The organism is Pedobacter africanus (assembly GCF_040548825.1).
Lineage (GTDB): Bacteria > Bacteroidota > Bacteroidia > Sphingobacteriales > Sphingobacteriaceae > Pedobacter > Pedobacter africanus_A.
In genome coordinates this window covers 922,745-1,038,087 of the sequence record NZ_JBEPSL010000002.1, presented here as the reverse complement: position 1 = coordinate 1,038,087, position 115,343 = coordinate 922,745, and the positions used below count along the sequence as shown (strand labels likewise).

The 115,343-nt window shown below is 43.6% G+C and carries 98 protein-coding genes and 3 tRNA genes (2 of these 101 running past the window's edge); 56 read left to right on the top strand and 45 right to left on the bottom strand.

The genetic code is table 11. The features are described from left to right. From ABIE26_RS14445 to ABIE26_RS14430, 4 genes are all read left to right on the top strand, one after another. Positions 1 to 727, top strand: the 3' portion of a protein-coding gene (locus ABIE26_RS14445) for a UvrD-helicase domain-containing protein (protein WP_310141846.1). 2,492 nt of this gene lie to the left of the window's left edge; the window shows 727 of its 3,219 coding nt (coding positions 2,493–3,219); its start codon lies beyond the left edge, outside the window; it ends in the stop codon at positions 725 to 727. Positions 728 to 729: 2 nt separating this feature from the next. Then, positions 730 to 3,585: a PD-(D/E)XK nuclease family protein gene (locus tag ABIE26_RS14440; protein ID WP_310141850.1), complete on the top strand. Its 2,856-nt coding sequence runs from the start codon at positions 730 to 732 to the stop codon at positions 3,583 to 3,585. 157 nt (positions 3,586 to 3,742) lie between these two features. Further along, the gene (locus ABIE26_RS14435) at positions 3,743 to 4,729 is read left to right on the top strand and encodes a pyruvate dehydrogenase complex E1 component subunit beta (protein ID WP_084238166.1); all 987 of its coding nucleotides are present in this window, start codon (positions 3,743 to 3,745) and stop codon (positions 4,727 to 4,729) included. A 139-nt stretch (positions 4,730 to 4,868) separates the two neighbouring features. Beyond that, positions 4,869 to 7,184 carry a Tex family protein gene (locus tag ABIE26_RS14430; protein ID WP_310141858.1) on the top strand — a complete coding sequence of 772 codons (2,316 nt, stop codon included), beginning with the start codon at positions 4,869 to 4,871 and terminating at the stop codon, positions 7,182 to 7,184. Between the two features lie 32 nt (positions 7,185 to 7,216). Here ABIE26_RS14430 and ABIE26_RS14425 read toward each other — a convergent pair whose 3' ends face one another. The 3 genes from ABIE26_RS14425 to ABIE26_RS14415 form a co-directional block, all read right to left on the bottom strand. Continuing rightward, positions 7,217 to 8,434: an RtcB family protein gene (locus tag ABIE26_RS14425; protein WP_310141861.1), complete on the bottom strand. Its 1,218-nt coding sequence runs from the start codon at positions 8,432 to 8,434 to the stop codon at positions 7,217 to 7,219. A gap of 53 nt (positions 8,435 to 8,487) precedes the next feature. Further along, on the bottom strand, positions 8,488 to 9,582 hold the full coding sequence (locus ABIE26_RS14420; RefSeq protein WP_310141864.1) for a slipin family protein: 1,095 nt from the start codon (positions 9,580 to 9,582) through the stop codon (positions 8,488 to 8,490). A gap of 434 nt (positions 9,583 to 10,016) precedes the next feature. Further along, positions 10,017 to 10,081, bottom strand: a tRNA-Ser gene (locus tag ABIE26_RS14415). A 437-nt stretch (positions 10,082 to 10,518) separates the two neighbouring features. On the opposite strand from ABIE26_RS14415, the gene ABIE26_RS14410 reads away from it, so the two are divergent. Beyond that, the gene (locus ABIE26_RS14410) at positions 10,519 to 11,544 is read left to right on the top strand and encodes a helix-turn-helix transcriptional regulator (protein WP_310141866.1); all 1,026 of its coding nucleotides are present in this window, start codon (positions 10,519 to 10,521) and stop codon (positions 11,542 to 11,544) included. A 3-nt stretch (positions 11,545 to 11,547) separates the two neighbouring features. Here ABIE26_RS14410 and ABIE26_RS14405 read toward each other — a convergent pair whose 3' ends face one another. Beyond that, the gene (locus ABIE26_RS14405; RefSeq protein WP_310141868.1) at positions 11,548 to 12,021 is read right to left on the bottom strand and encodes an Lrp/AsnC ligand binding domain-containing protein; all 474 of its coding nucleotides are present in this window, start codon (positions 12,019 to 12,021) and stop codon (positions 11,548 to 11,550) included. A gap of 155 nt (positions 12,022 to 12,176) precedes the next feature. Between ABIE26_RS14405 and ABIE26_RS14400 the strand changes: the two genes are divergently transcribed. Together ABIE26_RS14400 and ABIE26_RS14395 are read left to right on the top strand one after the other, a co-directional pair. Continuing rightward, positions 12,177 to 12,284 (top strand) — tRNA-Asp (locus ABIE26_RS14400). 76 nt (positions 12,285 to 12,360) lie between these two features. Next, positions 12,361 to 12,505: transfer RNA gene (locus ABIE26_RS14395), tRNA-Asp, on the top strand. A gap of 69 nt (positions 12,506 to 12,574) precedes the next feature. Here the strand turns inward: ABIE26_RS14395 and ABIE26_RS14390 are convergent. The 3 genes from ABIE26_RS14390 to ABIE26_RS14380 all read right to left on the bottom strand — a co-directional run bounded on the left by ABIE26_RS14390 (position 12,575) and on the right by ABIE26_RS14380 (position 17,128). Further along, positions 12,575 to 13,885: an amidohydrolase family protein gene (locus tag ABIE26_RS14390; RefSeq protein WP_310141869.1), complete on the bottom strand. Its 1,311-nt coding sequence runs from the start codon at positions 13,883 to 13,885 to the stop codon at positions 12,575 to 12,577. Continuing rightward, complete coding sequence (locus ABIE26_RS14385) at positions 13,878 to 16,601, bottom strand: amidohydrolase family protein (RefSeq protein ID WP_310141870.1); 2,724 nt, start codon at positions 16,599 to 16,601, stop codon at positions 13,878 to 13,880. The genes ABIE26_RS14390 and ABIE26_RS14385 overlap by 8 nt, the downstream gene beginning before the upstream one ends. A gap of 89 nt (positions 16,602 to 16,690) precedes the next feature. Continuing rightward, a complete protein-coding gene (locus tag ABIE26_RS14380) occupies positions 16,691 to 17,128 on the bottom strand; it encodes an SRPBCC family protein (RefSeq protein WP_310141871.1) in 438 nt (145 codons plus the stop codon). A gap of 220 nt (positions 17,129 to 17,348) precedes the next feature. Here ABIE26_RS14380 and ABIE26_RS14375 point away from each other — a divergent pair, with 220 nt between their 5' ends. The 10 genes from ABIE26_RS14375 (at position 17,349) to ABIE26_RS14330 (ending at position 34,527) form a co-directional block, all read left to right on the top strand. Next, a complete protein-coding gene (locus ABIE26_RS14375; RefSeq protein ID WP_310141873.1) occupies positions 17,349 to 17,945 on the top strand; it encodes an RNA polymerase sigma-70 factor in 597 nt (198 codons plus the stop codon). Between the two features lie 67 nt (positions 17,946 to 18,012). After that, entirely contained in the window at positions 18,013 to 19,017 is a 1,005-nt protein-coding gene (locus ABIE26_RS14370) for a FecR family protein (RefSeq protein ID WP_310141875.1), read from the top strand. 243 nt (positions 19,018 to 19,260) lie between these two features. Beyond that, on the top strand, positions 19,261 to 22,689 hold the full coding sequence (locus ABIE26_RS14365) for a carboxypeptidase-like regulatory domain-containing protein (RefSeq protein ID WP_310141877.1): 3,429 nt from the start codon (positions 19,261 to 19,263) through the stop codon (positions 22,687 to 22,689). A gap of 2 nt (positions 22,690 to 22,691) precedes the next feature. Continuing rightward, positions 22,692 to 24,416 carry a DUF4397 domain-containing protein gene (locus ABIE26_RS14360; protein ID WP_310141879.1) on the top strand — a complete coding sequence of 575 codons (1,725 nt, stop codon included), beginning with the start codon at positions 22,692 to 22,694 and terminating at the stop codon, positions 24,414 to 24,416. Positions 24,417 to 24,427: 11 nt separating this feature from the next. Next, positions 24,428 to 25,624 (top strand): hypothetical protein, encoded by a 1,197-nt coding sequence (locus ABIE26_RS14355; protein ID WP_310141881.1) that lies wholly within the window; start codon positions 24,428 to 24,430, stop codon positions 25,622 to 25,624. 24 nt (positions 25,625 to 25,648) lie between these two features. Beyond that, a complete protein-coding gene (locus ABIE26_RS14350; RefSeq protein ID WP_310141883.1) occupies positions 25,649 to 26,728 on the top strand; it encodes a fasciclin domain-containing protein in 1,080 nt (359 codons plus the stop codon). A 21-nt stretch (positions 26,729 to 26,749) separates the two neighbouring features. Next, positions 26,750 to 27,976, top strand: a complete 1,227-nt coding sequence (locus ABIE26_RS14345) for a fasciclin domain-containing protein (RefSeq protein ID WP_310141886.1) — start codon at positions 26,750 to 26,752, stop codon at positions 27,974 to 27,976. Between the two features lie 34 nt (positions 27,977 to 28,010). Further along, positions 28,011 to 29,021, top strand: a complete 1,011-nt coding sequence (locus ABIE26_RS14340) for a fasciclin domain-containing protein (protein WP_310141889.1) — start codon at positions 28,011 to 28,013, stop codon at positions 29,019 to 29,021. A gap of 14 nt (positions 29,022 to 29,035) precedes the next feature. Continuing rightward, complete coding sequence (locus tag ABIE26_RS14335) at positions 29,036 to 32,278, top strand: TonB-dependent receptor (protein ID WP_310141892.1); 3,243 nt, start codon at positions 29,036 to 29,038, stop codon at positions 32,276 to 32,278. Between the two features lie 32 nt (positions 32,279 to 32,310). Continuing rightward, complete coding sequence (locus ABIE26_RS14330) at positions 32,311 to 34,527, top strand: IPT/TIG domain-containing protein (RefSeq protein WP_310141895.1); 2,217 nt, start codon at positions 32,311 to 32,313, stop codon at positions 34,525 to 34,527. 70 nt (positions 34,528 to 34,597) lie between these two features. On the opposite strand, the gene ABIE26_RS14325 is transcribed toward ABIE26_RS14330, so the two are convergent. Then, on the bottom strand, positions 34,598 to 34,990 hold the full coding sequence (locus tag ABIE26_RS14325) for an iron chaperone (protein ID WP_310141896.1): 393 nt from the start codon (positions 34,988 to 34,990) through the stop codon (positions 34,598 to 34,600). A gap of 323 nt (positions 34,991 to 35,313) precedes the next feature. Between ABIE26_RS14325 and ABIE26_RS14320 the strand changes: the two genes are divergently transcribed. The 10 genes from ABIE26_RS14320 (at position 35,314) to ABIE26_RS14275 (ending at position 42,500) form a co-directional block, all read left to right on the top strand. Beyond that, a complete protein-coding gene (locus ABIE26_RS14320; protein ID WP_310141899.1) occupies positions 35,314 to 35,415 on the top strand; it encodes a hypothetical protein in 102 nt (33 codons plus the stop codon). Positions 35,416 to 35,479: 64 nt separating this feature from the next. Then, on the top strand, positions 35,480 to 35,938 hold the full coding sequence (locus ABIE26_RS14315; RefSeq protein WP_310141902.1) for a GNAT family N-acetyltransferase: 459 nt from the start codon (positions 35,480 to 35,482) through the stop codon (positions 35,936 to 35,938). A 119-nt stretch (positions 35,939 to 36,057) separates the two neighbouring features. Beyond that, positions 36,058 to 36,648: a GIN domain-containing protein gene (locus ABIE26_RS14310; protein ID WP_310141905.1), complete on the top strand. Its 591-nt coding sequence runs from the start codon at positions 36,058 to 36,060 to the stop codon at positions 36,646 to 36,648. A 110-nt stretch (positions 36,649 to 36,758) separates the two neighbouring features. Continuing rightward, entirely contained in the window at positions 36,759 to 37,187 is a 429-nt protein-coding gene (locus tag ABIE26_RS14305) for a cytochrome B (RefSeq protein WP_310141908.1), read from the top strand. A gap of 246 nt (positions 37,188 to 37,433) precedes the next feature. Then, entirely contained in the window at positions 37,434 to 38,837 is a 1,404-nt protein-coding gene (locus tag ABIE26_RS14300) for an anthranilate synthase component I family protein (protein WP_409035669.1), read from the top strand. A gap of 4 nt (positions 38,838 to 38,841) precedes the next feature. Further along, the gene (locus tag ABIE26_RS14295) at positions 38,842 to 39,426 is read left to right on the top strand and encodes an anthranilate synthase component II (protein ID WP_310141912.1); all 585 of its coding nucleotides are present in this window, start codon (positions 38,842 to 38,844) and stop codon (positions 39,424 to 39,426) included. 2 nt (positions 39,427 to 39,428) lie between these two features. Continuing rightward, positions 39,429 to 40,220 carry an indole-3-glycerol phosphate synthase TrpC gene (gene trpC / locus ABIE26_RS14290; protein WP_310141914.1) on the top strand — a complete coding sequence of 264 codons (792 nt, stop codon included), beginning with the start codon at positions 39,429 to 39,431 and terminating at the stop codon, positions 40,218 to 40,220. A gap of 22 nt (positions 40,221 to 40,242) precedes the next feature. Next, positions 40,243 to 41,433 (top strand): GTPase HflX, encoded by a 1,191-nt coding sequence (hflX, locus tag ABIE26_RS14285; protein ID WP_310141916.1) that lies wholly within the window; start codon positions 40,243 to 40,245, stop codon positions 41,431 to 41,433. A 30-nt stretch (positions 41,434 to 41,463) separates the two neighbouring features. Next, positions 41,464 to 41,838, top strand: coding sequence for a 30S ribosome-binding factor RbfA (gene rbfA / locus ABIE26_RS14280; protein ID WP_310141918.1), 375 nt, complete (start codon positions 41,464 to 41,466; stop codon positions 41,836 to 41,838). An 8-nt stretch (positions 41,839 to 41,846) separates the two neighbouring features. Next, on the top strand, positions 41,847 to 42,500 hold the full coding sequence (locus ABIE26_RS14275; RefSeq protein ID WP_310141920.1) for a TonB family protein: 654 nt from the start codon (positions 41,847 to 41,849) through the stop codon (positions 42,498 to 42,500). Positions 42,501 to 42,508: 8 nt separating this feature from the next. Here ABIE26_RS14275 and ABIE26_RS14270 read toward each other — a convergent pair whose 3' ends face one another. Then, entirely contained in the window at positions 42,509 to 43,390 is an 882-nt protein-coding gene (locus ABIE26_RS14270) for a diacylglycerol/lipid kinase family protein (protein ID WP_310141924.1), read from the bottom strand. A 54-nt stretch (positions 43,391 to 43,444) separates the two neighbouring features. On the opposite strand from ABIE26_RS14270, the gene ABIE26_RS14265 reads away from it, so the two are divergent. Next, entirely contained in the window at positions 43,445 to 44,425 is a 981-nt protein-coding gene (locus tag ABIE26_RS14265; protein ID WP_310141926.1) for an App1 family protein, read from the top strand. A 3-nt stretch (positions 44,426 to 44,428) separates the two neighbouring features. Here the strand turns inward: ABIE26_RS14265 and ABIE26_RS14260 are convergent, their stop codons facing one another. Together ABIE26_RS14260 and ABIE26_RS14255 are read right to left on the bottom strand one after the other, a co-directional pair. After that, entirely contained in the window at positions 44,429 to 45,628 is a 1,200-nt protein-coding gene (locus ABIE26_RS14260) for a DUF1501 domain-containing protein (RefSeq protein WP_354375850.1), read from the bottom strand. Between the two features lie 19 nt (positions 45,629 to 45,647). Then, a complete protein-coding gene (locus ABIE26_RS14255; protein ID WP_310141929.1) occupies positions 45,648 to 47,075 on the bottom strand; it encodes a DUF1800 domain-containing protein in 1,428 nt (475 codons plus the stop codon). 50 nt (positions 47,076 to 47,125) lie between these two features. Here ABIE26_RS14255 and aat point away from each other — a divergent pair, with 50 nt between their 5' ends. Next, on the top strand, positions 47,126 to 47,761 hold the full coding sequence (gene aat / locus ABIE26_RS14250) for a leucyl/phenylalanyl-tRNA--protein transferase (RefSeq protein WP_310141930.1): 636 nt from the start codon (positions 47,126 to 47,128) through the stop codon (positions 47,759 to 47,761). Here the strand turns inward: aat and ABIE26_RS14245 are convergent. After that, positions 47,754 to 50,648, bottom strand: coding sequence for a DEAD/DEAH box helicase (locus tag ABIE26_RS14245; RefSeq protein ID WP_310141931.1), 2,895 nt, complete (start codon positions 50,646 to 50,648; stop codon positions 47,754 to 47,756). The two genes, aat and ABIE26_RS14245, sit on opposite strands and share 8 nt — an antisense overlap. Before the next feature lie 211 nt (positions 50,649 to 50,859). On the opposite strand from ABIE26_RS14245, the gene ABIE26_RS14240 reads away from it, so the two are divergent. Beyond that, complete coding sequence (locus ABIE26_RS14240; RefSeq protein WP_310141933.1) at positions 50,860 to 51,483, top strand: GIN domain-containing protein; 624 nt, start codon at positions 50,860 to 50,862, stop codon at positions 51,481 to 51,483. Between the two features lies 1 nt (position 51,484). Here the strand turns inward: ABIE26_RS14240 and amaB are convergent, their stop codons facing one another. Continuing rightward, complete coding sequence (gene amaB / locus ABIE26_RS14235) at positions 51,485 to 53,026, bottom strand: L-piperidine-6-carboxylate dehydrogenase (RefSeq protein ID WP_310141934.1); 1,542 nt, start codon at positions 53,024 to 53,026, stop codon at positions 51,485 to 51,487. Positions 53,027 to 53,271: 245 nt separating this feature from the next. Between amaB and ABIE26_RS14230 the strand changes: the two genes are divergently transcribed. The 7 genes from ABIE26_RS14230 to ABIE26_RS14200 all read left to right on the top strand — a co-directional run bounded on the left by ABIE26_RS14230 (position 53,272) and on the right by ABIE26_RS14200 (position 59,152). Further along, complete coding sequence (locus tag ABIE26_RS14230; RefSeq protein ID WP_310141935.1) at positions 53,272 to 54,675, top strand: tetratricopeptide repeat protein; 1,404 nt, start codon at positions 53,272 to 53,274, stop codon at positions 54,673 to 54,675. 65 nt (positions 54,676 to 54,740) lie between these two features. Beyond that, positions 54,741 to 55,508: a phosphosulfolactate synthase gene (locus tag ABIE26_RS14225; protein ID WP_310141936.1), complete on the top strand. Its 768-nt coding sequence runs from the start codon at positions 54,741 to 54,743 to the stop codon at positions 55,506 to 55,508. Positions 55,509 to 55,535: 27 nt separating this feature from the next. After that, entirely contained in the window at positions 55,536 to 56,279 is a 744-nt protein-coding gene (locus tag ABIE26_RS14220; RefSeq protein ID WP_310141939.1) for a shikimate dehydrogenase family protein, read from the top strand. A gap of 1 nt (position 56,280) precedes the next feature. Continuing rightward, the gene (gldD, locus tag ABIE26_RS14215) at positions 56,281 to 56,865 is read left to right on the top strand and encodes a gliding motility lipoprotein GldD (RefSeq protein ID WP_310141940.1); all 585 of its coding nucleotides are present in this window, start codon (positions 56,281 to 56,283) and stop codon (positions 56,863 to 56,865) included. Positions 56,866 to 56,880: 15 nt separating this feature from the next. Next, positions 56,881 to 57,519, top strand: a complete 639-nt coding sequence (locus tag ABIE26_RS14210) for an MBL fold metallo-hydrolase (RefSeq protein ID WP_310141941.1) — start codon at positions 56,881 to 56,883, stop codon at positions 57,517 to 57,519. Positions 57,520 to 57,535: 16 nt separating this feature from the next. Next, entirely contained in the window at positions 57,536 to 58,771 is a 1,236-nt protein-coding gene (locus ABIE26_RS14205) for an FtsX-like permease family protein (RefSeq protein ID WP_310141943.1), read from the top strand. A gap of 3 nt (positions 58,772 to 58,774) precedes the next feature. Next, the gene (locus ABIE26_RS14200) at positions 58,775 to 59,152 is read left to right on the top strand and encodes a hypothetical protein (protein ID WP_084238135.1); all 378 of its coding nucleotides are present in this window, start codon (positions 58,775 to 58,777) and stop codon (positions 59,150 to 59,152) included. Here ABIE26_RS14200 and ABIE26_RS14195 read toward each other — a convergent pair. Both ABIE26_RS14195 and mqnB read right to left on the bottom strand, forming a co-directional pair. Next, positions 59,149 to 60,003 carry a menaquinone biosynthesis family protein gene (locus ABIE26_RS14195; RefSeq protein WP_310141946.1) on the bottom strand — a complete coding sequence of 285 codons (855 nt, stop codon included), beginning with the start codon at positions 60,001 to 60,003 and terminating at the stop codon, positions 59,149 to 59,151. The two genes, ABIE26_RS14200 and ABIE26_RS14195, sit on opposite strands and share 4 nt — an antisense overlap. A gap of 34 nt (positions 60,004 to 60,037) precedes the next feature. Beyond that, the gene (gene mqnB / locus ABIE26_RS14190; RefSeq protein WP_310141947.1) at positions 60,038 to 60,670 is read right to left on the bottom strand and encodes a futalosine hydrolase; all 633 of its coding nucleotides are present in this window, start codon (positions 60,668 to 60,670) and stop codon (positions 60,038 to 60,040) included. 72 nt (positions 60,671 to 60,742) lie between these two features. Between mqnB and ABIE26_RS14185 the strand changes: the two genes are divergently transcribed. The 4 genes from ABIE26_RS14185 to ABIE26_RS14170 are packed head-to-tail and all read left to right on the top strand — an operon-like array spanning position 60,743 to position 66,492. Beyond that, on the top strand, positions 60,743 to 61,156 hold the full coding sequence (locus ABIE26_RS14185) for a 6-pyruvoyl trahydropterin synthase family protein (RefSeq protein ID WP_084238132.1): 414 nt from the start codon (positions 60,743 to 60,745) through the stop codon (positions 61,154 to 61,156). A gap of 8 nt (positions 61,157 to 61,164) precedes the next feature. Beyond that, complete coding sequence (folE, locus tag ABIE26_RS14180; protein ID WP_084238131.1) at positions 61,165 to 61,797, top strand: GTP cyclohydrolase I FolE; 633 nt, start codon at positions 61,165 to 61,167, stop codon at positions 61,795 to 61,797. 55 nt (positions 61,798 to 61,852) lie between these two features. Next, the gene (fabD, locus tag ABIE26_RS14175; protein ID WP_310141949.1) at positions 61,853 to 62,731 is read left to right on the top strand and encodes an ACP S-malonyltransferase; all 879 of its coding nucleotides are present in this window, start codon (positions 61,853 to 61,855) and stop codon (positions 62,729 to 62,731) included. A 32-nt stretch (positions 62,732 to 62,763) separates the two neighbouring features. Then, positions 62,764 to 66,492: a sensor histidine kinase gene (locus ABIE26_RS14170; protein ID WP_310141951.1), complete on the top strand. Its 3,729-nt coding sequence runs from the start codon at positions 62,764 to 62,766 to the stop codon at positions 66,490 to 66,492. Here the strand turns inward: ABIE26_RS14170 and ABIE26_RS14165 are convergent. Continuing rightward, positions 66,484 to 67,392 carry a hypothetical protein gene (locus ABIE26_RS14165; RefSeq protein ID WP_310141952.1) on the bottom strand — a complete coding sequence of 303 codons (909 nt, stop codon included), beginning with the start codon at positions 67,390 to 67,392 and terminating at the stop codon, positions 66,484 to 66,486. The two genes, ABIE26_RS14170 and ABIE26_RS14165, sit on opposite strands and share 9 nt — an antisense overlap. Positions 67,393 to 67,576: 184 nt before the next feature. On the opposite strand from ABIE26_RS14165, the gene ABIE26_RS14160 reads away from it, so the two are divergent. Next, the gene (locus tag ABIE26_RS14160; protein ID WP_310141954.1) at positions 67,577 to 69,136 is read left to right on the top strand and encodes a glycoside hydrolase family 10 protein; all 1,560 of its coding nucleotides are present in this window, start codon (positions 67,577 to 67,579) and stop codon (positions 69,134 to 69,136) included. A 10-nt stretch (positions 69,137 to 69,146) separates the two neighbouring features. On the opposite strand, the gene ABIE26_RS14155 is transcribed toward ABIE26_RS14160, so the two are convergent. The 3 genes from ABIE26_RS14155 to nagB all read right to left on the bottom strand — a co-directional run bounded on the left by ABIE26_RS14155 (position 69,147) and on the right by nagB (position 75,254). Further along, entirely contained in the window at positions 69,147 to 72,011 is a 2,865-nt protein-coding gene (locus ABIE26_RS14155) for a M16 family metallopeptidase (protein WP_310141955.1), read from the bottom strand. Positions 72,012 to 72,107: 96 nt separating this feature from the next. Beyond that, the gene (locus ABIE26_RS14150) at positions 72,108 to 73,265 is read right to left on the bottom strand and encodes an acyltransferase family protein (RefSeq protein WP_310141956.1); all 1,158 of its coding nucleotides are present in this window, start codon (positions 73,263 to 73,265) and stop codon (positions 72,108 to 72,110) included. A gap of 69 nt (positions 73,266 to 73,334) precedes the next feature. Then, the gene (nagB, locus tag ABIE26_RS14145; RefSeq protein WP_310141957.1) at positions 73,335 to 75,254 is read right to left on the bottom strand and encodes a glucosamine-6-phosphate deaminase; all 1,920 of its coding nucleotides are present in this window, start codon (positions 75,252 to 75,254) and stop codon (positions 73,335 to 73,337) included. 219 nt (positions 75,255 to 75,473) lie between these two features. Here nagB and eat point away from each other — a divergent pair, with 219 nt between their 5' ends. The 8 genes from eat to ABIE26_RS14105 all read left to right on the top strand — a co-directional run bounded on the left by eat (position 75,474) and on the right by ABIE26_RS14105 (position 87,250). Then, on the top strand, positions 75,474 to 76,790 hold the full coding sequence (eat, locus tag ABIE26_RS14140; protein WP_310141958.1) for an ethanolamine permease: 1,317 nt from the start codon (positions 75,474 to 75,476) through the stop codon (positions 76,788 to 76,790). Next, entirely contained in the window at positions 76,787 to 78,145 is a 1,359-nt protein-coding gene (locus tag ABIE26_RS14135; RefSeq protein ID WP_310141959.1) for a glutamine synthetase family protein, read from the top strand. The genes eat and ABIE26_RS14135 overlap by 4 nt, the downstream gene beginning before the upstream one ends. A gap of 9 nt (positions 78,146 to 78,154) precedes the next feature. Then, complete coding sequence (locus tag ABIE26_RS14130; RefSeq protein ID WP_310141960.1) at positions 78,155 to 79,303, top strand: iron-containing alcohol dehydrogenase; 1,149 nt, start codon at positions 78,155 to 78,157, stop codon at positions 79,301 to 79,303. Positions 79,304 to 79,371: 68 nt separating this feature from the next. Further along, positions 79,372 to 80,088, top strand: a complete 717-nt coding sequence (locus ABIE26_RS14125) for a gamma-glutamyl-gamma-aminobutyrate hydrolase family protein (RefSeq protein WP_310141963.1) — start codon at positions 79,372 to 79,374, stop codon at positions 80,086 to 80,088. Continuing rightward, a complete protein-coding gene (locus ABIE26_RS14120; protein ID WP_310141965.1) occupies positions 80,085 to 81,449 on the top strand; it encodes an aldehyde dehydrogenase family protein in 1,365 nt (454 codons plus the stop codon). The genes ABIE26_RS14125 and ABIE26_RS14120 overlap by 4 nt, the downstream gene beginning before the upstream one ends. 10 nt (positions 81,450 to 81,459) lie before the next feature. Then, positions 81,460 to 82,659 (top strand): anhydro-N-acetylmuramic acid kinase, encoded by a 1,200-nt coding sequence (locus tag ABIE26_RS14115; RefSeq protein WP_310141967.1) that lies wholly within the window; start codon positions 81,460 to 81,462, stop codon positions 82,657 to 82,659. Positions 82,660 to 82,742: 83 nt separating this feature from the next. Then, positions 82,743 to 85,922, top strand: coding sequence for a SusC/RagA family TonB-linked outer membrane protein (locus ABIE26_RS14110; RefSeq protein WP_310141968.1), 3,180 nt, complete (start codon positions 82,743 to 82,745; stop codon positions 85,920 to 85,922). A gap of 17 nt (positions 85,923 to 85,939) precedes the next feature. Then, on the top strand, positions 85,940 to 87,250 hold the full coding sequence (locus ABIE26_RS14105) for a RagB/SusD family nutrient uptake outer membrane protein (RefSeq protein ID WP_310141970.1): 1,311 nt from the start codon (positions 85,940 to 85,942) through the stop codon (positions 87,248 to 87,250). Between the two features lie 58 nt (positions 87,251 to 87,308). On the opposite strand, the gene ABIE26_RS14100 is transcribed toward ABIE26_RS14105, so the two are convergent. The 5 genes from ABIE26_RS14100 to ABIE26_RS14080 all read right to left on the bottom strand — a co-directional run bounded on the left by ABIE26_RS14100 (position 87,309) and on the right by ABIE26_RS14080 (position 90,135). Further along, positions 87,309 to 87,950 (bottom strand): DUF6266 family protein, encoded by a 642-nt coding sequence (locus tag ABIE26_RS14100; protein ID WP_310141972.1) that lies wholly within the window; start codon positions 87,948 to 87,950, stop codon positions 87,309 to 87,311. A 4-nt stretch (positions 87,951 to 87,954) separates the two neighbouring features. Beyond that, on the bottom strand, positions 87,955 to 88,569 hold the full coding sequence (locus tag ABIE26_RS14095) for a DUF6266 family protein (RefSeq protein WP_310141975.1): 615 nt from the start codon (positions 88,567 to 88,569) through the stop codon (positions 87,955 to 87,957). A 4-nt stretch (positions 88,570 to 88,573) separates the two neighbouring features. Then, positions 88,574 to 88,756, bottom strand: a complete 183-nt coding sequence (locus ABIE26_RS14090) for a hypothetical protein (protein WP_310141977.1) — start codon at positions 88,754 to 88,756, stop codon at positions 88,574 to 88,576. Between the two features lie 293 nt (positions 88,757 to 89,049). Continuing rightward, positions 89,050 to 89,427, bottom strand: a complete 378-nt coding sequence (locus ABIE26_RS14085) for a hypothetical protein (protein WP_310141980.1) — start codon at positions 89,425 to 89,427, stop codon at positions 89,050 to 89,052. A 63-nt stretch (positions 89,428 to 89,490) separates the two neighbouring features. Further along, positions 89,491 to 90,135, bottom strand: coding sequence for a DUF6266 family protein (locus ABIE26_RS14080; RefSeq protein WP_310141983.1), 645 nt, complete (start codon positions 90,133 to 90,135; stop codon positions 89,491 to 89,493). 284 nt (positions 90,136 to 90,419) lie between these two features. Here ABIE26_RS14080 and ABIE26_RS14075 point away from each other — a divergent pair, with 284 nt between their 5' ends. Further along, positions 90,420 to 90,740, top strand: a complete 321-nt coding sequence (locus ABIE26_RS14075) for a hypothetical protein (protein WP_310141985.1) — start codon at positions 90,420 to 90,422, stop codon at positions 90,738 to 90,740. Positions 90,741 to 90,854: 114 nt separating this feature from the next. Here the strand turns inward: ABIE26_RS14075 and ABIE26_RS14070 are convergent, their stop codons facing one another. Both ABIE26_RS14070 and ABIE26_RS14065 read right to left on the bottom strand, forming a co-directional pair. Continuing rightward, the gene (locus tag ABIE26_RS14070) at positions 90,855 to 91,196 is read right to left on the bottom strand and encodes a HepT-like ribonuclease domain-containing protein (protein ID WP_310141986.1); all 342 of its coding nucleotides are present in this window, start codon (positions 91,194 to 91,196) and stop codon (positions 90,855 to 90,857) included. After that, a complete protein-coding gene (locus ABIE26_RS14065; protein WP_310141988.1) occupies positions 91,183 to 91,494 on the bottom strand; it encodes a nucleotidyltransferase family protein in 312 nt (103 codons plus the stop codon). The genes ABIE26_RS14070 and ABIE26_RS14065 overlap by 14 nt, the downstream gene beginning before the upstream one ends. Positions 91,495 to 91,778: 284 nt before the next feature. Between ABIE26_RS14065 and ABIE26_RS14060 the strand changes: the two genes are divergently transcribed. Further along, a complete protein-coding gene (locus ABIE26_RS14060) occupies positions 91,779 to 92,354 on the top strand; it encodes a GNAT family N-acetyltransferase (protein ID WP_310141989.1) in 576 nt (191 codons plus the stop codon). A gap of 73 nt (positions 92,355 to 92,427) precedes the next feature. Here the strand turns inward: ABIE26_RS14060 and ABIE26_RS14055 are convergent, their stop codons facing one another. From ABIE26_RS14055 to ABIE26_RS13975, 17 genes are all read right to left on the bottom strand, one after another. Next, on the bottom strand, positions 92,428 to 92,625 hold the full coding sequence (locus tag ABIE26_RS14055; protein WP_310141990.1) for a hypothetical protein: 198 nt from the start codon (positions 92,623 to 92,625) through the stop codon (positions 92,428 to 92,430). A gap of 17 nt (positions 92,626 to 92,642) precedes the next feature. Continuing rightward, a complete protein-coding gene (locus tag ABIE26_RS14050; protein WP_310141991.1) occupies positions 92,643 to 93,086 on the bottom strand; it encodes a DUF6934 family protein in 444 nt (147 codons plus the stop codon). Between the two features lie 133 nt (positions 93,087 to 93,219). After that, the gene (locus ABIE26_RS14045; RefSeq protein WP_354375834.1) at positions 93,220 to 93,495 is read right to left on the bottom strand and encodes a hypothetical protein; all 276 of its coding nucleotides are present in this window, start codon (positions 93,493 to 93,495) and stop codon (positions 93,220 to 93,222) included. Beyond that, entirely contained in the window at positions 93,488 to 94,315 is an 828-nt protein-coding gene (locus ABIE26_RS14040; RefSeq protein ID WP_310141995.1) for a hypothetical protein, read from the bottom strand. Before ABIE26_RS14040 ends, ABIE26_RS14045 begins: the two co-directional genes overlap by 8 nt. Positions 94,316 to 94,361: 46 nt before the next feature. Next, positions 94,362 to 94,628: a hypothetical protein gene (locus tag ABIE26_RS14035; RefSeq protein WP_310141997.1), complete on the bottom strand. Its 267-nt coding sequence runs from the start codon at positions 94,626 to 94,628 to the stop codon at positions 94,362 to 94,364. Between the two features lie 46 nt (positions 94,629 to 94,674). Continuing rightward, positions 94,675 to 95,118: a MauE/DoxX family redox-associated membrane protein gene (locus tag ABIE26_RS14030; protein ID WP_310141999.1), complete on the bottom strand. Its 444-nt coding sequence runs from the start codon at positions 95,116 to 95,118 to the stop codon at positions 94,675 to 94,677. Next, on the bottom strand, positions 95,115 to 95,771 hold the full coding sequence (locus ABIE26_RS14025; protein WP_310142001.1) for a hypothetical protein: 657 nt from the start codon (positions 95,769 to 95,771) through the stop codon (positions 95,115 to 95,117). The genes ABIE26_RS14030 and ABIE26_RS14025 overlap by 4 nt, the downstream gene beginning before the upstream one ends. Positions 95,772 to 95,777: 6 nt before the next feature. Then, positions 95,778 to 97,046 (bottom strand): aminotransferase class I/II-fold pyridoxal phosphate-dependent enzyme, encoded by a 1,269-nt coding sequence (locus tag ABIE26_RS14020; RefSeq protein ID WP_310142003.1) that lies wholly within the window; start codon positions 97,044 to 97,046, stop codon positions 95,778 to 95,780. 469 nt (positions 97,047 to 97,515) lie between these two features. Then, positions 97,516 to 97,743: a helix-turn-helix transcriptional regulator gene (locus ABIE26_RS14015; RefSeq protein ID WP_310142005.1), complete on the bottom strand. Its 228-nt coding sequence runs from the start codon at positions 97,741 to 97,743 to the stop codon at positions 97,516 to 97,518. 111 nt (positions 97,744 to 97,854) lie between these two features. Beyond that, a complete protein-coding gene (locus ABIE26_RS14010) occupies positions 97,855 to 98,061 on the bottom strand; it encodes a hypothetical protein (protein ID WP_310142006.1) in 207 nt (68 codons plus the stop codon). Further along, positions 98,062 to 98,262 carry a hypothetical protein gene (locus ABIE26_RS14005; RefSeq protein ID WP_310142007.1) on the bottom strand — a complete coding sequence of 67 codons (201 nt, stop codon included), beginning with the start codon at positions 98,260 to 98,262 and terminating at the stop codon, positions 98,062 to 98,064. Positions 98,263 to 98,618: 356 nt separating this feature from the next. Then, positions 98,619 to 100,031, bottom strand: coding sequence for a trypsin-like peptidase domain-containing protein (locus tag ABIE26_RS14000; protein ID WP_310142009.1), 1,413 nt, complete (start codon positions 100,029 to 100,031; stop codon positions 98,619 to 98,621). 2 nt (positions 100,032 to 100,033) lie between these two features. Continuing rightward, positions 100,034 to 101,080 carry a TlpA disulfide reductase family protein gene (locus tag ABIE26_RS13995; protein WP_310142010.1) on the bottom strand — a complete coding sequence of 349 codons (1,047 nt, stop codon included), beginning with the start codon at positions 101,078 to 101,080 and terminating at the stop codon, positions 100,034 to 100,036. 2 nt (positions 101,081 to 101,082) lie between these two features. Continuing rightward, the gene (locus tag ABIE26_RS13990) at positions 101,083 to 102,369 is read right to left on the bottom strand and encodes a TlpA family protein disulfide reductase (RefSeq protein WP_310142011.1); all 1,287 of its coding nucleotides are present in this window, start codon (positions 102,367 to 102,369) and stop codon (positions 101,083 to 101,085) included. A 25-nt stretch (positions 102,370 to 102,394) separates the two neighbouring features. Beyond that, on the bottom strand, positions 102,395 to 103,795 hold the full coding sequence (locus ABIE26_RS13985; protein ID WP_310142013.1) for a RagB/SusD family nutrient uptake outer membrane protein: 1,401 nt from the start codon (positions 103,793 to 103,795) through the stop codon (positions 102,395 to 102,397). A gap of 4 nt (positions 103,796 to 103,799) precedes the next feature. Beyond that, positions 103,800 to 107,366, bottom strand: coding sequence for a SusC/RagA family TonB-linked outer membrane protein (locus ABIE26_RS13980; RefSeq protein WP_310142015.1), 3,567 nt, complete (start codon positions 107,364 to 107,366; stop codon positions 103,800 to 103,802). A gap of 236 nt (positions 107,367 to 107,602) precedes the next feature. Next, positions 107,603 to 108,766 (bottom strand): FecR family protein, encoded by a 1,164-nt coding sequence (locus tag ABIE26_RS13975; RefSeq protein WP_310142017.1) that lies wholly within the window; start codon positions 108,764 to 108,766, stop codon positions 107,603 to 107,605. A gap of 160 nt (positions 108,767 to 108,926) precedes the next feature. On the opposite strand from ABIE26_RS13975, the gene ABIE26_RS13970 reads away from it, so the two are divergent. Next, a complete protein-coding gene (locus tag ABIE26_RS13970) occupies positions 108,927 to 110,117 on the top strand; it encodes an MFS transporter (protein ID WP_310142018.1) in 1,191 nt (396 codons plus the stop codon). A gap of 208 nt (positions 110,118 to 110,325) precedes the next feature. On the opposite strand, the gene ABIE26_RS13965 is transcribed toward ABIE26_RS13970, so the two are convergent. Both ABIE26_RS13965 and ABIE26_RS13960 read right to left on the bottom strand, forming a co-directional pair. Then, a complete protein-coding gene (locus ABIE26_RS13965) occupies positions 110,326 to 111,351 on the bottom strand; it encodes a PDDEXK nuclease domain-containing protein (RefSeq protein WP_310142020.1) in 1,026 nt (341 codons plus the stop codon). 245 nt (positions 111,352 to 111,596) lie between these two features. Beyond that, complete coding sequence (locus tag ABIE26_RS13960; protein WP_310142022.1) at positions 111,597 to 112,178, bottom strand: RNA polymerase sigma factor; 582 nt, start codon at positions 112,176 to 112,178, stop codon at positions 111,597 to 111,599. A gap of 145 nt (positions 112,179 to 112,323) precedes the next feature. On the opposite strand from ABIE26_RS13960, the gene ABIE26_RS13955 reads away from it, so the two are divergent. From ABIE26_RS13955 to ABIE26_RS13945, 3 genes are all read left to right on the top strand, one after another. After that, the gene (locus ABIE26_RS13955; RefSeq protein ID WP_354375826.1) at positions 112,324 to 113,637 is read left to right on the top strand and encodes an ATP-binding protein; all 1,314 of its coding nucleotides are present in this window, start codon (positions 112,324 to 112,326) and stop codon (positions 113,635 to 113,637) included. An 11-nt stretch (positions 113,638 to 113,648) separates the two neighbouring features. Then, entirely contained in the window at positions 113,649 to 114,806 is a 1,158-nt protein-coding gene (locus tag ABIE26_RS13950; protein WP_310142023.1) for a serine hydrolase domain-containing protein, read from the top strand. A gap of 228 nt (positions 114,807 to 115,034) precedes the next feature. After that, positions 115,035 to 115,343, top strand: the beginning of a protein-coding gene (locus tag ABIE26_RS13945; protein WP_310142024.1) for an Rpn family recombination-promoting nuclease/putative transposase. 639 nt of this gene lie beyond the right edge of the window; 309 of the gene's 948 nt are visible here — the first part of the coding sequence; the start codon lies at positions 115,035 to 115,037; the stop codon falls past the right edge of the window.

The following is a 115,343-nucleotide window of genomic DNA, read 5'->3' as shown; positions in this document are numbered from 1 at the left end:
GGATGCCTTAAATATGCTGTATGTGGCCACTACCAGGTCGCGCGATTATCTGTACATTGCTACTATGGCAAAAAAGGACAGCACAAAACTCAGCACTATTGGTGATGTGCTGAATATGACCTTTGAACATGATTTTGATGAAAACAATATATATGAGATCGTAGATGAAGTTCCGGCACGCGCGGGGCAGGTTAGCCCTTCGGTGCAGATTGAGCTGGATCATTATCCGACCACCAGCCGTTTGGCAGAGCTCTATGTGCCCGATCAGGAACAGCATTTAAAGCATGTATTGAACATTCAGAAATCGGGCCGCAGGGGTTCTTTACTTCACGATGTACTGGCCAATGCCGGAACAGGACAGGAAATAGATAACTATCTGTCAACTCTGCTGCTGGAGGGTACCATTTTAGAAAAGGAAATAGCCGAACTTAAAACATCGGTGCAGGAGGTTTTAAATCATCCCGAATTGCAGGCCATATTAAACCAGGCCCCTGAAAGCATTACGGAGAAAAACATCATTGATGCTGAGGGGAAAATGCACCGGCCGGACAGGGTACTTCTGGCTGGCGATGAGGTCATCATCCTTGATTATAAATTTACCCTGGAGCAGACAAAAGAACATGTAGAACAGGTGTTGGGCTATAAGGCCTTGTTTACCGAAATGGGTTACAGCAAAGTAAGGGGATATTTGTTTTACGCAGTTACCAAACAACTGAAATCTATTTAAACATGAAGCCATTTTTACAGGAGTTAGCAGAAGATCTGGTTGCAAAGTTTGGTAACAACCTGCAGCATTGTGCCATCATTTTTAACAACAAAAGGCCGGCGGCCTATTTACAGAAGCACCTGGCCGACCTCATCAAAAAGCCTTTTTTTAGTCCTTCCTTTTTTACTGTACAGGAGTTTTTTGCAAAATCGACCGATTATCGTCTGGCCGACTTTTATATACAGTTTTTTACGCTGCACAGAATTTATAACCAGCTGCTCCGCGAAGAGGGGCTGGACCCCATTTCGGGTAATAAATTTTTTCCGCTGGCGAAGATCATGCTGGCCGATTTCTCGCAGATAGATATTGATCTGGTGGATGCAGACAAGATTTACCGCGACCTGGAAGATATTTCGGTGATCAATAAAGACTTTGATTACCTGAGCCCGGAACAGTACCAGTACCTTTCGCAGTTCTGGACTTCCTATTCCGAAGGGAAGCATAAGCGGCAGCAGGAACTCTTTATAAAGATGTGGCGCCGGATGCCTAAACTTTACCATAAGTTTCATGAAGCATTAAAAACGCAGGGCTATATCACCAATGGGATGATTTACAGGGAGCTGGCCCAGGGCAATGCAGCCAGTCAGGCTTTTATTGCAGACTTTGAAAAAGGAAAGGTGGTTTTTGCTGGTTTTAATGCATTAAGCAATGCTGAGGCCAGGATTTTTGTAAACCTGCAGGAAGCAGATAAAGCTTTGTTTTATTTTGATGCCGATAACTATTACCTGGACGATCCCCTGCAGGAGGCCGGTTTGTTTTTAAGAAAGAACATCCATCAACTGGGGATAAAAAATGTCTTTGAAAACAGCCCCAGTTTAATGCGTAATGAAAGGCATCAGGTAGATGTTTACAGTGTGCAGGGGCAGGCTGCTCAGGCTAAAATACTGAACAGCATTTTAAAAGAGAACTATACCGGTACCGGGAAGGAAACCTCCGTTGCTGTAGTCCTGGCAGATGAAAGCCTGCTGATTCCGGCATTACAAACCATTCCAACGAATTATGACGGGCAGGAGGTTGAGCTGAACGTTACAATGGGTTTTGCCCTGGCGGCTTCCAGTGTATATGGGTTGATAGATCTTTGGAGCAGCTGTCAGCTGGAGATTCAGCAAACCAGGCGCTTGTCTTACAAAAATGTAGAAGCCTTTTTAACACATCCGCTAACCGGGCTGAGCCAGGCCATGCGTGATAAAATCAAAAGGGCTTTGCTGACAGAGAAAGAGGTTGAAATTCCTCAACCCCGTTTGATTAACCAGAAAGGCCTGTTCGAAGTGTTTTTCAAAAGGCTCAGCCATGCGGGCGAGGTGATGGAGCAGCTGCTGGAACTGTGCAATTTTGTACTGGCAAGGCTCTCTGCCGCAGGTACATTAAAAAAAATTGATGCAGAACTCTTTGTTAAAACCATACAGGAGCTGAACAGGCTGTACGATACTTTCGGGCGGGATGTAGCGTATGAAGAGATCCCTTTCATCATATCACTGGTGCAAAAGGCAATCATGGGGCTTGCAGTGCCGCTTTCAGGCGATCCTTTAAAGGGCATTCAGCTGATGGGCTTGCTGGAAACCAGGAACCTTAATTTTGATAAGGTGGTGATGCTGGGCTTTAACGAGGGTATTGTGCCTAAATCATCTGCGGGAAACAGCTTTATCCCCGACAGCATCAGGAGGGTATACGGCTTGCCGGTGCTGGAAAACCAGGATGCCATATCAGCCTATATGGTGTACCGGTTGATCCAACGGGCAGAAAACATCAATTTTGTTTACAACAGCCTTACAGATGAATCTACTTCGGGCGAACCCAGCCGGATTTTAAAACAGCTGGCCTACGAAAGTGGCTTTGATTTCAATTATTACAGTCTGGACCTGAATGTAAGAACAGAGCCGGTTAAAGAGGTGCAAATCAAAAAAGAAGGAAATGCCGCTATACAGGCGGGGCTGCAGCGTTACCTGGATAAAAACAAAACACTTTCACCTTCTGCATTAACGCAATACATCCTGAACCCGATAGATTTCTTTTTCAATTACATTGCCGGCATTAAAGAACCTAAGGAGGTAACAGCAGTGGTAGAGGCCAACGAGGTAGGCTCTATCCTGCACAAGGTAATGGAGTATTTTTATGAAGATTGCGTTGGCCAGGAAATTACCACTCCGCTGCTCAAGGCAAAAAGGAAAGACATTCCTTCATTGACCGAAAAAGCCTTTGCTGCGGTAATCTTCAACAACCCGGATAAGGCGGTGGCTTTTAAAGGAATGCAAAAGGTGATACTCGCTATTGTAGAGGCCTACGTGAACATCATAGTTAACCAGGATGAAACCCAGGCCCCTTTCCGCATTGCAAGCCTGGAGCAATGGGTAGAGGCCGATATCAGTTTCCCGCTCAATGGAAAAGAGGCCAGCATCAGGATAGGAGGAATTATTGACCGGGTAGATTTAAAAGACGGCATTACCCGGATCGTTGACTATAAAACGGGCAGCGATAAACTGACGTATAAGGATATTCCCGAACTGTTCAATACAGACGGGAAGTACATTAACAAAGCCCTGATCCAGACTTTACTCTATACTTACGTTTATGAGCAATTCTCAGGTAAAACTGCAGTTGAGCCGAATCTGTATGTGGTTAAAACCATGAGCCAGGAGGGGGTATGGTTTAAATCGGGCAGGCAAAGTTTATCCGGCGATTATCTGGAAGAAGCCAAACCAGAGTTCATATCTGCACTGAAAGAAAAGCTTACAGAGCTTTTTGAGGCACCTTATTTTAAATCGAGCCTGGTTGAAGACAATTATAAATACTCTATTTATAAAACTTTATTTGGCAAGTAGGGGCGATAGTGTAATTAAAACACGATAAAATTATAGACTTGCAAAACATATATTTATGCTGTTAACACTTTGTTTTTAAAGGTTTCAGGGCAATGGATAAACTTGCATTTGAATGCAATTTTGTATAAGTTTGCGCCAGTTAATATTTGAATATACAATGAGAGAGATTCAATTTAGAGAAGCTTTGCGTGAGGCCCTTAGCGAGGAAATGCGTAAAAATGAAAACGTTTTCCTTATGGGCGAGGAAGTTGCGCAATACAATGGTGCCTATAAGGTTAGTCAGGGTATGCTTGATGAATTTGGCGATAAGCGTGTAATTGATACACCGATTGCTGAATTGGGCTTTGCCGGGATAGCAATAGGGGCAGCAATGAACGGATTGGTTCCGGTTGTAGAATTTATGACCTTTAACTTCTCTCTGGTTGCTATAGATCAGATCATTAACGGTGCAGCTAAAATGTTGTCTATGAGTGGCGGGCAGTTCCCTGTGCCTATCGTATTCCGCGGGCCTACCGGTAATGCAGGCCAGTTAGGAGCACAGCACTCTCAGAACTTTGAAAACTGGTATGCCAACTGTCCGGGTTTAAAGGTTGTGGTTCCTTCTACGCCTTACGAAGCCAAAGGTTTGCTTAAACAGGCTATTTTAGATCCAGATCCGGTTATTTTCATGGAATCAGAGGTAATGTACGGCGATAAAGGCGAGGTTCCTGAAGAAGAGTACTACCTGCCAATTGGTAAAGCCAATGTGGTTAAGGAAGGTTCTGATGTAACTATCGTTACTTTTGGTAAAATGCTTACCCGCGTAGTTAACCCTGCTGTAGAAGAGCTAACCAAAGAAGGGATCAATGTTGAAGTTATCGATTTGCGTACTGTACGCCCTATTGACTATGCTACCATTATTGAGTCTGTTAAAAAGACAAACCGTCTGGTGGTTGTAGAAGAGGCATGGCCATTGGCTTCAATTTCTTCTGAAATTGCATTTAACGTTCAAAAGAATGCTTTTGATTATTTAGATGCTCCTGTACTGCGCATTACCTGTGCAGATGTTCCGCTTCCTTATGCGCCTACTTTAATTGCTGCAAGCTTACCTAATGCAGAAAGAGTAGTAAAAGCAGTTAAAGAAGTATTGTACGTAAATAAATAAGCGTTGCCCTGAAGCAACAAAAAAATATAAATCCCCTGGGTAAGCCTAGGGGATTTTTTTGTTAACAATATATTTATTTGAGGATGTCAATTGTTAGGGTTAATTTTGGCGGCAATTTAGGATATCAAACAGAAATTAAATGAGCAATCATTCTAAAATCATTGCTGCCGAGCTGGCAGTAAAGGAAGAGCAGGTTATCGCTACTATTGAATTACTGGATGAAGGGGCTACGGTTCCCTTTATTTCACGTTACCGGAAAGAAGTGACAGGAAGTTTGGACGAAGTGCAGGTAGCGGGTATCCGCGACAGGTTTCAGCAATTAAGAGAACTGGATAAACGCAGGGAAGCTATTTTGAAAGCGTTGACAGCGCTGGACAAGCTAAGCCCGGAACTGGAGGGCCAGATTAATGCCGCAACAGACATTGCTACTATAGAAGATATTTACCTGCCTTACAAACCTAAACGTAAGACCAGGGCCTCTGAAGCGCGCAAGAAAGGACTGGAGCCTCTGGCCCTGTTTATTTTAGCGCAGGCCAAAGCAGATCCTGAAACCGAAGCCGGCAAGTTTTTGAATGATGAGCTGGGTGTGGTTTCTACTGCCGAAGCACTGGCAGGCGCCAGGGACATCATTGCCGAAATGGTGAATGAAAATGCCGAGGCAAGGACAGCTATGCGGAGCTATTTCCAGCAAAAAGCCATCTTTAAATCTACTGTTATTAAGGGTAAAGAAGAAGAAGGAATTAAATACAAAGATTATTTCGACTGGGAAGAACCATTGAAAAATGCGCCTTCACACCGGGTGCTGGCGATAAGAAGAGGCGAGAACGAGGCCATTTTAAAGCTTGATGCGATGCCTGATGAAGATGGGGCGATTGTAATCCTGGAAAATCAATTTGTTAAAGGAAACAATGCCTGTGCTGATCAGGTTAAGCTGGCTGTACAAGACAGCTATAAAAGGTTGTTAGGCCCGGCAATGGAAACAGAGATCCGTAACCTCTCTAAAGAAAAAGCGGATGAAGAGGCCATCAGGGTATTTGCAGAAAATGCACGACAGCTTTTGCTTGCTGCACCAATGGGCCAGAAGAATGTGCTTGCCATTGACCCTGGCTTTCGTACGGGCTGTAAAGTGGTTTGCCTGGATAAACAGGGTAAATTATTGGAAAATACCACCATTTATCCACATACCGGGCAGGGCAATGTTAAGAAAGCTGGCGATAAGCTAACCGAGCTTTGTGCTAAATATGAAATTGAAGCCGTAGCCATAGGCAATGGAACGGCTGGCCGCGAAACAGAGGTATTTGTACGCGGACTGAACATTCCGGGCGTAGTGGTAGTGATGGTGAATGAGAACGGGGCATCAATCTATTCCGCCTCTGAGGTGGCTCGTGAGGAATTCCCAAATCAGGACATTACCGTAAGAGGGGCAGTTTCTATTGGCCGCAGGCTAATGGACCCGCTGGCTGAGCTGGTGAAAATAGATCCTAAATCGATAGGAGTAGGCCAGTACCAGCATGATGTAGACCAGAATAAATTACAGGCATCGCTAGACGATACGGTAATGAGTTGTGTAAATGCTGTAGGGGTTGAGCTCAATACCGCTTCAAAGCAGGTGCTTGCTTATGTATCTGGCCTGGGGCCGCAGCTGGCACAAAATATTGTGGCTTACCGGAATGAGCATGGAGCCTTTAAAAACAGGGAAAGCCTGAGAAAAGTACCACGTTTAGGTGATAAAGCCTTTGAGCAGGCGGCAGGTTTCCTGAGGATCAGAAATGCTGAGGCCGTGCTGGATTCAAGTGGAGTACATCCAGAGCGTTATGCATTGGTGCATAGAATGGCCAGGGATTTAAATTGCAGCATCAACCAGCTGGTAAAAGATACAGAATTACAAAAGCAGATCAAACTGCAGCAATATGCGAGTGATGACATTGGTTTACCTACCCTGAACGACATCATGGCCGAGCTGGCCAAACCAGGTCGCGACCCGCGTGAGCAGTTTGAGGTATTTAGCTTTACAGAGGGGGTAAATGAAGTTGCAGACCTTAAAGTAGGTATGAAACTGCCAGGTATTGTTACCAATATTACCAATTTCGGTGCTTTTGTAGATATCGGTGTACATCAGGACGGTTTGGTCCATACCAGCCAGATGGCCGATAAGTTTGTGGCCAACGCTGCAGATGTGGTAAAAGTGCATCAGAAAGTGGAGGTTACTGTTGTTGAAGTGGATGTGGCCAGGAAAAGAATTTCCCTGTCGATGAAAAAGGAATTGGACGCAAAGCCTAAAAAAGACCAGCATAAACAGGCAGACAAGTCTAAAAAGTTTGCAAAGCCTGTAGGGGCACAGCAGCATAAAAAGCCGCTTAAACCACAGCATAGTCCAAAAGGTGGTCAAAAAGAAAAACTGCCCGATGGAGATTTACAGTTAAAGCTGCAGGCTTTAAAAGATATGTTCAAATAGCAAAAGAGGAGCCTTACAGCTCCTCTTTTTTGTTAATCCTCTCGACTGCCATCAGCGGCCATCCTTACAATTTTAGGCATAAACCTGGCAACAATATGGACCAGGTCTTTTTGTGCCTCCATTACCCTATTGATGTCCTTATAAGCCATAGGTGCTTCATCCAGGCCCGCTCCAATCAGGGTAACGTTATGGTCTGCCAGTACTTTTCGCATTTCATCTTTAGAAATGCTTTTGGTAGCTTTTGAACGGCTCATCTGGCGTCCTGCACCGTGTGCAGCAGAGTTGATGGCCTTTTCTTCTCCATTGCCTCTTACCAGGAAGCCTGGGGCGGTCATAGAGCCCGGGATAATTCCCATCACATCTTTCCCCGCCGGGGTAGCGCCTTTTCGGTGTACGATCACCTCCTCGCCATTATATAGCTCTTTCCAGGCAAAGTTATGGTGGTTTTCTACTTTGGCCAGTACGTTGGCGCCAATGGCTTTACTTAGCTTATCGTGTATCACCTGGTGGCAGGCAGAAGCGTAGTCTCCGGCAAGGTTCATGGCCAGCCAGTATTCCTGTCCCGCTTCGGTGTTCATATCCAGATAGGCCAGATTGGCGGCTTCCTGAGGAAGTTTGCAAACTTCTTTGGCCAATTTGGTGTAATATCCGGCCAGTGTTGCGCCAAGCCCACGAGAACCTGAGTGGCTCAGCAGAGCCAGGTATTTTCCTTTTTCAATACCCAGAACCTCATCTTTTTTCTCAAATTCTATAATCCCCCATTCCACAAAATGGTTTCCGCCGCCAGAGCTTCCCAGCTGTGAATAGGCCTTGTCTTTTAGCTGTTTTAACATCGCTGTGGCATTAAAATCAGCATTGTCCATAATGGCATGATCTGATTTTTCCCGGCCATGGAAGCCATGCCCGGCACCGAACTTGGTATGTGCAATCAGCTCACGCTTGTATTTTGCTTCATTGCCATAAAAATGGCTTTCCGGAATATCGAAGATGGAAAGGGCCATTCTGCAGCCGATATCGACACCCACTCCGTAGGGGATAATGGCGTTGCGGGTGGCCAATACCCCGCCAATAGGCAGGCCATAGCCCTGGTGGGCGTCTGGCATTAATGCCCCGGCAACGGTCACAGGTAATTTCATGGCAATGTCCATTTGTTTTCTGGCGCCCTCTTCAATATGAGTTTCGCCGTATCGGGCATACTCGGCTGTATGCGTTTTTAAAGGAATTTCAGTTCCGTTGATTTCTTTTTCCATTTTTTCTTCTTTTAACCCTGCATAGCATTTCTATGCAGGGGCGTCGGTTGTGTCTATTTTACAAAAATTTGTTTCAACTGATCTACAATTTGTCCGCTGCCAGACAAGCTGATGTTGTTGATCTTTTCTGCAATTTTCTCTACATACTCCATTTCTTTTAATTTGTAGAGCATTGCGTTTTCTTCCATCAGCTTTGCTGTATTTAACAAGCTTCTGGTGGATGCAGTCTCCTCCCTTCTGGTGATCAGGTTGGCCTGCGCCCTTTTTTCGGCTACCAGCACCTGGTTCATAATGTCCCTGATGTCGCCTGGTAATACGATGTCCTTCACACCGCAGTTCAGCAGCTCAACGCCCAGTAACCTCACTTTTGCGGCTGCAATTGTCATGATACTTTCAGAGATTTTTTCTTTGTTCTCCATCAGTTCATCGAAGGTCATTTTTCCAATAAACTCTCTCAGGCTCAATTGGATGGTTACATACATTTGTTTGTCAAACTCTTTGTTCTCCAATAAAGCCTTTTTTGCATCCGTTACTTTGTATTGTACACTGAAATTAATTCTCAGTTGAGCTTTGTCTTTCGTCAGGATTTCCTGTCCAACAATTTCCATGGTTAGCTGCCTCAAATCAGTTTTCAATACCTGGATTGCGGTGCTGTTTTTCCAGAAGATATAACTTCCCGGCTCCAGCACCCTTTCGAATACGCCATCTACAATCATTAGTCCGGTTTCATAAGTTTCAACTTTAAACGCCCTGATGTGTGCCTGCAATTGAGATTTCTCCAAAGTGTTTTTGTCGATGTGCGCTGTGATCTCATATTTATTCAGGTCGGCAGTTAAAAAGGAATACTTATTTAAGCCTTTCCAGAACGCGTATTTTCCTGCAGTTAATACCTGTTTAAAATTACTGTTTTGATAAACCAATACGATCTCAGTATCTTTTACTTCTATTACTGTTACCAGGTTTTCGAAATCTTTATTTAATAGTAAAACGTCCAATTCCACCGAAGCAATAAAGGTTTTCGACATGTCGTATACTTCTATTGTTTCATTAAAACCCAGCCAATGGTTTCCTGCAGTTAATACGTTTTTTAATTCTCCTCTTTTGTAAACCAATCCAACAGAATTGGTGTTAATTGTTGCTCTTTTCATCTCTGTTTGATTTTTTTGTTTATAATTATGCCACGCTCGTCGTGGACTTTGTTTGTTCGCTTATTAAGGCAATCAGAAAAACTCCCATTTGCATTATGCGGAAGAAATTTCTTTCCCTGAGTCAACTGCAGCAACTTCATCCTGAACATTCGGGCCTTGAGCACTATTGTGTTTGAGAACGTTCGAGAGCATTTGAGCGTTAACACACAATATGTATTCAGTGGCTTTCGCCTGTTTCATGGGAAAAGTATTCGCAGTCTCAATCAGGCTGTCCATTTCCTGCATAGCATATTGCAAATTGTCGATACGGCTTTTAGAGGCGATATCGACGGGAAGTTTTTCCTGGTACCTTTTGGAATGGGAAATTTGAAGTATCCCTTCTTTTTGCTTTGGATTTTAAGTCCATTGCTGCGCTACCAATTGCGTTTCCTATTTGGGTCGGAAAGCAGGATTCGAACCTGCACTTGGTTTGTTACTCTAACCACCTGAGTTACCCCGGTTTTATCCGGGAGCGGGAGTCGAACCCGCGACACACAAACGTGGGACAATCTTTCCAATCTAAACATCAGAATATTGCTGCTGATCAGCTCAATACTATGGGGCCATACAGAAACCCTCAACTGTGGATGTTTATCCTTTCAAACTGCCATCCCCTTGCGGGAATATCTTAAAAGTACTTTTGTACTGTTTATTTCTTCAAAGAACACTTGTCGTTGCCGACATTACAAAGATGCAGGGGGTGTTGCGCAGCAGATTTGCGTAATGAAAAAAAGCTTTCGTATAATATTTAAATTATTGTATTTCAGTTGAATATTTTTTAATTTTTCTATTTTAAAATAGTTTTTTCAATTTGTTGCGCAATTCTATTGCGTAGTTGTTGTGATTTTATAGTTTTACATATTGCTTTTTAGACTGATTTTTTAACCTTACTGCTTTATGTCTGTAAATAAACTTGCCCTTATCCGTTATAAAACGATTGATGAATGCTTAAAAAACAGGTTCAGAAAATGGACCCTGGAGGATATTATTGAGCGGGTAGCCCAGATGCTTTACGAATATGAAGGAATTACTTCGGGGGTAAGTAAACGTACAATACAGGCAGATATTCAATTGATGCGCAGCGACAAGCTGGGGTATAATGCACCAATAGTGGTAACAGACCGGAAATTCTACAGCTATAGTGATCAGGCTTATAGCATTACCAAAGTGCCGATCAATGCCAATGACGTGGAGAAGATGAAGGAGATTGTGGATGTATTGAAACAATTCAATGGTTTTAATTACTTTGACGAGATGAGCGACATGATAGCCAGACTGGAAAACAATCTGTATAAATCTGAAAATCCCCGAAAAAACTATATTCAGTTTGAAAATAACCGGCAGCTCCGGGGCCTGGAATATATCAACCCGCTGTATCAGGCCATATTGAACCAGGTGCCTTTGATGATAGAATATAAATCCTTTAAAGCTTTAAAATCGCAGCACAATATTTATTATCCATATCTGCTCAAAGAATACAGGAACAGGTGGTTCTTAATTGCCAGGTCAAAAACCGGAACTACATTGCTTACACTTGCACTGGATAGGATTATGGCATTGCACGAACTTGCTAAAGAACCTTTTTTGGAATACACCGGTGTAGACTTCGACCGTTATTTCGATGATTTATTGGGCGTAACCAAATCAGAAAGAGACAGGGCGCAGAAAGTGGTTTTAAAGGTGAACAAATTTAATGCACCTTATGTATTGACAAAGCCCCTTCACCATAGTCAGCAGCTTTTAAGTGAGGATGGGGAAGGGGTGGTTATTAGAATTGATGTCGTACTAAATTTTGAACTTGAACGTGAAATCCTTGGCTTCGGTGAATGTATGAAAGTGCTTTCTCCAAGACTTCTTGCTTCAAGGATCAAAAAAAGGCTCGTGCAGTCTGCCGAGCAATACGAAGAAGTAGAAAAGCTATAATTTTTACAACTCTATTTGCCTCCGGATGCTTTCTTCCAGAGAAATCAAAGTCTCTGTACGCTGTATGCCCGGAACGGCCTGTATTTCTTCGTTCAGTACATGGCGCAGATGGCTGGTATCCCTGCAGATAATTTTGGCAAACATGCTGTATGCTCCGGTAGTATAATGAAGTTCTACCACTTCCTTAATCTTGCTGAGCTGTTCTACTGCATCTTTATATTGAATCCCCTTTTCCAGATAAATTCCCAGGAAGGCAGTTACATCGTAGCCTGCCTTTTGCGGATCTATAATTAAATGTGAGCCCCTGATGATGCCCATTTCCTGAAGTTTTTTCATGCGAACATGTATCGTACCGCCCGAAACGATCAGATCTTTCGCAATTTCTGTATAGGGTTTGGTTGCGTCGTGCATCAGCTGCTTTAAAATGTCGATATCCAGGTTATCAATTTCTAAATTTTGGCTTTCTTTTTTAAGCATGATTTTGATATTTGTTAACGATAATCAAATATAATTATAAATATGCTAAAAATAAAATTAAATGATTAAAATATTTGTAACGTATTGGGGTTGTTGTTACATTTGTATCAAGCAAGTAACAAAAAAATATAGTTCTTTAACATTTGCTTATACTCTGTAGGGTGGTGAAACTGGCAGACGCACCTCCTTGTCTCGGTGGTGGAGAATATGGAAAACCCGTAAGGGCTAACTACTCCTTGAAGGTTCGACTCCTTCCCCTACAGCTATTAAGAAAAAAGATTTTTAATCAACCTAAACCAAAAATCTTTTTTCTTAATAAAATTTAGTACTTTAACAGAATGTTGGGTGGTGAAATTGGCAGACACGCCTTCTTGTCTCGGTGGCGGGGATAAATGGATAAACGCAGTTTATGGGTTGACCACAAATTAATTTTTGAACTGTAGCTAACTACCCCTTGAAGGTTCGACTCCTTCCCCAACAGCCAGTTTTTTTATGAATAATAAGTTAGTTAAAAACGAGTGACCTTGGATGAGGTCACTGTTTTTTTTTATGCCTATTGTTTCCCAGCATTGTACTTGTCGCTGAATTTCTTATCCAGTTGCTTATGAAGGTTATCCAGGTTGATGTCCCGACCTTGTATAAAAGCCTTTTCTACTTTGTTTGTCTTCATGTCCAATGCATCGCCATCCGAAATAAAGAAGGTTGCATCTTTACCAATTTCCAGGCTCCCAGCAGTTTTATCAATGCCTAAAACCTTAGCTGTATTTAAAGTGATGGTTTGCAATGCCTTTTCTTTATCCAGGCCCCAGGCCGCTACGGTTCCGGCCATAAAAGGCAGGTTCCTGAGCTGCCAGTAACTGTGCAGGCTCATGGCTACATTGATACCCGCATTGGCCAGTATCCCGGCATTCTTATAGGGCATATTTACGTCGTCGTCATTCATAATGGGTAAATTGTGCGGTTCTTTGACCACTACACTGATGTTGTTTTCCTTTAAGAATGGGATAATGAGATAGGCTTCATCACCTTCAACCAAAACCGGTGTAATGTTGTATTTTTTGGCAAATTTCACCGCGCTAATGATGTCTTTCTGTGCATTTGCTGTGATGAACAATTTTTGTGTGCCATCAAACAGGTGTCTCATTGCTGCCAGGCGTGCATTTACAACGGCTGGCTTTTCTGTTTCAGCATAAGCTTTTGCTTCTGCAAAAAGCTGGTCCAGCTGATTGATGGTATTTTGCGTACGGCTGCTCAGCTCGGTTGCAGAAGGGGCACCCATCCGGCCACCTGGCCCCCTGAATTTGGGGGTAACGGGCCAGTTCAGGTGCAGGGCATCATCTGTTCTGATGGCTGCATCTTCCCAGTTCCAGGCATCCAGTTGTACCACTGAAGAACTGCCGGAGATTGTCCCTCCCTGCGGCGTGATCTGCGCCATCAGTACACCATTGCTCCTGATGGTGGCAGGTACCTTCGAATCGGTATTGTAAGCTACCAGCGCCCTAATGTGCGGGTTAAGTTCTCCAATCTCACTATAGTCCATTGTTGCTTTAACAGAGCTGATCTCTACCAGGCCCAGGTTGGTTACCGGCGCTATAAAACCCGGATAAATGTGCTTGTTGCTGGCATTGATCAGTGTTGAGCCGCTGGGGTCTATGCGTACAACGGTAGCATCACCCACACCGGTAATTTTGCCTTTTTCAAAAATCAGATAGCTGTTCTCTATCACGTTTCCATTACCGGTATGAAGTTTAGCGCCCATTACAATTACTTTTTTATCCTGCGCAGGTGCCGGAGAGATGTTGGCCTGTGCCAGGCAGTTTAGCCCCAGGGCAGTACCCAGCAAACTTAAAATGTATTTATTCATGGTTGTGGCTCCTTTCCAGATCGTTCAGTTCAAGGGAGTAATCTTCTACGGTTTCGCAATGGAATTCCCGTCGTGTTTCTGGTTTTGGCTTCTGGGTTTTGGCCCCGCGGCCTTTGCTGTCTTTCATTTTCTGAATCAAACGGGCTCTTTCCAGTTTTTGTGCAGCCCTGAGCTGTGTATCTCTTTCCATATCCCAGTAGGCAATGCCGTCTACAAAAGTTTTTTCTGCTTTGGCATAGATGGAGAGGGGATGGGCCGACCAGACGACCACATCGGCATCTTTGCCCGCTTTAAGGCTGCCCACCCTGTTGTCTATATGTAACATTTTAGCCGGATTTAAGGTTACAAATTTAAGCGCATCTTCTTCCGGAACGCCGCCATACAATATGGCTTTCCCGGCTTCCTGGTTTAAGCGTCGGGCCATTTCGGCATCATCAGAGTTAAATGCTGTGGTGATGCCAATGTTGTGCATGATCTTGCCATTGTAGGGGATGGCTTCTGCCACCTCCATTTTATAGGCCCACCAATCAGAAAAGGTAGAGGCGTTGATGCCGCGGGCCTTCATCTTGTCGGCCACCTTATAACCCTCCAGTATATGGGTAAAGGTATTTATTTTGAAGCCCAGGCTATCTGCTACTTTCATCAGCATATTGATTTCCGACTGCACATAAGAGTGGCAGGTGATGAAACGTTTGTTGTCCAGAATTTCAGCTATGGCATCCAGTTCCAGGTCGCGCCTAAGGGTACTTCCCTTTTTCGCCATTTCGGCTTTGTAGGCTTTGGCACGGGTAAACTGGTCTACAAATGTTTGTTCTACACCCATTCTGGTTACCGGAAAACGTGCGCCTGTGCCAAAATTGCTCTGTTTTACATTCTCGCCCAGCGCAAATTTGATGAACCCATCGGCACCTTCAAACTTAAGTTCTTCGGGTAGTTTTCCCCAGCGTAGCTTAATGAGCTGCGATTGGCCCCCAACCGGGTTGGCCGAACCATGCAGGATCTGTGAGGTAGTTACCCCGCCTGCAAGCTGCCGGTAAATGTTCACGTCTTCAGAGTTGATGATGTCGCCCACGCGCACTTCTGCTGAAGAAGACTGGGCGCCTTCATTAATGCCGCCGGTCATTACAATGTGCGAATGCTCATCTATCATGCCCGGGGTGATGTGTTTGCCTGTGGCATCAATTACTTTTGCATTTCCCGGGTTCAGGTTTTTCCCTACCGATCTGATCTTCCCGTTTTCTATAAGCACATCTGCATTTTGCAGGATACCCTCCTTTTCATTGGTCCATACAGTTGCATTTTTCAATAAAACGCTTTCCTGTTTTAAGGGAACAGTGTTGCCAAAAGCGGTGAAGGGGTAGATCAGCGGCCCGGCAGGCTCATTTTTTAGTGGTTCGCTCTTTTTAAGCGCAAGTTTGGAGGTGTCTTTTTCTGCATCTTTATTAATGAGCATAAAACGTTTGCCTTGCACCCAGTTTTCCTCAATCACATTTTCCTTTTTAAAAAGGCTGTCTGATGTGATGATAAAATTGGCCAGTTTTCCTGTTTCCAGGGTGCCGGTTTTATCGGCTATGCCCAGCATGGCTGCCGGAATTTCGGTAAGTGCCATTAAGGCTTGTTTTTTTGTTAAGCCCTTATTGATGGCTTGTTCCATCGCCGGCCAGAAATCGCTGGTGTTTTCCAGGCCATGGGTGGTAAGCGAAAACCTGATCCCTGCCTTTTCCAGTACACCGGCATTGCCAGGTGCCAATTCCCAGGCTTTCATCTGGGCCAGGCTGATGTCCCTGGTTTCAACCGTATCTTCCACATCATAGGCTTTGATAAAATTTACTGGAATGATGAGGCTGGCACCTGTTGCTTTAACTGCAGCTACACGCTGGTATTCATCGCCATTGGATTTGATGATGAACTGCCGGCCAAACTCTTTGCCGATCTTATCTACACGAAGGATATTTTGCCATCCATCAGCTTCAAAAATTTGCGGAATATTTTGTTGTTTGTTAAACTCTTCCAGGGAAATGTTGTATTCTTCTTTTTGTTTGCCATACCATTGCGCATCGTAATAGGTCTGGCGCAGCAAGGCAATAGCGCCCATCAGGGATGTAGGATAGTCATTTTGGGAGGTCCCTTTGTTAAAAGAGTAGTTGGCGGCTGATCGGGTATTGAGTATGCTGCTGTTTTCTTTTTCATCGCTCAGCGTAACCGCAACAGAGGTGCCGCGTGCTATGCCGTCGCGGTTAATCACGTTTACACTGCCAAAGCCCAGCTTACGCAGCTCTGCCGCTTTTCTGCTGTCGGCCGAAAACAAGGTGCTGGCCTGGGTTTCGGACCTTATCGCTTCGTTCCAGCCATATGGGCCTTTTTTTGTAGAAGTGAAGATAGACTGGCGGCCGCCCGTTCCGGCGCGCGTAGGTTCAGGGAGTCCATAAGCGGTAAAGGCATCGATCAGGGAGGGGTATATGAATTTCCCCTTCAGGTCAATAACCACGTAACCTTTCGGAACAGCAACGCTATTGCCGGCTGCCTGTATAGTCTGACCTTTAATCAATAAGGTTCCTTTGCTGATAGTTTTGTTGGCGCTAACTACAATATTGGCATTGGTAAATGCATAAAGGCCTTGCCTGATATCATAGGTGCCATTAACCGGATAGGTCTGCTGGGCAAACAGGCTTGTTCCAGCAAATACCCCGGCAAAGAGAAGCAGGATTTTCTTCATAAAAGAATTTAGATGATAATACCTAAATCTATTATAAAAAATTGATTAAATCCGCTTATCACTTATTTTTTACGTTAAAGCGTAGCCCACTAATTTTCGGACAACGCTTTGAGCTTGTCTAAAGCTTTAGGCCACATCTGGGCAAACATTTCTTTATATTCTTCGGTAATATCTGTTGAAACAGACAGTTCAGTACTCCCGTTTTTTTCTTCAAGAGTATAGTTTTCCATTGCTCCAGCCCATGATTTTACCTCATCACTGTCGAAATCTTCGGCGCCATCTTTAAGCATGCCGAGGTGCTCTATTGACATGAATTTATTGGGAATGTTATCGGCCACCTTTGATATCATGCCATTACCACTTGAATCCCCAAATATAATCCGGCTGCCTTTTTTCCAATCTGTTTCGGCACTTGATCCTTCGCTAAAGGGGGTTGTCCATTGGCGATAGGTTTTATCGTCCCAAAGCGTTTTCCATACTTTTTCTGCCGGTGCGTTGATAGAGATTTTGTATTCCAGCTTTTCCATAGCATTATAATTTATTGGTTAATGATATAACAAATATCTGGAGCTATTGTTGAATTAAGGCGTTGTGTTTGCGACAATATAAGGGGTTGTTTACGGCATAACTCCAGTAGCCTTATCCCTTTACCGGTTCCTGAAATGTTCTTTATAATTTAATACAGGCTTAATATAACCAGGAATTTAGCACGGTACTTTTGTCCCGAAGGTTTTTTTGATCGCAGCAATGTCAAAAGCAATTAGGGATTTATCGGATAAGCTATTAATTGAAAAGTACCGTAATGGCAATGCTTCTGCATTTAATGTCCTTTTTAAAAGATACTACGATTCTCTTTATGGCTATACCTTAAAAAATGTAAAGGATGTCTGTGTTGCCGAAGAACTGGTTATGGATGTGATGCTTGGCCTCTGGAAGAGGAAAGGTGAAATCCTTATAGAGGAAGACCTGAAGGCCTATCTTTATCGCTCGGTAAAAAATGCGATCTATAACCATTACCGGAAAAAGGCATTGCAAACCATCAGTATGGATCAGGTAAATGAATCTGCCCAGCACCTTGCAAAGGCGGCAGACCATGAGCTGGAAGTCCGTGAACTGGATAGTATTTACCGCCTGCACTTACAGCAGCTGAGCCCCCAGCGTCGCAGGGTTTATGAACTGAGCCGAGAACAGCACATGACCTATGCCGAGATTGCAAAGGACATGGACATTTCTGTGAACACGGTAGAAAACTATATGGTTGCCTCGCTGAACTTTTTCCGAAAACAGCTAAAAGAGCATGTTGATTTTACCCTCATTGCCTTTATCCTTTTCTTCCTGTCTTAATTTTTTTTTCGATTGCATAGGTGGTAAGCCCTAACAATTGTGTTTTCCTTATTGAAAGACAATTAAAATGCAGTCAGAAAACAGGAACAAATCTCTCATCAGAAAATACATTTCCGGAAGCTGTACAGTAGAAGAGCAACTGGAAATCCGGCGAATCATGCAGCAACCGGATGTAAGGTTACTTTTTGACGAGGTGCTGGCAGAGAGCTGGATGGGGCTGGAAGAGGAAAAGGATACCGAACAATTACGCCTAAACGATAAACTGCAACTTTTTTATAACAGGCTGGAATCTGAAGAGCAGGCGGCTATAGAAGTTCCGATAAACAGGAGAAGGTATTTTCAGTACGCAGCAATCTGGGCCATACTCATTCTGGGTTTGGGCACTTATGGGCTGATGCAGTATAAAAAAACACCTTTAACCAACCAGGTTGCCATGCAGGAAATGGTAAACCCTTACGGGCAACGCTCAAAGGTGGTACTGCCGGATGGTTCCGAAGTTTACCTTGGTGCCGGAAGCAGGCTCTCTTTTCCAGGGAAATTTAGTGGCCTTACCAGGGAAATAGCTTTGGAGGGCGAAGCTTTTTTTCAGGTGACCAAAAATCCGGCTAAGCCCTTTATTGTGCGTACAGGAAGTGTGCAGACAAGGGTACTGGGTACTTCATTTAAAATAGATGCCTTTAAAAACAGGCCATTGGTGGTGGCCGTAGCTACAGGCAAGGTACGGGTAGATGATTACCTGAACGGCAGGCTTAAGCCCTTAGCCATGCTCAGGCCCGGACAAATGGTAACCTATAAGGAAAACCACGCCATTACATCAGCAACGGTTATTGAAGAAGTCAAATCCTGGAAAAATGCACAGCTGTATTTTCACAACCGTTCGCTTGGAGAGATTGCCGCAGAACTGGAACGCTGGTATAACGTAAAGATCAGTTTCAGGGGGCAGGATAAACCGAAAGAAAAAATATCAGTAAACCTGCAGGCAGATATGCCGCTGAACAAGATCATGAAAGTACTGGCAGCAACAGGCCATTTTAGCTATCAGATCAGCGCAAAGCAGGTTCAGATCAATTAATAAAACAATAAAGAAAGGGAAAAGTATGTAAGGACTATCTACAAATAAAAACGTTCCCCACCGAAGGCAGGGAACGCCTATGTCATAAACCGCGTGAATTTCGACGTCCTCTCGGTTTAATCAATCCGTATCCGGTAAAGGGTACGGCACATTTTAACAGATCATCGCTTCGCAGCGAATTAACCCGTAATGTTCAAAAATATGCAAAAAGGATTAAAACAATATCCTTCAATCCGATTTATTATGAAATGCTCATTTGTTCTCATTGCGGCCCAGCTTACTTTCATTAGTGTGCTGTTGGCTGGTAATGTGAAGAGTCAGGATCTTGATCATCATATCAGTCTGCGGCTGGAAAATGTTTCCGTTGCAGAGGGCCTCTCTGTGATCAGCAAACAAAGCAACATCAGGTTCTCTTTAAGAGAGCAGTCGATGCAAACCGTTAAAAAAACCGTAACGCTCATCAGGCCCAGCATTACTGTCAGAGCAGCTATCCAGTACCTCTTGGCAAACACCAGTTTACAATTTAAGCTGGTTGAGGGCTATGTGGTGGTTGACAGTAAGCCGGTGCCCATCATCATTAACGGAACGGTGAAAGATGCCGGCAATGGGGAAACCCTGATTGGTGTTGGCATTAGGGTAAAAGCTACCGGAACAGCAGTATCAACAGATATGAATGGCCGTTTCCGCATCAGCGTTCCTGAAGGCGGCGGAATTCTGGTGGTATCGTATATCGGATATCAGACCAGGGAAATTAAAGTAGATGCCAATACCAAAGAACTGAATATTGCCTTAAAGCCCAGTTCTACGCAACTGGGAGAGGTGATGGTCCAGGCACGAAGAAGGACAAATACAGAGGTAGCCGTGCTCGACGAGCGAAAAAAAGCCGCCATAGTACAGGATGCGATTTCTGCAGTTCAGATAGAACGTACGGCCAGCATCACTACCACGCAGGCCTTGCAGAGGGTGCCTGGGGTAACCATTACCGATGATAAATATGTAGCTATCCGGGGCCTGGGCGATAGAAGTGTAGTCGGACAACTCAACGGGGTGCGCCTGGCCTCGTCCGATCCGGATAGGAGTGCAATCCCTTTTGACCTGGTGCCGGCCTCGCTCCTGGATAATGTAACCATTTACAAAACCGTTACGCCCGATAAACCTGCAGATGCCGCGGCGGGTATTGTGGAACTGAAAACAAAGTCTGTACCCGACAGTACTGTAATTAACGTAATTGTTCAATCAGGTTTTAATTCCAATATCGGGATTGGGGGGCAATACAATAGCTTCTTCAATAGTGATATGGGCTTCCTGGGTGATAAGATCAATAATAAAAACCTGTCTCCCGATTTTTTAAACCTGGCCACCCAATATAAAGGAGGCTTAAACCAGATCCAGAACATGATTGCGAACAGCGGATATAGCCCGGCAGTAAAACAAGAGGTTGGCCGCATTAACGGGATTATGCAGGCTTTTGACCCGGTGCTGACCACCAGGTATAAGCAGGCTCCCTTAAACCAGTTGTATTCGGCAACTTTTGGCAACAGCTATACTTTGTTTAAAAAACATAAATTGGGCATAATTGCTGGTGGAAACTACTATCGCCGCACTACAGATATTGCCGGGGGCGATATCCAGCAATATAGCATTTATCAGGGCGTGGTAACGGGGAACCCGCAGGTTAGCAGCCCAAGAAACATACCCAATTACATTACCCCGAACAATTTGTACATGGGCAGGTACCAGACCTATAAGGAAAATACAGGTACTGAAACTTTGAATTATGGCGTGTTGGGTGGCATTACCTATCGTTTTGATGCACGCAACGAAATCAGCATGCAGTACCTGGGCAGCTGGGGCGGTGAAACGCAGGCTACCAATATGTACGGAGCCTATGAATATACCGGCTTGCCGGGAGAGGTAAAAAGTACCATTTATTCTTTAAAACAGTCCTATCGTCGCCTAAACACCTTCAATCTTCAGGGCGAGCACAAATTCCTGGAGTCGGAGTATTCACCTAAGCTGAGTTATAACATTTCCTCTTCCAAAGCAGGTCAGAATGATCCGGATTACCGTTTTGTAACTTTGGCCGATTATACGCCACGGGGTGGAGGTTATTACGACAAACCCACAACTGGCACCGGCAGCACCAATCCAGATCAGGTGTTCAGTTCACACCTATACGCCCTTTCTTCTGGCTATGTAAATGGCTTTGGGGCCTATGGAATTATTCAGGCCGAGCCTAACGGCCGTCGTTACAGGAACCTCGACGAGACCAATTACAACTATAAGGCAGACCTGTCTGTACCTTTTAAGTTATTCGGCCAAAAGCAGGAACTGAAGACAGGGGTAAACTACCTGAACCGCGACCGTGTATTTACAGAAAATGTGTTGTTTCTGCCGGGATCTAATTTTTCTTCCAACAAATCTTTGCCTTTGTACACGGTTTCCGGAAACCTGGATCGTCTGGTAAGCAATGAGATCATAGGGATTCACGCCCCAACGCCGGGCATGGGCGAGGGCGCAAGCCCGGTAGGAGGGTTTCTGTACAACAGTCAGAAATCACCAAATAATTACACCGGATTCTTTGAGACCAAGGCGGCCTATGCTATGCTGGATTTAAAAGTGACTAAAGATCTAAGGTTAACCGGCGGGGTCCGTTTCGAATCTACCAATATCCAGTCGGCCGTAGATACTGCCGGTGTATTCCTGGATCCGGCCCTGACTGCCCCGGGCACCAATATTCCGCTTACTTTAATGAGCCCTAATTCGGTTTATAAGCCGGGCTATAAACCCTACTATTCCTTAAACGCTACTTACAATCTGAAGGGAGACATGAATTTCAGGGCTGGGTTTAACACTACGCTGGCACGGCCAGAACTAAGGGAGATCACCAATGTATTTGAGTTTGATGCTTTCCAGATGGGACTGGTGGTTGGTAACCCCAACCTCATCAACCAGTACACCCAAAACCTTGATTTCAGGTGGGAGTGGTTTCCAAATAACGGAGAGGTGATAGCAGTGTCCCTGTTTGGTAAAAGAATTGAAAATCAGTTGTACAAGGTGTTTAGTTTAAAGACCAGCGGTTTGGCAGCTACTTATCCCGAATATCCGACCATAAGGTTTGAAAATGACCCGAATATCGGTAAAGTCTGGGGGGTGGAATTTGAAATTGTAAAAGACCTGGGCAGGGTTTGGGGGCCGCTCCGTAATTTCTTTGCCGGAACAAATTTGTTGCTGGCACAGAGCGATATCAAAAAATCACCGGAAAGACTGGAAGCCAACAGATCGCTTGACAGGCATACGCCTGATAACAGTCCTTTGTTTGAACAGGCCCCCTTCTCTATTAACGGCTGGATAAATTATGACAATAAAAGATCGGGTACCAGCCTTACAGGAACATTTAATATGGTTGGTGAACGGCTGATCCAGATTAATTTAACCGGTGAGCCCGACCTGTATACCCGTCCGGTACCCATGCTGGATTTTGTTTTCAGCCAGCGCATCACAAAGCGTGTAATTTTTAAGGGCTACGCCAAAAACATATTGAACCCGGCTATTGAAACCGTATATGCCAATCCGGGTACAGGAGGTAAATGGTATGGCAATAAATACCTGAACCGCAGTTATCAGCGCGGGGGGGAATTTATGATGGGGTTCACCTATAATTTGTATTAAAGATGAAGAAACTAAAGAAACACCTGCTGCAATGGCCATTGCTCATTGGCTTTTTGACCTTGCTTGGCTTGAGTGCCTGTAAAAAGGCAAAACAGGATTTTGAATACGATAACCGTATGATTACCGATGCCCGTAAAAATTCATCGCTGCGGATTGTAAACCTTGGTGGCTATGGGCAGGTGATAATGGATGGGGATACCCTGACCAGCACCAAATACCTTTTGCCCACTGATCCCATCAGCACAGTATTGCCGGGCACTAAATACTTTCCGGAAACCGGAGGTAAACTAGGCTCAACCTGGACTATACCCCAATCCCTTTTAAAGAACGGCAAAGCCCATCTTGTTACGGAGATAGGCGGCTTTGATGCCCCGGCCGATAAACTGACCATTGATTTGGAAGAAGAGGCAACCCAGGCAGCGGACTATTATCTGCTAACTACACCACGCATTGCTGGTGGGGTACCTGAATATCTGAAAGTTCCACGTTCCGTGTCTGCTCCTACAGATCCGACTAAATTTAAGGTCCGGCTGCTCAACCTTTCCTCCACTATTGAGGTAAGTGATATGGAAAACCTGGTAGGGCCCATGAGCCTTGCCTGGGCCGATGGTACAGCGGTAAATGACAGAACCAATAACATTTTACCTGGCAACTATTCAGAATACATAGAGTTGCCATACACTACCGCACAGTTAAAGGTGCTGACGCCTGGAGGCATACAGGTACCGGGAACAACCCGGATGCTGATTTTTCCGGCCACATCTACCCTTACTTCTGCACGTGGATGGCCACCTGAAGATACGCGCCTTACTTTTTCGGCATTTAAAAGTTTCGCCCCCGGAGGCGTTTACACCATCGTCATCGCGCCTTATAATTTTAAGGTCCCTTATATGATCGGTAACCCGGGCGAAGCAGTTTCAGGTTATCAGAATGCCATTACCATCATGAACGACATCAGCGAGCCGCTGAATGTGACTTATGCCAGGGTACAGGCCGTAAATGCCCTGCCCGGTATAAACGGGGTTAAGATCAGCATGAACGGAAATGCACTGGGCAATGCACTGGATTACACCGCGCATACAGATTATCAGAATTACATCACCGGTAATTATAGGATCGAAGCTAAAGATGCGAACGGAACGCTGCTGGCCAGTAACCAGCTGAAACTTGATGCCAATACCAATTTTACATTGTGGCTGCATCCTGATGCCAGTGGTAAGGTCAGTATCTCTGCGGTTGCGAACGACTTAAGCAGGGTGATTCCCGGGACCGACGCCACCGATGATGCCACTTATGTGCGTAATAAACTGGATTATCCTTTCAGCATCCGTTTTCTTAACCTATGTCCGGATATACCGTATGTTACCTTCACAAAAGATAACGGGCAGTCCTTTCTTTTTAGCTTTAACAGAAACCCTGCTGCCGTAAACAACCTCAGGCCAGGCATTTTCCCTACAGAAGCACCTTATGTACAAATTGATCCGGATAATGTACCCTATAAAATTATGGCTTTCCGTTCTGCGCCGGGGATCGTACCGGGAAGCTGGGCAAGTGATGTACCTGTGCTTACAGGCCGAAACCTGATAGCCAGGCCAGATTTATATGTAAGGGGCGGGTTGCCCAATCATGAGCCTGGTATTTATACCATCGCTTTGGTGGGCAGTACAAATGCGTTGGCACCTGCAGCCCAGAAGGCAAAGATGATTATCCTGAAACACACCAAATAAAGAAAAGCATTATGTTATCATCAAGAACAAAGAACATTCTATTTTGTGGCGCTATTGTGCTGCTGTGCTTTGCGGCAGGATGTGCCAAGGTAGAGTATAAAAAAATCGATGATCCGGCTTATCTGAGGGTTTTTAATAACCTGAACTATAAGATAGGGATTGACAATAAGGATGAGCAGCTTCCGTTTTTAACGATGCTCATCGATCCGGAAACGGACCAGAATGGCATGCCGGTAAGTGCTAAAATCAAAGGCGATTTTTTGGATAAGCGCGATCCTTATGCACCACCTTATCCTTCGCACGTTGGAAGCGGCACCACGGTAAACAATCCCGAATATCCCGGCAGGGAAAATGTGCTGGTAGGGCCCGTTTTAAATGGGTTCGATTTGAGCAGCTGGGCGCAAATCCCCTCTGGCAAGCACCGCATTGTTTTTATGTTCCGCCCAAAAAACACCATTCCGTTTTTCGATCTGGACCCAAAGTTGAAAAAGAACTTCCTGATTGATACCACGATGGTATTGGACAGTAAGGAAGTATATACGCTGCATGTATTGCAGAAAGACTTCCTTACCAAAAGAAATGGGATTTATTTAAGGAAAGAGAACTTCCATAAACTGCCTTTATCCGATTCTTCCATTTATGTTAATTTCTATAACATGAGTGCCAAAGGCTACTGGCAGGCAGACAACGATGCCAAAGGAGGCAATGAATATGGAATGGGGGCCATAGGAAACGGAATTAAAGACCAGATGAATATTTTTGTAACCCTGTACAAGAATAGAAGTGTTTCTTCACCTAAAATAACAGGTTACAATGGAAAATACCTGGGTAATCTGACCAGGAATTCTGATGTGCTGGAAGTGAGTCCCTATTACAGCTTTCCCTTATTTGCCGATGCAGCTGCAGGAGGGATTTTCACAGATATGTGGCAGCGTTTTGATTTCCTGGCACCGGGGATGGACATCCGAAATATTCCTTATGGCCCAACTGTAATGCAAACAGACGGAAACTGGGCATCCATGAATTGTTTAACACCCTACCCCAATTACAGGCAATGGAACGAAGTGGTACTGCCCAATATGGTGGTCAACATCCATTCCGGCAAATACAACCCGAGATCCTTTGCCACAGTAAATACCATTGAAATTGTGAACGGGCAAGTGTACCTCAGCACCATACAGCGTAAATATGCGCCCCCAATTTATTAATGGTTTAATCCAACAATCAGAACAATGAAATACGAATCATTAAAAAAATACCTGTACCTGCTATCGGTGTTGTGGTTACTGGTGTTAAGCTCCTGTAAGCACGATGACCTGCAGATTGATAAACCGAACGATAATTTCAGGCCGGGCTTCGACTTTGTAAAGAACAATTACGACCTCAGCTTATTTGCTGCGGCGATAGAGAAAACAGGAATAGGGCCGCAGTTAAACGGCTCAGGTCAGTTTACCATTTTAGCGCCCAGCAATGCTGCATTTAACGTTCTCGGAATCAATCGCCCGTCTGATTTTGATAAAATGAACCCCGATACCTTAAAATTCCTGGTGCAGCGCCATATTTTAGGTGAACGGATCATGCTAAAGGATATTCCTTTTAATGGGATAGACGTGCGCTACCGTACACTTGCCGGCACAGAACTGTATGCTTCCACCGTTACCAGGGATGGCAGCAATACCCTGTACTTTAACGGTTCACTGGCCAGCCGTAAAGATGTAACCTTGGCCAATGGTACATTGCATGTGCTGGACAGGGTAATGAAGTCGACCGCAAATACTACGGTACAGGGCTGGCTGGCTGCCAGGCCAGAGTATAGTATCCTTATAAGCGGGCTCAAGAAGTTTGGATTCTGGGAAGAACTGTCATCAGATGGGCCTTATACCATACTGGCCCCTAAAAACGCAGAATTTGAAGCCAAGGGGATGACTGCCGAAGTAATTGCCGGCTTAAATGTAAATAATTATCTCGGCGACCGCCTGTTTGGCTGCTATGTGATGAGAAAGAAGCACTTTTTCGTATCAGATTTTGTGGTGTTCAGCATCATGAACAACAATTCCTTTTACCATCACCCTGTGGCCAACGATACTTATATCATGACGATCACTGCCGGAAGGATCAACTTCGACAGCCTTTATGATCAGTCTATCGGTTATAATGTTGAAGTAAGGACCAATAAAAATTATCCTTATGACATTATTTCCGGGACAAGCGGCCGGAACCAGAAGGCGATAGATAACCTTACCGATAACGGCCTGGTACAGGACCTGCAGGGTGTACTGATCCTGCCTGAACAAGCCAGAAAGAACAATTAGATGACCTATAACATGAATAAGATGAATTTAAAATTAATTGCCATCTGCCTGTTATTTATAACGCTGGCATCTTGCAGAAAAGCTGAGTTTCAGCCTGAAGTAGAGGGCGAGCAGGTTCCTTCAGCAGATTTGACCATCACATTAAACGAAGTGCTGGAAAACTCGCCATATACCTTATTTAAAGCAGCCTGGAAACGCAGCAATATGAGCAGCATCCTGGAGAAAAGAGGGGACAATAGCCCTGTAACCCTGCTGGTGCCCAGCGATGCTGCGTTTATAGCCGATGGAATGACCTTAGAGGCCATCAACAATACAAGCCCGGCATTGCTGGACAGTTTATTGCTTTACCATACTTTATCGACAGCGGTTAACCCCAAGGATTTAAGTGAAAGAGGAGAAAATACGATTGGCATCAGCCTGCTCGAAAACAAGTATTTAAAAGTAAAGGGCTATGATAATGAATACCAGACCGATCCTTATTTCTACAGGCAATGCATTAATGTTGCAGGGAACGACCTGCTGATTAATGGCAAAAAAGCTGGAAACGCTGTGGTTACACTTGCAAAGAACGGGACTTTGTGGCCAATAGACCGGGTATTGAAGAAACCAGTAAAAACCATAATGCAGGCTTTGCAGGAAGATGGCCGCTTTGGGATGTATGTTGAAATCATGACCAAAACCGACCTGCTGTGGGAGGAATCGATGATGGGCTTTGCCCAGCGTACCCCCTTTACCGATGGGCTGGTGATTGGTAACAACTATCTTATTTTTAAATCCATACTTGCGCCTACGGATGAAGCCTTTCATCAGGCCGGCTTTAAAAACGTAGAAGATCTGATGACATTGAACAGGCGCAATGTGTTGCCTTACTTTGATTGGGATACTTTTGAGCCGGTAGGCAAAGGCTATGCTACGGATACCTTGCTAACCATGCACCGCTGGGGCAGGTTGCTTAAAGAACGGGATGGCTGGGGCCCCGGTGCAGACAACCCAGATAGCTTTTACTCCAACGATCTGAACAATAAGCTGCTCTCAGGCTATGCGCTCAGCACCTCGGGGTATTCCGGAACCATTCCGGTCATGTATATGCCATTTGATTTTGGTAAAAATGAAGCCGGACAGGTAACCCTTAAAGTCAAAGGATCTGCCCACCCAATAGCTACGGTTGTAGAAGGCGACATCAATACCTTAATGGGGCCTATACACGCGGTGAACCGTTTACTTCCGCCAAAGAATTTTAAATTCTGAAGGCCATCATCAGTTCATAAAGATCAATAAGAACATGAATCAATTACGAAGAATATCAATAAGTCCACTTGGCATTTTCCTTACACTTGTTAGCTACGGCATGGTTTTTAACGGCTGTAAAAAAGATGATGCCCTTAAGCTTGCCGGAAACAATAACATCAGCGCTATTATAGCAGATAATTTTAACCTTTCGGTTTACAATACGGCACTGATAAGAACCGGTCTGGCTAAAACTACAGATCAAGAAGGGCAGTTTACGGCCATTGCACCATCGGATGATGCTTTTAGAGATGCTGGCCTGGGAAATTCAACAACCATCCTGAGTATAGATCCTGCACGGATTTCGGCCATCATGAACTACCATATCCTGAACGGGGTTTACGAATTTAACAAATTGCCCTTCCTGTTTAACCAGGAAATCAGATCTGCCAACGGCGGTAAGCTGTTTGTAACGCACTGGGTAAAACGTGGCGATACCATTTTAACCATTAACGGTGCTAAGATCGTTTCAAAAAATATAAAGGCGGCCAATGGTTTAATTCAGGTAATAGACCGTGTGCTCGAACCCTACAGTCATGATCGGGTTACAGCGGCTATTGCATCCGACAGGGACCTGAGCCTGTTTCATCAGGCTTTGCAGCGGTCCGGTTTAACAGAAATATTAAATGGCAAGGGCCCTTACACCGTGTTTGCCCCAAATAATGCGGCCATGATAGCTGCCGGACTGCGTACTATAGAAGAAATCGATGGCATGGACCCTGCGGTATTGCAGGGCTTAATGCGCTATCATATTTTATCCGACCGCAGGTTTGTATACGATTATGTGCTCAGTTCGGGGGCGGCCAACCGTAGCGATCAGACCATGATAGACGGCAAATCTATCCAGGTGATCCTTAAGCCTAACCCACAGGTGGCTGGGGCATTTACGGGTATTGAATTGAAAGGAACCGGAAACACCTCGGTTATCCAGCTAACAAAACAGGATGTACTTACAGGTAATGGTGTAGTGCATACCATTGAAAGCCTGTTGAAAATTACACAGTAATTAAGATTTTAGAGATGACACTAAAAAATACAATTTACAAAATATGCTTACTCCTGTGTATGCTGCTGCCCATTGCTGCAGCAGGCCAGGAAACCAGCGGTACCTTAAATGGGAAAGTACTGGACGCCGCGGGTAGCCCTTTGCCAGGTGTATCCGTTACGGCAGTACACCAACCTTCGGGAACAAAATATGCCACAGCCACAGATAAGAACGGACATTATTATCTGCCCAATCTCCGTATCGGCGGACCTTATGCTGTGGAAGCCGCGATGATGAGTATGAAGAATGACAGGCGCGAAGGGATTTCTATCCGTTTGGGGGCTGCGGTGGTGTTAAACTTTGTTTTGAGCGATGAGGCCCGGGAATTGGCTGAAGTAGCCATTAAAGCCACAAAAAGGGGCGCACAAGCCAGTGCCTATGGCTCAGGGAAAAACATCAGTGCCGATCAGGTCCGCAATATGGCCACCGTATCGCGCAGCATTACCGATATTACCCGCTTGGTGCCGCAGGCCAGCAAAGACAACAGCTTTGGCGGGGCCAATTTCAGGTACAACAATGTTACCATTGATGGGGCCATTAATAATGATGCCATCGGCTTTAGTCCTTCCCTGGGCGGGCAATCTGGTACATCCGGAATGGCAGGGAGTTCAACCAGGACCAACCCTATATCCATTGATGCAATTGAAGATATGCAGGTTTACCTGGCCCCCTACGACGTGAAGATCGGCAACTTCACCGGAGGTTCAGTAAATGCGGTAACCCGGAGCGGAACCAATGCTTTAAGTGGCTCTGTTTATGGTTTTGGCCGCAATGCCGCGGTAACCGGTAAGGACAGGGTAGGCACATTGGGTAAGATGAACAGTGATTTTTATGATTACCAGACCGGTTTCCGGATAGGGTTCCCGATTATAAAAGACAAATTGTTCTTCTTTAGCAACGAGGAGATCACCCGCAGACAAGACCCCTCGCAATTGGTGGCAGGTATTGCCGAAACCAGCCATATTTTAAGCGTTAAAGATGCAGCAGACATTACTGCCGCTAATTTCTTTAATGCCGGAAACGCAGGTTTGTTTAATACTTATGCAAAGTCGGCCAAGTTTTTTAACCGGTTAGACTGGAACATTAACGACAGGCATCAGCTTGCGGTTAGAAACAATACAATCATCTCTGAAGCCTCACATATGGACCGGGACCAGCAGGATTTTAGGTTCAGCAGCATGGCTTTTCTGCAAAAGAACAACCAGAGTTCTACCGTAGCCGAGTTGAAAAGCCGGTTCAATAACCGTTTATCTGGTAATTTGCTGTTTGGTTTTACGGCTGTAAATGATTCCAGAAATCCTTTTGGTGACCCGAGCCTGCCACAGGTGCAGATTGCAGGCAGAACACCTGGTACCAGCATTTACCTGGGTACAGACCGCGAGGCCAGTATTTTTGATATGAAACAGCGTACGCTGGAACTCACAGCCAACCTGAACTGGAATATCGGCAAGCACACCCTTACCATAGGCACACATAATGAGTTTTATAACATTAGCTACGGCTTTGTAAATGCATGGAACGGAAGGGTAGATTATTTAAGTATTGAAGATTACCTGGGCAACAATCCTTACCGTGTACGTGGTGCATATCATTATGAGAACAATACACGCCCTTACCTGCAGCAGCATCCGGGCGCCAGGTTTAACATCACTTTGTACAGTGTGTACCTCCAGGATGAGATCCGCGTATCCGAAAAACTAAAAGTAATTCCCGGGCTGAGGGCAGATATGGCCTATCTGGGAGATACACCTGAACTGAGCGATAAGACCCGCACAGCAATGGCAGATCCTTTTTTTGGGAACACCTATACCTATACACCTTTAAGCCGCCTGGGCAACAAGTACCTGAATAAGGTACAGCTTTCACCAAGGCTGGGTTTCAGGTACGATTGGAATGGCGACCAGAGCCTGATCCTGCGCGGTGGTGCAGGGCTTTTTACAGGAAGGGTGCCTATGGCCTGGCTTGCGTATGCATTTTACAATAACGGAGATGCTTTTGGGGGTTTTGATCAGAAGGCTGATCAGAAACCTTTTGCACCCGGCAGTAACCCGCTTGCCGGAGGAGCAAACGGTATTGCTGATTTTATACGCGATAACGGTGCTGCAACCAATAACCGCAATAGCGGCAAAACACAGGTTGATTTAATAGACAATGGTTTTGTAATGCCCCAGGTGCTGCGTACAAGTTTAGGTTTAGACTATACCACCCTTAGCCAATGGAAATTTGGTTTGGAGGCCATTTATACCAAAAATATTAAAGACGTACTGTTTCAACAACTAAATGTACAGGATAACCCTACCTACTATGGCTATGATAAGGCACACCGGCAGCCTGTATACAGCGGTACGGTAGATCAGCGCTTTTCGAATACTTATCTGCTTAGCAATACCAGCAAGGGGTACCGTTACAGTTTAACGGCAAGCATCAGTAAAAATATTGCCAGTCAGCTGCAGGCTTCAATGTCTTATACCTATGGACAGTCAAAAGACCTTTCAAACGGAGTGCGTAACTCTATGGAATCGAACTGGCAGTTAAACCAGTCGCTGGTGCCCAATAACCCCACGCTGGCCAATAGTAATTTTGACATCAGGAACCGTATTGTAAGTTCTGTTAGTTACAATAAATTATGGAACAAGGCTGGAAAAACCAATGTCTCGTTGTTTGTAAGCGCGCAATCGGGCAGCCCTTTTACCTACGGGGTGGTTAACAACAGCATCCAGGGGCTGCCACAACAGGTAAGTCTGGCCTATATCCCTTACCAGGAGGAAGCCATCCGTTTTTTTCAGGATAATGCAGCGGCAACTGCCGCAGCGCAGGCCCTGGCCTTTAACGATTTTATTGATGCCGATAAATATTTAAGCCGCAAACGGGGCAGCTTTACAGAAAGAAACGAAGGACGCACGCCATGGAATGTACAGGCCGATTTGCATGTTTCGCATGATCTTTTTATTGGTTCAGGCAAAAAACATTACATCACCTTAACTGCCGATGTAATGAACCTGACCAATCTGATCAATAAAGACTGGGGCATTCAGTATTTCTCTCCAAATACTTTCAATTCTACCTCTAGTGTTGGTTTAACCCCGGTATTGTTTCCCCCATCTCAAAATCCGGGAGAATACCCACTGTACCAGTTTAAATCGCCGGGCAAGCCTTACAGCATCGATTATTATGGTTCAAGGACCCAGATGCAGCTGGGTGCCAGGTATACTTTTTAACGCTGCAGATCAAACGAAATATGACATACGATATGAGTTATTTAAGAAAATTCAACGCCGGGACGCAGCGCTGCCTCGGTATATTAGGCCTTTTTATCCTGCTGTTCGGTGCCTGTAAAAAGGATGAGATAGAAAGCGTTAAAGCGCCGCTTACAATTACAGATTATTACCCGAATAGCGGTGCCCAGGGTACACTGGTTACAGTAGAAGGTACTGGCTTCAGCAATAATACTGATGAAATATCGGCTACGTTTTCTGGAGTAAGTGCAGACATTGTAAGTGCAACCCCCACCGCCGTGGTAATGCGGGCGCCGGCTTCGGCAGCAAGCGGGGCTATAGCAATGAAGATAAAAGGGGAAAGCATTGGTGTTGGCAATTATACCTACCAGGAGCTGAGTGTACAAACCATCAGCCCGGCAAACGGGGCCGCAGGAACACATATCCGCATTACGGGAGCAGGCTTTAGCAGTACTACAGGCCCGGCAGAGGTATATGTAAACGGCAAAATCGCTGTGGTGGTGAGTGCAGCCGATAACCTGTTGGTTGCCGAAGTGCCGGAGGGCGCAGGTACGGGCCCCGTTACTGTTAAGGTAAATGGAAAGGAAGCTTCGGGGCAAACCTTTAAATTTCAGGTTATATCTGGAATTAAACCGGCAAGCGGAGGCAAAGGGACGCATGTAAAAATTTCTGGTGGTGGTTTTGACGAGGTTATCGCCGGCAATTATGTAGATTTTAATGGGAAGCCGGCATTGGTAACAGAAGTTACTGCCGATTACCTGATGGTGGTTGCCCCTGCCGATGTACAAACCGGTCCGGTGTCGGTTACCATAAACAATCAAAAGGCTACGGGCCCGGTATTTACGGTTGTCCCAATGCCGGTAATCCAATCCGTAACACCATTGAGCGGCCCTTCAGGCACCGAAATGACCATCTTAGGGTTAAACTTTAGCATACATCCGGATGAAAATAAGGTAACTATAAATGGGAAATACGCGGCTGTGGTTACAGCAACGCCTTTTAAGCTTACCTTAAATATTCCGGGCGGAACTGGCGACGGAAAGATCGTCCTGAATGTGAACGACCAGGTTGTACAGGGGCCAGACTTTAAAGACCAGAACCTGGGGATTGCAAAAATGAGCCCTGATAACGGGCTTGCAGGTACCGAGGTTACCATTACAGGTACTGGCTTTGGTACCACTCCTGCTGCCAACGTTGTAACATTTAACGGGGTAACGGCGCAGGTAGTTAGTGCAACAGCTACAAGCCTGGTGGTAATTGCGCCGCCAGCACTAACTTCTGGACCGGTTAAGGTCGCAAATGCAGGTCAAACGGCAATATCACCGGTCAGCTTTAACCGTGCCGGCGTGATGACCCTGGCTGGCGGACCAAATCAGGGAGGTCTGGATATTCGTGAGCGTGGTGCAAGTATTGCGGTAGATAGCCATGGGAACGTATTTGTGATGGAACTCAATAATAATGTGATCAAAAAGATTACCCCACAGGGCGTTGTTTCTGTATTTGCAGGCAGCCCGTCGCGGGAAACAGGCAATCAGAATGGAACCGGTACTGCGGCCCGGTTTAACTTTAGCTTTAACTCTGGTATGGTGATCGACCAGCAGGATATATTGTATGTTGCTGACGGCATGAACAACAGCATCCGGAAAATTAGCCCGGCCGGTGTGGTAAATACTTATGCAGTAAACCTTAATGCTCCGGGCAAGCTGGCTATTGACGACAACGGGATACTGTATGTGCAAACACAATACAGTCTTACCAGGGTAGATAAAACAGGGGTAAGATCTGTTGTGCCAGGTTTTTACGGAGCCAATGAGCAGGCCAGGCCAATTGTGATAGGCGATTACTTCTATTATACCGATAACGACAACCTTTACATCGGCCGTTTTAACCTTGCCACCGGAATAAATCAACGGACCTGGGCCGGTAATGGCGAATTTGGAAATTCTGATGGGCCTATCAGCCGCTCGATGCTGGGTACTCCAAGAGGCTTTATTTACGATGGAAAAGGTAATCTCTATTTTTCTGATGGTCTTAAACCAACCACAAGAAAGGTAGACATGATTTTAAATGAATTAACCACGATTTCCACACAACCTGCCAGAGGGTTTAAAGATGCGGGCTTAAACGAAGCACAGTTTTCTAGCAGAGACGATATGGCAATGGATAAAGAAGGAAATATCTATATCGTTGATCAGGGGAATAATGCAATCCGGAAAATGTTTTTAAAATAACAGTTTCAAGAGAAACCTTTCATCTTTGATGATGCTCAATTCCGGGCCGGCAGTAGCTGGCCCGGTTTTTTTATTTCTTTTTCCGGCCCTTTTCGGCAGCAATTTCTGCATCTTCCTTTACCCTGAATTTTGTCATTTCCGCTATCAAATCAAGCGGTAAAGGGCTATCATTTGGTATTTGAATAGCCGATTTGCTTGTTTTGTAAACGGAGAGTTCTTTTTTAAAAGCTTCGTATACCGGGGATGGGGGAATAGAAATGGAGATATGGTTGGTATAGGCCGAATAGAAAATGAGCATGCCATGTTTTTTGAAAGCTGGGATGCTGTAGCTGATCAATTCTTCAGCGTCGGGAGCTGCAGCTTTGATGGCCTGCCTGATCTGGGTTAGCCTGGATTGTATATTTTCCGGGAAATTGGCAATGTACTGGTCTACGGTAGTTGCCTTTGTTTTTTCTGCTGCCATGAGGTTATGCTTTTACGGTTTTATCAAATATCAGCTACATTATCCATATGTAAAAGGGGGAATAACGACAATCTGGAAGGGCGGTTACGGCAAATTACGGCTTCGGCCCTATCAGGGCTGGTGTGAACAGTTGTTGGAAGTAGTTGGAATGGAGCGTTTTATTTATAAAGTGTTCCTGATTTCGGTGACTATACGCAAACAGCACAACTGAACGTAAGGTTTAAGCTATCAATGGTTACTACATTTTTAAAGTAGCTTAAAGGGCTGATCAATGTAGGTTACAAGCAATTCAACAAGGGCATAACGCTGCAACTTCTTATCATTTGAAGAATGCTGTTACCGGAACAAGTTCGATCGATTATGCCATTGACTTTGAAAAGGCAAGGTTTAGTGACGGTGATTTGTTGGAGGTAATTGCGGTATAAGGGGTTTTCTATTGCCATGAGGTTATGTTTATTGTCGTAACTTGCGATGTACAATCATTAGCGTATGGAGATATTAAAATACACACCTTTATTCAGGGAAAAATGTATAGCACTTTTTGAAAGCAATATGCCCAGGTTCTTTGCGCCAGAGGAACTGCCACTTTTCATTGATTTCCTGGATAATGATATTGAAGACAATTACTATGTGGTTGAAAAGAATGCGGAGATTGTTGCTTGCGGAGGGATTTTCCTGGATAGGGAAACTGACGAGGCTGGCTTATCCTGGGGTATGGTACACATTGCAGAGCATAAAAACGGAATAGGTAAACTGCTGACGGTATATAGGATCAACCTGTTAAAGGAAATATATCCCGGCAAAGTTTATAAAGTAGATACCTCTCAGCATACGGAGGGCTTCTATCTGAAAAGAGGCTTCCAAACTATAGCTGTTGTTCCTGATGGCTTTGCCAAAGGCATCGATAAATATGTGATGAAGATGAATCTGGTTGGTCGAAAAATTTAAGGCGTTCGTCGAACGTATATACAAACTCGCATAAAAGGGAAAAAATAGCTGTAACGTTTTCCAGTTTGGGGAGACTTATTAGGGAAACAAATTAAAAAAACCTTAAAAGCCTTACAAATATGAAAACTTCAGTAAAAGCATTATTCGCAACAGCATTAACAGCAATCGTTTTATCAACTTCAGCATTCAGTGCCAATGCGGCAGAGCCAATACGCACCGAATTGAATTTACAACAACGAATCAACTTCAACAAAGTAGTGGTTAAGGGTAATGTGCAGGTAGAAGTTATTCAGTCTAACAAGCAAGGTGTTGTTGTATACGGAAAGTACGACAAAGCAGTAACCCGTATAGAAGCAAAAGGAGATAAACTTTTCATCAGCTCTAATGAAGATGAGCCATTGCACATGGTCGTATATATGAAAGACCTGCAAAGAATTGATGCTTCAAATGCAGCTTCGGTAACTACTAAAGGTAAATTCTCATTAAGCGTATTGCAGGTATTTCTAAAAGATACAGCAAAAGCCGATGTGATTGGTAATATTGGAAGCCTGTATACTTATGTAGAGGGCAATTCAACCCTTAAATTAAAAGGAACAGCTGCTGATCACAATATGTTCAAAGGCAGGATGAGCCAGGTTAAAATGGAAGGTCTGGCCGCTGTTAAAACTAAAATTACTGAGCTGGATACGGCTTTTGCCGCAAGCCGATAACCTGCAAATCGTTTTATCTTTCTAATTTGGAATGATTTTAAATATCAGTTGCCATTTCTGCTTTTTAATGAATCAGAAAGTAATTGGTTAAGTTTGAAAGAAAAACGATTATGTATCAGATTTTAAAAAGCGCACATTCAGGTTGGCGTTACCTGGTTTTAATTTTATTGGTAATTGCACTTATACAGGCCATTTCAGGTTGGTTGGGTAAAAAGCCATATACAGAAGGAAACAGAAAAATTAATCTCTTCACCTTAATATTTGTTCACACCCAGATTTTAATAGGATTGGTCTTGTATTTTATGAGCCCACTTGTAAAAGCAGGAATTGTTTACTGGAAAATGGAACACATAGGTATGATGATTTTTGCTGCAATTCTGGTAACAATAGGCAATGCAAGGTCTAAAAAAGGAAATGATCCGGCAGCCAGGCACCGTGCTGTAGCGCTTTATTTCGGACTTGCCCTGATAGTTATTGTGGCTGCCATTTTGAGGATGACAATGGTTGATCCATCACGTTCATTCCTTGGCATCTCATAAAAATTACAAATTTAATTTTGCTTTGTAAGATTTATTTATATTTTTGTGACATATGATTAACAATATACATACATGGCAATGGCGTAGCACTCTAAAAAAGAGTCTAGTCGTAGCTTTGTGTACCTTATAGTTTATCAACCTAAACCAAACCACATTAAAAACCCGACGTAGACCACACGTCGGGTTTTTTGTTTTTTATTGATTTTTTGAAAATATAGCCTGGAAAAGACCAGGGCAATGATGCATATGAACAATTATATAATTAATACCACTTATAAGAAAAGGCTTGCCGATACCACTACCCCGGTAAGTATTTATTTGCGGTTACGGGATGTGTTTCCGAATACCATCTTACTGGAAAGTTCCGACTATCATAGCCGGTCCAACTCCGTGAGTTATGTTTGTGCAGAGCCTGTAGCAGGAATAGCACTAAAAGATGGGCTGCTTACTACTTATTTTCCGGATGGACGGAAAGAAGAAAAGCAGGATTTTGTACTTACAAATGAAATTGATGCTTTTAAAGCCCAATTTAAACCATCTGTTGTAGCCGATACCAGGTACATATCGAGCGGGCTTTTTGGATATTTTACCTGGAACGCCGTGCAGCATTTTGAAGACATTAAATTTAGCTCGGTTGCGCCGGAAGACCAGCAGATCCCATTGATGCAATATCACATTTACAGGTACATCATTGCCATTGATCACTTTAAAAATGAGATCACCCTGTTCAAAAATACTTTTAACGGGGATGACAATGAAGATCTGGAAAAGCTGGAATACATTATCCAGAATAAAAACTTCCCGGAATACGATTTTAAAATAGATGGCGAAGAAGAGTCTAACCTAAGCAATGAAGGCTTTATGGAAATGGTGGAGCAAATGAAGAAGCACATTTTGCGTGGTGATGTATTCCAGATTGTACCATCAAGGGCATACAGCCAGGGCTTTTTAGGTGACGAGTTTAACGTTTACCGTTGCCTCCGTTCTATTAACCCATCGCCCTACCTGTTTTATTTTGACTATGGCAGCTTTAAGCTTTTTGGTTCCTCGCCGGAAGCGCAGATTACCATTAAAGACAATGTGGCCAATATTTTTCCTATTGCAGGAACATTTAAGCGCACCGGAAACGATGAGGAAGATGCAGAGCTGGCCAGAAAACTGGAGCAGGACCCTAAAGAAAGTGCTGAGCACGTAATGCTGGTAGACCTGGCCAGGAACGACCTGAGCAGGCACTGCAGCGGTGTCGAAGTTAAATCTTTCAAAGAAGTACAATATTATTCGCACCTCATCCACCTGGTGTCAAAAGTAAGCGGCAATCTGCAGCCCAATGTATCGGCTTTTAAAGTGGTTGCCGATACCTACCCGGCTGGCACCTTAAGCGGGGCGCCCAAATACAGGGCCATGCAGCTCATAGATGAGTACGAAGGTCTGGGGCGTAATTTTTATGCCGGTGCCATTGGTTACATGGGCTTTGACGATCAGTTTAACCATGCCATCATGATCAGGACCTTTATGAGCAAGAACAACCAGCTGCATTACAGGGCAGGAGCAGGTATAGTTGCCGACTCCGTAGCAATAAATGAGCTGAACGAAGTAAACAATAAAATTGCAGCCTTGCGTAAGGCAATACAAATGGCTACAGATATTTAAGACAATGGATAAGCAAATACAAAAGAAAGTACTGGTTATTGACAACTACGATTCCTTTACTTATAACCTGGTGCACCTGGTAAATGAGCTTGGGCGCGATGTAGAGGTATGGAGAAATGATAAATTTGATTTGGCTGATGTGGACCAGTATGATAAAATTATTTTATCGCCGGGGCCAGGTATCCCGGAAGAAGCGGGGTTGCTGCTCGATGTGATTAAAACTTATGCGGCAAGCAAGAGTATTTTTGGCGTTTGTTTGGGGCAGCAGGCCATTGCCGAAGCCTTCGGCGGAAAATTGCTAAATTTGGGGCGGCCGATGCATGGCATTGCCACACCAATTACTGTGCTGGACAAAACGGAAACACTATTTGCCGATTGTCCTGAGACGATAAATGTAGGACGTTACCACTCATGGGTTGTAAGCAACGAAGGCTTGCCCGATTGCTTTACCATAACTGCTACTGATGCTGATGCAGAAATTATGGCCCTGCGCCACAACGATTTCGATGTCCGCGGGGTTCAGTTTCACCCGGAGAGTGTACTGACAGAATATGGGAAACAAATGATGCAGAACTGGCTGGAGAATTAATTATGACTATTTTAGATAAAATTGTACTGCGTAAAAAAGAGGAAGTGGCCTTGGCCAAACAAGCGGTTTCTATACAACAACTGGAAGCCGGCCTGCACTTTAAACGCGATCCCTATATATTTAAAGATTTTTTGCTGGATGAGCAGCGTACAGGCATTATTGCGGAGTTCAAAAGACGATCACCGTCAAAAGGGATCATCAACGACCAGGTAAAGGTAGCCGATGTAACTCAGGCTTATGCCGCGGCGGGCGCATCGGCCCTGTCGGTACTTACCGATGTAGATTTTTTTGGCGGCCATACCAATGACCTGCTGGAAGCCAGGGCGGCAAATGAAATCCCGGTGCTGAGAAAGGACTTTATGATCGATGAATATCAGGTGGTAGAGGCCAAAGCTTTGGGTGCTGATATTATTTTGCTGATTGCTGCAATTCTGACACCCGAGGAGATCAGAAATCTGTCTGCTGTAGCCAAAAACCTTGGCCTGAATGTATTGCTTGAAGTACACAACCAGCAGGAGCTGGAACGTAGCATATGTAAAGATTTGGATGCTATTGGCGTAAATAACCGTAACCTGGCCGATTTTACAGTAAACATCCAGACTTCTTTCGACCTGGTAAACCAGATACCGGATAACTTTATGAAGATCTCTGAAAGTGCCATAAGTGCAGTTGAAACGATTAAAGACCTGAAAACCGCAGGCTTCAATGGCTTCCTGATAGGGGAAAACTTCATGAAAACAGCAAACCCCGGCCAGGCCATGCGGGATTTTGCCGGGCAATTGATCTCGGTATAACTTTTGTATCTTTGTACCTTACATGGGAAAAAAGAAATTTTATGATACTGCGCTGAAGCAGGAACGGGCGGTACTTGTAGGGGTAGTCAGGCCAGGAGAGAAACCAGAGGAAACCAGGGAATACCTGGATGAGCTGGCTTTTCTGGTAGATACCGCAGGTGGTTTGGTGGAGCATGAATTTACCCAGAAAATGCTGAAGCCAGACCGTGCCACTTTTGTGGGTACGGGAAAGCTGGAAGAAATACAGGCCTATGTAAAATCGGAAGAGATAGATATGGTTGTTTTTGACGACGAACTATCACCTTCGCAATTAAGAAATATTGAAAGGGAGCTGCAGGTTAAGATATTGGACCGCAGTAACCTGATCCTTGATATTTTTGCCGGCAGGGCACAAACTGCGCAGGCCAAAACCCAGGTGGAACTGGCCCAGCTGCAATACCTGCTGCCCAGGTTAACCCGTTTATGGACCCACCTGGAGCGCCAGAAGGGGGGAATCGGGATGCGTGGTCCGGGTGAAACCCAGATTGAGAGCGATAGAAGGATGATCCTGGAAAAAATATCACTTTTAAAGTCGCGATTGAAACAGATTGACCGTCAAAATGAAACACAGCGTAAAAACCGCGGGCAACTGATCCGTGTAGCGCTTGTGGGTTATACCAACGTTGGTAAATCTACCATCATGAACATGCTGTCTAAATCTGATGTGTTTGCAGAGAATAAGCTTTTTGCCACATTGGATACCACAGTACGCAAAGTTGTGATCGAAAACCTGCCATTTTTGCTGTCAGATACCGTTGGGTTTATCCGCAAACTACCTCACCATTTGGTAGAGTGTTTTAAATCGACCCTGGATGAGGTGCGCGAAGCCGACATCCTGATCCATGTGGTGGATGTTTCGCATCCGAATTTTGAAGATCAGATCCATGTGGTTAATGAAACCCTGAAAGACCTTGGGGCAAGGGATAAGGAAACCATTATGGTGTTCAATAAAATTGATGCCTATGTGAGTCCGGAGCCCTACCATGAAGAAGAAGAAAGGGCAGTACTTACCCTAGAAGATTTTAAAAAGAGCTGGATGGGATCAGAAAATGCGCCTGCCATCTTCATTTCTGCCCTTCACAAAGAGAATTTAGAAGAATTTAAACAGTTGCTGTACGATAAAGTGGTGGCATTGCACACCGCACGTTATCCCTACGATAAACTGTTGTATTAATTAATGCTGTTAAAGTAGAAAGAGAAAATTATGGAAAGTAAACGTCAACAGAAATTTGCCGGAATTATACAGGAAGAGTTAGCCGCTATTTTTCAGCGCGAAGGCGCCGCATATTTGCCGAACACCCTGGTAACCATTACCAAGGTGCGTGTTTCTCCGGATCTTGCGGTTGCAAAGGTTTACCTGAGCTTTTTAAATACAAACAATACCACATTATCGGTTGCGGAGGTAAACTCACATGCCGGCGAGATCAGGTATAAGCTTGGTGCAAGAATCCGCCACCAGGCCCGTGTAATCCCTACGCTTACCTTCTTTGTAGACGATACAAATGAATATGTGGAGCATATGGACAGGCTGTTTGATAAGATTTCGAAAGACCGTAAAGAAAACGACGGAAATTCGTAAATTAGGGTATGACAAAGATCCTGGGTTTCGCATTTTTTATGCTGTGTGCACTTGGTTTAAGTGCCCAGCCTGTTGTAAAAGGCGGACTGGAAGCTTTTGTTACAGCCAATAATGTGTACCCCCAGTATTCCCTTCAAAACTGCATACAAGGCACAGTAACCATCAGCTTTAAGCTTAACAAAGATGGCTTTGTGTACTATTCAAAGATCAGATCAGGTATCGGAACTGATCTGGATGATGAAGCTTTAAGACTGATCAGGCTGAGCAGCGGAAAGTGGATTGTACCCAAAAACCACGATACCACCGTATCTCTGATTGCACCAATAAAGTTTACCCTGTCGGGCTATAACTGCGAAAATAAAAATCCGGAGGAGATCAAAAGGGCCATTGCGCTTTACCGCTCTAACCAGGGGCTTGCCAGTACCATTCAGAATTTTTACAGGAACAAGGAAAAAGGCACCTATAAAAAAGCTGAGGAAGCCAGGATTATAGCCTTGCGCACAGAGTTGGGTTATGACGATGAATATTTTCAGGAGCGCATCAAAGACGGGCTTAAAAAACTGAAACAGAAAGACAAGCAGGGGGCCTGTGAGGACTTTCTGTTTGTAAAATATATGGGCTCCGATCTGGCAGATGAAATGCTGGAGAAATACTGCCGTTAAGTAGCAGCTTATGCATTGGTGATGATGCAGATGGCCGTCGGAAGCAGATTCGCTTTTATGCTGTTTACCTTGCCAATATATTCTCCGTCTACCTGGAAATGGGCCTTATGCCTGGTTTTTATACTCAGGTCTTTTGTTTGAAAAGATTCAATATTTTTAGGGTTAAAGGGCAGGTTGGTAAACCTGAGTTTTAATATCTCCATCACCGAATACTCTTTCACCAATATCACCTCAAAGAGGTCGTCATCCAGTTTTCCCTCCGGGTTGATCTTAACACCGGTGCCATACATGGTGGCATTGGCAACTACCACCATTGCTGCCTTTGCACGGATAGTTTTGTCTTTAATTTGAAACTCAACTTCCATTTTGTAATGCTTCCATAGTGCCTGCCATGCTGCTTTTGCATAGGCCAGCATTCCCCGCTGGGGCAGGGCATCAAATTTTTTAACCAGGTGGGCATTAAATCCAATATCGGCAAGGTGTATGCACAGTTCACCATTTACATTAATGGCATGGATCTTTTTGATATTGCCGTTTATGGCCATGTCCAGGGCCTCGGGGATCGCAGTTGGAATGCCCAGTTCTTTAGCCATCCCATTGGCAGAACCTGCCGGGATGATCCCAATGGGCGTATCTGTTTGCAGCACACATTCCGATACCAGCTTAAGGGTGCCATCGCCACCCACAGCAATCACCCTATCCGCTTTTGCAGTTTCAATTGCCTTTTTGATCTGCGATATGGCGCAGTTCTCTGGCAGCTCATAAATCTCAAAATCTTCCTCGCGGTCAGCAAAATAGTCGCCAATCACCTCGGTGAAATTAATCTGGCCGCTTCCCGATCCGGGATTAACAATAAACAGTAATTTTAAATTTGAAGTACGCTCGCCCATCGGTAAATATCTAATTGTACAAACAACCGATGTGATCGGCTGTTTTAATTAATAATGAATAAATCTGTTAGTGTTAAAGTATATCACGGCTACGGACATGAGCATAACCTGGTGGTGTATGGTCATGTGTTCCGCTTCAAAGCAAAAACCAGGCAGGTGTACAGCAACAACCTTTTTGTGAACATCGTTCACCTGCTAAAACTATTCATTTTAAAACCCTATCCTCACGTTAAGGTTAGGCTGACCTTTCAGGGCCAGCAGGTATATAACAAAACTGAGTATGATGGGTTTTTTAAATTTGAATGGGCAGCTCATAAAACAGTAACAGCCGGGTGGCATGGCGTTAAAGTTGAGGCCCTTGATGAGAATGATGCAGTAATGGCGATAGGGCATGGGCAGATATTTGTGCCCCACCTTACTCAATATGCTTTCATTTCAGATATTGATGATACGGTGATGATCTCCCATTCTGCTACCCTGGGCAGAAGACTGAGAGAACTTTTTATCAAGAATCCGAGGACCAGAAAAACATTTAAAGATACCCATACGCTTTACCACGCCTTTGCCTCATCGCATACCAATGCAAATCAGCCCAATCCTTTTTTTTATGTTTCGAGCAGCGAATGGAACCTTTACGACTACCTGGTAGAAACATTCAGGTTTAATAAAATGCCTGAGGGAGCTTTTCTGCTAAACCAGATCAAGCGCTGGAAAGACCTGATCAGGACGGGCCGGACCGGGCATGAAGGAAAACTGATGCGCGTGATGCGTATCCTGGATGCCTTTCCAAATCAAAAGTTTGTTTTTATTGGCGATAACTCCCAGCAGGACCCGGTTATTTATACCACCATTGCCCGGAAGTATCCTAAAAACATTGCCGGCATATATATCCGGAATATCCGTAAAGAAAAAGCAGCACAGGCACAGGCGCTTTTGGATGAGATATCAGCATTGCATGGCATTAAAACCTGCCTGTTTACAACCAGCCGTGAAGCGATTAACTATTCCATCAAAACACAGCTGATTAAAGGTTAAAGCTTATATGAAATCAAGTGTATTAAACTTTCTGTTCAGGATTTGTGCATTGCTCACATCCAGCCATTTATCCAATATGGTGCCGTATACCTGCCGGAAATCGACCTGGTATTTTAGATCACCGGATTCCAGGTCACTCAGGTTTGGTGCTGCATTGTAAATGCCCTGCTTTTTTAGCCGGCCGCCAAAGATGAACATGTTGTTTGCTGTTCCGTGGTCTGTCCCATTGCTGGCATTCTGTTCTACCCGTCTTCCAAATTCAGAGAAGGTAATGACCAGTGTATCTTCAAGCCTGTTGTTTTGCTTCAGTTCTTTTATAAAGGCATTCATACCTTCGGCATATTGCTGTAGTAAACGGCCTTGTTGCTGCTGCTGGTTTACATGGGTGTCAAAACCACTCATAGATACATAGTAAACTTTTGTTTTTAAACCTGAATTGATGAATTTCGAAACGGTTTTGAGCTGGTTTGCAAAGCCGGTATTGGGATAGCTGAATTTCGACTGGTATATTTTGGACGTATTTTGGATGTAATTGGCAGAAGAAGAAGTTTCGATCATGGTTTTATACAGGTAACCGAGGTTTTCTTCGTCCAGATGTACTTTATCGTTTCTGATCATTTCCTTGAAAAAGGGCTCATTCGTGTTTTTAAACAGTGTGCCTGCATCCTTAAGTGCAATACCTTTTTTTGTGCCGCCTTTCAGTGCCATAGATAAGCTGTCGTCTACTTCTATTGCTGTATAAGGGAATTTACAGGTTTCACAATTCGAATCCAGATAGCGGCCAATCCAGCCCGTTGAAAGGAACTGATTGGAGTCACTTGCGCTTTGCCAGATGTCCATAGAACGGAAATGTGACCTGTCAGGGTTGGGATAACCCACATCGTTAATGATGGTCATCCAGCCCTGGTCATATAATTCTTTCAGGGCATTGAGGCTCGGATTGAGACCCTGCATATCTGTTAGCTTAATCACATCCTCAGGCTTTATACCTATGCTTTTGCGTTTTTGATAATAGATGTCATTGCCATAAGGAACAATTGTATTTAAGCCATCATTCCCTCCTGAAAGCTGGATAACCACCAGGTTTTTGTAGGCACTGAGCTCATCCAGGGCAAGTGCCTCAAACGGCTTCATAAATGCCGGCACCATGATGGCTCCGGCAGCGGCAAATGCAGAATTTTTTAGAAAATCTCGTCTTTTCATGGTCTTCATCCTCCTATGGTCAGCAAAGCTGGTATTCGGGCATGCTGGTAATTTCTATTGCTGTATTTTTTAAACTCAGGTTGTTCTGGATCATGCCTGTAACTTTGGGGCTCAATGCGGGCTGCAGCAGGAAAGCGGCCAGCTCAGCCGGATTGATCTTTTTAGGCAGGCTTTCCAGGAATTTTGGCCAATCGGCTTTGGCATCTATGGCCGATTTAACAGGCTTGATATTGCTTTTTTTGCCTTGCGCTATTACCGCTTCATCTTCGGGGTCGGCCTTACCGCTGAAATCAATCAGGCCATCATTCAGCACCAGCGAAGGTATTTTCATCCTCAGCATCAATGATGAACTGTCGATCCAGTTTTTGCCCCCGGGCCAGCCTGCCACATTGGGCGGGTTAAACAGATATTGCCCAAGGTTACTCTGCAGCTGAATAAGTACCTGCGGCTTATTGTAGGTTACATGAAATTCCCTGCTAAGGCCTACAAGGAATTCTACCGGTGATTTGATTTTGGTGCCGATATTTGTTTTGTCATAAAACCATGCTGAACTAAACATTTTCCGCATCAGATCGCTGATGTTGTATTTCTGGCGGTAAAAATAATTGCTCAGTTCTTTAATATGCGCTTCATTTGGGGTATCGTTTACAAAAAACTGGTAGAGCCTGGTGCAGATGAATACCGATGTTGCTGGCTTGTCCAGAATTTGGTCGATAATGGCCTCACCGTCGAAATTGCCGGTGTTGCCGAAGAAAACCTTGATCTGATCGTCGTGCAAGGCTTTTTTAAATTCAAATGCCCCATCTTTATTGTAGGTCCAGCCGGTAAAGGCCCTTGCCGATTCTTTAACATCTTTTTCGGTGTAGTTACCTCTGCCAATCGTGAACAATTCCATCAGCTCCCGGGCAAAATTTTCGTTAGGTCTGCCTTTTCTGTTTTGCTGGTTGTTCAGGTACTGCAGCATTGCCGGAGATTTGGAGACTTCAACCAATAAAGTTTTAAAGCTGCCGAGGGCATATTTCCGTTGAATATTATTGAGCTGCTGGGCAAACATGGGGTTGTTAGAGCGGCAGGCAAAATGCCCGTGCCAAAAGAGGGTCATTTTTTCCAGTAAAGGCTGCTCTGTACCAATCAGGCGCTGCATCCAATCGAGGTTGAGCTTGCGGCTCTGCTCATTTTGTGTGCGTGTAATCTCCTGCCGTTCGTTTTTTTCGTCTTCCGTCAGCTCTTTTTTTGCCCCAAGTTCTGATTGCCGCTGCATTTGTCGCCTCACTTCATCCGGATCAACTGTAGTCAGGTCAGCACTTTCTTTGGGGATTTCAAGAAGTTCGTTTACCACTTTCTCTACACTTTTTCTGCTCAGTTTGTGCAGATCGGGATAGGCAATGCCAAAGCCGGCCCTGTTATAGAGATGTTTAATATTGATGAAGTTATCTTTTCTGTCCACTATTATAAAACGATGCTAGGGAGATAATGTTTTAGTACGTAATATTGTAAATGGTTTTTAAATTGGACGACACTGAGATCGTTTTCCCGGACCCCGCTCTTGCAGATCCGGATGGTTTACTGGCTATAGGAGGTGATCTGAGACCCGAAAGATTAATGCTTGCGTACAATAACGGAATTTTCCCCTGGTTTAGTGAGGGCGATCCCATTTGCTGGTATGCGCCCAGGGAACGCTGTGTGATTTTTCCGGATAGAGTTGTGGTTAGCAAAAGCATGACCCGGTTGTTTAAAAGCAATGCTTTCAGGGTTACCTATGATCAGGCTTTTGCTGCAGTGATCAGCAATTGTGCCCAGATTGGCCGTAAAGATCAGGATGGGACCTGGATTACCGGAGAAATGCAAAATGCGTATATAGAATTGCACCGGCAGGGGTATGCCCACAGTGTTGAAGTATGGCAGGAGGAAACGCTGGTAGGTGGGCTGTACGGTGTGCACATCAACCGGGTTTTTTGCGGAGAAAGCATGTTCAGCAAAGCCAGTAATGCCTCTAAATACGCTCTGATATCGCTTTGCCGGCAAGAAAGATTTAAGATGATAGATTGCCAGCTACCCAATGATCACCTGATGAGCCTGGGGGCCGAAATGATTGGCAACGCAAGTTATCTTAACTGGCTCAGGTCTAATTGAGCAATTCCTGAATATCTTCTTTACTGAGCGATTTGAAAAAGCTTTCTTCTGTAGTGATGAGTGAGCTGGCCAGCTTCTTCTTCCGGTTTTGAAGTGCCAGGATCTTTTCTTCAACGGTGTCCTTAGCGATGAATTTATAAATGAACACCTTTTTCTCCTGCCCGATCCGGTGCGTCCGGTCTATAGCCTGCTGTTCAACCGCAGGATTCCACCATGGGTCGAGGATAAATACATAGTCGGCCTGGGTTAAGTTTAAACCTACACCACCGGCTTTAATTGAAATCAGAAATACTTTTAGCTCTGTGTTTTTTTGAAACTCTGCCACAATTTCACCCCGGCTTTTTGTGGCCCCATCCAGGTAGGCAAAGGAAATGTTCTCTTTTTCCAGATAATGCTTAAAGATGTTCAGGTGTTTTACAAACTGCGAAAATATGAGCACCTTATGTCCCCCTTTAAGCACATTGTCGAGCGTGTGGACCACATTCTCAAATTTGCCGGAATCAGAAGTGTAGGTGTCATCAATCATTACCGGATGATTTGCCAGCTGGCGCAATGCCGTGAGTCCCTGTAATAACTGTACCTGTTTTTTGACATGGGTCCCATCTTCCATGCTGTTGAGCAGGTCGTTTCTGTAGGCGGATTTTGTTTTTTCATAATAAGCGGCCTGGTCTTCACTCATATTGCAATAAAATACCTGTTCAGTTTTGGAAGGCAGTTCTGCTGCTACCTGCTCTTTTGTTCTGCGCAGCACAAATGGTTTAATGATGGCCTGCAGTTTCCGGGCTTTTTCTTCATCTTTTTTCTTTTCAATAGCCTGCACATATTCTTCGTTAAAAAAAGTCTGGGTGCCCAGAAGCCCCGGATTTAAGAAGGTAAGCTGGGTCCAGAGATCGCTCACAGAATTTTCCACAGGCGTACCGCTAAGAATTAATTTATGCCTCGATTTAAGCGTTTTTACTGCTTTGAAAGATTTGGATGAAGGGTTTTTGATGTTCTGGCTCTCATCCAGAATGATGTAACTGAAGTAAAAATCTTTAAGAACATCTATATCTACACGGGTAATGCCATATGTAGTAATGATGATGTCAAAATCCGAAAAACGGCCTATATCCTTGTTTCTTGAGGATCCGGTATGTGCATGGATCTTCAGCTTAGGTGTAAATTTCTTGGCTTCATTAAGCCAGTTGTAGATCAGTGAGGTTGGCATCACAATCAAAGAGGTGCTATGCTTAGATTGCGCCTGGTCCTCCTCCTTAAGTTTCTGCAGCATGGCCAGTGTTTGGATGGTTTTACCCAAACCCATATCATCTGCCAGGCAGCCACCGAAATTATATTCTCTTAAAAAGCTGAACCAGTTGTACCCGGCTTTTTGATAACTGCGAAGATCGCCTTTAAAATTCACTGGCATCTGCGTGTCGGCAATGTTTTCAAAGTCATTCAGCTTTTGTAGTTTCCGGCTTAAAGTGATGTTCGCAATGCTGTCTTCCGCCAGTTCATTGATCAGGCCGATGTGGTGTTTTTTTAATTTAAGCTGTTTCCCGCCGTCGGCCAGGCTAAATAAGCTGCTGTATTGAGTGAACCATTTGTCGGGAATAATGGCAATTGAGCCGTCTGGCAAAAGAAACTCTCTTTTTTTATGAAGAATATGTTGCTTTAGCGAAATAAAAGGAACCGGGTGGCTGCCAAAGTAAACAATGGCATTGATGTCAAACCAGTCATTGTCTTCTTTAATGTCAAAGCTGATCTTATTAACAGCAAACAGAAATTTTTTAGTGCCCCGGTGCTGCTCTATCTCGAATCCGTTTTCTGCCAGCATTTCCAGGTGTTCATTAACCCAGTTGATGACTGCGTACGATTGGTCTTCCTCGTTTATTTGAGGGACTTCAAGATGGTGGTAAAGTGCGCTTGTTTTCTTCAAGCCCAGATTTAACAGGAAATCGAATTTTTGTTTTTCCCAGGTTGCGTCGCGTTTTACCCGGGTAAAAATATAATTGTCCTGTTCTTTATGCAGGTGAACGGTTATTTTCTTCTCGTTGCCCATGGCAAAGGCATGTTCACCATACTTAAAGTACAGCTGCAGCTGTGATATACCTGCGTCTACGTAAATTACTTTGATAATAGGCACAGGGCTGTGTTTTTCGGTCCTGATCTCAAAGCCTTCCGCATATACATGGTATTTTTCGATGAGCGGGGCAACAAATTTACCAAAGTAAGCTTCTTCAGTAGATTTGGGAATGGTGATGTACCGCTTGTTCAAAAATGGGAGCAGTTTCTTGCCTTCAATATCCTGCTCAAAAAAATAGAGCATATCATTCAGCAATAACCAGGAGGGCTGGTTGCTGATAACCTGGGCATCTTTGTACATGAAGTCAATCCGCAGGCCCTGGTATTTTATGGTCGGAAAATACCGGGTTTCCATTTCGTTCCTTCTGAAATGGAACAATACTGTTGCCGGCTCGCTGGCGATTTCAATTCTTCTTTCCGCCGGCCATCCGTCTTTGTCCATCAGATACAGTGCGCCTTCGCGTTTCAGTACCTCTAAAACTTCGGATAGTTTTTTCTCAATTTTAGGACGGACATTTTCGTAGAATTTATCATTAAAAAATTTACTGAAGAACTCTACAGGCCTGATCGCTTTTTTATGAAACTTTCTGATGATGTAATCCTGCTCGGTTTCATCCAGGGTCTTGATCAGCTTAAGGTCTGTTTCTGTTAGATGTTTGCTGAATTCTTTGGCTGTATGCGAAAAAATACGCTGATAGGTCAATGAAAAATCACCCTGCGGATTTAGCTGCACAATATGCGGTTCAATTAAATAGCCCAAATACGCATGTTTACATAAAGAGTATACAATTTTGAAGGGTTTTGAGCTATCTACGCGTAACATTGGCAAGAGATTAAAACAATCAGAGGGTAAGCATTTAAAAATCTCTAAACTTACATCAAATTGAAATGCTTTCAAATAAAATCAGCCTGTTTTTTTAATGTAAACAAATAAGATGACATATTTCTTGTTTGTCAATGCAACATTTTCTGTTTTAGGGAGACCCTTTAGGTAACACTTTGACAAACTTAATAACAATCATATGAAAACTTTCATGAAAACATTATTCGCCTCGGCCCTGGCAGTAATTATTTTACCCGGTCTTGCATTTGCCGTTCATAAAGCGCCGGCCGTAATGGATATTTATAAAATAGATTTTACTAAAATTGTCATTCGGGGAAATGCCAGGGTTGAACTGATACAATCCAATACACAAAATGTGGTGACCTATGAGGACGCAAGCAGCAGCCATACCAGCATCACACAGAAGGGGGACAAACTACTGATCAACTCGGACGGAGTTGAACCGGCAAACATCGTTGTATATGTGAGAAACCTGCAAAGAATTGATGCCGCTAATACAGTTGTCGTATCTACCAGGGGAAAGTTCTCTTTAGCTGTCCTTCAGGTTTTTCTTAAAGATAGTGCCATAGCCTATGTAAATGCAGAGACAGAAAGTTTGTATACTGTAATAAAAGACCGTTCTGATTTAAAACTGAAAGGATCTTCTGCCGACCATACCCTGGCAATAAGTAAGATCGCAAAATTAGACATTGATCAGTTTACCGCACTAAAATTAACTGCCGCAACTTTGGATGGAAGGATTCTGGCCGGCAACTATAGATACTCAAATGCATTAGATACAGCATTTGCAGGTTCAAGGATTCGTATTAAATGATTTAGAGATCGAACTTAATGCCCTGAGCCAATGGCAGGGTGGTAGAATAGTTGATGGTATTGGTTTGCCTGCGCATATAGGTTTTCCAGGCATCCGATCCGCTTTCCCTGCCGCCGCCCGTTTCTTTCTCTCCGCCAAAGGCACCGCCTATTTCTGCACCTGAAGTACCAATGTTGACATTGGCTATACCACAATCAGAACCGGCTGCCGAAAGAAATTGCTCTGCTTCGCGGAGGTTTAAGGTCATGATGGCCGAGGATAGTCCCTGCGGAACGCCATTTTGCATAGCAATGGCCTGGTCAAAGGTGCTGTATTTGATGAGATAAAGAATTGGCGCGAATGTTTCATGCTGCACAATTTTATAATCATTTTCAACTTCAGCAATGCAGGGCTTAACATAACAGCCACTTTCATATTCCGTGCCGTTCAGGACCCCACCTTCAACAACAAACCTTCCACCTTCAGCTTTGCATTTTTCTATAGACTCCATGTAGCTGGCAACGGCATCAACATCAATCAGGGGGCCTACGTGGTTGTGCTGGTCGAGGGGGTTGCCAATGCGCAGCTGTCCGTATGCTTTAACCAGTTTTGCTGTAAAGGCATCATAAACGCTTTCATGGATGATTAACCTGCGGGTAGAGGTACAGCGTTGCCCTGCAGTACCCACGGCCCCGAAAACAGCGCCAATCAGGCTCATATCCAGGTCAGCATGTTCAGAGATGATGATGGCATTGTTCCCGCCCAACTCCAGCAGGCTTTTTCCTAAACGTGCAGCAACAGCTGTTGCCACAGCCTTCCCCATACGGGTAGAGCCTGTGGCGGAGATCAGTGGAATACGCGTATCATTGGTCAGCAACTCCCCAATTTCCTTATCGCCAATAACCAGATTTGAAACACCTTCAGGAATGCCATTCGCCTTGAAAACACCAGCAATGATATGCTGGCAGGCGATGGCAGTCAAAGGGGTTTTTTCGGAAGGTTTCCATATGCATACGTTTCCGCATACCCAAGCCAGGGCAGTGTTCCAACTCCAAACTGCCACGGGGAAATTAAATGCTGAAATGATGCCTACAATTCCGAGCGGGTGCCATTGCTCATACATGCGATGGCTGGGGCGTTCTGAGTGCATCGTTAAACCATAAAGCTGACGCGAAAGACCCACAGCAAAATCGCAGATATCTATCATTTCCTGAACTTCACCAAAGCCTTCCTGTAAGCTTTTACCCATTTCATAAGATACCAGGGTACCCAGCGCTTCTTTATTTTTACGCAGGGCATCACCAAACTGGCGTACAATTTCTCCTCGCTTTGGTGCGGGCTGACTACGCCAGAATATGTAAGCTTCTTCTGCCTTTTGTACAACTGCTTCATAATCCGATGCCGTAGCTACCTGCACACTTGCTATCTTTTTTCCATCTACCGGCGAAAGGCTATCTATATGGACTGAATCTGCCAGATCACCCCATTTATTGCCTGTGCTGTAAGCCGGATTCAGTTCAAGAATGCCCAGGTTCCTTAGAACAGAGCTGATATTATTCTGCATAGCGTAAATGATTTTTATACAAATCAACAAAAAAATACATTGATTTTACCGTATTCCGGATAATCTTGCGTTATTTTGTGGAATAATTCTGATCATAATCCCCTCTCGCATTATTAATGTAATCAGTTACTTAACAGGTAACTTGTGTGTATGTTGAAAATTATTTGGCCCATCCAAGGTATAATAATTGTAAACTTATAATGTATTTAACAAAAAAGGGAACTGTTCTTTAATTATTCAATAACATGGAAGAGGAATTTTACTTTGATTTTAGTGATGATGCCCAACGGTCTGTTGAGCGTTACGAGGAGATGATACGCAATCAGGATCAGTACTTTTTTGATGCCCAGGCCTTTGAGAATATTATTGATTATTATATTGAGAAAAGCGATCCTGTGAAGGCATTACAGGTAATAGAATACGCAGTAAACCAGCACCCTTATGCTGTGGTCTTTTTAGTTAAACAGGCTCAACTGTTCTTTATAACAGATCAGGCAGAAAGGGCATTTCTTTCGCTGCAAAAAGCAGAAATGCTGGAAGCTTCAGAAGCAGAGATCTATATTTTGAGGGGAAATATCTTTAACAGCCTTGAACGTTATTCAGAAGCGCTGGATAATTTCCAGAAAGCACTCGAATTTGCTGAAACAACTGACGAGATCCTTTTGCAGATTGCATATGTATATCAGAACATGCTGGATTACGAAAATGCTATTGTATATATTAAGCAAAGCCTGGAACAGAATATGGAGAACAAAGACGGGCTTTATGAGCTTGCTTTTTGTTACGACATACTCGACAAACAGGAAGAAAGCATCAAGTTTTATCAGGAATATATAGACAACGATCCCTACTCGTATGCTGCCTGGTACAATCTGGCGAACTCCTATCATAAACTGGATCTGTTTGAAAAGGCTATTGATGCTTATGACTATGCTATTTTAATAAAAGACAATTTTGCTTCGGCTTATTACAATAAAGGGAATGCTCTTGTTCAGCTCGACCGCTATATGGAGGCTATAGAGGTTTATAAACAAACCTTTGAATATGAGCCGCCAAATGCAGATACTTATTGTGCCATAGGCGAGTGCTATGAGAAGCTGGAGCGTATGGACGAAGCACGTTCTTACTACAAAAAATCGGTTAAGATGGACGCTAAGATGGCCGATGCCTGGTTTGGAATAGGAGTTACCCTTAATTTTGAAGAACGTTATTTTGAGTCACTGCATTTTTACAGAAAGGCATTGGAACTGGATGGAGAGAATCCGGATTTCTGGTTTGCCATGGCAGATGCACATTATAAACTTGGGCAGATAGAACAATCTGTAGAAGCTTATTATAAGGTTCTGGAATATAACCCTGTAGATGTAGAAGCCTGGTTGGATTTTTCAACCGTCTTGTACGAGCAAGGTAAGCTGCTGGAAGCCTCAGAGACGATTGCAGACGCGATAAAGAACAATCCGGATGCAGCAGAACTATATTACCGTATGGTAGCCTATTTATTTGCATTGGGAAATAAGAGCGAAGCACTTTTGTACCTGGAAACGGCCCTGGTCACAGACCCCGAAAAGCACTATATTTTATTTGAGTATCTGCCGCAATTGCAGGACAACAGCGCAATTGTTGATGTAATCAACAGGTATATAAAATAGTATTGCGCCTTTTATTGGATAGTATTGATAAAAACTGTCTAATTTTTTTCACCTTTGTGACCTATATGAATTACCCATTGAATAATATACCGGAGCGTCCTGTAAAACCACGTAATAAAGGAATTACTATGGTCATGGATAAAGGATTAAGCTTAAGGCAAACAGAAGATTTTATAGAAGTAGCGGGAATACATACCGACATCGTGAAGTTGGGCTGGGCTACTTCATTTGTCACCCCAAACCTGAAAGAAAAGCTCCAGATTTATAAAGATGCCGGAATTCCAACTTATTTTGGCGGAACGCTTTTCGAAGCTTTTGTGATCAGAAACCAATTCGATGATTACCGCAGGGTATTGGATCAGTTTGGAATGGAGTATGCAGAAGTTTCCGATGGGTCGATCACTATAGAGCACGATCAAAAGTGCGGGTTCATTTCAAAACTGTCAGAACAGGTAACGGTAATTTCAGAAGTAGGATCTAAAGATGCCACTAAGATATTTGCCCCTTATAAGTGGATCAAATTGATGAACGCGGAGATTGAGGCCGGTTCCTGGAAAGTTATTGCAGAAGCCAGAGAAGGGGGAAATGTTGGTATTTATCGTGGTTCGGGTGAAGTTCGGGAAGGTCTGGTAGATGAAATCCTTACCCAGATACCGGAAGAAACCATCATCTGGGAAGCTCCTCAGAAAGAACAGCAGGTCTGGTTCATCAAATTGCTGGGTGCCAATGTAAATATCGGAAATATTGCGCCCGCAGAGGTAATCCCGCTGGAAACCATCCGTCTGGGCTTAAGAGGCGATACTTTCGATCATTTTTTAAACCTTGAAAAATAGGCTTATAAATGTATTCCTGAATAGATAATGAGAAAATTTGGTTTAATAGGTTATCCTTTATCACACTCTTTTTCAAAGAAGTTTTTTACAGAAAAGTTTAAGGAAGAGCGGATCACCAACTGTGAATATGAGCTGTATCCCATAGAAAAGGTTGAGCAGTTTGTGCAGCTATGGTCTGATAATCCGGAACTCTGCGGCATTAATGTAACTATACCCTACAAAGTACAAATACTGCCGTTCCTGGATGAGATGGATGAAGCCTCAACAGAAATTGGCGCGGTTAACTGCATTCTGATTGGCCGAAAGCTCGGAGAGCAATGCATAAAAGGCTACAATACCGATGCCTATGGTTTTGAAGAATCTTTAAAACCCCTGCTGGAAGCACATCATCGTAAAGCACTGGTTTTTGGCGATGGTGGTGCTGCAAAAGCCATCAAATATGTGTTGAACAAGCTAAACATACCCTTTCTGGTCGTTACCAGAAAACCTTCAGAAAACAGCATCTTGTATGATGCGATAAACGAAGAACTGCTTAAGGAACATGCCATACTGATCAATACAACCCCTTTGGGCACGTCGCCCAATACTGATTCTTGTCCGGATATCCCTTATCACTTGTTGAGCGACAAGCATATTGGTTACGACCTGGTTTACAATCCTGAAGAGACACTTTTTCTGAAACAGGTGAAAGCTAAAGGAGGGAAAACAAAAAATGGCCTCGAAATGTTGCATTTGCAGGCCATACGTTCGTGGGAAATCTGGAATTCATAACATGAGCAGATACAGTTGTCTTTTTTTATTGAGCAGCTTACTCGCATTCTCGGCCTGTAACAGCAATAATTACACCCCGAAGCCAAGGGGTTATTACAGGATTGATTTTCCCGCCAAAACATACCAGCTGTACAACAAGGACTGCCCTTTTTCTTTCGAATACCCGGGATATGCAGTTTTGCAGGCTGACAGTGGTGCCGATACACAGCCTTGCTGGTATAACCTTTCCTTTCCGCAGTTTAACGGGCGTCTGCATCTTACCTATTACGATGTATCCTCCCGAAAAGAATATGAAAACCTGGTAGAAGATGCCAGGACTTTTGCATTTAAACATACCGTAAAAGCAAATGCGATTGATCAGAAGATCATCAACTACCCCGATAAAAAGGTATATGGCGTTTATTATGCCATTGAGGGCAACACCGCCTCTTCTGTTCAGTTTTTCCTGACGGACAGTACAAAACACTATTTCAGAGGGGCATTGTATTTTAACGAAAGGCCTCAGTACGATTCCATTCAGCCGGTTGTGGCTTTTATTAAAAAAGACATCGATCAGATGATCAGTACATTTAAGTGGAAAAAATAAGATTAATAACATCCTATGATTAGTATTCAACAATTTACATTTAACCCGGTTAGAGAAAATACATACATCCTGTTTGATGAGACAAAAGAATGTGTAATTATTGATCCCGGAATGTATGATGGGGAGGAGCAGACCGAGTTTGCCAATTTTATTAAGGAAAAGGGCTTAAAGCCGGTACTTTTGCTGAATACCCATTGCCATTACGACCATGTGTTCGGCAATAAGTTTGTATACGATACCTGGGGGCTGAAGCCTCAGTTTCATAAAGGAGAACTGTTTGTGTTGCAGGCCATACCTGGCTACGTTCCGCAAATGGGACTGCGCTACGAATTGTCTCCTGAGCCTGAAGTATTCCTGCCCGAATCCGGCAAGATCAGCTTTGGCAATAGCCAGCTCGAAATCATATTTGCTCCGGGGCATTCACCGGCACATTTGTGTTTTTATGCGGCCGCAGATAATTTCCTGATAGGGGGCGATGTTTTGTTCTATTACAGCATAGGCCGTACAGATCTTCCCGGGGGCAATCATTTGCAATTAATCAACAGTATCAAAAATAACTTGTTTATATTGCCTGATGATTGTGTGGTTTATCCCGGTCATGGCCAGTCTACAAGTATAGGTTTCGAGAAGGCGCACAATCCTTATTTAGGATAAGTAATATCGTTTTATATTGAATACACCGTTTTACATAGCCCGCCGGTATCTTTTTGCAAAGAAATCTACCAACGCCATTAACATCATTTCTACCATTTCTGTAGCGGGTGTTTTCGTTGGCAGTGCTGCGCTGATTATCATTTTGTCTGTATTCAACGGCTTTGAAGAGGTGGTGTTGAAAATGTTCAATACCATTACCCCGCAAATTGTCATATCTCCGGTTCAGGGAAAGACATTTGATCCCAATACCCCATACTTTAACAAATTAAGAAAAGAAAAAGGGGTGTATTCTTTTACCGAGGTGCTGGCTGAAAATGCGCTGCTGCGGTACAATGACAAACAGTCTGTAGGACTGGTAAAGGGCGTCAGCACAGATTACCTGAAGAACAAAAGCCTGGATAGTATCACCATTGACGGTAATTTTACCCTCGAAAATAAAAGCCTCAATTATGCGGTTATTGGTTCGGCAATTCAGACTTTTCTGATGGTGAATACCACCGATCCTTTTAATCCGCTTCAGGTTTTTTCCCCTAAAAAGAAAGCCAGCAGTGTAAGTTCAGTTAATCCTGCAGATGATTTTACCATACTTTCTATTCCTGTTTCGGGAGTTTTTGAAGTTCAGCAGGATTTTGATAACGTAGCCATTGTGCCTTTAAGGTTTGCAAGAAAGCTGCTGGAAGAACCGGTCAGGATTTCATCCATTGAAATTAACCTGGAACGGGGAGTTGATGCAGATCAGTTCAAGGCAAATATAGAGGAACATATTGGGCAAAATTTTGAAATTAAGGACAGAATACAGCAGAATAAAGTATTGTATAATATCTTAGGCAGTGAAAAATGGGCGGTGTACATCATCCTGACCTTTATACTGATCATTGCCATATTTAACATCATTGGCTCGTTAACCATGTTGGTCATTGATAAACTGAAAGACATTGCCATCCTCAGCAGCCTGGGAGCAGGTAAAAAGCTGATTAAAAGAATATTTCTGCTGGAAGGCATGATGATCACCATGGCAGGCTGTGTATTTGGCCTTATTGTAGGCCTGGGCTTTTGCCTCCTGCAGCAAAGGTTCGGACTGGTAAAAATGACGCAGGATAACCTGGTCATCACCAATGCCTATCCGGTTGCCTTAAAATGGAAGGATTTTTTGCTGGTATTTTTAACAGTGAGTGTTTTTTCGTTTATGGCATCAGCTTTGTCATCTAATTTGAGCGTAAAGAAGATAAATCATTTAAATCAAGATCTCTAAATCATGAATATATTTAAAAGCCTGCTATTTTTAACAATAGCCCTTGCTGTTACTGCAATGGCCTGTAATCCCCGACCTGCAGAAACAAAAAAAGGCAATACCCGTGTCATAAAAGGTTTATACAGTTTTGGTCCTGAGTTGAAGTCTTTTACCGATTGTGAGGAAGGCACCGAGTACTGGGTGGCCGATAGTGCAAAAACACTGGAGCTGGCTTACAGCAATTTTAATTTTGAAAAGCCTTATGAGCCTGTTTATATCGAAGCAGAGGCGCATGCCATAAAGTCAGATAGTCTAAGCATGTCTGCCGATTTTGATTCGACAATGGTGGTCACCAAATTATTAAAGATCACCAAAGAAATCCCTGATGGGCCCTGCAATTAAAAAACCGGGCTTGTCAGGTAAATATCCTGCTTAGCCGCGGGGATCAGGCCATTTTTTCTGGCCATTTCAAAAAGCACATCTATCGCTTTTCTTCCTTCCATTCCCAGTTCAATGCTGTATTTGTTTACATAAAGGTCAATGTGCCTGTACATCACCTCTTCGCTCATTTCCTGGGCATGCTGCCGGATAAACTCAACTCCCGATTTGGGGTTGGCAAAGGCAAATTCAACAGACTTTCTGATCAACCTGTTTACTTTTTCTTTTGTCTCCTGGTCCAGCCTGCGGTTAACTACAATACCACCAAGGGGGATGGCACAGCTGGTCTTTTCTTCCCAGTAATTACCCAGGTCTATCACTTTATGCAGGCCTTTATCAGCATAAGTAAACCTGTTTTCATGAATAATCAGGCCCAGATCAATCCTGTCTTCCAATAAAGCACTTTCTATTGCTGAGAAAACCATTTCCTGTTTATTTGTCAAATGGGGGAAAGCAATACCCAACAGAAAATTTGCGGTAGTATATCTGCCCGGGATACCGACCTTTAAATCCGGGCTTAAATGTTCTTTGCTGGCGGCAAAACTCTCGTTGCGGCAAATCAGCAAAGGGCCTACACCAAAGCCCAGGGCACTTCCAGAATCCAGGAGTGCATACTGCTCATGTACATAGGCAAATGCATGAAAACTTAGTTTTGTAATGTCCAGTTCCCCGCGGAATGCCTTTTGGTTCAAGGTTTCCACATCGTCAAAAAAGACTTCAAATTCTAAACCTTCCGTGTCAATCTTATGGTGGATCAGCGCATCAAAAATAAAAGTATCATTTGGGCAGGGCGAAAAGCCAAGGCTAAGTTTCATGCTGTAAATGTAAGGACTCGCTAAAAACTGTTGGTTATGTATTTGTCAAAAATCCAATCGCCCATTCATTCAGGTTTTTAATGGCCAGGCCAATCTGCCAGTTCTCTTTATTTCGGGGCTCTACGTAATTGGAAATACTCCTGATCTGCAGGCAGGGCAAAGCCGCCTCATGGCAGCAATAAAGTACAGCGGCACCTTCCATGCTTTCTGTTACCGGATTGGATTGCGCTATAATCCGTTCAATGCTTGCAGCATCACCATGCACACGGTTTACGGTAATCCCCTTTACTTTCTGGAGTTTGTTCACATCCTCATGAAGCAGGTTATTGACCGCCGTATATCCTGCCCGGCCAAAACCCAGCTCATCAATACTCAGAAATTCAGTCCCGTTCTCTGCACCGAGTTCGGCAAATTCATCGCTGATGATGTTCAGTACTGTTCCCAGTGGCAGGTTACGGTTAAAAGAACCCGCAATGCCCAGGTTCAGCACAAGCTTATAATTGCCGGAAAGATGCTTGCCCAGGGCATATGCTGTGGCAGTCATGCCCACGCCTGTAACCAGCAAATCAAAGTGCTCCGTTTTCACAAAATCCTTTTCAGGCAACTGAAAGTGAGCTGCTAATGACGCTATTTCCGGCCAGGTGGCGGCAACCAAAAGAATCTTCATACCAGCTAAGTTAGAGATTTAACCTTTCTACTTTAACCTTTCTGCGTATATTTGTCAATAATATAACAGAGCATGATTTATATAACCAGAAAAGCATCATTTAACGCTGCACATAAATTATCGAGGCCAGACTGGACCGAAGCACAAAATACAGAAGTTTATGGCAAGTGTGCTAACCCCAACTGGCATGGCCACAACTACCAGTTGTATGTAACCGTTAAGGGCGAGATCAATCCCGAAACCGGCTTCCTGGTAGACCTTAAATGGCTTAAAGACATTACCAATACTTATGTGGTTGATAAAATTGACCATAAGAACCTGAACCTTGATGTGGATTTCATGAAAGGCAAGCTGGCCTCTACAGAGAACCTCGCTGTAGCCATCTGGGATGAATTGGTAAACCTGATCGCAGAATCCGGGGCACAACTGCACAGCATAAAAATTTACGAGACCGAAAATAACTTTGTTGAATACTTCGGTCATTAATTGTACATATGGATAATCACACAAATCACTTAGATGATGAAGATAACGGGTACATTAAAATAGACCGTTACAACGAAGGGAAAATAGCTGCTGTTGCAGATCATTATAAGGACATCCTGGGTCAGCTTGGAGAAAATCCGGAACGCGAAGGCCTGATAAAAACACCTGAACGTGTTGCTAAAGCCTTGCAATACCTTACGCATGGATACGATGTAGATCCTGCCGGAATATTGCGCTCAGCGATGTTTAAAGAAGATTACAGCCAGATGGTAGTCGTAAAGGACATAGAAGTATTTTCTATGTGCGAACACCACATGCTGCCTTTTTTTGGCAAGGCCCATGTGGCTTATATCCCTAACGGGCATATTGTAGGCTTAAGTAAAATCCCGCGCATCGTAGATGCCTTTGCACGAAGGTTACAGGTACAGGAACGTTTAACCAATGAGATCCGCGATTGTATCCAGGATACATTGATGCCGGCAGGTGTAGCGGTAGTAATTGAATGCAAGCACCTGTGCATGGCTATGAGAGGTATACAGAAACAAAATTCTGTAACCACAACCTCCGCATTTACCGGCGAATTTGCGAAGGACAAAACCAGGGCAGAGTTCTTGAGACTGATTACGGCAAACCTGCATTAATAGCAAAAAATAGCATTAGAGGAGCTTTACTCCTGAAGTTTAAAACAGTAAATAAATGAAAGCATATATTTTTCCGGGACAAGGTGCCCAGTTTTCAGGCATGGGTAAGGAACTTTATGAAAATGAAGTTGCCAGGACCTTATTTGAAAAAGCAAATGAGATCATAGGGTTTCGCATCAGCGACATTATGTTTTCGGGCTCCGACGAGGAGCTGAAAGAAACAAAAGTTACCCAGCCAGCCATATTTTTGCATTCTGTAATCCTTGCCAAAACTTTGGGCGCCGATTTTAAACCGGATATGGTGGCCGGACATTCTCTTGGAGAGTTCTCTGCGCTGGTTGCAGCCAATGCACTGTCTTTTGAAGATGGCTTAAGGCTGGTGATTACACGTGCAAATGCCATGCAAAAGGCTTGCGAACTGCAGCCCTCTACAATGGCAGCAATTCTGGGACTTGAAAATGAGGTTGTCGAAAATGTTTGTGCAGGTATTGATGCGGTTGTAGTAGCAGCCAATTACAACTGTCCAGGGCAGATCGTAATTTCCGGAAGCATTGAAGGGGTTGACCTCGCTTGTCAGCAACTCACAGAGGCAGGGGCAAAACGTGCATTGAAACTAAATGTAGGTGGTGCTTTTCACTCGCCTTTAATGGAGCCGGCACGGGTAGAACTTCAGGAGGCCATAGAAAAAGTGAGCATTCAATCTCCGGTGTGTCCTATTTATCAGAATGTTGATCCGCAGCCGAATACCGATCCTCAAAAAATAAAAGCAAACCTGATCACCCAGTTAACCGGCGCTGTGAAGTGGACGCAGACTGTTGAACGCATGATCGCAGACGGTGCTGATGAATTTATCGAAGTTGGCCCGGGAAATGTACTACAAGGTCTGGTAAAAAAAGTAAGCAGGGCCGTGCAGACCAGTTCCGCCACTGCCTGATCCATGAAATGAACATATAAAATACAGCAAGCGTGGGTATAAGAGGTAAAATACGATTTCTTTTATTGATACTGGGCGCTTGTTGTATTGTTACCGCTTTATCTTTAAGGCACTCCATTACCAAGAAAGAACTGCTCAGTTATGAAGCACACCAGCTTCAGAAAAACCTGGAAGCAAAAGAGCAGATCGTTTATAATTTTTTATCCGATCCCAAACAGGTAGAAAATGCAAAAAGCTATCACCTGAATGAGAATTTTGGCCTTTCTTTCATTAAGGCTTACCGTGGCCGTGGTATCAATATTCTGGTGTATGAGGAAGACGAACTTAAGTTCTGGAGCTCGTTCAGGGCTTTTCCCTCCAACCCTGAAAACATAAAAGAAGGCTCCTCGTTCGTAGGGTTGCGTAACGGTTCGTATGAAGTCATCAAACAAAAAGCAGGCAATTATACCCTTGTTTTTCTGATAGATGTCAAAAGCCAGTTCGACATCCAGAACCAGTATCTCGAAAATACCATTTCAAAACACCTTTGCCCTGCCAATTCCCTGTCGCTTGCCAGTTATTCCGACAGGGATGTTTACGGCATTAAAACCATAAAAGGCGAGCCGCTGTTTGAGGTAAAGTTAAAACAGGGCTACTCCAAGGGTATTTACGCTACAATAGAAGTCTGGCTCTGGATCATCGGGCTTTTTAGTTTCTGTTTGTTCTTTAATTCCCTCTCTGCCTGGCTGGCAAAAGGAGGAAGACCGGTTGCTGGAACACTATTGCTGATCGTTTTCTTCCTGGCTATAAGGATTACAGACCTGGAATATGGCTGGTTTAACCACCAGTTTAACCTGCAGATATTTAGCCCCACAATTTTCGGGGAAAGCTTTTTCCTCCCTTCCCTGGGCGATTTTCTGCTCAATGTAATTGCCATTACCTGGGTGGTACTTTTTATGTACACCTATAGTGATAAGTACAAGGCGCCTGAATGGATTAAAAGCAGTAAAGCTGGCGGACTTATTTTTCATTTGGTATTGCTGATTGTATTTAGCGGACTTGCCTTTTTATTTGATCAGGTGTTTTTTGGCTTTATCAAAAACTCAAAAATAAACTTCAATATTACCAATATCATTAACCTGGGTTGGATCAGCTGGGTGAGTATCATCATTTTATGCCTGGTTTGGTTCAACATGTACCTTATCGGGAATATATTTATGCAGCAAACCCTGCAGTTGAATGTAAACAACCGCGAACGGCTGATCCTCTTTCTTACGGCATTTTTTGTGTACCTGGTTTACCGCCTGGCAACCGGCTTCAGTATATTTTTTATCGCCTATGCCCTGTTCATTTTTATCATGGCATGGAACATCTATATCAGGAATAAAAAATTCTCTATAGGCATATTTGCCGCCCTGTTCTTTTGCCTGGCTTTCATTACCTCCATAAAATACCTGAGGTTTACAGATTTAAAAGAAAAGGAAAAAAGGTATAACATTGCGCAGAAACTGGGGTCTACAGATGATCCCAAAGTTATCAGCTCCATTGAAAGCCTGGAGAAGGCCGTTTCAACAGATGCCTTTATCGCCGAGTATTTCAAGCAGCCTGCAATATTAGAATCCACTTTTGATTTACAGAAGCACGTCAATAAGATCCTGCTGGGGGGCTACCTTACCCAGTTCGAATACAATTTATATGAGTTTAATGACGGCGACTCGATCATTTCCACTGAAAAATCGGTTGCACTAAGCTATTACAAAGACCTGGTTAAATCGGGTTCTGTTAAAGTACCCGAATCTAATTTCTTTTACCGGCTCAACTATACTTTCGGGTATCAGAACTATTTTGGTATCATTCCCATATTTGTAGACAACAGGATCCTCGGCACATTGGTGATCGACCTTAAATCACCGCAATACAATTACAACAGTCAATTGCCCGAAATACTAGCCGATGGAAAAATTAAGAGCGAAGACGATTACAGCAGTTATTCCTTTGCTTTTTATAGTTCCGGGAAACTGATCAACCAGTCGGGCAAGTTTACCTATAAGCTTACCAGTGCCGATTTTAAGGGCTCCGTTGGAAAAGGGGAGATTGTTAGTGATACACTGAACTATACCCATCTGGTGTACATGCCAGCCAGCAATAAAATGATCGTAATCAGTAAGGAAAAGGTCTCGTATGTGGCCCGCCTGGCTACACTGTCCTTTTTCTTTCTCGTCTTTATCATCTTTTCTATTACCCTGTATGCCTTGATCTGGCTGCTTAAAAATATTGATGAAAGCTGGGGAAGCTGGTTTAACATCAACCGCTCGCTGATGATCAATGCCAATAAGATCCTTTATAAAACCCGTATCCAGTTCTCCATTGTTTTGTCGGTAGTGGCCACATTGCTGATCGTTGGCTGGACAACCTATTTTTACATCCGCGAAGAATACCGGAAGCAGCAGGAGAATTTTATCAAGGAGAAAATCCGGAAGGTACAGATGTCTTATGAAAAGCAGATTTTCAGTACAGGAGGGATACCTGAGGTTACCGATCAGGCCAATGCTGATTTTAACCAGTTTGCCAATATCAATGCTACCTACCTGAACCTGTTTGATGTCAATGGCGATTTGCGCTTTACTTCTTTATCTAAGTTGTATGATTATGGGATCATAGGCAGGAAGATGGGCCCCGAGGCATATATCAACCTCAAAATACAACAAAAATCGGAGTATATTAATCCTACAGAGCACATTGGCGAACACTTTATTTATGCCTCCGCCTACGCCCCTATAAAGAATTCACTGAACAAGACGGTTGCTTATATTGGTTTGCCTTATTATGCCAATGAAGCAGATTACCAAAGTAAAATCGGGTTGTTTATCAATACGCTCATCAATATTTATGCCCTGGTGTTTGTTGCAATTGGTATTCTTGCGGTATTCCTGGCCAACCAGATTACCAGCCCGCTTACCTTTATACAAGACAGTATCCGTAAAACTAAACTGGGGCAAAAGAACCAGCCGATACAGTGGTCGCGGCACGATGAGATCGGTTCTTTAATAAAGGAGTACAATAAAATGATCTCTGCTTTGGAGGAAAGTGCGACTAAGCTGGCCAGATCTGAACGTGAAAGCGCCTGGCGCGAAATGGCCAAGCAGGTAGCGCATGAAATTAAAAACCCTTTAACCCCGTTAAAACTGGGTGTGCAGCTGCTGGAGAAATCCTGGAGGGAGAAAGATCCCAATTTCGAGAAGAAGTTTGAGCGCTTTAACAAATCGTTTATCGAGCAGATCGACAGCTTGTCTACCATTGCTTCCGAGTTCTCCAACTTTGCCAAAATGCCGGATACCAAGCTCGAAAAACTGCAGCTTTTGCCTATCATTGAACAGGCAAGGGATGTTTTTACCAATGCAGAAGACGCAGAGATCTATATTTTCAACCATGCAGGGAGGGATTTGACTGTGCTTGGTGATAAAGATCAGCTGCTGCGTACCTTTAATAACCTGCTCAAAAATGGTATCGAGGCAGGCAATGCCAACAACAGGTGTGTGATCAAGATCAGGATTGTGCACAACGAAACACATGTGTTTATTGAGGTAGAAGACAATGGCAAGGGAATAGACCCTTACCTGCAGGATAAGATATTTGTACCTAATTTTACCACAAAATCATCCGGTACAGGCTTGGGGCTTGCATTTGTTAAACAGGCCGTAGAAAACGCCGGAGGTACGGTTGATTTTAAATCATCAGCAGATGTAGGAACTACTTTCTACCTGAGTTTTCCTTTATCGTAAGGTAATTGAGGCTTTACCCATTGTAAAACCATCTGTGTACAGAATAATGGAATACGTTCCCTTTATAAACTCACCCGGATTAACCCAGTCCATCGTATAAGAAGTATTGTCGTCGTTATAAGAGATGGAAGTAGACGAGGTATACTGCATTTCCTGGCCGTCTGCCTCAAACATATTGTTCTCATCTGCAATCAGATTACCCGCAGGATCAAAAATACGCAGGTAAATTTTATGGTAATTTTTTTCGGCAAGCGGGTTCGGTACAATACCGAATTTAACACTCAATTTTTTGGCGGTGCTTGCCCGTGTTACTTCTATATTTTTTCCGCTGCTTTTCACCTTATAGGCAATAATGTACACATTGTTTGCTTTTAGGGAGGCTCCAGTTTTTACTTTGGCACTTAGTTCAGCATTCTTTTTTGCAAGTTCTTCGGCTTTGCGGCTCTCGGCATTGGCAAACTCCTTTAAACTGTCGCGCTGGTTCTTAAGGTCTGCATTCTCTTTTTCCAGCTGGGAGACCTGTTCGCTGTAATTTTTAACAAACGTCCTCAGCTCCATAACATCTTTCTGGGCTTCGACCAGCTTTCCTTCGGTCAGCACCCCTTTTTGAAGAGCCTGTTTTAGTTCGGCAATTTTTAAACGGGCCAGCTTTTGTTCTTCCTGCAGCTTCTCACTCAATACAAGGTTCAGGTTGTTTGCTTTATCCAGCTCCACTTCAATTTTCTCTACCTCAAGTTTTAAGCGGTCTTTTTCGGTACTTACAGTAACAAAACGTTCGCTTTGCTGCTGGTCTTTCACGTATAAATAAAGGTTGGTGCCTAATAACGCAGCGATAACCACAATTAAAAAATAAATTTTATTGCGATCGCCTTTATTTATTATATCCTTTTGGTCTGACATTTTCTGGTTCTAAATCTCAAAAACAGTAAAAAAAGGGAGGGAGTAAATGGCAGGATTAGGTAAAAAAACACTCAAATTGTATGAGACTTAAAAAAAAATCGTTTAATTGCTTGAGCCAGTTACTGTATTGTATACTGAAAACAACAAATGAAAACCAGATTTTAAGCTATCCTAATTACAAAAAATGTTCAAAACTATAATCTATGCACTATTATCAATATTAATAACCCCTATTTCCCTAATAGCACAAACCCCATCAAAAATTGCTCCAAAAAGAGAATTTCGGGGTGTATGGGTTGCAACTGTTGCAAATATTGATTGGCCGTCCAAACCAGGTTTAAGCATTGATCAGCAAAAACAAGAGTTGATAGGCCTGCTGGAACAACATAAAGCTAACGGCATGAATGCCATTATTTTGCAGGTCAGGCCTGCTGCAGATGCTTTTTATGCGAAATCAAGAGAGCCCTGGAGCCAATGGCTGATGGGCAGACAGGGGCTGGCTCCGGCCGCGGGGTACGATCCACTTGCATTTGCCATTAAGGAAGCCCATTCCAGGGGCATGGAACTGCATGCCTGGTTTAACCCTTATCGTGCTACCATGAGCGCCAATGCAGTAGTTAGCCCCGATCATATGACCCGCAAACGGCCAGACCTTTTCTTTGTGTATGGAGGGAAAAAGCAGTTCGATCCGGGAATTCCCGAAGTGCGCGAGTACATTGTGCAGGTAATTCTGGACGTAGTCAAAGGATACGATGTAGACGGGATTCATTTTGACGATTATTTCTATCCCTATAAAATTGCCGGCCAAACCATTAACGATGCGGCAACCTTTAGCAAGTATGGCAATGGCTTCGCCAATATTTCCGACTGGCGCCGGAACAATGTAGATATGCTGATCAAACAGCTCGACGATAGCATTCACCATTACAAAAAGCACGTTAAATTTGGGGTAAGCCCCTTTGGCATCTGGAAAAATCAATCTGAAGATAGCCAGGGCTCGGCAACAAATGGCCTGTCCAACTATTCAGAACTTTATGCCGATTCCCGGAAGTGGGTCCAGGAAGGTTGGGTAGATTACATCAACCCGCAGATTTATTTCAGCTTCACACGCCGCGCGGCGCCTTTTGGCGTAATATCCGACTGGTGGACGAACAATGCCTTCGGCAGGCACGTTTATGTGGGCCATGGCGCTTATCTGATCCACAACGGTACCTCACGTAAAGAAGCTGCCTGGGCTTTTCCAAACCAGATCCCCAACCAGATCAGGCACATCAGGGAAAGTAACCGCATCCAGGGCAGCGTGTTCTTTAGCTCCAAATCTTTCTCTACCATTGCCAGGGCTTTGGGCGATTCCTTAAAAAACAATTATTATAAATATCCGGCCTTGCCGCCACAAATGCCCTGGCTGGATGAAGTTGTGCCCAATCAGCCACTCAACCTAACGGCAGAGGCACATGCGGACGGTGTACACCTGAAATGGGAACGCCCCTTAAAAGCCAGTGATGGGGAAACTGCATCTGGTTATGTGGTGTACCGCTTTAATGAAGGAGAGAAGATAGATATCCTCAACGCAAAGAATATCCTCCGGATCAGTTTTGAGGATTTCCCAGGCTTTATAGATACCAATGTAGAGAAAGGGAAAAGGTACAATTACCTGGTTACGGCGCTCGACAGGCTTAAAAACGAAAGCGAGCCCAGTGGTCCGGTAGGTATCCAGACCAAAGAGCTCGCCAGTGCCGAGTAAAACCGGCCTTTTATTTTTGTGGCATCAATACCAGGCGAATGTAATTGTCCTCATTCAGGTATTGCTGTGCAGTGGCTTTAGAACTTTCAACGGTAACACTATCCAAACGTTTTTTAAGGGTAAGTATCTGTCCCAGATCGTCATCATTCTTTAAGCGGCCGCTCAGGTAGTTCAGCCAGAAGTTGTTGTCGCGCAGGCTAAGCTCTACCTGGCGTTGTTCTTCTGATTTGAATTTGCTGATGTCATCTGCTGTTGCACCTTTATCTTTAATCTGCTTCACCTCGTCCAGTGCTGCTGCAATCAGTTTTTCTACATTTGCCGCTGCGCAGCTAAATGAAATCGTAAAATAGTAATGTGCCTTAGGGTATTTGCTTACACTAAGACCTACCTGCGGACTATAAACCCCGCTTTCTTTTTCACGCAGGCGCTCCAGTATTTTATTTTCCAGGGCCGCTTTTACTGCATCCAGCTGTATATTGGTCTGTGCATTAAATTCATAATCGCCATGAATGTACAACTGCACTTCTGCCTTATCTTCAAGGCCTTTATAAACGGTTTTGCTTACTTTTCCCTTTGGCGGGTATATGCCAAGGTCAACAAAATTCTCGGCTTTGTTCTGGGCGGGTAAACTGGCAATATAGGTCTCAATCAAAGGTTTGATGCTTTCCAGGGTAAAATTACCCACAAACACAAAATGCTGTCCGCTGTTGTCTGCAAAGCGTGCTTTGTAAAAATTGAAAGCCTCGTCTAAAGATATTTTATCCAGGTCCGACAAATTTGTAGGCATGGCCCGTTTGTGGTAAGACGCCATAACGGCCTGTACGGTATCGCCAAAAACGCTTTCCGGATTGGCACTTTTGTTGGCCAGTACTACTTTATAGTCGCTGATGTTTTTATTGAACAGTTCTGCGTCTTTGCGCGGGTTGGTGGCATAGGCGTAGATCATCTGGAAAGCTGTTTCCAGGTCTTTAGGCGATGCGCTTCCACTGTAGCCCTGGTAAAGGTCGCTTACATAGGCACCTGCGCGTCCTGTATTTCCTGCAAGCAGCTTGTTCAATTGCGTAGGGTTAAAGTCGCCCACACCACTCTCAGCAATCAGGCCTGCTGCCTCGGCCGAGCGGAAGTTGGCATCTGTAGCCAAAGAGGTTCCGCCTTTGGCGTATGAACTGAAAATGATCTGGTCGTTCTTGAAATCTGTAGGTTTAAGCAACACCTTAATGCCATTGCTCAACACCCATCCTGTAACGCCTATCTGATCCATTTTTTCCTCTTTTACGATCTTTCCGGCAACAGGTTTTTGCTCCAGCAAAGGTTTGTTAACCGTATTGTCTACATAGGCGGCAACATTGTTGGCCGCATTTTTTAAAGCAGCAAGCAGCTGGGCTTCCGTAGGCAAACTTGCTTTTTCTTTTTCAGGTGCCTGTACAACAATGATCTGGTTTTCTTTGGTGATCAGTGTTTTTGCCAGGGCATTTACCTCTGCCAGTGTAATTTCGCTCAATGTCTTTTTGGTCAGCTCGTAAGCATATTCTGTAGAGGGGATGCTGGTGCCGGTAAGGAAATTGTTCAGGTATTTCTGTACAAAAGAAGAAGAAGAGGTCTTGTCCTTTTCTTTTAATCGTTTTTCATTGCCTGCAAGGATGTTTTTGCGGGCAACTTCCAGTTCCGACTGCACAAAGCCATATTTGCTCATGCGTTCGTTCTCGGCCAGTACAGCTGTAAATGCCTTTTCCAGCGTAGCACCCGATGTGGATACCGCTACCGATTGAAAGGCATTGATACCCGGAACCAATCCGCCTTGATAAGCTCCGTAGCCGCTTTGTGCCTGTATAAATGGCGCATTGTCTTTTTGCATAATTTCCTGAATTCGGGCACCCAGCATGCTGTTGATCATGTTGTACAGCATGCTTTTTTTATAATCTGCCGTTGTTTTTAACACCCCGCCACGTTGTTTATACATAATCTGCGCAACGTTGTACTGCTGTTCCGGATCGGTAACTATCTTAACCAGGGGCTCCTTATTATCGGGCAGGTCGTAAGAAGGGCGGGGCCTTGGGTTTGCCGGATTGCTCAGGCCAGAAAAATTGTCCTTAATCAATTGCTCTACCTCATTTACATCAAAATCGCCTACGGCAATTACGGCCTGCAGGTTTGGCCTGTACCAGTCTTTGTAAAAATTGCGGATCTTATCGTGGGTAAAAGAATGCAGGATGTCCAGCTTTCCAATCGGAAGGCGATTGGCATAATGCGAGCCTTTCAGCAATACCGGCAGCAGTTGTTTGCTCATGCGTTCCTGGGCATTTTTACCCCGCTGCCTGTCTTCTTCTACAATAACGCCACGCTCTTTATCAATTTCCTCACCTTCCATTACAATTTTACCGGCCCAGTTGGCCAGAATTTTAAAGCCGGTCTTAAATACAGCAGCACTATCGGTAGGGATGGGCAGCTGGTAAACAGTCTGGTCAAAACCGGTATAGGCATTCAGGTCGGCCCCAAAGCGCACACCGGCTTTCTGCAAATAATTGATGATCTCGTTCTTAGGGAAATCTTTGGTGCCATTAAATGCCATGTGCTCGGTAAAGTGGGCAAGTCCCTGCTGGTCATCGTTTTCCATCAATGAGCCTATTCTTGTGGCCAGGTAGAGTTCCGCCCGTTGTGTCGGCTCCTGGTTTTTGCGGATGTAATAGGTGAGGCCATTGGCCAGCTTGCCTATCTTTACATTCGGGTCGTTGGGGATGATTGTGCCTGCAATTTTTGCAGCACTTTGCACCGGCTTTTTAGCCGGCACAGTTTTCTTTTGCGCAAAGACAGGAGTGCTGAGGACCACCGCCGTTGCAAGCCCTATACAAAGGGCGTTAAAATGTCTTTTTATCATAAGAGTTAGTTTGCTCAAAACTACGAATGCGTTCGTAGGATAGGTGGTTTTTTAACATAATTTAACAGTGGTATGCGAATATCACTTCTGGTAAATTTAAACTTTAATAATGATCTTTTTCTTGTACATCACCCAGAGGATCAGCAGCCAGAACAGGATAAAGGCAATGGCCCAGGCCAGCGAGGCATTGATAGGAGAGAGCCAGGATTCAAAGCCCGAATACAACCAGGCCTGCAGGTTCATTTCCGACCCATCTGCAGCCTTAACGGTAAACATGCGCAGTGTACGTGGGATCAATCCCGATAAAAAGAAAACAGTGATGGCGTTAACGCCATACACTACAAAAGGTTTGGTAAAGCGGTTGTATTGCTGCACATCAATAATCCAGTAACAGAAAGAGAGGATAATGGTAGCAAGGCCGCCAGTATAAAGTACAAATGAGCTGGTCCATAAGGCCTTGTTGATGGGGAACTGCAAATCCCAGAGCAGCCCCAGGGCTACAGCGGCAGTCCCTGTACAAAACAGCCAGCTGATTTTCGTGGCTGCGTCTACATCCTTACGTTTTAAATATACTCCAACCAGTACGCCAAACAAGCCGGTAGCTACTGCAGGCATGGTACTCAAAATACCTTCCGGGTCCCATGTTTTGGCCGCTTTCCATAAATGGGCCTCAGTTAGTAGGGTTCGGTCAAGCCATGCCCCCAGGTTGGTTTCTTTTTCCAGGTTGGCATAACCCACACCAGGAACGGGCACAAAGGTCATCAGCAGCCAGTAAACTGCCAGCAGGGCAATCAGTATCCTGAAAATGTTCCGTTCCGAATTTTTAAGAAAGATGACAGAGGAGATCAGGAAAACAACAGCAATGCGCTGCAATACCCCCGGAATCCTTACTCCCTGAAATGCCGCAATGGGTTCTGTAAATACTTTTGGATAGAGGGACAGGAACAGCCCAAGCCCAAACAGGATCAGGGCCCGCTTTAATGCTTTTAAAATTGTCTTTCCATGACTTGCTGCATCCGTTTTTTTGCTGCCCATGGCATAAGCAATGGATACACCTACAATGAACAGGAAAAAAGGGAAGATCAGATCGGTTGGCGTACAACCATTCCATTCCGCATGCCTTAAAGGTGCATAAACATTTCCCCAGTCGCCCGGGTTGTTTACCAAAATCATTGCGGCTACGGTTGCACCTCTGAAAAAGTCGAGCGACAATAGCCTTGCCGGGGCAGAAGTTGCAGTTAAAGATGAGCTCATAAAAGGGTTTTTAAACAAAAAAACCGCTGCCGGGTTAATCGGCAGCGGTTATAAATATAATAAATTTAACTAGAACTTATAGCGCACAAAAGCTTCCATCGCTTCGTACTCTGCAAGGCCTAAGCTATCATAAGCCTGGGCAGTTTCCCTGTTCCGGTCTTCAGCCCTTTGCCAGAATTCCCTTGCATCATCACCCGGGAAAACAGCCCTGTCTTTTTGCGACTGGTGTTTGAAAATGGCGAATTTTTTTCTCTCCACTTCCTGAGGGCTCAATGGCACGGCCATTTCAATTTCGTAGGTCTCAAATTCCTGCCATGCACCGCGGTACATCCATAACCAGCAATCTTTAACCCAATCTTCTGTTTTGGCCAGGCGCCTCAATGCTTCCAGGATAATGTTAAAGCAAACGATATGTGTGCCATGTGGATCTTCAAAATCTCCTGCGGCAAATACCTGCTCCGGTTTTACCTTTTGCAGCAATTCCATGGTTAGCACCACATCGGCATCGGTAACCGGGTTTTTCTGGCTTTTTCCGCTTTCATAAAAAGGCAATGCCATAAAGTGGATGTGGTCATCGTCCAGTCCGCAATAACGTGCACCGGCAATAGCCTCGCCTTTTCTGATCAAACCTTTTACCGTTTGGATTTCAGGGGTGTCTATCTGGTTAGGCTGCTTTTTCTCAATAAAAGAACGCATATCCTGGTACAGTTTTTTCAGGTGCGATGCATCCAGTCCCATTTTTTCAGAGAAGTCGATGTTAAACTCCACAAAGCGCAGTGCGTCATCGTCCCAAACAGCGGTATTGCCCGAAGTCTGGTAAGCCACGTGTACATCATGTTTCTGGTCTACCAGGCGTATGAAAGTACCACCCATAGAGATCACATCATCATCAGGGTGCGGTGAGAAAATGATAGAGCGCTTTTTGGCAGGTGTTGCGCGCTCAGGCCTTTGTGAATCATCAGCATTGGGTTTTCCGCCCGGCCATCCGGTTATGGTATGCTGTAATTTATTAAAAATATGGATGTTGATGTTGTAAACAGGGCCCTGTTCAACAGCAAGCTGTGCCATACCGTTGTTGTTGTAATCGTCTTCAGTAAGCTTAAGAACAGGCTTTTTAAGTGTGTTGGCCAGCCAGATCACCGCTTTGCGGGTCAGTTTCTCATCCCATATACAGTCTTTAACCAGCCATGGTGTATCAAAGCGGGTCAGCATAGAAGCTGCATCCTTATCTAAAATGAACTCTACATTATCCGATAACTGTAAGTAGGTAGCCGGCACCTCGCTCGAGATCTCGCCTTCAACAGTTTTTTTAATGATAGGTGCTTTTTTCTTGTTCCAGGCCATCAGGATGATCTCCCTGGCTTTGAAAATGGTACCAACACCCATGGTAATTGCTTTTGTAGGCACAAAAGATTTACCCCCGAAATCTCTTGCAGCATCACGTCTGGTCAGGTCGTCCAGTGTAACCAAACGCGTACCTGAGTTTGGTGCAGAACCTGGCTCATTGAATCCGATGTGACCTGTACGTCCGATACCGAGGATCTGGATGTCCAGTCCTCCAAGGTCTCCAATCTTCTTCTCATAATCCAGACAAAATGCAGGGATCTCCTCCAGGCTCAATGTTCCATCAGGGATGTTGACATTGTTCTTGTCGATGTCGATGTGATCAAACAGGTTTTCGTTCATGAAAGTCACATAGCTCTGTGCAGCAGTAGGCTGCATAGGGTAGTACTCGTCAAGGTTAAAAGTGATCACATTCTTAAAACTCAATCCCTCTTCCCTGTGCATTCTTACCAGTTCAGCATACACGGCAACAGGTGTTGCACCGGTAGCCAGGCCTAAAACTGCATGGGAATTGGTTTTTTGTTTTTCTTTAATGAGGTTCCCGATGCGCTGAGCAACGCTAAGCGATGCTTCTTTGGGGTTTTCAAAGACAGAAACAGGCAATTTTTCAAAGCGCGTTTCCTCCAGAAGATTTAATCTAGCCATTCGTTTGTTCTTAAATTTTGTACGGAGCAGTAAATATAACTACTCTGCCGACTTTATCAAATTTTTTAAGAAGTGTATCTCACTTAATTATTGAAATTAAAGCTCCGGAACATAAATTAAGCTATTGCGCAAACGGTTGATCAGTAATGAGAAGCCCCGGTAAAAAAAATTAAAGAATTTTTATTTTATATTTATAAATGAAGTAACCAACCAAACCATATGACAGAAAATAAAGGTTTAAAGAAAACACTTACCCCTTTTATGTTGTGGGGCCTGGGCGTAGGCTATGTGATCTCAGGCATGTATTTTGGATGGAACCTGGGCCTGGAAAAGGGCGGGACAGGGGGCATGGCTGTCGCCACGCTTGTCATCATGCTCATGTATGTTACTTTTACCTTTAGTTACGCCGAACTGGCCTGTGCCATTCCCAAGGCAGGTGGTGTGTTCGATTATGCCAGTAAGGCCATGGGAAAAGACATAGGCTTTATTGCCGGTATCGCCCAGATTGTAGAGTTCATTTTAGCGCCTCCTGCCATCGCATTTGCCATAGGGGCTTATTTCAATGCCTTTTTTCCGGGGGTGCCCATTTTAACCTGCGCCATCTCTGTTTACCTGGTTTTTACTGCCCTCAATGTTTACGGGGTTAAAGCCGCCGCATCCTTCGAAGTGGTTATTACGGTATTTGCCGTGGGCGAGCTGCTCTTGTTTTCAGGCCTGGCAGCACCAAAGTTCCAGCTGGCCAACCTTACCCACAATGCTTTCCCCAATGGCTGGGAAGGCATCTTTGCCGCCATTCCCTTTGCCATCTGGTTTTTCCTGGGCATAGAAGGCATTGCCAATGTGGCCGAGGAAACTAAAAATCCGCAGAAAGACATCAGCAAAGGCTTTGGCTGGGCCATACTTACACTGGCCATTCTATGTGTGCTCATTTTTGTTACCGCAACAGGCATCGCAGGCTGGGAAGCCATTGTGTATAAAAACGGGACCGGCGGAGAAACTTCTGATTCCCCTCTGCCGCTTGCCCTGGCAAAAATAACCGGCAACAGCCACATGATGTACCACCTGCTGATCACCGTTGGGCTGTTCGGCCTGGTGGCTTCTTTTCATGGCCTTATCCTGGCTGCAGGCCGGTCTACCTACGAAATGGGCCGGGTGCAGCACATCCCTGCTTTCCTGGGTAAAATCTCTCCACGTTTCCATACCCCGGCCAATGCGCTCATTGGCAATATGGTTATTGGTATCCTGGCCCTCTTGTCGGGCAAAACGTCCGAGATCATCATCATTTCCGTATTTGGTGCGCTTACCCTGTACATCATTGCCATGCTGGCCATCATCATCCTACGCAAAAGGGAACCCCTGATGGAGCGGCCTTTCCGCGTGCCTTTTTACCCATCCTTCCCGGTAATTTCGCTGTGTATTGCAGTCGTATCCATACTGGCCATGTTTATTTTTAACCTTAAACTGGGCCTTATTTATTTTTCCATCCTGCTCATCACCTTTTTATTGTATAAAATTTTTAAACCAGGCAGCACATGACCATACCAGAGATTTTAGCTTATGTAAAAAAACACCCATCGGGAAAAGTAAAAGTGGCCGTTGCCGATATTGATGGCGTATTGAGGGGAAAGTACATTGCAGCCGAGAAGTTTGCGGCTGTTATTGAAGGTCGCCTGGGCTTTTGCGATGTTACCTTTGGCTGGGATATGGGCGATGTAGCCTACGACAATGTCAAATATACCGGATGGCATACCGGCTATCCCGATGCACAGGTACAATTGGATCCGGCCACATTCCGTAAAATCCCCTGGGAAAATGATGTACCTTTCTTTCTGGGCGATTTTGTGGATGAACAGCACCGACCGGCCTATACCTGCCCGCGCCAGCTGCTCCGCAAGGTACTTGTTGATGCCGAGAACAGTGGTTATACGCCTTACTTTTCACAGGAATTTGAGTGGTTCAACTTTGCAGAGACCCCCGAAACGGCCAGCCAGAAAGATTTCCGCCAGCTCAATCCGCTCAGCCCGGGTATGTTTGGTTACTCCATCCTCCGCAGCACGCTGAAAAATGAATACATGACCGATCTTTTTGACCTGCTGTGCAGGTTTGACATCCCTATAGAAGGCCTGCATACCGAAACCGGTCCGGGCGTTTACGAGGCCGCCATTAAATATGCAGGGGTTTTGGCAGCGGCCGATCAGGCCGTATTGTTTAAAACCGCAGTAAAGGAAATCGCCTACAAGCATGGGCTCATGGCCACCTTTATGGCCAAGATCAGTGAAAACCTTCCAGGCTGCAGCGGGCATGTGCACCAGAGCCTATGGGATAAAGCTTCTAAAAAGAACCTGTTCCACGACGAAAAGGACGAACGCAACATGAGCGCTCTGATGAAGAGCTATATTGCCGGGCAACTGCATTGTCTGCCCGAAATTTTGCCCATGATTGCACCAACCATCAACAGTTACAAACGCCTGGTAGAAGGGGCATGGGCACCCACTACCTTAACCTGGGGCATCGATAACCGCACAGTAGCCTTAAGGGCCCTGCCCGGCAATGCCAAAGCCAGCAGGCTCGAAACGCGGGTAGTAGGCTCCGATACCAACCCGTATCTGGCCATGGCCGCCTGCCTTGCCGCAGGTCTGTATGGCGTTCAGCACAACATGAAGCTGGAAAAAGAGGCCACAACAGGCAATGGCTACAGGGACCTCTCTAACGGGGTACTCCCGCAAAACCTTCATGAAGCTACACAAAGGATGAAAAATTCTGCATTGGCTAAAGAACTGTTTGGCAATCAGTTTGTTGAACATTTTACGTTAACAAGAGAATGGGAGTGGCGGCAGTACGCCAGGGTAGTAACCGATTGGGAACTCAGAAGATATTTTGAAATTATATAATGCGCCAGTATGACATTTGATAAAGTATACCAGTACAATTTCCCTACCACCATCCGCTTTGGTGCCGGGGCCATTAAAGAATTGCCTGCTTATCTGCAGCAGCACGGACTAAAACGGGCGCTCATCGTAACCGATCCGACCATTGCCGCGCTTCCCTTTTTCAGGGGCATCGTTGCCGATCTGCATGCAAACAGCATCTCTGCCGAGGTGTTCAGTGATATCCATAAAAACCCGGTAAAAAGTGATGTATATAAAGGAACCGAAATCTGGGACGATACCGGCAGGGATTGTGTTATTGGCATAGGTGGCGGTGCTGCGCTGGATGTGGCCAGGGCAATCGTGTTGCGTACCAGCCACCGGGCCGACCTCTTTAAATACGATGACCTGATTGGCGGCGATGTATATGTAACCAACGAAGTACCGCATTTCATCACGGTGCCAACCACTGCCGGAACGGGGAGTGAAGTGGGCCGCAGTGCCATTATTGCCGACGATGAGACCCATCAGAAAAAGATCCTCTTTTCGCCAAAGCTCATGGCCAAAATTGTATTTGCCGATCCAATGCTTACCATGGAGCTGCCCCCTTTTATTACCGCCGCCACCGGAATGGATGCACTTACCCACAATATGGAGGCTTTTTTAGCTAAAAACCCGCACCCATTGTGTGATGGGATTGCACTCGAAGGCATTTCCCTGATCAAGGATGCCCTGGAGCAGGCCGTAAACAAACCCGATCTGCAAAGCCGCAGCAAAATGCTGATGGCCTCTATGATGGGTGCTATTGCCTTTCAAAAAGGGTTGGGCGTGGTGCATTCCCTTGCCCATCCGCTTTCTTCTCTGCTGGATACCCACCACGGCCTGGCCAATGCCGTCAACATTCCTTACGGCATGGAGTTCAATATCGCAGGTTTTGAAGATAAGTTCAGACGCATTGCCAGGACACTGGAACTCAAAGAGGAGACCGGAGCGGCGGTAGTGCAATACCTGTTTAACCTGAACAGCAAAATAAATATTCCACATCACCTGTCAGATATAGGTGTAAAATCAGAACATATTGATAAATTGGCAGACATGGCCCTTGCCGACTTTGCCCATCCCAACAATCCAAAGCCGGTAAGCAGGGAAGACTTTAAACAGCTGTACCTAAAAGCGCTTTAGCACGCGATTGAGCGCAGTTTAGCGCGTTTTAGAGTGGTTAGGGCGCGTGTAAAAAAAGGATGATTGTAATGAAAAAGAAAATAGGAATAAGCTATTCGGAGGCAAACTTCCAGAACTATTGGAACTGGTTTACGCCGGCCGAGCTTGGAGCGGACATCGAACTGGTGGAACTTTCCTTTCTCAAGAACAACCGGGAAGACATTAAAAAGTGTGATGGCTTTGTACTTACCGGGGGCATTGATGTGTTGCCGGCCATATACGGAGGGGCCGAAGAATACCCTTATATGCCCGAAAGGTTTTTGCCCGAAAGGGATGAGTTTGAAAGGCTCATTTACAACTATTCGCAGGAAGCAAAAATACCGGTACTGGGCATATGCCGGGGCATGCAGTACATCAACATTATGGAGGGTGGAAAGGTGTTTGAAGACAACGGCGAAAAGCTCCATAAACTGCATAAAAAAGAAAGCGAAGACAAGATCCACGAGGTCATCGTCAATACCCACAGCTTACTGTATGCCATAACAGGCGAAAAACGAGGTCAGGTAAACAGTGCCCACCACCAGGCCGTAAACCCCAATGCCCTTGGCGAAAACCTGATGGTAAGCGTATATGCCGATACCCCAAACCCCATTATAGAAGGACTGGAGTTTAAAGATAAAACCGGCAAGGCCTTTATGATTGCCGTACAATGGCACCCCGAAAGAATGAAGGAAAAGGAGCAAAACCCTTTGTCCCAAAAAATTAAAGAACAGTTTATTAAGGAAGTCAAAAACCACAAACGATGAACATTGTAAATCCCGCTACTGAAGAAATTATTACCACTGTAAAAGAAGACGATAGCAAATCCTTGTCCCACAAACGCAACCTGCTTAAAATGGGACAGAAAAACTGGGCTGCCAAAACTTTGCAGGAACGTAAGGCGGTCATTGCAAAGTTTTATGAACTGCTGGAAGCTGAAAAGGAGCAGCTGGCGGCGGTGCTCACTTCAGAAGTAGGCAAACCCCTGCAGCAATCCCGTAATGAGATCAACGGTGCCCGCAACAGGATCAGCTGGATGCTGGACCATGTGGAGCAGTACCTTGCTGATGAGCAGGTAACAGATGCCGATGGTTTAAAAGAACAGATAAGTTATGAGCCCCTGGGGGTCATCTGCAACATTTCGGCATGGAACTATCCTTACCTGGTGGGGGTAAATGTTTTCATCCCGGCCCTGCTGGCCGGAAATGCCGTAATGTACAAGCCTTCAGAATATGCCACCCTTACCGGGCAGGAAATAGACCGTCTGCTGAAACAGGCCGGACTGCCCGAAGATGTATTTAAAATGGCAACGGGTGGCAAAGAAACCGGCGAGCATTTGCTGGACATGAACTTTGACGGCTATTTTTTTACCGGCTCCTACAAAACCGGCAAGCACATTTACGAACGTGTAGCGCCAAAAATGGTACCCTGCCAGCTCGAACTGGGCGGTAAAGACCCTTTGTATGTGGCCGATGATGTAAAAGATATTACTGCTGTAGCTGCAGCCACGGCCGATGGGGCTTTTTACAACAACGGCCAAAGCTGCTGTGCCGTAGAACGTATTTATGTACATGAAAAGGTGTACGACGATTATATCGCCGCTTTTGTAAATGAAGTGAAATCCTGGAAAATGGGCCCACCCACACAGGATGGCGTGTATATAGGTGCCCTTACCCGAAAAGAGCAGCTGGATGTACTGGAACGCCAGGTTAAAGACGCCCAGCAAAATGGGGCCTTGCTGCTGGCAGGCGGTAAACGTATAGAAGGCCAGGGCTATTATTTTGAACCTACTGTACTTACCAATGTAACCAACCACATGAAGGTGATGCAGGAAGAAAGTTTTGGACCCATTATCGGTATCATGAAAGTAAATGACGATGCCGAAGCCACTTATTTAATGCAGGATACCGCTTATGGCTTAACGGCCTCAGTTTATTCGGCCAGCATGGATAGGGCAAAACAGATCCTTAAGCAGATCGACTCCGGAACAGGTTACTGGAATTGCTGCGACAGGGTAAGTGCCGGATTGCCATGGAGCGGCAGGCGGCATTCGGGCGTTGGGTCTACCTTATCACACCAGGGCTTAAGGGCTTTTACCAAACCTAAAGCCTGGCACCTTAAATCTTAAAGCTATACTCATGAACGCAAACTGGGAAAAATTCTTTCAGATCATTCAGAAACCCGAACGGATGATCATCGGACTGATGTCTGGCACCTCTATGGATGGCCTCGATATCGCCTTATGTGCCATGTCGGGCAGTGGCACGCAAACCAGGGTAAGGCTGATCCAATTCAAAACAGTTTCTTATACCAATGAATTTAAGGCAGAAATAAAGGCCATTTTTTCGCGCAGGGATGCCGACCTTCAGATGGTTTGCCTCATGAACGAAAAGGTGGGCCTGGTGCATGCTGGTATGATACTGGAAGCCATAGCCTCTTGGGGACTTAAACCTGAAGACGTAGATGTCATCGCCAGTCATGGCCAAACCATATTTCATGCGCCGCAATCGCTGCATGGGCTTAAAGATTACCCCAATGCTACCTTACAGATTGGCGATGGGGACCATATTGCGGTTAAAACGGGCATCATTACCATTGCCGATTTCAGGCAGAAACACATTGCTGCGGGTGGCGAAGGAGCCCCTCTGGCTGTATATGGCGATTACCTGCTCTTCTCTAAAACAGGCGAAGACCGCATTATGCTCAACATTGGCGGCATAGCCAATTTTACCTATTTGCCGGGCGATAATGATGCCGCCAAGGTGTTTTCTACCGATGTAGGGCCCGGAAATACCCTGATGGACCAGTTTGTGCAAAGGCATTATCAAGGCTTGTATTTTGATGAGGATGCGCGCATTGCTACCGCAGGAAGGGTAAACGATGCCCTTTTAACAGAACTGATGCGGTCGGAATTTCTAAAGGCCGGTTTCCCGAAAACCACCGGACCAGAGCTTTTTAATCTTGAATATTTAGCAGAAGCCCAGCAAAATTCCGGAACGCAAAACATCAGCAAGGAAGATGTTATGGCTACACTTTGCCGTTTTTCGGCAGATGTGATCATCAATGCCATTGAAAAATGCTTCGGGAAAGACCGCACGCCTTCAATTTTTGTGAGCGGGGGCGGCATGCACAATCCGCTGCTTTTAAACAGGCTAAAGGAAGTCCTTAAAAATGCAAGCTTTTTCTCTACCGACGATCTGGAAATTAATCCCGATGCCAAGGAAGCAGTATTGTTTGCCATACTGGCCAATGAAACCATGGTGGGCAACAAAACTAATTTTGGTGATAGGGAGGGCGTGCCTTCGGTAACCATGGGCAAAGTTTGTTTGCCAGAATAGTCAGAAAAAAGTCAAATATTTGGAGTTTTGTAAAACATTATGTTGGTATAAGGTGTATTACCTCAAATAAACCAAATAAATGTATGAAAAAACTCTACAAACAGAGGTGCCGCAAAATCAGGCTGATTTTCTGGGTACCTATTCTTGTGCTGGTTTTTATTCAAAACGTAAATGCACAAAACAAACGCTACACCATTTCCGGAAAAGTAACCGAAGCTAGTTCGGGGACCGGAATTCCAGGGGTAGTGGTTAAAATACAGAATACAAGTGCCGCTATGGCCACCAATGGCGAGGGTAAGTTCAGCCTTTCGGCCGATCTGGCTCCCGGCAGTTACCAGGTTGTATTCTCTTCCATTGGGTATAAGTCACAAACCAAAACCGTTCAGCTGGGCACCAGTGCCCAGGTTACAGTAAACGGAGAGCTGTCGGCCGATAACATCGGGCTCGATGAGGTCATCGTAACCGGTACCTCGCAGGGAACTACCCGTAAGCAAATGGGTAGTTACGTTACCTCCGTTAAGGGCGATGACCTGGTGAAGGCCCCAAGCGGGAACGTATTGTCTTCCTTACAGGGTAAAGCACCCGGCGCACAGATCAGCCAGAACTCCGGTGATCCGGCCGGTGGTATGTCTGTAAGGCTCAGGGGTGTCAGTTCCGTAAACTCTTCTTCCGAGCCTCTTTACATCATTGATGGGGTAATCGTAAACAATTCCACTACACGTGTAACCAATACCTCTTCAAATTACGATGGAGGAAACAACTCGGGAAGTGCCGTAGGGCAGAACGGAAATTTTGTAGGCAGCATTGGCCAGAACAGGATGGTTGACATCAACCCCAATGATATTGAACGGATAGAGGTATTGAACGGAGCTGCGGCTGCGGCCATCTATGGTTCAAGGGCAAACTCCGGAGTGGTACAGATTTTTACCAAAAGAGGGGTAAGCGGAAAACCGGTAGTAAGCTTTTCCAGCAGCTTAACCCTAAGTGAACTGCGCAAACAGGTTGGTGTAAACCGCTCGCCGGTCAAATTTGGCCTTCCAAACCAATCGCCAGAGGCCTTTACCCAGGATGTGATCCAGACAACAGGTACCCCGGCAGCCCTCCTTACCACCACAGTTCCCGTAACCAGGTATAACTATCAGGACTATATTTTCCAGTCGGCAGTTGGTACAGACAATACCATTTCTGTAGCAGGGGGTAGTGACAATACCAAGTTCTATACCTCGGCGGGCTATTTCTCCAATGAAGGGATCATCAAAAACACCAATTTTAAACGGTATAATTTCAGGGCAAACCTCGATCAGAAGATCAGCGACTGGGCCAAAGTAAGCGCGGGATTTAATTACATCCACAGTGATGCAAATGAAAAACCAGATGGCAACTCTTTCTTCTCGCCCATGAATTCGGTAACCATTATAGGTAACTTCCATGATATCTTTGCGCGAGACGTATTTGGTAACCTCAAAGCCGTAGGCGAGCGGGGTAGGGTTAATCCGGTTTCTGTTATAGAAGACATCAAACAAAGGCAGTTTACCAACCGGATTATTGCCAATACCAAGCTTACCCTTAACCCGGTTAAAAACTTAACGGTTGATTATACCATGGGCGTGGATAACACCATTCAGAACGGTACCACCATGATCCCGCCTTTTGCCTACAACGTAAGCACCGCTTTTTATGGCGGGGGTGCGGGGCTCGATGCTTCTTTAAATGGGTATGCCAGTGCTGCCAATGCCACAACAACCTTGTTTAACAATGAGCTGAACCTTACCTATGATACCAGAATGAGCGACGATCTGCTGTCGACGACTCAGCTGGGGGGATCTTTTCAATACCAGAAAGACCTCTACTCTTTATTGAACGGACGTGGTCTCGCCCCTTTTATCCAGACGGTAAACGGCGCAAGCACGGTATTGCCTAATGCAGACAGGAGGTCGGAGTTCACCATTAGCGGGGCCTATATACAACAGAATTTTAAATATCGTGATCATTTGTTTGCCACCGTTGCGTTAAGGGTAGATCAATCATCGGTGTTCAGCGAAAAAAACCGCACGCAGGAATACCTGAAAGGGAACATCAGTTATGTACCTTCTTCTGCCGAATACTGGAAAGGTTCATCGCTGTCGGAGTGGTGGAATGCTTTTAAAGTGCGTGCGGCCTATGGAGAATCGGGTAACTTAACAGGTATTGGAGCGTACGACAGGTTTAATGTTTATTCTTCAAATCCGCTGGTGCAAAAGATCGCGTTTTTATCCAATACTACCCTGGCCAATGAAAATGTAAAGCCCGAACGCCAGCGCGAACTGGAAATCGGTACAGATATGTCTTTCTTTAACAACCGTCTGGGATTAACGTTCAACTGGTACAATAAAAAGGTGAAAGACCTGCTGTTGCCGGTGGTAAGTGCGCCAACAACAGGTTACTCCAGTTACCTGAACAACAATGGGTCATTGGAAAACAGGGGCATAGAATTGATGCTGACAGGTATGCCTGTAGCTTCAAAAGATTTTAAATGGAATGCAACCTTCATTTTTAACCGCAACAGAAACAAGGCGGTAGGAGTAGGCGGTTTAAGGTTAATCACCACAAACGCGGGAGCCCCGGTTGCCATCATTGATGGCGAACCTATAGGTGTTTTCTATGGAACTTTTTTTGCACGTGATCCGGACGGCAGCCTGCTTACCAATGCAGCAGGTATTCCTCAGCTGGAACGGGGAATACAGAATAGTGCCACAAGTTATACCCCGCAACGTGGAGCTGATGGCTTGCCTACAGGTACTACCCTGCGTAAAGTTGTTGGTAATCCCAATCCCGATTATACTGCATCTTTTGTGAACGATTTTTCTTACAAGAAATTAAGCCTGCATATACAGCTGGATGCTGTTCAGGGAGGAGATGTGTGGAATGCCGACTGGCGTACGCGTCAGGGCGTGGGCAACGGTAAGGTAGCAGAGCAGGAGCAAATGGGCCTTTTGCCACGTGGCTATGTAGCAGGTGTATATGCTACAGAAGAGTGGCGGATAGATGACGGATCTTTTGTAAAACTGAGGGAAGTATCGTTAAGCTACAATGTGGGTAAGGTGAAATTTATCAACGACCTTACGGTGAACCTGAGCGGAAGAAACCTGATTTCATGGGATAACTATAAAGGATACGATCCTGAGCTGAATTCAGGCGGGCAGTCGACCGTTTTACGGAATATCGATTTTGGTTCGGTCCCTATTCCACGCAGTTTCAGTTTAGGTGTACAGGTTAAGTTTTAATTTCAAAAAGATAGGACATGAAAAATTATATAAATAGATTTTACCTACTTAAAATCAGTGCAGTGGTGTTTGTGCTATTGGCATTTTCATCCTGTAAGAAGGAATATAAAGATCCTAATGCGGCATTATCAGACGAGGTACTAAGCTCGCAACGGGGTTTAACAGGGGTTGCTGTTGGCCTGCAGCGGTTATACATTGTAGGAGCTGTTGCCAGCAGGGCAGGGGTGTATTACAATTCTGTTACCGCAAATGGTTTTGTAACCAATGAAATCCGATTGCTGAATTCAGGGAATATCCCAGAGCTGCAGCTCTCTACGGGTGGTAATAGTGTAGATGGTACCAATACCATATTGGGCAATTTATGGGCCGCTTCAAACAAAATTGTTTTTGATGCAGACAATGTGATCAACAATGCCGCCAACCTACCCGATAAAGGCTATGCATCTGGTTTAATCGCCTACGCCAGTATCTTTAAGGCAATGGCTATCGGTAATATGTCGCAATACTGGGAAAAAGTCCCTTCAGGAATTGGGCAGAATGTGAGTTTTATTACCCGGGTAGAAGGTTTTACCAAAGCCATAGCAGTGATAGACAATGCGCTGGCTGTTGTAGCTGCAACGCCAATCAGCAGCAGTTTTAGTCCAAACGTCCCTTCCGGTATAGATATCACAAATACCCTGTATGCCATTAAGGCCAGGTATGCGCTTTTTAAGGGAGATTATCCTTTGGCACTGGCTGCGGCAAATAGCGTAGATCTGACCAAGCGATCGTTCTTTAACTTTGATTCCAATACGCTGAACCCGTTGTATGAGATCATTACCTCTACCAATAATGTATATCAGCCTACCAATGCCAATCTGGGCTTAACAGGTAGTAATATACCAGATGCAGCAGATAAACGGGTACCTTTTTATACTACCGGGACCGGTGCTACTATGGCAGGTTTTGGTGTGGCTACAGCAACTCCCATTCCGGTTTACCTGCCAGGGGAAATTATGCTGATCAAAGCCGAAGTGTATGCCCGTCAGGCCGTACCAGATCCTGTTAATGCATTGATAGAGCTAAACAAAGTAGTTACCAAACAACCTGCTGCCGATCCTTTTGGCGTTGGTGCTGGCTTGCCTCCGGAAATTGGACCATTAGCCCCTGCCAATATCCTGCCTTTGATTTACAAGCACCGCTGTATAGAATTATATCTTTCGGGCTTAAAACTGGAAGATATGCGCAGGTTTGGACAGCCAAATACAGACAGGAAACGGAATTTCTTCCCTTATCCTTTTGTAGAAAGGGACAACAACCCGAATACACCTGCCGATCCGGCTTTCTAATTGATTTAAACAAAAATTGCAGGCCACTAAGCCTGCAATTTTTGTTTTCTTGAGAACTTCAAACTTCATTAAAACTCCCCAGATAAGTGCTGTTCGCGGCGCTTTTCCTGTTTTCGGCAACAAAAGAAATATATATTTCCATGTATTCGGCCCGCAGGTTTTCAGCCAGTTTTAGCGTTTCTGTAAGCTGCTGCCTTTGCGCAGCAGAAGTTAAATACACTGCAGTTTTCAGATTGGGAAAGTAAGCCAGCAGCATTACCCTGTCTGTATTTGCAGGCCAGTCCAGATCGGCAGGGCAAAGCCAGCTAAACTTTAAACCTTCTTCGGCCATTTCTGCCGTTGGGGCTATAGCCTCCTCTAAGTTTCCTTCACTTAATCGTACCTTTTCATAGGCTATACCTATATCAGGGTTAGTGCCGGTAACCGCATTTTTCTTGTTGTAAGCTACGGCCATGCTAAATGCAGTTTTATGCCTTTCCTTGTAGCTGGGTATAAAGCCAGCATTTAAAAATTCAGTAAGGGGACTTAAAAACTGCATCACCGTTTTCATTTCCTTTCTGTTCTGCAACTGCGCAGGTGTAGGGGGCCTGGTTATTTTCCCTAGTTTGCGGACCAACTGTTTACCATTTACATTGTAATACACCAGGTTGCCTATTTTGCCGCTAATTGGCCCTAAAATCCCGTTTGTTATTTTTCCCATTGTTTTAAAGATTTAAATAAATACTGTCACTAACCTCTTTGCCAGCCCTGAAACTCATATAACAATGCAGCTCGTCCTCTCCGAAACCTTCCGGTAGTTCCATTGAATAACCCAGATCAGCTCTGTTAGCAACACTTACCCTTGTTATTGCCAATTGCCTTGAGGCGCTATAAACCATAAAGCAAGCCTGATCTGTATACCTGTTAAACCGGTTTTGTGCCTCGGGCAGCCAACTGAACAGCAAAGTGTTTCCGTTCCTTGTTACAGCGGGCAAATTTGGTTTGCTTAATTTGCCAAGGCTATAAATCACTTTGCTATAATTGATACTGTACGGCGGACTGTTTCCCTCAATTACATGTTTAAAATTATACCGCACTGCAGCATTTAAGCTGTTGGGATGCTGTTTTGGAAATCCAATGGCCAGCATCTCCTGCATTTTGCTGAAAAACGATACCACCAAAGCAAATTTTTGCTGATGCAGTATTTGGGCAAGGGTAGGGGCTTTGGTGCTTTTATGCGGCAGGCCCGAAATTACGTGCCTTTTGTGGATATACCGCCCAACCAATGGCCCCGTTTTCCCTTCAAAACCATCAAATATGCCTTGTCTAATGATTCCCATTGCGTTACAACCAATCTGAAAATTTCGCTATCGTCCTTCTATGCCTCAGTTTGCGCATTACCCTGTCCCCCTCGCGGCTTCCCGCCACATTGGTATTCCCTTCCAAACACACAATAAAACTTCCTTTTATAGCCTCTACAATCCCACAATGTGCGATGCGGCCTTTCTCCGGAAAGTAAATCCCCATAACCATCCCAGGCAAAGGCTCCTTTACTACTCTTGCTGTGGGAAAGAGGGCCGGGCACCAGGCCGTTCGTGGCTGGACAAACCCTGCCTCTTTGAAGCACCACGAGAGCCAGCACGCACACCAAGCAACTTTTCTAAGCCCCAGGTAAGCACAATATTCGTCAATTCTCGGGCTACTATTTTCAGTAAGTTCCCTAACACCGATTTCGGCTTTTGCGATTTCGATAAGCCGTCTTGCGTCTTTGCGAGGGGCGCTTCGCCCTGCTGCAACCTCATATTTTCCTGTCCCATAACTTACAACACCACGACCAAACATCCTAGTCCCGCCAAAATCAACAAGGCAAAACACAACCAATAAAATCCTAATTGTACCCATCCATTTAACTTTTTAAACTGTAAAACCATAATTTCAATACCTGGTAATCCTGTTCTTTGCCAAAACCTTTCCAGCAGCCAGTAACACAGGTACAGCAAAATCAAAAAGGTAATGAGCGCAATCACAATCATAATCGGTACACTTTGGTTAATGCCAGCGCTAAACTCAGGGCTGCTAAACCAATGGGTAACCAAACCCCACAACAGCAACAATACCAGCATCAACCGGTGTTCTTTTTTAATTTCATTTAATAAATTCAGGGCATAGCCAGCCCTGCTTAATAACAGCTCTTTCATAATTTCCAATAATTTAAATGATTAAATCAGGGTGCTGCGCCAGCGGCACAGCACCCACATTAATTAAAGAATAGTAAACTCGCCAATATACTGCGAGTCACTGGTCATTTTACCATCAGCACGCACCATGCTGATCCAGACGTGAACGTCATCGCCTGCGAAATCTGGCGGTACAGCCAGGTTATAGGCAAGTGCAGCGCGTGCAGCAGCATTAGCCAGCATTACAAACTGCCCTTTTACCGGATTGTAGGCCACAACCGTAGCCATATCCATTGCTGAGCCTATTCCTGTAGCCAGCTGTGCTGTCCAGCTTAGTTTTACGGTAGCCGCGGTGTCTATCAAAACCGTGGCATTGTAAGCCCCGCTTAATATCCCTTTGCTGTACATCAGCCCCGGGTAATTGATCGTAAAGTTTGGTGCTACGCCGGTAATGGCACTGTAGTAGTTTTCCTGGAATGCGGCATTAAAAGCAGTTTGCCCTAAATCGCGTGCATTCTGGAAACCTACGCGGATCAGGCCGGTCATCCGGCGTAAAAAGCCAACCAGCATACCAAATTTTGCCCGCTGATTTACCTGCGCCACCGTTGCTGGCGTTTGTGATGGATGGGGGATGGCCGAGATGATGTTCTTCCCGTCTTTCCATCTCCCTACAAGCGCTCCTGCGCGCCCCTGGAAGCCTCCGAAGGCTCCCCAATGTTGAATTCCCATTTTAATAGGTTTTAAATTAATAAATCTTGTTAATTGGTCATTCTTGCAAGTAGACGGAACAAACGTAACTATATGAATATTAACCTCCTATAGGGTGAACGCTTTTGGAACTGATTGAGACTCTTTCGGCAATTTTTGGAACTGTTTGACACCCTTGAAAAAAATAATTAGTGGTTTTTGTGGCTGTTATTTTTCACATGTCTAGATTCACAATAGGTGTGATTTGAAGGGTGTCCGGCCAAAGTGCCGGCATCCTTAAGCGCAGAAACTTAAAACATAAAAAAATGAAAACAGAAGAAATCAAACAGTTATTTGAAAAATTTGAGTCTGCCGCGTTTAAAATTGAAGACATTGAATGCTGGAGTGGAAGAGAGCTTCAGGAAATATTCCAGTATAAGGAATGGAGAAATTTTGTGAAGGTGATTGACAAGGCAAAGGAAGCCTGCAAAAATGGCGATAACGTGGTTTCAGATCATTTTGTTGATGTCAACAAAATGGTCGAATTGGGCAGTGGATCTGTTCGCCAAGTCGAAGACATTGCCTTAACCATTAAAAAAGAAGCTGGCAGTCCCGGGCATTCCCAAAACCTTTCCGGCAACTGGTAGCATAGTAAAGCATAAAAGTTTCGTTTGTAAAAAAGGTCATTTTTTATAAACGTTCTTTCTCTGGAAGGAAAAGATTTAAGCAAATCAATATTGATCATTTGGCAGTGCTTATTTCTACTGATGTGTAGAAATAATAGATTGAATATCCGTTTCCAGATCGGGCAATTTTGTGGTTATGATATCCCAAACAATATCATAATCCACTCCAAAATAGTCGTGTATTAAGCGATGCCGGGTATTGGCCATTTTGCGCCATTCAATGTGAGGGTAGGCGGCTTTAAATTCTGCATCTAGTTTAGTACTTGCTTCTCCAACAATTTCAAGGCTTCTGATAATAGCGCGGGATAATACTGGATCATAAATTACGGATTCTTTGTCTTTACCTTTAACGGAGGCAAGTATAAAAGATACTTCGTCTAGAATATGCTTAACCAGTTCAATGCTAGATGGCAACATGTTCTGCTTCTTTTAAAATATGCGGGCCAATGTATTTGCTTAAGGATTGAGGCGTTACCACTTCAACTTTTCTGCCTAGCAAATCTTCTAAAAAGAAAGACAAATCCATAAAGTTGTCATAGCTTTTTTTGCCTGGGTCAAAATCAATTAACAGATCAACATCACTGTCTGCGGTTGGCTTGCCCTTGATAAAGGAACCAAATATGCTCAGGTTAGCTACCCCATACGATCTCAACTTCTGGCCATTGGCCTTAAGTAAAGAGATTAATGTACGCTTATTTTGAACAGCAGTTTGCATAACACAAAGATATCTAAATTATTACTATTATTCTATTTAGAATAATTGCACTCAGTTAACTATACCGTTAATAGAAAATGATCTGTTTTCCGATATTTTTAAAATACTAACTTAAAAATATCGGATAATTTTAAGTTAGTATTTTAAAAATATCGATTTTTCCTTCAATGAGTCCCTGAAATTTAAGCAGGAAAATGTTTTGAAGCCTGAATTATATCGGGCAGAAGCTTGAAGACAGTATGCCACTAGGTAATAATAGAATTAGCGTTTTTAGCAACAACACTATGAATTTTGATAAGTTTCCGGTTTTAAACACCGCGCGGCTGCATCTGCGACAAATACAAGCAACCGATGCGGATGCTTTGTTTTCTTATTTTTCAAAAGATGAGGTAACCGAATATTTCGACCTTCCTACTTTTAACACCATAGAAGAAGCCCATCAACTGATCAAAGATTGGGCAGAGCGCTATGAGCGGGGAAATACCATCCGATGGGCCATTTGTTTGCGGGATAACCCTTCGGCCTTAATTGGCACCTGTGGTTTTCACAACTTTTCGGCTGAACATTTCCGTGGCGAAATTGGTTATGAACTGCATCCGGATTATTGGCGAAAAGGTTTAATGACAGAAGCCATCTCAACGATTGTTCCCTTTGGTTTTGAGCAGTTTAATTTAAACCGCGTTGAAGCCTTTATCGACCCTGCAAACGTATCATCCCGAAAACTGCTGGAAAAAGTACATTTCAGCGCTGAAGGTATTTTGCGTGATTATTTTTTTGAAAAGGGAGTTTTTGTTGATGCAGAGATCTTCGCTTTGCTCCGAAAAAATCATCAACTCCCCAAAACCGATGACTTCAAATAATACCAGCCTTTGCCGATCTTTTTCCTGGTCCAGTTTTCCTGGGTTTTTCTTCTAAAAAAGGTGCTTAGTGCTTTTATTTCTTCATACGTTCGGTACGGATCTTTAGAAGTTCTTCAGGTAGTCCTACCTTTTCTAAAGTTTTCCAAGCCTCTTCAGCTTTTCTACTCAGGTAAAGGTCATTAGGATGGTCTTTGACCTTAGTACTAATTTTGCCTCTATAATTTCCTAAATAAATTTTAGCGTCCTTGTTTTCCATTGTAAATCTATTCATACAAATATAATTAATTATTACTTACTCAGAACCATAAATGCCTCATAGTTAACACCAACTACAAATTTACTCCAGGTGCCATTTTTTAAACCGTGGATGTAGAGTCTTTTTTCAATTTCCTCTAAATTCTGTGTAATGGCCATTTGATAAAGTCTTGTTCTCGTTGCGGTACTTCCCTGAGCGTAAACAAATGCTTGTGGAAATTGGGTTGTGAACTCTAGTAGGGTTGCTGCCACCGTTGCCAATACTTTGTCTCTATCTCCATTATTGGAAATTGTAAAATCATCTAATTGATCGTTTAATTCATTTAAATCGCCAAATCCCAGATTGAATATGAAATCCCCGGGGTCGCGAGCTGTATAACGGACTTGTTTTCTTATGTCACCCTTGGGACCGCGACTTACAAATTCGAAACTGATCTTATTGGGGTTTATCAAATAAGGATACTGTTCTTTGTTCATATCCCAAATTTAATTAAAACAACTTAAATAAACTAATAATTAATTTTAGTGTTTATTTTTGAAAAATTCAGTATGGTTTTACAAAATATTGAATTAAAAGACAAAGGCACTTCCCATAATGATATTGCCGGTTTTACCGGGGACCTCCCAAAACCGATGACTTCAAATAATACCAGCTCTTACCGATCTTTTTCCTTGTCCAGTTTTCCTGGTTCTTTCTTCTAAAAAAGGTACTCCTGGTGATGTAAAGCAGTTCCATTACAGTTTTGCGGGTAAGCCATACCTCTTCTTCTGCCGGCGCTAAATTAATCAAGGGCAATTTGGTATGAATTGCCCTTGTTAATGTCAATAGTTCCTGCTGTTGTTCCAGCAGGGTACCTAAACGGATATGTATATCGTCATCATTCACTTTTGAGAGCAGGCAACAGGTAAGTAACCAGAACCTTTTCATAAAGCGCAATCAGCACATTGCCATGCACTGCAATATCTGTCAATTTCCTGCCGGGATATTTCGGCAGGTAAATACTGTGGCTGTACTTGCCATTATCCAGCCGGTACACATCCAGCACTTCCTGCTTTTCAAAAACGGAGGAAGCCTCATTATCCGCAGCCAGGGCCGAATGGTTGTAAAACCAATCTTCTGCACTGTATCCCCGTTTATTTACCGCCTTTGCAGGCGCTGCCATGGTACGGATGTGCTGTTCGCCGCTCTGGTATTCTCCAAGCTTTATTTTAGCAACAGAATTGGTATCAATCATTTTTGCCCGGTACAACACCTTCAGGTTAACATCCAAACAGGCAAAGCTGTTGCGGTAATAATAGGTGTATATGATCCTTTCTTTATGGTCGTTAATGTTCATAAAGCCGTCAGCACTAAAGCTGTTACCGCTGGGCTCTATTTTCTTTACCACAATTTGCCGTATTATTTCAAAAAACTTTTTGGGTTCCTCGTCGTAGGGTATTTTCTGGTACAATGAATCCTGAAGGTCGTACCTGCAACTAAACATGGCCAGCACAGCTTTGTAATTACTCAGCACAATCCGGGTACTATCCAGCCGGTTAATGTACCAGGAATTGGATTTCAGTTCCAGCGCATCCAGTTTTTGGGCAGAATAGATCTGGCCGCGGTTAAAGCCATTTTTAACAGGTTTATCCCGCATTGCGTAGAGTATGGTAACAAGGCCGACACCCAGTGCCACAACCAGTAATATTTTGTATAAAGTTTTCATATCATGATGCGTTAAATCAGGGAGGCGAGGAGCCTCCCTGAAAAGATTAATTCAGTGGTTTTCTACCAAGAATAGTTGTTACTTCATGTCCGGCAAAACAACCCTCTGAGTCGTATACCACTCTTCCTTGAAATTCCTGGCTGCACACCGGACCGGCGTACTCCGGCGAGCAATACACGGGTTTGTCACACTCTCCATCCAGGTAATACGTATACACATTTTCGGCTTGTTTTACAGCCGGTGCGCTAATGGTTGCAAAAGCTCCTGTAGTTACAACTATTGCAACAAGAACACTAAAAATTACTCTTTTCATTATTTTAAAATTGAGATTTATGCCTACTCTGTTTATTACGGGATTTTCAGCGTCGTCCCGATCCAATTGGCCAAAGAATATCTTGTAAAACGATCCCTATAATTCCCAGGATCATAAAAGAAATGTTAAACACCAGATGCGCCTCCCATCCCAACCGTTCCAGTATCCCACCACAGGAACACGGTACATCTTCCATAAAATGAAGTACGATAACTATATAACCGGTAAACATCACCATCAACCCAAACGAACCATATAAACCCCACAACCGAAACCTGTTAAACTGAACCATCACCGCCAGCACAAGCTCAATAAAAGGCACCAGCCAAACCAACACACCGGCATAAGGTGTTAGCATAACACTTTGCCCAATCTGCACCACAAACTTGTCATAGGCCATCAGCTTGCTTGCCGCAGCATATACATACAGGATAAAAAATGCCCAGCAAATCAGCTCTACAAACCACCGGTAAAAAACACTCGTCTTCATAATTTCTCTATACGTTTTGCAGTTTTACGTTTCTTGCCTGCGTCTTCCCAGGCCAGTTCTATCAAATAACTCATGGTGCGTTTGGCTTTCAGCATATCTTCTTCCCGGTTAATGTCTACCCTGGCTGCTGTCCCTTTTATAGCCTCCGAGTGCAGCACTAAGCCATAGCTGGCATACAGCATCAGGGCCATGATCATGTCAAAACAAACCTCGCTACCTTCAAAATAAGGCGTTGCACGTTCCAGCATCTTTGCAGCCTCTGCTTCCCTGTAGTCCAGCACTTCCCGCAGGGCCTCATGGTATACCGTCATCTGCCCAAGTACCATGCTTTGCATTTCCTTGTTTTGTTTAAATGCGGTTAAGTTTTCGGACATCATGTTAATGAACAATTCTTTGGTAAGCCATTCGCTGGCCCTTTTCGGAATGCGGTACTTGTCAAAAAGCTGCTTCCAATGGTCGCGTGTGGTAATGGCGGCTTTCAGCAAACCTTTCACCCCACCAAACAAATCGTTGATCCTGCTGCTGTGCCTGCCAATACGCCCGGCAACCCTGGCACCCGAAAAATTCTTAAAACCATTGCTTACAATTTCTGCTACCGTTTCGTTAATGAAATCGGCTTCGGTTAATACTTTATTTCTCTTGTTTTTGGCCATGTACTACTATTCAAAATTTTTGATGTTCATTTTCGTTTTTACCCATTCCCAGGCATTCAGTATGCGGTCCAGGTCCTCAAAGCTGTGCAATGCCGTTAGGCTCATGCGGATGCGGGCCTGTTTCAGGCTTACGGCAGGGTAGGCAATCTGGTTGGCATAAACCCCAGCTTCCAGCAATAGCCTGCAGATCTCTGCATTCAGGCCAGGGCTGCCGGTCATTACCGGAATGATGGCGCTGGCACTTTTGCCGGTATCCAGCCCCAACCGGGCCAGCCCCGCTTTCAGGTAATGGATGTTTTTCCAAAGCCGCTCCTTGCGCCAGGGCTCTTCATCTATTACATCTATGGCCCTGGTAACGCAGGCTATGGAAGGAGGGGCTGCTACCGAAAATATATGCTGGGCGGCCTGGAACTGCAGGTACTGCACCAGGTGCGGTTTAGCTATCAGGTACCCACCCAAATGCCCAAGGGTTTTGCTAAAAGTTCCGGTGATGATGTCTACATCGTTCCAGGCATTGTGCAGCTCTATTACCCCACGGCCGGTTTCACCAATTACCCCAACACCGTGGGCATCATCCATAGCCAAAAAAGCCCCATACTTTTTGCAAAGCGATACCACATCGGCTAAAGGGCATAGGTCTGCAGGCTGGCTGTACACCCCATCTACAATTACCATCATGCTCCGGTATTTACCGGCGTTCGTTTTCAAAATCCTTTCCAGGTGCTCCATATTGTTGTGCAAAAAAGTCTTCACATTGGTGGTATATTTTATCCCTTCAATCATGCTGGCATGCACTGCGGCATCGGCAATGGCCAAATCTTCCTTTTTCAATAGTGCCTGCATACTGGCACTGTTGGCGGTATAGCCGGTGGTAAACAATATGGCCGCATCACGCCTAAAAAAGCGGGCAATCTTTTCTTCTACAACCCTATGGAATTCCATTTGCCCGCCTATGGCGGGGCTGGCCGTAGCACCCACACCGTAACGATCCGTAGCGGTAATGGCGGCCGCTTTCACGGCGGGGTGCTGGCTTAGCCCTAAGTAGTCGTTGCTTACTACAGATACAAAGGTTAGGTTGGGGTTGCCCGGCAGGTCCAGCTCTACTTCGGGCAAGGCCCCGCTAAGGCCTACCTGGCGAAAGTTCCAGTGGCCGCGGCTTTTCCAGTTACGTATATAATCATGAAACAGGCTGGCCTTTTCATACATATTCATGCCCTGGGGGTTCTCGAAGTCTTTAAAGCTGGCCGCAGCCAGGTCAAGCGTTGTGTTGTTCATGTGGTTTATATTTTGGTTTAAATGGATGGTGCTAAGCTAGAGCGAAAACGCAGCTTCCAGTTTTTCGTTAAGCAGAAATTTTATATTTAATTGGTTAATGATGAGTGTTTTGCGTTAATAAAAACCCAGGTTTTGGGCATAGGGGTTCCATCCAGATCAGGGAGCTTTTCCTTCCGCCTTTAAGCGGCAGGGAAGCCCTGAAATTGCAGGTAGTTTTTCAATAGGTGTAGATGAGCAGCGTTAAGTCATGTTGTTTTTCTCTGTTTTTTAAAAGGTTTATATCTGGTTTACTGTCATTTTAAGGTTCAACTCTTTGGTTCGATTGTCAATTTTTTGAGAAAAATGAAATTTCAAGAGATCAATTCTTCCTGTTTCGCCTTTTATCTCAAAATTTTGCTTTGTCTGCAATTCAAAAAACCGGGAGTAGACTAAGCTCCCGGTAACTTTAACTAACCGAGCGCGTTAAAATTCAATCTTCCCCATAGCTTATAACCTGGTCATAACTCATCCCATACAATTCCCCAATCTTGGCTATCTGCAAATCACTGGGGTAGAGAAAATCATCTTCCATGCTGATGTATTTTGGCAACGATACATCTAGATGCCTGGCCAGATCATCCTGTGTTTTTCCCTTCTCCCTGCGCAGCAGGGCAATCTTTTCACCAATGGTTAGTTTCATGAATTTTATTTCTTCCATACTTTTTTAATTAGGTATAAAATCGCCTTCTCCGGCGAACATTGGAACTTTTGCCATTTTAGCGTAGCGGCAAAAGATTCCGGAGAGTGAGGAGAATGGCTATTTTATCTTTCATAAACTCAATTTTTTCAGATCTATAGCCCCGGATCTCAGCAACTCTACTTTAACCTCAACCTCTGCAGCCAATCTTTCCTGCTGTTCAACAAGCTGGCGCAGCATGCCAGCTTTCAGCTCCCAATGGTCAACTTGCCTTTGCAGGTTTTCTGTTTCCAGCTTGGCCATTTGAAAAAGCGACTCGTAATCTATTTCCTGTTCCATTTATTTGTTGTTATAATAATCACCTGGTACCCATTTCAATTCCAGCTTTTTCCTCTCGTGCAACTCCATCATGAGTCGCTCTGCTTTAGGGCGGCTAATGTTTAGCAGGATCATGAAGCTTTCGGCATAAATGCCTTCATGGCCGATATTGCTGATCAGGGCATCAATGGCTTGGGTTATTTTTTCTTGTTTTTCATTCATAGTTTATTTGATTTTTAAGAAGCCGGAGAAGCAGAACACTACCTGAAACTTCCCCGGACAACATTCCTTCGCAACCAATCATGGAGAACATTAATTGAGGATTTTTTAAGTGTTAATGGTGTCCATAACTTGTTTATATTTTTCATTTTAAACGTGGCTTGCCCCAGAACCGCTTAAAAAGCGGGTAAATAATTACTCTTTTTTGTGTCGGTTAATTAGCGGAGGATATTGGCTTTCATCACACACCATAAATTCTACGGTACCAGATATTTTGGTTTTTGTACCTAGCTTTTTCAGCTATATGCTCTATAATGGTTATAACCAGCATTACAACGCCAAAATCCTTATTAGTTTCTTTATTTCTTAAACTCAATTAATTTCTTCAACTCGTTTACTGGTATTCCTACCTTCATTCCACCATTAATCCGAGAAACTGTGCCTACCACGTTCCCATATTCGTCAACTATCGGCCCTCCGCTTCCACCAATATTGAAATCGGCTGTAATTCCCATAATGTTGCAAGATTTGCCTGCCAGGTTTGAGACCAACAGTTCTGAGACCTTGCCATAGGTGAATTGATAATAATTTCCGGCCGAATGTCCAATTACAAACACAGAGTTCCCTTTTTCTGCCTTATTGCCCAACGGCAATGCCGACAACCTTTCCCCTTTAACGTCTACCTTAAAAATCATCAGATCATCACTTTCTGAACAGGATAAGATTTCAGTTACCGGATAAGTTTTCCCGGAAGCTGTTGTAACCGACAAGGAGGTGTACATACTCTTGGTGTATTCCTTGCCAACGTGATATCCTGTAATGCAGATACCACTTTCATCAACCACATAAGCTGTAGCCGAGCTGGGTTTTGTAATGCCGTCATCAATAAATGCCAGGTTAAGAATCACTGTTGATGCCTCAACTTTATGTTGCAAATCAGCAGTGTTCATTTTTTTAATAGTTGGCTGTAGGGCTGTTAGCTGAATTTTTGTATTTAGCCGTTCAGCCAATTGATTTTCTACTTCATCTTTTGAAATGCTCTTTAGTTCTTTAACTTCGGCATACAAAAGACTAATCCACTTCACATTTTTTTCCCAATTCGCAATCTGTTTACTCAAATGGACACCGTAAAAACTATTTTTCTGTTTCTGCGATAGTGCTTCATAATAAGTTTTTCTAACTTGAAAAGGTACGCTTCTATTTTCAGAAGTAAACGTCCATCTGGCAAGCATAGCAGGAATATAATCTGAAATTAGTAGTTGATCTACCACCTGTTGTATACCCTTAATACTATAATTAAGTATAGTATCCAAACTTGAAGTCCTATCTGGATGTTTAACAGCAAAGTCTTCATCCCAAACCCGTTTACGAATCTTTTCTGCTTTAGTAAAGTCTTCATGCGTTTTAGATCCGCTTACCTTTACTCTCGGCCAGTCTTTCAATGTGCCGTTAATCTTAACGTCCCCGGCTTTGTCCAAAAACAATTCAAGGTTTTCTACAAATTCTGTTCGTATACTAAGTATATAAAAATCAGGATAAAAGGGGAGATTAATATTCTGGAATTTAAACGCTCCATCCTGCGACACAGCTGTGGCTACAGTATCTATTTTTCCGAACTTCTTAATTATTAAACATAACTTACTGCCCGATTTTAGCCCAATTACTACGCCCTCAATTTTAAATTTTTGTAATTCAACAGCATTTACATCCATTATTGCATACAACAATAGCATCAATATTGTTTTAACTATGCGCGCTATTTTAATCCTCATAATTAGATGTCTTTTTTTAGCAATTCTTCAATTTTTTTAAACAGGTCCTCGCCATGCAAACTGCCGCCGAAATTTGCTATACTAGATGAAGGACAATCAAAAACGAGCATTTTCCCTTTACCATCAACTAAGATGTAAGCAGGAATGGCCCTGATGTCAAATAGTTCTTTACTAGCCTTAGAGATTTCAAGCCCCTGAAGCCAAGGGACTCCATCTTCTGACATTGCCTTTTTCCATGAATTTTTATTCTGATCAGTAGAAACCCCTACTATATGGAATCCTTTATCTTTAAAAGTTGTATATAACTTTTTAAGTTCAGGTACTGATGCACGACATGGACCACACCAGCTGGCCCAAAAGTCAATTAAAGTAATTTTATTTTTAGATATGATCTCTTTGATACTCATATCTTTATTCTGAACATCCGTAATAGAAAAGTCTGGCAAGTCACTTCCCTGCGTAATCTGGGTTCTCATAAACACCTTTTTTGCCTCTACACCATAATAACTAATTTTTACATTAGGAGCTAACGCCTCGTAAGCTTCAGACATGCCAGGAACTTTATTGATCTTATTGATCCTGATGAACCATGGCGCAACCAATGAATGCCGGTGAGATGCTAACCAGTCTTTAATGGCAGCTTGTTTTTTTTCATTACTCTCTATACCAGAAATGGTTTTAAGGTAATCTTCATATTCTGTTTGTGCTGTTGAACCTTTTACAACCGCTGCTTTCTCACCTATAGTTCCAAGAACTGATATTTGTTTATCCCATTCTAAGAATAACGGTTTAGATGTCACATTTGTAATCATGGTATCTAGCTTTATAAAATGAAACCTGCCGTTCAATGGAAGACGGCCTTTGAACGTAAATTTGTCTTGGTTTGACAATGTCCTTGCAACAGTATCTCCTTCCTGAGTGGTGAGGTACAGTTTGGTTAGATCGGGCATTCCCTTCAGCCGTCCGGCTACGATAAATTCCTGACTATTTTGCCCTTTGGTATTTATAGATAACAAAATAAAGGCAATTAATAAAATGTAATTTCTCATCGTTATCTTGTTTTTTTCTCTAAATGTTTCTTTACCAACCGCTCCAGGCCACCTTCTGTCATCATTTCATTGTTGTGGTGAATTAATTTGCCTTCCTCGTCTAAAAGCATTAACTGTGGAACTCCTAGAAAGCCATAAGTTTCTCTTATAATATGATGTCTTTTTTCGGCTGGTTTTTCAAGATAAATCATTGGCCAGTCAGCACCAATACGTTGATAAACATCCTTGATTTGACTTTTCTCGTTCTTGTAAATCTCTTCACCTTGGCTATTTTTTCCTGTGATAAAACATGCGGACACTACTTCAAAGCCCCTGTCTTTGTACTGGTCATACACCTTTTTAATTTCAGGCATTTTTTTTATACAGGTGGAACATCCTAATGACCAAAAATCGACCAGAACTAGTTTGCCACGATAATTTTTCAAGTCGAATTCCAATCCATCAAATGTTTTCTCTTTAATTTGCAATGGAATTTTCTGAAGTTTCATCGTCAATCTTTTGCTTTGTGCAAAACTTTGAAAGACAGGAATATTGGTCTTCTCAAATAAATCGATCATCTTTTTAAGGTCATCTTCCTTAAATCCATAATCTTCCTTTTTAGTAAAAAACCAGTTTGCTTGTCTCAATATTTCTGGTATGTTATCCTTGGCGTTATATATTTTGATAAAGGCGGTAGCGCGCTCGAGCCATGAAGTAAAATCAAACTTTTCTGATTCAGAAGCTCTCCAAGTTGCATTGAGAAATGCAACCCTCAATTCATACTTTAAAAAATCCTTCTTATCCTGCTCGTCTACCATTGGGGAATTTAAATACTCTTGCCTGTAGGTATTGTAAGCTATTCTCCATTTTTCCCGTGCAATAGTATCTATGTTAACTACACCACCATTTATATCTTGGGCTTTCAATTTTGTAAATCTTAACATATCTGCGAAATAGCCGGGTGGTGTCATTGAAGTAACTCTAAACCATTGGTATTTCCTTGGGTCATTGGGAAATTCCTCCCAAAATGCCTGCCCGTATTCCCTGTAATATCGTGCGTATGATTCCCACATTATGTAATTACGTTCGTCGTACCGGTCTTTCATCTTCCTTTCGGTTTCGTTCACCATTGCTACACCGGCTATAGAATCCTTGGTGATAAAAGGATAAGGCAAGAGGTGAATCTCTGGCGCCATAGGCATGCCTTTCCAGTATTCATCAGCTGTTAATTTAGGCGTTTCCTTTTGTGCATAAGTGCACAGGTAGCCAACCAGCAATAATGATGTTGCTATTAAATTTATTCTTTTCATAATATGTGTTTTTTAATTTCCGTTATTACCAGCCAGGGTTTTGAGTTATTTCGGAACGTTCAATCACTTCCTTCGGAAAAGGGAAAGTATATCGGTCACTATTTGGCGCTAATGTATACTCTTTACCTAAAATTGTTCGTTTCAACGTCACTGCAAATCGTGGGTCTTGATTTAAACGGCGTAAGTCGCTCCAGCGAATACCTCTTAAAATCAATTCTTTTCTGCGTTCCTTTAAAATGAGGTGTAAAGCAGTCAATTCGTCATTTGCAGTCTGATCTACATATTTACTACTGCCATCGGGATTTTTCGCCCACCTTGAACGTAAAAGGTCATTTAAATCTTTCATCGCCTTGCTTAAATCGCCTTTTCTGGCTAAACACTCGGCACGAATTAAATAGATTTCATCAGTGGCTATACCAAAAAAATTGAAAGAAGCGCTATGTGAGTATTTACCTTTGAATTGAACGGCGCCAGAAGATGTATTAAAAAAAACTGCCTTTCTTAAATCGTCGTTATCGAAGCTGTTATATAAGTCATGTTCCACCAAATATCGGTTGCGAAGATTATTATTTGAGGAAAGTTGTACAAACTTCATTTCTTTATTTATACCTATGAAATTGGCCGTCGTAGATAATGAATTATAATCAAGCAATTCTGGGCTTAACTTCAGATATTCGTTTGCATAGAAATAAGCATTATCGTAATCGTTCATGTTCAAATATATTCTGGCCAGCATCCCAAAGGCAGCAATTTTTGAAGCCCGGGAGAGATAAAGCGGCATAGCGGGTAACCCATCTATTGACCGGGTAATGTCCGATATGATAAGATCATATGTTTGTTCTATGGTAGATCTTTTAGTGCTGACAGTTACATCGTTGGTTACCATCAAAGCTAAGCCGGGATCTGTATTGGCGGTCTGCTTTGAGTATGGTTTTATCAATGTCTGAGCCAAATTGTAGTATATCCTGCCCCTATGAAACAATGCTTGTGCATTCACATGCGTAAATTCCTTTATCTCATTTTTACCAGCTTTACTTCCCAATACAACATTACAATTAGCGATCGCCTGATAAGCTTGGCTATATCCACCGCCGTCATAGGCAATATTCTCAAATCTATAAATGCTTGACCAGCTATAGATGTTTTGGTATTCAAAACTAACATTGCCCCATTCCTGAAAGGTTTGGTCAGTGTAATAATGACCATCGGCTGCTATTTCACCCATTGCCAACGGGTTTGAGGTTTGGTTATTGATCACACTTATGTCATCTAGGATGGCCTGAAGATCCTCGTTTGTTTCCGGAACAGCCTGGCGTTTATCAGATTTAATATCGAGCCAGTCTTTTGTACAGCCTGAGGCTAAAGTTAACCCACTGATAAATACAAATATCAGGCGCCATTTGTGTTTTACATGTTTTGTTTTCATTGAACTAAAAAGTTAAATTTATACCGAATGCGATTTCTCTTCGAACACCAATATTGTATCTGCCGGCCTGTGGGTCCAGATGTTTGTTATTTGCAGTCCATATCAGGCCCAGGTTATTAATGTTTGCAAACAGACGGGCAGAACGTAAGCCGATTTTAGTTAACTGTTTATGGAATGTATAAGTAAGGTTCAGGTCCCTCAAATAAATGAAGTCTCCCTTTTCAACCAATACTTCGGAGTTAAGATAAAATTCGTTGCGTGAGTCCACCCCGTAAGAAGGTACATTTGTTTTCAATTCATCCCCAGGGTTTTGCCAGCGTAAAGCATAATCTCCATGCCCGGATAAATTAACTTGTAGAGTACTGTAATCTATCGATGCACGACGGAAATAAAAACCAAAACCATAGTTAATGTTAAAAGATAAAGACAAACCTTTATAGGATATAGTATTTATCATATTTCCAAAATAAGCTGGAGATTGGACACCATGATAAATGAGGTCGTCAGGCTTTGTATTGGGGCTATAGTCTGCATCATAACCCATAATGGTAGTATAAGGCACTTTTTTCCCGCTAAGATATCCCATTGGATCGCCGTTTTCGGGATTGAGCCCTGCCCATCTGTAACTGTACATCCCATTTAAAGGCCTTCCCACCTTAATTCCTCCAAAAATTATACTACTCGCAGGTGGTTCAGTCCCGTTAGTACCTGGGAAATTGTAACTGGTAAGCTGGTCTTTGTTATAGCTAAGGTTAATCGAACTTTGGATTTTCACCTTTCCTTCCGTAATTAAACCTGAAAGACGTAAATCAAAACCCTGAGACTTTAACCCGGCAACATTTCCGATAAACGATGCAATGCCACCGCCATTACTTGCACCCGTAGTCGGATCAGCCATCACAGTTCCAATGAGATTATCTGTTCTTTTTCGATAATATTCCAAAACACCTGAAAGCCTGCCTTTTAATAAAGCGAAATCCACACCCAAATTGGCTACACTCACTTTTTCCCATGTTACTCCTGGATTACCTAGCTTAACATATGCAAACGGAATTCTATTGTTATAAGCAAACTGACCTTGAGCATAATCAATAATCGGTCGTGTAGCAATTCGATTGTCTAAATTGCCGTTATAGCCATAGGTTGCACGTATTTTTAATGAAGATATGATACCTGGTTTGAAAAAATGTTCCTTGGTTATATCCCATGCGGCTCCTACCGACCATTGAGGGCGGAACCGCTGGTTAGCATTTACCCCAAAAAAATTACTGCCGTCATTTCTGGCACTGGCAGTTAATGTATAGCGGCTATTAAATGTATAAGCTCCATTTGCATAGTAGCTTACAAAACGGTTTAAAGTTCCTCTACTTGATAATCCACTGCCTATTGATTCTTCCGCTAGGGAAGGTCGTGTTGTATAGGTATTTTTATAATCCATATGCATAGCAAATAACAATTTGCCAGGATCGTAACCATATTGTCTGTAAGCACTGGTTATAAAATCTGTTTGCCTAAGTTCCGCACCAAAAAAGCCAGAAATACTATGCCTGGAAAAATCCCGGTTAAAATTAAGTTGACCGCGTAAATTATATGCTGTCTGGGTACTGTTTGAAGCATCCAGGATTCCACCCATGGGAACCGGATATTGAGGCTGTCCTGAAGAATCTAGGAACATGAATTTATTGATCATATTCCTGTTATAATATGTTTCAGTTCCCATATAATTTCGGCCTTCAATTAGAGAACGCTCGTATTGTCCATTAAAGTCCAGATCAAGTCCTGAAAGAATGATATAAGTAAATCCACCGCCAAACCTTGCTGCGCTACTTTTATCAGTGTTATCAGCCGCATTAATTTCTTGTATGGGGTTGTAATGCCAATCCAAAAGACCTTTGGTGCTTACTGTGTCTATATAAGCCTGTCTTAAGCCATCAAACAAAGGCGAAATGTATAAAAAATTGCCATTATCATCTTTAAACTGAGTATATGAGGGGGCAAGTGTTTGACCTGTGGAAAGATATTGCAATGGATCTACTGGCGTTATTATTCTTTTACCCTGAATGTAATTGATAAAGGTTCTGATCCTGATATTTTTGAAGGGCTGATACATATTATTGAAATTAAGGGTCAGCCGGTTCATGTCGTTTCCTACATTTTGCTCACGATTCTTATCATATCCAATTGAGCCATAATAACTGGTTTTATTGCTGCCCCCTGAAATGTTAAGATTATATTGTTGATTAATTTCCGGACGGATGAGATACTTTAGCATATCATTCCGTACATCATGTTTGGATAAAGCCTCCAGCTTTGCATTCGCTGATTCAGCAGAAAGATCCCCCCTTCGTTGTGCAAGCAGAATTTCAATAACTGGCGAGGCTACAGGGAAATAGTTTAGTGAGGGGTATAAGTCATCATAATCATTGTACATCCCGGTGGCGAATAACTTCTTCTCCATATCAATAACATCTGCAGAGGAGGCCAGATTTGCTCTGAAAAGATCCGGACGATTGACAACCTTTATGTTGCTGCTCACCTCAACCTTTGTATCCTGGTTCAACTTACCTCTTTTTGTTTGGATAACAATTACACCATTGGCCGACCTGGCGCCCCATATAGATGCGGCAGCAGCATCTCTCAATATGGTAATAGACTCTACATCGTTCGGATTGAGATTATTCAGTACAGTGATACCTGAGAGTTGTCCTTGTTCTTCATATGGAAATCCGTCAATTACAATTAAAGGCGTTCTATTGGCATTGATGGTACTCAATCCTCTAATGCTGATGTCTGAGGAATTATTGTTTGGAGAAAAACTTCCTTCAAATTCTTTTCTTAAGCCACTCACAACATAGGGTATTCGGTCTAATATATTTGTTGATACCGTTCTGTTTAAAAGTTCCTTATCTACCTGAACAAATGATCCCGTTGCACGTTCCTTTGGAATATTTTGGTAACCGGTGTTATAAGTTACCTTAACCTCTTCCAACTCCCCAGTCACCACATTCAACTTAATCTCCAAGGGCATCACCGCATCCTTTAAACTAATCTCCAATTGCTTATAACCTACATACGAAATCAACAAAACCGCATTATCGGCGACATCCTTAATCTCAAACTCACCATTCTGGTTAGTATTCGTAACAGCACTTTTCCCTTTGATTCTGATTGAGGCGTTTGGGAGCGGTTTCCCTTCCTGGTCTACCACACGGCCTTTAACGGTTAGGTCTCTCACGATGTTCGAGATGACGGTACTAAGTTTGTCAAGTAAAGAAGATTCCTTCGGCGAAATCACTACAGATTTTTCATTGATCTTGTATTCCAGTGGCTGGTTTACAAATATTTGTTTCAGTACATCTTTTAGTTCAGCATTCTGAACATTGATGTTAACTGGTTTGGCTTCGTTAATGGTACTTAAAGAGAACATAAAATCGTAACCGCTTTGGGTCCTGATTTTTTCAAATATTTTAACAATTGGAGCGTTTTTTTCGGACAAAGTAATTTTCTGTGCAAAGGTATTTGCACTTACCTGTAATATGGCTGTGATCAGAATAAGGGTGGTTAGCCGCATAATCAACAGAAGTTTAGTTATGTAGCACGGTGGCTTACATAAGGTTTTCGTATAAAAACTGTACATTAGTTCCTGGTTTGGTTATTCGCTGTGCCAATCATTTTCGAAGGTGGCAGGCAAAGCGATTAAATAGTTTAGTTAATAGATTAGCCAGACTTTAAGTCATCCGGGTTAGCGCCAGGATGACTTTTTCATTTCAGGCAATCGCAGTTCATAGGGATGTCTCAGGTTTTATATTACGGTATAACTGTCACTTTCCTCCCTTCTATTTTAAAGTGAACGCCTTTTGTTTGCTCCAGCATCAGCAATACCTCACTGATGTTTTTATCTCTGTTTACCGTTCCGGTAAATTTCTCTGTGGTAATGTTGCCCTGGTAAGCTACTTCTATGTTGTACCAGCGGCTAAGCTTGCGCATAATGTCTTGTATGCCTTCCTGGTTAAAACGGAAGTAACCGTTTTTCCAGGCCATTTCTTTTTCCAGGTCGGCTGCTTGCACCCGTATATTGCTGGCCGCGTTTATGGCAAGCTGCCCGGGTTTTAGTATAATGGCGCCATCGCCGTCATCCCCACGATAGGAGAGACTACGGACTGGGGCGGCTTGACGTACGGAAACCGAACCTTCCAATAGGGTAGTTTTAATGCTTTCACCTCTATAGGCGCTGATGTTAAAATGCGTGCCTAGCACGGTTACCCTTTGCCCGTTACTTTCTACCAGGAAAGGTTTTGTCTTGTCTTTGGCAGCCTCAAAATAGGCTTCTCCGGTAAGTTTTACAATTCTTTGGAGTTTATTCCTATAATCTGAGAAAAACTCCAATTTACTATCAGAATTTAACCAAACTTTTGTGCCGTCTTGCAAAATAATGGAGTAAATTCCACCTTTTGGTGTGGTAAGGGTTTGCCATCCTTCCCCTTCCGGGCTTCGCCCAGCTCGCCGGGCTGGCGAGAGGGGGTCCAGTGCGTTTAATGGGCCAACGGCACTGCCGTCGTCATAGGTCAATTTGCTTGCATCTATAACTACCCCGGTCTTTACTTCACTAAGCGATATGATATTGCCATTGGCAAGGGTTAAAGTAGCCTTGTTGCCACCGGGTGCAATGTCATTGTCATAAACTTTTGCCTTTTGGTTTTGCGTAAAATAAATACCGGCACCAAGGGTTATAATTATTGCAGCCGCTGCGGCAATGCGGCGCCATAGTTTTACAGTTTTTTTCTGCTCGTTATATACTGGCAGATTGGCCCATATCTCACTTGCATCTGCAAGGCGATCTGCCAACAGGTATTCATGCCCTTCGGCATCTTTAAATTGTGCATACCAGAGTTCTAAAAACGCCTTTTCCTCTTCAGAGGCTGTTCCTGCCTTGAATTTGCTAAGTAAGTGTTTTATGTTTTCTCTGTCCATTTTGTCTTTGTATAACTGTAATACAAGCAAGTAGGGCGCAACAGGTAGAAGAAAATGAAAAATTTGTCATGTGGAAAATTTACTGCTTTATCATTAAAATATACTGATAAAGTATAGTTATTCTGTTCATTTTTGTGAAATAGAATTTTAGAAATCATCAATGAAAAAATCAATCTACATCCTGGCGCTAGGTGCATTTGGCATCATTACTACCGAATTTGGCGTCATCGGGATTTTGCCTACGATCAGTAGAGAATTTCGGGTATCAATGGATACCGCCGGATGGTTGTTAAGTGCCTTTGCACTTACTGTTGCCATATCTTCTCCGTTTATAACAGCCCTTACTACTAAAATCAACCGTAAACTACTGCTGTGTATGGTGTTAGCTGTATTTGTATTATCAAACCTGCTTTCGGCTTTTGCGCCTAACTTTACCGTATTAATGATTGCAAGAATTTTACCTGCATTTTTACACCCTTTATTTTGGAATATTTCTTTGGCCGAAGCATTTAAACAAGGTGGTGCCAAAGCTGTTTCTATAGTAATGACTGGCCTTAGTTTGGCTACGGTGTTGGGCGTACCAATCACCACTTATGCTGTCGAATTTTTTAACAATTGGCAAGCTTCGTTTTTTCTGGCCAGTTTAATCAGTCTGATCGCTTTTTTGGGCCTGTCGTTTTTTGTTCCTTCTATGCCGGCCAGTAAAGAAAAAGCAGCACAAAGTCAATTTTTTGTTCTAAAAGATCCACAACTTTGGTTGCACCTACTTTCCACTGTTCTTACACTTGCGGCCATGTTTTCGAGCTATAGCTATTTGGCTGGTTATCTCGAGAAAATCACACACATGAACGGAGTCCAAATTAGTGCGATGTTGCTGTTGTTTGGAGGTATGGGGATTGCTGGTAATTGGCTTGCAGGCATTGCTTTGAGTAAAAATATAACAGTGGCTACCCGATTGTTTTTCATCCTCCTCATTTCAACCCAGATCCTTGCTTATTACTTCGGAGATATTTTTAAACCGATGGTGATTATCCTTTCTTTTTGGGGATTGATACATACGGGTGGGTTTTTGGTGCCAAATATACGTACTACCCAGGCTGTGCCACATAGTGCCCTGGAATTTGTCAATAGCTTGCTGACCTCCTGTTACAATATCGGGATCTCTTTGGGCGCATTGCTCGGTGGTTTTGTAATCGCACATTACGGTATACATCAGATTGTTTGGATGAGTATTGCATTGCTTGCCCTTACACTAGGTATTAGCTATATTAAATTGCCCGAAAAACCGAAGACAAAGAAAGAAGCGATTAAAGGAATGAAGGTTTCGTTTCCCGTATGCGAGCAGGTGTAGATGGTAGGGAATTATTTGGAGGTATTTATTTCTATTGATATAGAAATAATAGATTGAATATCCGTTTCCAGATCGGGTAATTTTGCGCCATTCGACGTGAGGATAGGTAATACAAGCAAGTAGGGCGCAACAGGTAGAAGAAAATGAAAAAAAATTAAACGATGTAAAAAAGCGCCTTTTACTGGCCTATTTTTACATATTTATTGGTCTAAATATCCTGGCTTTTATTATCATTTAGTTGCTCTTCAATGACAGCCCTTAGCTGATCTTTATCTGGCAAGTAGAATTGGTACTTGCTGACAAACAATTGGGAAGATACATTATGCATTGCATATTGTATCAGCAAATCATCCTTTTCTTTTGCCAGAACAATACCAATTGGAGAATTGTCTCCTTCGGTGTTTTCTTCGTTTTCAAAATACCCCAAATACATGTTCATCTGTCCTATATCCTGATAACCTGCTTCTTCTTTTTTGAGATCGATTAGAACAAAGCATTTTAGTATCCTGTGGTAAAAGACCAAGTCTACATAATGATGCCGGTTACCCAACGTAATTCGATATTGCCGCCCAATAAATGCAAAACCCTTACCCAATTCCAGCAAGAAATGCTGCAAATGTTCTATAATACGTTTTTCGAGTTCGGACTCAGTGTAATGATGAGGTTCAGGGATCTTCAAAAAATCAAGTACATAAGGTTCGCGAATAATATCTATCGGGCTATTAACCGCCTGTCCTTTCCTTGCAAGTTGTAAAATTTGATCTTTATTTTTGGAGACAGCAAGCCTGAGGAACAATGAGGACTTTTTTTGACGTTTAAGTTCTGGTATTGACCACTTCTCAATAATTGATTGCTGTTCGTAGAAACTACGTTCGAGCTTATCATCAATTTTAAGCAGTTCAACGTAATGAGACCAACTCAATAAGTGAGAAGGCTTCTCACCTATTGGATATTCTAAATATAAAAGTCTCATATAGATCAGATTACTTCGACTAAATCCTTTTCCGTGAAGGATGCTCAAATCATCTGAAAGGTTGTTAATTAGTGACTTGCCATAAGCGGCTCGTTCCGCACCACCCTGCTCAAATTCAACAATATATTGGCCAATTTGCCAATAAGTTTCAAGTAAACCGATATTTACGGCTTGAACAGCTTGAACCTGCCCGTTTTTATATCTGGTTGAGATTTTGCCTACAAGATCATTATAATCTCTATCCTGAATTATCTTATTCATATATTTTTGATGTCCAATGCTAAGTTCAGTAAAATCCGAATCTAAAACATCATAATCTTAAATTTTACTATCCCAAGATTTAACAACAGGCCATATTTTGTCGATTCCAGTATACAGAAAATAATGAATATTGTAGGTTCTGGCAGACAATATTAGCGTCATCTCCAAAAACATACCCATAAGTACCCAAAATATCTGCCGAGGTTTTATTTTACCAGGGTTAAACTCCCCTTCTGCAGGCCCCCCTATGGGTACAAAAGCCAGAGCAGGTAAAAGTAAATGCCCAGTTTTACTTTCAGTATTTTCAGGGCGTTGGTAACCTGCTTGCTTACGGTCTGTTCAGAAATACCCAGTTGCTCGGCAATTTCCTTGTGGCTTAAGTTTGCTTTTCTGCTCAGTTCAAAAACCTCCCTCATTTTAGGGGGCAAGGCAGCAATTTCGGTTTCAATAAGGGCCTTAAGCTGGTGTTCCCTAACCAGGTGGTCGGTAGCTACCACGGTATTGTGCATGGCAAAATGCTCCATCGAGGCCATATACTTGTCCTGTACCTTCCGGTGCGCAAAAAGATTCAAAATGGTATTTCTTACGGTGGTATACAGGTAGCCCGATAAGTTTTCGTCTTCTTTTAACAACTCCTTTTTTGACCACAGTAAGGTAAAAGCTTCCTGCACCACATCTTTAGACTCCTCGCGGTTGCGCAGTTTGTTGTAGGCGTGGTCCAGCAATACCCAGATGTAACGGTCGTAAATTTCTGTGTAAGCGGTTTTATCCCCGCCCTTTAGCAAAGTAGTTAATTCCAGGTCCGATAGTAAGCTATATGCAGCCATAGTATTACCCCTTTTATAAATTTAAGAAAATTTTCTGTGCAATTGTAGAAATAAAATAGTATTGGTTGGTAAAAAATCATGAGAAAAATTATATTTGCATTATCGCAATGTGCATTACGGTAATGTACATTGCGATAATTTGAGTATGATGAAATTCTATAACCGCGAAAAGGAACTTAGTTTACTTCAAAAAATTGAAGAACGATCAAAACAAACCGCACAAATGACTTTTGTTGTCGGCCGGAGAAGGATTGGAAAAACCAGTTTACTGGTTAAAGCAAATGAAGGTAAACCGATGCTGTATTTTTTTGTTGCCAAAAAAAACGAAATACTGCTTTGCGAGGAGTTTCTGCAGGAAATCCGGCATAAATTACAAGTTGAAATATTTGGTGAACTCAAAACTTTTAAAAGTGTGTTTGGATACTTAATGGAATTGGCCAAAACAAAACATTTTACCTTAGTAATAGACGAGTTTCAGGAATTTAACACCATCAATCCTTCTGTTTACAGCGATATGCAGAACATATGGGATAGCCAAAAAGGAACAGCCAAAATTAATCTGGTTTTATGTGGGTCCGTTTATTCTTTAATGAGCCGGATATTCGAACACGCTAAAGAGCCTTTATTTGGCAGGGCAACCAGTAGAATACATCTTAAAGCATTTACCATTTCTACGCTCAAGGAGATTTTGGCCGATTACCATCCAAATTATACAAATGATGATTTACTTGCTTTCTATTTGATCACTGGTGGGGTAGCAAAGTACGTAGAACTGCTGATCGAAGAACAGGCGTTTACTTTTGAGTCAATTTTAAATGTTATTCTGATAGAAAATTCGCTCTTTTTGGACGAAGGAAAGAATGTACTTATTGATGAGTTCGGTAAAGAATACGGAAACTACTTCTCTATTTTATCATTAATTGCTTCCTCCAAAAACTCCAGGGTAGAAATTGAATCCATTATGGAAATGCAAACGGGAGGTTTTTTAGATCGTTTAGAAAGTGAGTTTAATCTGATTAGCAAGGTAAAACCAATTTTCGCTAAGCCCAATAGCCGATCAGTGAAATATCACATAAATGATAATTTTCTGAATTTTTGGTTTCGCTTTATATATAAGCATCGCAGTGTAGTAGAAATAGGGAATTTATCCTACCTGAAGGAAATTGTTAAACGCGATTATCAGACCTACAGCGGACGCATTCTTGAAAAATACTTTATCAAAAAAATGATTGAGGAGGGAAACTTTTCTGCAATTGGAACCTACTGGGAAAAAAGCAATCAAAATGAAATAGATATCGTTGCTGTAAATGATTTGGAAAAATCAATCATTTTTGGAGAAGTAAAGCGTAAAAAAGAGAACATCAGTATAGCTGGATTAAAAGATAAATCCAGAAATCTTGAAGCTCAGCTCAAAGATTATCACTCCGAATTCATTGGTTTATCTATTGAGGATATGTAATATAAATAATTATGATAAACATCAAACCTAATTTGTTTTATACCCTATGTATTGGGGTTCTTTTCTCCTGTACCTCAACAAAGTATAAAACCACAGCATCCAGGAAAAATCCTATCCCCGAAAAAACGGACTCGCTTTATCAACAAATCCAACGGCTTGGTTTGGAGTATACTAAAAAAAGCAATGTTCCGGGGGTAGCGGTTGCGGTTATTAAAAACGGGGAAATTGCATGGACACAATGTATCGGCTATGCCGATGTGGCAAGCAAAAGGCCGGTAACAAATCAGACAATTTTTAATGTAGGATCGGTTTCAAAGGTAGTAGCCGCCTGGGGCTTTATGCAGTTGATCGAAAAAGGGCTAGTAAAATTAGATGACCCTGTAAATCAATACCTAACCCGCTGGAAATTGCCTCCATCTGCATTTGATAATTCGCAGGTTACCCTTAAACGGATGCTAAGTCATACCGCCGGACTTTCCGTACATGGATATGGAGGGGTAGAGCAGGGCGCTAAACTGCTGCCCTTAGAGGCATCTCTGTTAGGGAAAACAAAGTGGAGCGGGGAAAGCGTAAGTGTGATCCTTGAACCCGGAACAAAGTGGAAGTATTCTGGCGGCGGTTATACGCTTGCCCAATTGCTATTGGAAGAAAGAACCAAAGAAAACTTTGCGGAGTATATGAAAAAAAATGTTTTCCGGCCCCTGGGCTTAAACCACAGCAATTACGAATGGACGGAACAAATGAAAGCCAGCTCTGCCACTGCCTATGATACCTTAGGAAAGCCTATCAAAAACAGAATATTTACTGAACAAGCTGCCGCCGGCCTGCAAACAACCATTCTGGATTTTGCCCGTTTTGCTGAACTGTCTATCACAGCAGATCCGAAACAATTAAATAAAGTGCTAAAACCGGAAACTATACGGCTAATGCAGCAGCCAGTACAAACTACCTCGAATGACGGACAAAATGGCCTGGGGTATCGGTTTTTTAATATTGAAAACCTTCAAACGGTTGGGCATACCGGCGAAAACGATGGTTGGTGCGCTGCTATGTTTTTGCACATGCCTACCAAAAGTGGTCTGGTAATTTTATGCAATGGCTCTAACTGGAAAGATGATGTAAGAAACCCAATTTACAGTGTATGGGCAAAATCAATTGCTTTACAATAGTGCTGGTGCCAGGGGGGAAAAGCTGTTATATAGTCCGGCGTTATCAATGAGGTGTTTATGCCGGTGTTTTTCTTCAAGAGGTAGGATGCATCAATATTTTGGATATCGCTCCAAAATTTCGAATTGCCACTCAAAATATTAATAATTATGAAATTTTTAATCGCATTAATTTATTTTTAGTTTGCGCTGTGAAGTGAAATATTTAACTTTGGTTAAAATTATTCAGCTATGCCGCAAAAACACTTTAGGAAAAACATACTTGCAGAACCTGTACCAACCTACGGTTATAATCAGCAGAAGCGCGATCCCTATTTTATAGATCCACTGAGCGATCCGGGTTTTAAACGCCTGTTCGGGGCAGAACAAAGTAAAGCACTTGCCATCACCTTCCTGAACCATGTACTGCAGGGAAAAAGGCAAGTAACCTCCCTGGAATTTTTGAAAAATGAATATCCAGGCGAAACCAAGGAGGAGGGTGCGGCAGTGATTGATATGGTTTGTAAAGACCAGAACGGTGCATACTTTATTGTTGAAATG

What these genes read in the sequence shown, in the direction of transcription:
- gldD (WP_310141940.1), top strand. Translation starts at nt 56,281, where the DNA reads ATGAGCAGATACAGTTGTCTTTTTTTATTGAGCAGCTTACTCGCATTC.
- ABIE26_RS14270 (WP_310141924.1), bottom strand. Translation starts at nt 43,390, where the DNA reads ATGGGCGAGCGTACTTCAAATTTAAAATTACTGTTTATTGTTAATCCC.
- ABIE26_RS14085 (WP_310141980.1), bottom strand. Translation starts at nt 89,427, where the DNA reads ATGAAAGAGCTGTTATTAAGCAGGGCTGGCTATGCCCTGAATTTATTA.
- ABIE26_RS14195 (WP_310141946.1), bottom strand. Translation starts at nt 60,003, where the DNA reads ATGAAACTTAGCCTTGGCTTTTCGCCCTGCCCAAATGATACTTTTATT.
- ABIE26_RS14115 (WP_310141967.1), top strand. Translation starts at nt 81,460, where the DNA reads ATGAACGCAAACTGGGAAAAATTCTTTCAGATCATTCAGAAACCCGAA.
- ABIE26_RS14370 (WP_310141875.1), top strand. Translation starts at nt 18,013, where the DNA reads ATGCAGTCAGAAAACAGGAACAAATCTCTCATCAGAAAATACATTTCC.
- aat (WP_310141930.1), top strand. Translation starts at nt 47,126, where the DNA reads ATGGTTTTTAAATTGGACGACACTGAGATCGTTTTCCCGGACCCCGCT.
- ABIE26_RS14340 (WP_310141889.1), top strand. Translation starts at nt 28,011, where the DNA reads ATGAATCAATTACGAAGAATATCAATAAGTCCACTTGGCATTTTCCTT.
- ABIE26_RS13950 (WP_310142023.1), top strand. Translation starts at nt 113,649, where the DNA reads ATGATAAACATCAAACCTAATTTGTTTTATACCCTATGTATTGGGGTT.
- ABIE26_RS14240 (WP_310141933.1), top strand. Translation starts at nt 50,860, where the DNA reads ATGAAAACATTATTCGCCTCGGCCCTGGCAGTAATTATTTTACCCGGT.
- ABIE26_RS14425 (WP_310141861.1), bottom strand. Translation starts at nt 8,434, where the DNA reads ATGGAAAAAGAAATCAACGGAACTGAAATTCCTTTAAAAACGCATACA.
- ABIE26_RS14185 (WP_084238132.1), top strand. Translation starts at nt 60,743, where the DNA reads ATGATTTATATAACCAGAAAAGCATCATTTAACGCTGCACATAAATTA.
- ABIE26_RS14350 (WP_310141883.1), top strand. Translation starts at nt 25,649, where the DNA reads ATGAAATACGAATCATTAAAAAAATACCTGTACCTGCTATCGGTGTTG.
- ABIE26_RS14165 (WP_310141952.1), bottom strand. Translation starts at nt 67,392, where the DNA reads ATGTCAGACCAAAAGGATATAATAAATAAAGGCGATCGCAATAAAATT.
- ABIE26_RS14230 (WP_310141935.1), top strand. Translation starts at nt 53,272, where the DNA reads ATGGAAGAGGAATTTTACTTTGATTTTAGTGATGATGCCCAACGGTCT.
- ABIE26_RS14005 (WP_310142007.1), bottom strand. Translation starts at nt 98,262, where the DNA reads ATGAATGAAAAACAAGAAAAAATAACCCAAGCCATTGATGCCCTGATC.
- ABIE26_RS13985 (WP_310142013.1), bottom strand. Translation starts at nt 103,795, where the DNA reads ATGAAAACAAAACATGTAAAACACAAATGGCGCCTGATATTTGTATTT.
- ABIE26_RS14355 (WP_310141881.1), top strand. Translation starts at nt 24,428, where the DNA reads ATGTTATCATCAAGAACAAAGAACATTCTATTTTGTGGCGCTATTGTG.
- ABIE26_RS14295 (WP_310141912.1), top strand. Translation starts at nt 38,842, where the DNA reads ATGGATAAGCAAATACAAAAGAAAGTACTGGTTATTGACAACTACGAT.
- ABIE26_RS14060 (WP_310141989.1), top strand. Translation starts at nt 91,779, where the DNA reads ATGAATTTTGATAAGTTTCCGGTTTTAAACACCGCGCGGCTGCATCTG.
- ABIE26_RS13965 (WP_310142020.1), bottom strand. Translation starts at nt 111,351, where the DNA reads ATGAATAAGATAATTCAGGATAGAGATTATAATGATCTTGTAGGCAAA.
- ABIE26_RS14440 (WP_310141850.1), top strand. Translation starts at nt 730, where the DNA reads ATGAAGCCATTTTTACAGGAGTTAGCAGAAGATCTGGTTGCAAAGTTT.
- ABIE26_RS13970 (WP_310142018.1), top strand. Translation starts at nt 108,927, where the DNA reads ATGAAAAAATCAATCTACATCCTGGCGCTAGGTGCATTTGGCATCATT.
- hflX (WP_310141916.1), top strand. Translation starts at nt 40,243, where the DNA reads ATGGGAAAAAAGAAATTTTATGATACTGCGCTGAAGCAGGAACGGGCG.
- ABIE26_RS14090 (WP_310141977.1), bottom strand. Translation starts at nt 88,756, where the DNA reads ATGGGGATTTACTTTCCGGAGAAAGGCCGCATCGCACATTGTGGGATT.
- ABIE26_RS14420 (WP_310141864.1), bottom strand. Translation starts at nt 9,582, where the DNA reads ATGAAAAGAGCAACAATTAACACCAATTCTGTTGGATTGGTTTACAAA.
- ABIE26_RS14130 (WP_310141960.1), top strand. Translation starts at nt 78,155, where the DNA reads ATGACATTTGATAAAGTATACCAGTACAATTTCCCTACCACCATCCGC.
- rbfA (WP_310141918.1), top strand. Translation starts at nt 41,464, where the DNA reads ATGGAAAGTAAACGTCAACAGAAATTTGCCGGAATTATACAGGAAGAG.
- ABIE26_RS14365 (WP_310141877.1), top strand. Translation starts at nt 19,261, where the DNA reads ATGAAATGCTCATTTGTTCTCATTGCGGCCCAGCTTACTTTCATTAGT.
- ABIE26_RS14125 (WP_310141963.1), top strand. Translation starts at nt 79,372, where the DNA reads ATGAAAAAGAAAATAGGAATAAGCTATTCGGAGGCAAACTTCCAGAAC.
- ABIE26_RS14330 (WP_310141895.1), top strand. Translation starts at nt 32,311, where the DNA reads ATGAGTTATTTAAGAAAATTCAACGCCGGGACGCAGCGCTGCCTCGGT.
- ABIE26_RS14040 (WP_310141995.1), bottom strand. Translation starts at nt 94,315, where the DNA reads ATGAAAACTTTATACAAAATATTACTGGTTGTGGCACTGGGTGTCGGC.
- ABIE26_RS14335 (WP_310141892.1), top strand. Translation starts at nt 29,036, where the DNA reads ATGACACTAAAAAATACAATTTACAAAATATGCTTACTCCTGTGTATG.
- ABIE26_RS13980 (WP_310142015.1), bottom strand. Translation starts at nt 107,366, where the DNA reads ATGCGGCTAACCACCCTTATTCTGATCACAGCCATATTACAGGTAAGT.
- ABIE26_RS14000 (WP_310142009.1), bottom strand. Translation starts at nt 100,031, where the DNA reads ATGAGGATTAAAATAGCGCGCATAGTTAAAACAATATTGATGCTATTG.
- ABIE26_RS14055 (WP_310141990.1), bottom strand. Translation starts at nt 92,625, where the DNA reads ATGAATAGATTTACAATGGAAAACAAGGACGCTAAAATTTATTTAGGA.
- ABIE26_RS14150 (WP_310141956.1), bottom strand. Translation starts at nt 73,265, where the DNA reads ATGAGCTCATCTTTAACTGCAACTTCTGCCCCGGCAAGGCTATTGTCG.
- ABIE26_RS14325 (WP_310141896.1), bottom strand. Translation starts at nt 34,990, where the DNA reads ATGGCAGCAGAAAAAACAAAGGCAACTACCGTAGACCAGTACATTGCC.
- ABIE26_RS14075 (WP_310141985.1), top strand. Translation starts at nt 90,420, where the DNA reads ATGAAAACAGAAGAAATCAAACAGTTATTTGAAAAATTTGAGTCTGCC.
- ABIE26_RS14265 (WP_310141926.1), top strand. Translation starts at nt 43,445, where the DNA reads ATGAATAAATCTGTTAGTGTTAAAGTATATCACGGCTACGGACATGAG.
- ABIE26_RS14310 (WP_310141905.1), top strand. Translation starts at nt 36,058, where the DNA reads ATGAAAACTTCAGTAAAAGCATTATTCGCAACAGCATTAACAGCAATC.
- ABIE26_RS14245 (WP_310141931.1), bottom strand. Translation starts at nt 50,648, where the DNA reads ATGTTACGCGTAGATAGCTCAAAACCCTTCAAAATTGTATACTCTTTA.
- ABIE26_RS14385 (WP_310141870.1), bottom strand. Translation starts at nt 16,601, where the DNA reads ATGAAGAAAATCCTGCTTCTCTTTGCCGGGGTATTTGCTGGAACAAGC.
- trpC (WP_310141914.1), top strand. Translation starts at nt 39,429, where the DNA reads ATGACTATTTTAGATAAAATTGTACTGCGTAAAAAAGAGGAAGTGGCC.
- ABIE26_RS14390 (WP_310141869.1), bottom strand. Translation starts at nt 13,885, where the DNA reads ATGAATAAATACATTTTAAGTTTGCTGGGTACTGCCCTGGGGCTAAAC.
- ABIE26_RS14435 (WP_084238166.1), top strand. Translation starts at nt 3,743, where the DNA reads ATGAGAGAGATTCAATTTAGAGAAGCTTTGCGTGAGGCCCTTAGCGAG.
- ABIE26_RS14380 (WP_310141871.1), bottom strand. Translation starts at nt 17,128, where the DNA reads ATGGAAAAGCTGGAATACAAAATCTCTATCAACGCACCGGCAGAAAAA.
- ABIE26_RS14375 (WP_310141873.1), top strand. Translation starts at nt 17,349, where the DNA reads ATGTCAAAAGCAATTAGGGATTTATCGGATAAGCTATTAATTGAAAAG.
- ABIE26_RS14050 (WP_310141991.1), bottom strand. Translation starts at nt 93,086, where the DNA reads ATGAACAAAGAACAGTATCCTTATTTGATAAACCCCAATAAGATCAGT.
- ABIE26_RS14200 (WP_084238135.1), top strand. Translation starts at nt 58,775, where the DNA reads ATGAATATATTTAAAAGCCTGCTATTTTTAACAATAGCCCTTGCTGTT.
- ABIE26_RS14275 (WP_310141920.1), top strand. Translation starts at nt 41,847, where the DNA reads ATGACAAAGATCCTGGGTTTCGCATTTTTTATGCTGTGTGCACTTGGT.
- ABIE26_RS13990 (WP_310142011.1), bottom strand. Translation starts at nt 102,369, where the DNA reads ATGAAAAGAATAAATTTAATAGCAACATCATTATTGCTGGTTGGCTAC.
- ABIE26_RS14315 (WP_310141902.1), top strand. Translation starts at nt 35,480, where the DNA reads ATGGAGATATTAAAATACACACCTTTATTCAGGGAAAAATGTATAGCA.
- ABIE26_RS14020 (WP_310142003.1), bottom strand. Translation starts at nt 97,046, where the DNA reads ATGAACAACACAACGCTTGACCTGGCTGCGGCCAGCTTTAAAGACTTC.
- ABIE26_RS14095 (WP_310141975.1), bottom strand. Translation starts at nt 88,569, where the DNA reads ATGGGAATCATTAGACAAGGCATATTTGATGGTTTTGAAGGGAAAACG.
- amaB (WP_310141934.1), bottom strand. Translation starts at nt 53,026, where the DNA reads ATGCAGAATAATATCAGCTCTGTTCTAAGGAACCTGGGCATTCTTGAA.
- ABIE26_RS14225 (WP_310141936.1), top strand. Translation starts at nt 54,741, where the DNA reads ATGAATTACCCATTGAATAATATACCGGAGCGTCCTGTAAAACCACGT.
- ABIE26_RS14025 (WP_310142001.1), bottom strand. Translation starts at nt 95,771, where the DNA reads ATGGCCAAAAACAAGAGAAATAAAGTATTAACCGAAGCCGATTTCATT.
- mqnB (WP_310141947.1), bottom strand. Translation starts at nt 60,670, where the DNA reads ATGAAGATTCTTTTGGTTGCCGCCACCTGGCCGGAAATAGCGTCATTA.
- ABIE26_RS14015 (WP_310142005.1), bottom strand. Translation starts at nt 97,743, where the DNA reads ATGGAAGAAATAAAATTCATGAAACTAACCATTGGTGAAAAGATTGCC.
- ABIE26_RS14120 (WP_310141965.1), top strand. Translation starts at nt 80,085, where the DNA reads ATGAACATTGTAAATCCCGCTACTGAAGAAATTATTACCACTGTAAAA.
- ABIE26_RS14430 (WP_310141858.1), top strand. Translation starts at nt 4,869, where the DNA reads ATGAGCAATCATTCTAAAATCATTGCTGCCGAGCTGGCAGTAAAGGAA.
- ABIE26_RS14210 (WP_310141941.1), top strand. Translation starts at nt 56,881, where the DNA reads ATGATTAGTATTCAACAATTTACATTTAACCCGGTTAGAGAAAATACA.
- ABIE26_RS14155 (WP_310141955.1), bottom strand. Translation starts at nt 72,011, where the DNA reads ATGATAAAAAGACATTTTAACGCCCTTTGTATAGGGCTTGCAACGGCG.
- ABIE26_RS14100 (WP_310141972.1), bottom strand. Translation starts at nt 87,950, where the DNA reads ATGGGAAAAATAACAAACGGGATTTTAGGGCCAATTAGCGGCAAAATA.
- ABIE26_RS13955 (WP_354375826.1), top strand. Translation starts at nt 112,324, where the DNA reads ATGATGAAATTCTATAACCGCGAAAAGGAACTTAGTTTACTTCAAAAA.
- ABIE26_RS14035 (WP_310141997.1), bottom strand. Translation starts at nt 94,628, where the DNA reads ATGAAAAGAGTAATTTTTAGTGTTCTTGTTGCAATAGTTGTAACTACA.
- ABIE26_RS14220 (WP_310141939.1), top strand. Translation starts at nt 55,536, where the DNA reads ATGAGAAAATTTGGTTTAATAGGTTATCCTTTATCACACTCTTTTTCA.
- fabD (WP_310141949.1), top strand. Translation starts at nt 61,853, where the DNA reads ATGAAAGCATATATTTTTCCGGGACAAGGTGCCCAGTTTTCAGGCATG.
- folE (WP_084238131.1), top strand. Translation starts at nt 61,165, where the DNA reads ATGGATAATCACACAAATCACTTAGATGATGAAGATAACGGGTACATT.
- ABIE26_RS14080 (WP_310141983.1), bottom strand. Translation starts at nt 90,135, where the DNA reads ATGGGAATTCAACATTGGGGAGCCTTCGGAGGCTTCCAGGGGCGCGCA.
- ABIE26_RS14105 (WP_310141970.1), top strand. Translation starts at nt 85,940, where the DNA reads ATGAAAAATTATATAAATAGATTTTACCTACTTAAAATCAGTGCAGTG.
- ABIE26_RS14010 (WP_310142006.1), bottom strand. Translation starts at nt 98,061, where the DNA reads ATGGAACAGGAAATAGATTACGAGTCGCTTTTTCAAATGGCCAAGCTG.
- ABIE26_RS14360 (WP_310141879.1), top strand. Translation starts at nt 22,692, where the DNA reads ATGAAGAAACTAAAGAAACACCTGCTGCAATGGCCATTGCTCATTGGC.
- ABIE26_RS14345 (WP_310141886.1), top strand. Translation starts at nt 26,750, where the DNA reads ATGAATTTAAAATTAATTGCCATCTGCCTGTTATTTATAACGCTGGCA.
- ABIE26_RS14300 (WP_409035669.1), top strand. Translation starts at nt 37,434, where the DNA reads ATGAACAATTATATAATTAATACCACTTATAAGAAAAGGCTTGCCGAT.
- ABIE26_RS14160 (WP_310141954.1), top strand. Translation starts at nt 67,577, where the DNA reads ATGTTCAAAACTATAATCTATGCACTATTATCAATATTAATAACCCCT.
- ABIE26_RS13975 (WP_310142017.1), bottom strand. Translation starts at nt 108,766, where the DNA reads ATGGACAGAGAAAACATAAAACACTTACTTAGCAAATTCAAGGCAGGA.
- ABIE26_RS14030 (WP_310141999.1), bottom strand. Translation starts at nt 95,118, where the DNA reads ATGAAGACGAGTGTTTTTTACCGGTGGTTTGTAGAGCTGATTTGCTGG.
- eat (WP_310141958.1), top strand. Translation starts at nt 75,474, where the DNA reads ATGACAGAAAATAAAGGTTTAAAGAAAACACTTACCCCTTTTATGTTG.
- ABIE26_RS14135 (WP_310141959.1), top strand. Translation starts at nt 76,787, where the DNA reads ATGACCATACCAGAGATTTTAGCTTATGTAAAAAAACACCCATCGGGA.
- ABIE26_RS14410 (WP_310141866.1), top strand. Translation starts at nt 10,519, where the DNA reads ATGTCTGTAAATAAACTTGCCCTTATCCGTTATAAAACGATTGATGAA.
- ABIE26_RS14305 (WP_310141908.1), top strand. Translation starts at nt 36,759, where the DNA reads ATGTATCAGATTTTAAAAAGCGCACATTCAGGTTGGCGTTACCTGGTT.
- ABIE26_RS14405 (WP_310141868.1), bottom strand. Translation starts at nt 12,021, where the DNA reads ATGCTTAAAAAAGAAAGCCAAAATTTAGAAATTGATAACCTGGATATC.
- ABIE26_RS13960 (WP_310142022.1), bottom strand. Translation starts at nt 112,178, where the DNA reads ATGGCTGCATATAGCTTACTATCGGACCTGGAATTAACTACTTTGCTA.
- nagB (WP_310141957.1), bottom strand. Translation starts at nt 75,254, where the DNA reads ATGGCTAGATTAAATCTTCTGGAGGAAACGCGCTTTGAAAAATTGCCT.
- ABIE26_RS14260 (WP_354375850.1), bottom strand. Translation starts at nt 45,628, where the DNA reads ATGAAAAGACGAGATTTTCTAAAAAATTCTGCATTTGCCGCTGCCGGA.
- ABIE26_RS14070 (WP_310141986.1), bottom strand. Translation starts at nt 91,196, where the DNA reads ATGTTGCCATCTAGCATTGAACTGGTTAAGCATATTCTAGACGAAGTA.
- ABIE26_RS14065 (WP_310141988.1), bottom strand. Translation starts at nt 91,494, where the DNA reads ATGCAAACTGCTGTTCAAAATAAGCGTACATTAATCTCTTTACTTAAG.
- ABIE26_RS14110 (WP_310141968.1), top strand. Translation starts at nt 82,743, where the DNA reads ATGAAAAAACTCTACAAACAGAGGTGCCGCAAAATCAGGCTGATTTTC.
- ABIE26_RS13995 (WP_310142010.1), bottom strand. Translation starts at nt 101,080, where the DNA reads ATGAGAAATTACATTTTATTAATTGCCTTTATTTTGTTATCTATAAAT.